This is a genomic window from Nocardia sp. NPDC058176, from assembly GCF_042883805.1.
Lineage (GTDB): Bacteria > Actinomycetota > Actinomycetes > Mycobacteriales > Mycobacteriaceae > Nocardia.
Genome location: NZ_JBHVVA010000006.1, coordinates 168,965 through 281,524 on the forward strand (window position 1 = coordinate 168,965; position 112,560 = coordinate 281,524).

Annotated in this window: 107 protein-coding genes and 1 riboswitch (2 of these 108 only partly in view); of the genes, 36 read left to right on the forward strand and 71 right to left on the reverse strand. The window is 70.2% G+C overall.

Annotated features, from left to right (window positions below):
- The 10 genes from ACFVVM_RS27325 to sucB form a co-directional block, all read right to left on the reverse strand.
- Positions 1–1,429 carry the 5' portion of an ABC transporter substrate-binding protein gene (locus ACFVVM_RS27325; protein WP_387623891.1) on the reverse strand. It extends 197 nt beyond the left edge of the window, so the window shows 1,429 of its 1,626 coding nt (coding positions 1–1,429); its start codon is at positions 1,427–1,429; its stop codon lies off the left edge, out of view.
- Between the two features lie 16 nt (positions 1,430–1,445).
- Positions 1,446–3,155, reverse strand: coding sequence for a dipeptide ABC transporter ATP-binding protein (locus ACFVVM_RS27330; protein ID WP_387623893.1), 1,710 nt, complete (start codon positions 3,153–3,155; stop codon positions 1,446–1,448).
- Entirely contained in the window at positions 3,152–3,994 is an 843-nt protein-coding gene (locus tag ACFVVM_RS27335) for an ABC transporter permease (protein WP_387623896.1), read from the reverse strand. The genes ACFVVM_RS27330 and ACFVVM_RS27335 overlap by 4 nt, the downstream gene beginning before the upstream one ends.
- A gap of 4 nt (positions 3,995–3,998) precedes the next feature.
- Complete coding sequence (locus tag ACFVVM_RS27340; RefSeq protein WP_387623899.1) at positions 3,999–4,913, reverse strand: ABC transporter permease; 915 nt, start codon at positions 4,911–4,913, stop codon at positions 3,999–4,001.
- A gap of 187 nt (positions 4,914–5,100) precedes the next feature.
- The gene (lipA, locus tag ACFVVM_RS27345; RefSeq protein ID WP_387623902.1) at positions 5,101–6,123 is read right to left on the reverse strand and encodes a lipoyl synthase; all 1,023 of its coding nucleotides are present in this window, start codon (positions 6,121–6,123) and stop codon (positions 5,101–5,103) included.
- On the reverse strand, positions 6,120–6,869 hold the full coding sequence (lipB, locus tag ACFVVM_RS27350; RefSeq protein ID WP_387623904.1) for a lipoyl(octanoyl) transferase LipB: 750 nt from the start codon (positions 6,867–6,869) through the stop codon (positions 6,120–6,122). Before lipB ends, lipA begins: the two co-directional genes overlap by 4 nt.
- 94 nt (positions 6,870–6,963) lie before the next feature.
- Positions 6,964–7,632, reverse strand: a complete 669-nt coding sequence (locus tag ACFVVM_RS27355) for a hypothetical protein (RefSeq protein ID WP_387623907.1) — start codon at positions 7,630–7,632, stop codon at positions 6,964–6,966.
- Between the two features lie 74 nt (positions 7,633–7,706).
- Entirely contained in the window at positions 7,707–8,213 is a 507-nt protein-coding gene (locus ACFVVM_RS27360) for a GNAT family N-acetyltransferase (protein ID WP_387623910.1), read from the reverse strand.
- Entirely contained in the window at positions 8,213–9,118 is a 906-nt protein-coding gene (locus ACFVVM_RS27365) for a TIGR01777 family oxidoreductase (RefSeq protein WP_387623913.1), read from the reverse strand. The genes ACFVVM_RS27360 and ACFVVM_RS27365 overlap by 1 nt, the downstream gene beginning before the upstream one ends.
- Before the next feature lie 18 nt (positions 9,119–9,136).
- Positions 9,137–10,891: a 2-oxoglutarate dehydrogenase, E2 component, dihydrolipoamide succinyltransferase gene (gene sucB, locus ACFVVM_RS27370; protein ID WP_387623915.1), complete on the reverse strand. Its 1,755-nt coding sequence runs from the start codon at positions 10,889–10,891 to the stop codon at positions 9,137–9,139.
- 256 nt (positions 10,892–11,147) lie between these two features.
- Between sucB and ACFVVM_RS27375 the strand changes: the two genes are divergently transcribed.
- Positions 11,148–11,498, forward strand: a complete 351-nt coding sequence (locus tag ACFVVM_RS27375; protein WP_387623917.1) for an oxidoreductase — start codon at positions 11,148–11,150, stop codon at positions 11,496–11,498.
- On the opposite strand, the gene ACFVVM_RS27380 is transcribed toward ACFVVM_RS27375, so the two are convergent.
- Positions 11,499–13,010, reverse strand: coding sequence for a leucyl aminopeptidase (locus ACFVVM_RS27380; protein ID WP_387623920.1), 1,512 nt, complete (start codon positions 13,008–13,010; stop codon positions 11,499–11,501).
- Between the two features lie 9 nt (positions 13,011–13,019).
- Positions 13,020–13,832, reverse strand: a complete 813-nt coding sequence (locus ACFVVM_RS27385; protein WP_387623922.1) for a TetR family transcriptional regulator — start codon at positions 13,830–13,832, stop codon at positions 13,020–13,022.
- 88 nt (positions 13,833–13,920) lie between these two features.
- Here ACFVVM_RS27385 and ACFVVM_RS27390 point away from each other — a divergent pair, with 88 nt between their 5' ends.
- The 7 genes from ACFVVM_RS27390 (at position 13,921) to ACFVVM_RS27420 (ending at position 21,887) form a co-directional block, all read left to right on the forward strand.
- Complete coding sequence (locus ACFVVM_RS27390; RefSeq protein WP_387623925.1) at positions 13,921–14,532, forward strand: GNAT family N-acetyltransferase; 612 nt, start codon at positions 13,921–13,923, stop codon at positions 14,530–14,532.
- 223 nt (positions 14,533–14,755) lie between these two features.
- Positions 14,756–15,556 carry a hypothetical protein gene (locus ACFVVM_RS27395; protein WP_387623928.1) on the forward strand — a complete coding sequence of 267 codons (801 nt, stop codon included), beginning with the start codon at positions 14,756–14,758 and terminating at the stop codon, positions 15,554–15,556.
- Positions 15,553–16,638 carry a hypothetical protein gene (locus ACFVVM_RS27400; RefSeq protein WP_387623931.1) on the forward strand — a complete coding sequence of 362 codons (1,086 nt, stop codon included), beginning with the start codon at positions 15,553–15,555 and terminating at the stop codon, positions 16,636–16,638. The genes ACFVVM_RS27395 and ACFVVM_RS27400 overlap by 4 nt, the downstream gene beginning before the upstream one ends.
- A complete protein-coding gene (locus tag ACFVVM_RS27405) occupies positions 16,635–18,119 on the forward strand; it encodes a hypothetical protein (RefSeq protein WP_387623933.1) in 1,485 nt (494 codons plus the stop codon). The genes ACFVVM_RS27400 and ACFVVM_RS27405 overlap by 4 nt, the downstream gene beginning before the upstream one ends.
- A complete protein-coding gene (locus ACFVVM_RS27410; protein WP_387623936.1) occupies positions 18,116–19,423 on the forward strand; it encodes an AAA domain-containing protein in 1,308 nt (435 codons plus the stop codon). Before ACFVVM_RS27405 ends, ACFVVM_RS27410 begins: the two co-directional genes overlap by 4 nt.
- A 110-nt stretch (positions 19,424–19,533) precedes the next feature.
- Positions 19,534–21,513, forward strand: coding sequence for a nitrate- and nitrite sensing domain-containing protein (locus tag ACFVVM_RS27415; protein ID WP_387623938.1), 1,980 nt, complete (start codon positions 19,534–19,536; stop codon positions 21,511–21,513).
- Positions 21,510–21,887 (forward strand): DUF742 domain-containing protein, encoded by a 378-nt coding sequence (locus ACFVVM_RS27420; RefSeq protein WP_387623941.1) that lies wholly within the window; start codon positions 21,510–21,512, stop codon positions 21,885–21,887. Before ACFVVM_RS27415 ends, ACFVVM_RS27420 begins: the two co-directional genes overlap by 4 nt.
- Here the strand turns inward: ACFVVM_RS27420 and ACFVVM_RS27425 are convergent.
- Positions 21,884–23,839: a GMC family oxidoreductase N-terminal domain-containing protein gene (locus tag ACFVVM_RS27425; protein WP_387623944.1), complete on the reverse strand. Its 1,956-nt coding sequence runs from the start codon at positions 23,837–23,839 to the stop codon at positions 21,884–21,886. The genes ACFVVM_RS27420 and ACFVVM_RS27425 overlap by 4 nt on opposite strands.
- Positions 23,840–23,917: 78 nt before the next feature.
- Entirely contained in the window at positions 23,918–24,346 is a 429-nt protein-coding gene (locus tag ACFVVM_RS27430; protein ID WP_387623947.1) for a carboxypeptidase-like regulatory domain-containing protein, read from the reverse strand.
- 192 nt (positions 24,347–24,538) lie between these two features.
- Here ACFVVM_RS27430 and msrA point away from each other — a divergent pair, with 192 nt between their 5' ends.
- Positions 24,539–25,054, forward strand: a complete 516-nt coding sequence (gene msrA, locus ACFVVM_RS27435; protein WP_387623949.1) for a peptide-methionine (S)-S-oxide reductase MsrA — start codon at positions 24,539–24,541, stop codon at positions 25,052–25,054.
- A gap of 21 nt (positions 25,055–25,075) precedes the next feature.
- Here the strand turns inward: msrA and ACFVVM_RS27440 are convergent, their stop codons facing one another.
- A complete protein-coding gene (locus ACFVVM_RS27440) occupies positions 25,076–25,180 on the reverse strand; it encodes a hypothetical protein (protein WP_387624337.1) in 105 nt (34 codons plus the stop codon).
- A 52-nt stretch (positions 25,181–25,232) separates the two neighbouring features.
- Here ACFVVM_RS27440 and ACFVVM_RS27445 point away from each other — a divergent pair, with 52 nt between their 5' ends.
- Entirely contained in the window at positions 25,233–26,342 is a 1,110-nt protein-coding gene (locus ACFVVM_RS27445) for a hypothetical protein (protein ID WP_387623951.1), read from the forward strand.
- A 53-nt stretch (positions 26,343–26,395) separates the two neighbouring features.
- On the opposite strand, the gene ACFVVM_RS27450 is transcribed toward ACFVVM_RS27445, so the two are convergent.
- Positions 26,396–26,644: a hypothetical protein gene (locus ACFVVM_RS27450; RefSeq protein WP_387623953.1), complete on the reverse strand. Its 249-nt coding sequence runs from the start codon at positions 26,642–26,644 to the stop codon at positions 26,396–26,398.
- A gap of 118 nt (positions 26,645–26,762) precedes the next feature.
- Here ACFVVM_RS27450 and ACFVVM_RS27455 point away from each other — a divergent pair, with 118 nt between their 5' ends.
- On the forward strand, positions 26,763–27,794 hold the full coding sequence (locus tag ACFVVM_RS27455) for a hypothetical protein (protein ID WP_387623956.1): 1,032 nt from the start codon (positions 26,763–26,765) through the stop codon (positions 27,792–27,794).
- 66 nt (positions 27,795–27,860) lie between these two features.
- Here the strand turns inward: ACFVVM_RS27455 and ACFVVM_RS27460 are convergent, their stop codons facing one another.
- Positions 27,861–28,490 carry a nucleotidyltransferase domain-containing protein gene (locus ACFVVM_RS27460; RefSeq protein ID WP_387623959.1) on the reverse strand — a complete coding sequence of 210 codons (630 nt, stop codon included), beginning with the start codon at positions 28,488–28,490 and terminating at the stop codon, positions 27,861–27,863.
- 111 nt (positions 28,491–28,601) lie between these two features.
- Positions 28,602–29,468 carry a pentapeptide repeat-containing protein gene (locus ACFVVM_RS27465; RefSeq protein ID WP_387623961.1) on the reverse strand — a complete coding sequence of 289 codons (867 nt, stop codon included), beginning with the start codon at positions 29,466–29,468 and terminating at the stop codon, positions 28,602–28,604.
- 78 nt (positions 29,469–29,546) lie between these two features.
- Between ACFVVM_RS27465 and ACFVVM_RS27470 the strand changes: the two genes are divergently transcribed.
- Positions 29,547–31,520, forward strand: a complete 1,974-nt coding sequence (locus ACFVVM_RS27470) for an NB-ARC domain-containing protein (protein ID WP_387623964.1) — start codon at positions 29,547–29,549, stop codon at positions 31,518–31,520.
- 796 nt (positions 31,521–32,316) lie between these two features.
- Here ACFVVM_RS27470 and ACFVVM_RS27475 read toward each other — a convergent pair.
- The 3 genes from ACFVVM_RS27475 to ACFVVM_RS27485 form a co-directional block, all read right to left on the reverse strand.
- Positions 32,317–34,059 (reverse strand): hypothetical protein, encoded by a 1,743-nt coding sequence (locus tag ACFVVM_RS27475; RefSeq protein ID WP_387623967.1) that lies wholly within the window; start codon positions 34,057–34,059, stop codon positions 32,317–32,319.
- 24 nt (positions 34,060–34,083) lie between these two features.
- Positions 34,084–35,634 carry a phosphatase PAP2 family protein gene (locus ACFVVM_RS27480; protein ID WP_387623969.1) on the reverse strand — a complete coding sequence of 517 codons (1,551 nt, stop codon included), beginning with the start codon at positions 35,632–35,634 and terminating at the stop codon, positions 34,084–34,086.
- A gap of 68 nt (positions 35,635–35,702) precedes the next feature.
- Entirely contained in the window at positions 35,703–35,888 is a 186-nt protein-coding gene (locus ACFVVM_RS27485) for a hypothetical protein (protein WP_387623972.1), read from the reverse strand.
- A gap of 159 nt (positions 35,889–36,047) precedes the next feature.
- On the opposite strand from ACFVVM_RS27485, the gene gcvT reads away from it, so the two are divergent.
- A complete protein-coding gene (gcvT, locus tag ACFVVM_RS27490) occupies positions 36,048–37,148 on the forward strand; it encodes a glycine cleavage system aminomethyltransferase GcvT (RefSeq protein WP_387623975.1) in 1,101 nt (366 codons plus the stop codon).
- Between the two features lie 54 nt (positions 37,149–37,202).
- Complete coding sequence (locus ACFVVM_RS27495) at positions 37,203–38,300, forward strand: branched-chain amino acid aminotransferase (RefSeq protein ID WP_387623977.1); 1,098 nt, start codon at positions 37,203–37,205, stop codon at positions 38,298–38,300.
- Between the two features lie 55 nt (positions 38,301–38,355).
- Here the strand turns inward: ACFVVM_RS27495 and ACFVVM_RS27500 are convergent, their stop codons facing one another.
- From ACFVVM_RS27500 to ACFVVM_RS27525, 6 genes are all read right to left on the reverse strand, one after another.
- Positions 38,356–39,069: an MBL fold metallo-hydrolase gene (locus ACFVVM_RS27500; protein ID WP_387623979.1), complete on the reverse strand. Its 714-nt coding sequence runs from the start codon at positions 39,067–39,069 to the stop codon at positions 38,356–38,358.
- A gap of 134 nt (positions 39,070–39,203) precedes the next feature.
- Positions 39,204–39,953: an adenosylcobinamide-GDP ribazoletransferase gene (locus ACFVVM_RS27505; RefSeq protein ID WP_387623982.1), complete on the reverse strand. Its 750-nt coding sequence runs from the start codon at positions 39,951–39,953 to the stop codon at positions 39,204–39,206.
- Between the two features lie 73 nt (positions 39,954–40,026).
- Complete coding sequence (gene cobT, locus ACFVVM_RS27510) at positions 40,027–41,139, reverse strand: nicotinate-nucleotide--dimethylbenzimidazole phosphoribosyltransferase (RefSeq protein WP_387623985.1); 1,113 nt, start codon at positions 41,137–41,139, stop codon at positions 40,027–40,029.
- A gap of 39 nt (positions 41,140–41,178) precedes the next feature.
- On the reverse strand, positions 41,179–41,700 hold the full coding sequence (locus tag ACFVVM_RS27515) for a bifunctional adenosylcobinamide kinase/adenosylcobinamide-phosphate guanylyltransferase (protein WP_387623988.1): 522 nt from the start codon (positions 41,698–41,700) through the stop codon (positions 41,179–41,181).
- 52 nt (positions 41,701–41,752) lie between these two features.
- Positions 41,753–42,670: an alpha/beta hydrolase gene (locus ACFVVM_RS27520; RefSeq protein ID WP_387623990.1), complete on the reverse strand. Its 918-nt coding sequence runs from the start codon at positions 42,668–42,670 to the stop codon at positions 41,753–41,755.
- Positions 42,671–42,847: 177 nt separating this feature from the next.
- Positions 42,848–43,819 (reverse strand): helix-turn-helix domain-containing protein, encoded by a 972-nt coding sequence (locus ACFVVM_RS27525; protein ID WP_387623992.1) that lies wholly within the window; start codon positions 43,817–43,819, stop codon positions 42,848–42,850.
- 86 nt (positions 43,820–43,905) lie between these two features.
- Here ACFVVM_RS27525 and ACFVVM_RS27530 point away from each other — a divergent pair, with 86 nt between their 5' ends.
- On the forward strand, positions 43,906–44,073 hold the full coding sequence (locus ACFVVM_RS27530) for a hypothetical protein (protein WP_387623995.1): 168 nt from the start codon (positions 43,906–43,908) through the stop codon (positions 44,071–44,073).
- Between the two features lie 53 nt (positions 44,074–44,126).
- Here the strand turns inward: ACFVVM_RS27530 and ACFVVM_RS27535 are convergent, their stop codons facing one another.
- Complete coding sequence (locus tag ACFVVM_RS27535) at positions 44,127–44,786, reverse strand: DUF3043 domain-containing protein (RefSeq protein ID WP_387623998.1); 660 nt, start codon at positions 44,784–44,786, stop codon at positions 44,127–44,129.
- Positions 44,787–45,043: 257 nt separating this feature from the next.
- Between ACFVVM_RS27535 and ACFVVM_RS27540 the strand changes: the two genes are divergently transcribed.
- Both ACFVVM_RS27540 and ACFVVM_RS27545 read left to right on the forward strand, forming a co-directional pair.
- Positions 45,044–45,400 carry an iron-sulfur cluster assembly accessory protein gene (locus tag ACFVVM_RS27540; RefSeq protein ID WP_071927238.1) on the forward strand — a complete coding sequence of 119 codons (357 nt, stop codon included), beginning with the start codon at positions 45,044–45,046 and terminating at the stop codon, positions 45,398–45,400.
- A 222-nt stretch (positions 45,401–45,622) separates the two neighbouring features.
- Positions 45,623–46,591 carry a carbohydrate kinase family protein gene (locus ACFVVM_RS27545; protein ID WP_387624001.1) on the forward strand — a complete coding sequence of 323 codons (969 nt, stop codon included), beginning with the start codon at positions 45,623–45,625 and terminating at the stop codon, positions 46,589–46,591.
- Between the two features lie 60 nt (positions 46,592–46,651).
- On the opposite strand, the gene asnB is transcribed toward ACFVVM_RS27545, so the two are convergent.
- Positions 46,652–48,595 carry an asparagine synthase (glutamine-hydrolyzing) gene (gene asnB / locus ACFVVM_RS27550; protein ID WP_387624003.1) on the reverse strand — a complete coding sequence of 648 codons (1,944 nt, stop codon included), beginning with the start codon at positions 48,593–48,595 and terminating at the stop codon, positions 46,652–46,654.
- A gap of 352 nt (positions 48,596–48,947) precedes the next feature.
- Between asnB and ACFVVM_RS27555 the strand changes: the two genes are divergently transcribed.
- Positions 48,948–50,069, forward strand: coding sequence for a cytochrome c oxidase subunit II (locus tag ACFVVM_RS27555; protein ID WP_387624005.1), 1,122 nt, complete (start codon positions 48,948–48,950; stop codon positions 50,067–50,069).
- Positions 50,070–50,079: 10 nt separating this feature from the next.
- The gene (locus ACFVVM_RS27560) at positions 50,080–50,496 is read left to right on the forward strand and encodes a cytochrome c oxidase subunit 4 (RefSeq protein WP_387624007.1); all 417 of its coding nucleotides are present in this window, start codon (positions 50,080–50,082) and stop codon (positions 50,494–50,496) included.
- 101 nt (positions 50,497–50,597) lie between these two features.
- Here the strand turns inward: ACFVVM_RS27560 and ACFVVM_RS27565 are convergent, their stop codons facing one another.
- The 13 genes from ACFVVM_RS27565 to ACFVVM_RS27625 all read right to left on the reverse strand — a co-directional run bounded on the left by ACFVVM_RS27565 (position 50,598) and on the right by ACFVVM_RS27625 (position 64,102).
- Positions 50,598–51,869, reverse strand: a complete 1,272-nt coding sequence (locus tag ACFVVM_RS27565) for an FAD-binding oxidoreductase (RefSeq protein WP_387624010.1) — start codon at positions 51,867–51,869, stop codon at positions 50,598–50,600.
- Between the two features lie 51 nt (positions 51,870–51,920).
- The gene (locus ACFVVM_RS27570; RefSeq protein ID WP_387624013.1) at positions 51,921–53,477 is read right to left on the reverse strand and encodes an alkaline phosphatase D family protein; all 1,557 of its coding nucleotides are present in this window, start codon (positions 53,475–53,477) and stop codon (positions 51,921–51,923) included.
- 108 nt (positions 53,478–53,585) lie between these two features.
- On the reverse strand, positions 53,586–54,974 hold the full coding sequence (locus ACFVVM_RS27575) for an ABC1 kinase family protein (RefSeq protein ID WP_387624016.1): 1,389 nt from the start codon (positions 54,972–54,974) through the stop codon (positions 53,586–53,588).
- A 185-nt stretch (positions 54,975–55,159) separates the two neighbouring features.
- Entirely contained in the window at positions 55,160–55,885 is a 726-nt protein-coding gene (locus tag ACFVVM_RS27580) for a lysophospholipid acyltransferase family protein (protein ID WP_387624019.1), read from the reverse strand.
- Positions 55,886–56,002: 117 nt separating this feature from the next.
- On the reverse strand, positions 56,003–56,998 hold the full coding sequence (locus ACFVVM_RS27585; protein WP_387624022.1) for an ROK family protein: 996 nt from the start codon (positions 56,996–56,998) through the stop codon (positions 56,003–56,005).
- A complete protein-coding gene (locus ACFVVM_RS27590; protein ID WP_387624024.1) occupies positions 56,995–57,909 on the reverse strand; it encodes a hypothetical protein in 915 nt (304 codons plus the stop codon). The genes ACFVVM_RS27585 and ACFVVM_RS27590 overlap by 4 nt, the downstream gene beginning before the upstream one ends.
- Complete coding sequence (locus tag ACFVVM_RS27595) at positions 57,899–59,179, reverse strand: ArsA family ATPase (RefSeq protein WP_387624340.1); 1,281 nt, start codon at positions 59,177–59,179, stop codon at positions 57,899–57,901. The genes ACFVVM_RS27590 and ACFVVM_RS27595 overlap by 11 nt, the downstream gene beginning before the upstream one ends.
- Positions 59,176–59,613, reverse strand: a complete 438-nt coding sequence (locus tag ACFVVM_RS27600) for an SRPBCC family protein (RefSeq protein WP_387624027.1) — start codon at positions 59,611–59,613, stop codon at positions 59,176–59,178. The genes ACFVVM_RS27595 and ACFVVM_RS27600 overlap by 4 nt, the downstream gene beginning before the upstream one ends.
- Before the next feature lie 44 nt (positions 59,614–59,657).
- Positions 59,658–60,050, reverse strand: a complete 393-nt coding sequence (locus tag ACFVVM_RS27605) for a polyketide cyclase / dehydrase and lipid transport (RefSeq protein WP_387624030.1) — start codon at positions 60,048–60,050, stop codon at positions 59,658–59,660.
- Between the two features lie 43 nt (positions 60,051–60,093).
- Positions 60,094–61,221, reverse strand: coding sequence for a glycosyltransferase family 4 protein (locus ACFVVM_RS27610; protein ID WP_387624032.1), 1,128 nt, complete (start codon positions 61,219–61,221; stop codon positions 60,094–60,096).
- Between the two features lie 45 nt (positions 61,222–61,266).
- On the reverse strand, positions 61,267–62,280 hold the full coding sequence (locus ACFVVM_RS27615; RefSeq protein WP_387624034.1) for a hypothetical protein: 1,014 nt from the start codon (positions 62,278–62,280) through the stop codon (positions 61,267–61,269).
- A gap of 9 nt (positions 62,281–62,289) precedes the next feature.
- Complete coding sequence (locus ACFVVM_RS27620) at positions 62,290–63,354, reverse strand: NlpC/P60 family protein (protein WP_387624037.1); 1,065 nt, start codon at positions 63,352–63,354, stop codon at positions 62,290–62,292.
- Positions 63,355–63,532: 178 nt separating this feature from the next.
- The gene (locus tag ACFVVM_RS27625; protein WP_387624040.1) at positions 63,533–64,102 is read right to left on the reverse strand and encodes a C40 family peptidase; all 570 of its coding nucleotides are present in this window, start codon (positions 64,100–64,102) and stop codon (positions 63,533–63,535) included.
- Positions 64,103–64,676: 574 nt separating this feature from the next.
- On the opposite strand from ACFVVM_RS27625, the gene ACFVVM_RS27630 reads away from it, so the two are divergent.
- The 3 genes from ACFVVM_RS27630 to ACFVVM_RS27640 all read left to right on the forward strand — a co-directional run bounded on the left by ACFVVM_RS27630 (position 64,677) and on the right by ACFVVM_RS27640 (position 67,467).
- The gene (locus tag ACFVVM_RS27630; RefSeq protein ID WP_387624042.1) at positions 64,677–66,482 is read left to right on the forward strand and encodes a DEDD exonuclease domain-containing protein; all 1,806 of its coding nucleotides are present in this window, start codon (positions 64,677–64,679) and stop codon (positions 66,480–66,482) included.
- Between the two features lie 157 nt (positions 66,483–66,639).
- Positions 66,640–67,182: a hypothetical protein gene (locus tag ACFVVM_RS27635; protein WP_387624045.1), complete on the forward strand. Its 543-nt coding sequence runs from the start codon at positions 66,640–66,642 to the stop codon at positions 67,180–67,182.
- Between the two features lie 9 nt (positions 67,183–67,191).
- Positions 67,192–67,467, forward strand: coding sequence for an Lrp/AsnC family transcriptional regulator (locus ACFVVM_RS27640; protein WP_387624047.1), 276 nt, complete (start codon positions 67,192–67,194; stop codon positions 67,465–67,467).
- A gap of 9 nt (positions 67,468–67,476) precedes the next feature.
- Here ACFVVM_RS27640 and trpD read toward each other — a convergent pair whose 3' ends face one another.
- Positions 67,477–68,538 carry an anthranilate phosphoribosyltransferase gene (gene trpD / locus ACFVVM_RS27645; protein ID WP_387624050.1) on the reverse strand — a complete coding sequence of 354 codons (1,062 nt, stop codon included), beginning with the start codon at positions 68,536–68,538 and terminating at the stop codon, positions 67,477–67,479.
- A gap of 91 nt (positions 68,539–68,629) precedes the next feature.
- Positions 68,630–69,070 (reverse strand): hypothetical protein, encoded by a 441-nt coding sequence (locus ACFVVM_RS27650; protein WP_387624053.1) that lies wholly within the window; start codon positions 69,068–69,070, stop codon positions 68,630–68,632.
- A 189-nt stretch (positions 69,071–69,259) separates the two neighbouring features.
- Between ACFVVM_RS27650 and ACFVVM_RS27655 the strand changes: the two genes are divergently transcribed.
- From ACFVVM_RS27655 to ACFVVM_RS27670, 4 genes are read left to right on the forward strand one after another with little or no spacing between them, the layout of a single operon-like run.
- Positions 69,260–69,871 carry a heme-copper oxidase subunit III gene (locus ACFVVM_RS27655; RefSeq protein WP_387624056.1) on the forward strand — a complete coding sequence of 204 codons (612 nt, stop codon included), beginning with the start codon at positions 69,260–69,262 and terminating at the stop codon, positions 69,869–69,871.
- Positions 69,872–69,929: 58 nt separating this feature from the next.
- The gene (locus ACFVVM_RS27660; RefSeq protein ID WP_387624059.1) at positions 69,930–70,793 is read left to right on the forward strand and encodes a c-type cytochrome; all 864 of its coding nucleotides are present in this window, start codon (positions 69,930–69,932) and stop codon (positions 70,791–70,793) included.
- The gene (locus tag ACFVVM_RS27665) at positions 70,790–71,929 is read left to right on the forward strand and encodes a ubiquinol-cytochrome c reductase iron-sulfur subunit (protein WP_387624062.1); all 1,140 of its coding nucleotides are present in this window, start codon (positions 70,790–70,792) and stop codon (positions 71,927–71,929) included. Before ACFVVM_RS27660 ends, ACFVVM_RS27665 begins: the two co-directional genes overlap by 4 nt.
- Entirely contained in the window at positions 71,926–73,548 is a 1,623-nt protein-coding gene (locus ACFVVM_RS27670) for a cytochrome bc complex cytochrome b subunit (RefSeq protein WP_387624065.1), read from the forward strand. The genes ACFVVM_RS27665 and ACFVVM_RS27670 overlap by 4 nt, the downstream gene beginning before the upstream one ends.
- A gap of 70 nt (positions 73,549–73,618) precedes the next feature.
- Here ACFVVM_RS27670 and ACFVVM_RS27675 read toward each other — a convergent pair whose 3' ends face one another.
- Positions 73,619–74,116: a polyadenylate-specific 3'-exoribonuclease AS gene (locus ACFVVM_RS27675; protein WP_387624342.1), complete on the reverse strand. Its 498-nt coding sequence runs from the start codon at positions 74,114–74,116 to the stop codon at positions 73,619–73,621.
- 193 nt (positions 74,117–74,309) lie between these two features.
- Between ACFVVM_RS27675 and ACFVVM_RS27680 the strand changes: the two genes are divergently transcribed.
- Entirely contained in the window at positions 74,310–75,695 is a 1,386-nt protein-coding gene (locus tag ACFVVM_RS27680; protein WP_387624067.1) for a class II 3-deoxy-7-phosphoheptulonate synthase, read from the forward strand.
- A 26-nt stretch (positions 75,696–75,721) separates the two neighbouring features.
- Here ACFVVM_RS27680 and ACFVVM_RS27685 read toward each other — a convergent pair whose 3' ends face one another.
- Genes ACFVVM_RS27685 through pknB form a run of 3 tightly spaced genes read right to left on the reverse strand, consistent with a single transcriptional unit; the run spans position 75,722 to position 78,538 of the window.
- The gene (locus ACFVVM_RS27685; protein WP_387624070.1) at positions 75,722–76,207 is read right to left on the reverse strand and encodes an SRPBCC domain-containing protein; all 486 of its coding nucleotides are present in this window, start codon (positions 76,205–76,207) and stop codon (positions 75,722–75,724) included.
- 3 nt (positions 76,208–76,210) lie between these two features.
- Entirely contained in the window at positions 76,211–76,552 is a 342-nt protein-coding gene (locus tag ACFVVM_RS27690) for an ArsR/SmtB family transcription factor (protein WP_387624073.1), read from the reverse strand.
- Between the two features lie 48 nt (positions 76,553–76,600).
- Positions 76,601–78,538: a Stk1 family PASTA domain-containing Ser/Thr kinase gene (gene pknB / locus ACFVVM_RS27695; protein ID WP_387624344.1), complete on the reverse strand. Its 1,938-nt coding sequence runs from the start codon at positions 78,536–78,538 to the stop codon at positions 76,601–76,603.
- A 128-nt stretch (positions 78,539–78,666) separates the two neighbouring features.
- On the opposite strand from pknB, the gene ACFVVM_RS27700 reads away from it, so the two are divergent.
- The gene (locus tag ACFVVM_RS27700; RefSeq protein WP_387624076.1) at positions 78,667–79,035 is read left to right on the forward strand and encodes an Rv2175c family DNA-binding protein; all 369 of its coding nucleotides are present in this window, start codon (positions 78,667–78,669) and stop codon (positions 79,033–79,035) included.
- A 162-nt stretch (positions 79,036–79,197) separates the two neighbouring features.
- Here ACFVVM_RS27700 and ACFVVM_RS27705 read toward each other — a convergent pair whose 3' ends face one another.
- The 4 genes from ACFVVM_RS27705 to ACFVVM_RS27720 form a co-directional block, all read right to left on the reverse strand.
- On the reverse strand, positions 79,198–80,469 hold the full coding sequence (locus ACFVVM_RS27705; protein ID WP_387624079.1) for a phytoene/squalene synthase family protein: 1,272 nt from the start codon (positions 80,467–80,469) through the stop codon (positions 79,198–79,200).
- Positions 80,466–82,124 carry an alpha-(1->6)-mannopyranosyltransferase A gene (locus tag ACFVVM_RS27710; protein ID WP_387624082.1) on the reverse strand — a complete coding sequence of 553 codons (1,659 nt, stop codon included), beginning with the start codon at positions 82,122–82,124 and terminating at the stop codon, positions 80,466–80,468. The genes ACFVVM_RS27705 and ACFVVM_RS27710 overlap by 4 nt, the downstream gene beginning before the upstream one ends.
- Before the next feature lie 101 nt (positions 82,125–82,225).
- On the reverse strand, positions 82,226–83,842 hold the full coding sequence (crtI, locus tag ACFVVM_RS27715; RefSeq protein WP_387624084.1) for a phytoene desaturase family protein: 1,617 nt from the start codon (positions 83,840–83,842) through the stop codon (positions 82,226–82,228).
- Positions 83,843–83,849: 7 nt separating this feature from the next.
- Positions 83,850–85,004, reverse strand: a complete 1,155-nt coding sequence (locus ACFVVM_RS27720) for a polyprenyl synthetase family protein (protein WP_387624347.1) — start codon at positions 85,002–85,004, stop codon at positions 83,850–83,852.
- A 296-nt stretch (positions 85,005–85,300) separates the two neighbouring features.
- On the opposite strand from ACFVVM_RS27720, the gene ACFVVM_RS27725 reads away from it, so the two are divergent.
- Positions 85,301–86,221: a methylenetetrahydrofolate reductase gene (locus ACFVVM_RS27725; protein WP_387624349.1), complete on the forward strand. Its 921-nt coding sequence runs from the start codon at positions 85,301–85,303 to the stop codon at positions 86,219–86,221.
- A gap of 5 nt (positions 86,222–86,226) precedes the next feature.
- Here ACFVVM_RS27725 and ACFVVM_RS27730 read toward each other — a convergent pair whose 3' ends face one another.
- Positions 86,227–87,600, reverse strand: coding sequence for an ATP-binding protein (locus ACFVVM_RS27730; RefSeq protein ID WP_387624086.1), 1,374 nt, complete (start codon positions 87,598–87,600; stop codon positions 86,227–86,229).
- 92 nt (positions 87,601–87,692) lie between these two features.
- Between ACFVVM_RS27730 and ACFVVM_RS27735 the strand changes: the two genes are divergently transcribed.
- Together ACFVVM_RS27735 and ACFVVM_RS27740 are read left to right on the forward strand one after the other, a co-directional pair.
- Entirely contained in the window at positions 87,693–87,965 is a 273-nt protein-coding gene (locus ACFVVM_RS27735; RefSeq protein ID WP_387624089.1) for a helix-turn-helix domain-containing protein, read from the forward strand.
- Between the two features lie 110 nt (positions 87,966–88,075).
- Positions 88,076–88,348, forward strand: coding sequence for a helix-turn-helix domain-containing protein (locus tag ACFVVM_RS27740; protein WP_387624092.1), 273 nt, complete (start codon positions 88,076–88,078; stop codon positions 88,346–88,348).
- Positions 88,349–88,356: 8 nt separating this feature from the next.
- Here ACFVVM_RS27740 and ACFVVM_RS27745 read toward each other — a convergent pair whose 3' ends face one another.
- The 13 genes from ACFVVM_RS27745 to ACFVVM_RS27805 all read right to left on the reverse strand — a co-directional run bounded on the left by ACFVVM_RS27745 (position 88,357) and on the right by ACFVVM_RS27805 (position 102,883).
- Positions 88,357–88,938, reverse strand: coding sequence for a DUF2867 domain-containing protein (locus ACFVVM_RS27745; RefSeq protein ID WP_387624095.1), 582 nt, complete (start codon positions 88,936–88,938; stop codon positions 88,357–88,359).
- Between the two features lie 128 nt (positions 88,939–89,066).
- Positions 89,067–90,218 carry an LLM class flavin-dependent oxidoreductase gene (locus tag ACFVVM_RS27750; RefSeq protein WP_387624097.1) on the reverse strand — a complete coding sequence of 384 codons (1,152 nt, stop codon included), beginning with the start codon at positions 90,216–90,218 and terminating at the stop codon, positions 89,067–89,069.
- Entirely contained in the window at positions 90,215–91,024 is an 810-nt protein-coding gene (locus ACFVVM_RS27755) for a DUF1684 domain-containing protein (RefSeq protein WP_387624100.1), read from the reverse strand. Before ACFVVM_RS27755 ends, ACFVVM_RS27750 begins: the two co-directional genes overlap by 4 nt.
- A complete protein-coding gene (locus ACFVVM_RS27760) occupies positions 91,021–92,388 on the reverse strand; it encodes an NtaA/DmoA family FMN-dependent monooxygenase (RefSeq protein WP_387624103.1) in 1,368 nt (455 codons plus the stop codon). Before ACFVVM_RS27760 ends, ACFVVM_RS27755 begins: the two co-directional genes overlap by 4 nt.
- On the reverse strand, positions 92,385–93,749 hold the full coding sequence (locus ACFVVM_RS27765) for an LLM class flavin-dependent oxidoreductase (RefSeq protein ID WP_387624106.1): 1,365 nt from the start codon (positions 93,747–93,749) through the stop codon (positions 92,385–92,387). The genes ACFVVM_RS27760 and ACFVVM_RS27765 overlap by 4 nt, the downstream gene beginning before the upstream one ends.
- Entirely contained in the window at positions 93,746–95,455 is a 1,710-nt protein-coding gene (locus tag ACFVVM_RS27770; protein WP_387624109.1) for a dipeptide ABC transporter ATP-binding protein, read from the reverse strand. The genes ACFVVM_RS27765 and ACFVVM_RS27770 overlap by 4 nt, the downstream gene beginning before the upstream one ends.
- Entirely contained in the window at positions 95,452–96,354 is a 903-nt protein-coding gene (locus tag ACFVVM_RS27775) for an ABC transporter permease (protein ID WP_387624112.1), read from the reverse strand. Before ACFVVM_RS27775 ends, ACFVVM_RS27770 begins: the two co-directional genes overlap by 4 nt.
- Before the next feature lie 35 nt (positions 96,355–96,389).
- The gene (locus tag ACFVVM_RS27780; protein ID WP_387624115.1) at positions 96,390–97,412 is read right to left on the reverse strand and encodes an ABC transporter permease; all 1,023 of its coding nucleotides are present in this window, start codon (positions 97,410–97,412) and stop codon (positions 96,390–96,392) included.
- A 2-nt stretch (positions 97,413–97,414) separates the two neighbouring features.
- Positions 97,415–99,034: an ABC transporter substrate-binding protein gene (locus ACFVVM_RS27785; protein ID WP_387624118.1), complete on the reverse strand. Its 1,620-nt coding sequence runs from the start codon at positions 99,032–99,034 to the stop codon at positions 97,415–97,417.
- Entirely contained in the window at positions 99,031–100,101 is a 1,071-nt protein-coding gene (locus ACFVVM_RS27790; RefSeq protein WP_387624120.1) for an LLM class flavin-dependent oxidoreductase, read from the reverse strand. Before ACFVVM_RS27790 ends, ACFVVM_RS27785 begins: the two co-directional genes overlap by 4 nt.
- A gap of 34 nt (positions 100,102–100,135) precedes the next feature.
- Positions 100,136–101,098, reverse strand: coding sequence for an ABC transporter substrate-binding protein (locus tag ACFVVM_RS27795; protein ID WP_387624123.1), 963 nt, complete (start codon positions 101,096–101,098; stop codon positions 100,136–100,138).
- Between the two features lie 31 nt (positions 101,099–101,129).
- Positions 101,130–101,891: an amino acid ABC transporter ATP-binding protein gene (locus ACFVVM_RS27800; RefSeq protein WP_387624126.1), complete on the reverse strand. Its 762-nt coding sequence runs from the start codon at positions 101,889–101,891 to the stop codon at positions 101,130–101,132.
- On the reverse strand, positions 101,888–102,883 hold the full coding sequence (locus ACFVVM_RS27805; protein WP_387624129.1) for an amino acid ABC transporter permease: 996 nt from the start codon (positions 102,881–102,883) through the stop codon (positions 101,888–101,890). Before ACFVVM_RS27805 ends, ACFVVM_RS27800 begins: the two co-directional genes overlap by 4 nt.
- Positions 102,884–102,893: 10 nt before the next feature.
- A riboswitch (SAM riboswitch) is annotated at positions 102,894–102,987 on the reverse strand.
- Positions 102,988–103,224: 237 nt separating this feature from the next.
- On the opposite strand from ACFVVM_RS27805, the gene ACFVVM_RS27810 reads away from it, so the two are divergent.
- Entirely contained in the window at positions 103,225–103,944 is a 720-nt protein-coding gene (locus ACFVVM_RS27810; RefSeq protein ID WP_387624131.1) for a hypothetical protein, read from the forward strand.
- 166 nt (positions 103,945–104,110) lie between these two features.
- On the opposite strand, the gene ACFVVM_RS27815 is transcribed toward ACFVVM_RS27810, so the two are convergent.
- From ACFVVM_RS27815 to ACFVVM_RS27835, 5 genes are all read right to left on the reverse strand, one after another.
- Entirely contained in the window at positions 104,111–105,283 is a 1,173-nt protein-coding gene (locus ACFVVM_RS27815) for a glycosyltransferase (protein WP_387624134.1), read from the reverse strand.
- A 1-nt stretch (position 105,284) separates the two neighbouring features.
- Positions 105,285–106,031 (reverse strand): LppM family (lipo)protein, encoded by a 747-nt coding sequence (locus ACFVVM_RS27820; RefSeq protein WP_387624352.1) that lies wholly within the window; start codon positions 106,029–106,031, stop codon positions 105,285–105,287.
- Between the two features lie 237 nt (positions 106,032–106,268).
- The gene (locus ACFVVM_RS27825; RefSeq protein WP_387624137.1) at positions 106,269–107,075 is read right to left on the reverse strand and encodes a carotenoid biosynthesis protein; all 807 of its coding nucleotides are present in this window, start codon (positions 107,073–107,075) and stop codon (positions 106,269–106,271) included.
- An 86-nt stretch (positions 107,076–107,161) separates the two neighbouring features.
- Positions 107,162–108,736 carry a phytoene desaturase family protein gene (locus ACFVVM_RS27830; RefSeq protein WP_387624140.1) on the reverse strand — a complete coding sequence of 525 codons (1,575 nt, stop codon included), beginning with the start codon at positions 108,734–108,736 and terminating at the stop codon, positions 107,162–107,164.
- A complete protein-coding gene (locus ACFVVM_RS27835) occupies positions 108,733–109,365 on the reverse strand; it encodes a GNAT family N-acetyltransferase (protein ID WP_387624143.1) in 633 nt (210 codons plus the stop codon). Before ACFVVM_RS27835 ends, ACFVVM_RS27830 begins: the two co-directional genes overlap by 4 nt.
- Before the next feature lie 116 nt (positions 109,366–109,481).
- On the opposite strand from ACFVVM_RS27835, the gene ACFVVM_RS27840 reads away from it, so the two are divergent.
- The 4 genes from ACFVVM_RS27840 to rsmH all read left to right on the forward strand — a co-directional run.
- Positions 109,482–109,931, forward strand: a complete 450-nt coding sequence (locus tag ACFVVM_RS27840) for an SAV_6107 family HEPN domain-containing protein (RefSeq protein ID WP_387624146.1) — start codon at positions 109,482–109,484, stop codon at positions 109,929–109,931.
- A gap of 125 nt (positions 109,932–110,056) precedes the next feature.
- Positions 110,057–110,491, forward strand: a complete 435-nt coding sequence (locus ACFVVM_RS27845) for a DUF3040 domain-containing protein (RefSeq protein WP_387624148.1) — start codon at positions 110,057–110,059, stop codon at positions 110,489–110,491.
- Positions 110,492–110,923: 432 nt separating this feature from the next.
- Positions 110,924–111,355, forward strand: a complete 432-nt coding sequence (gene mraZ / locus ACFVVM_RS27850; RefSeq protein ID WP_071931316.1) for a division/cell wall cluster transcriptional repressor MraZ — start codon at positions 110,924–110,926, stop codon at positions 111,353–111,355.
- Positions 111,356–111,574: 219 nt separating this feature from the next.
- Positions 111,575–112,560 carry the 5' portion of a 16S rRNA (cytosine(1402)-N(4))-methyltransferase RsmH gene (gene rsmH, locus ACFVVM_RS27855; RefSeq protein WP_387624152.1) on the forward strand. The gene runs 13 nt beyond the window's last position, so only the first 986 of its 999 coding nucleotides appear in the window; it begins with the start codon at positions 111,575–111,577; the stop codon falls past the right edge of the window.

Below are 112,560 nucleotides of genomic sequence, written 5' to 3' on the forward strand. Positions count from 1 at the left end.
GCAGCGCTTCGAGCTCGGGATCGTTCGGGCGGGCGAAGGTGTAGCCGTTGGGCGGCTCGAAGGCGGTGGAGTAGACCGTGCGGGCGATGTCGGGATCGGCGCGGAAGTAGCTGTGCACGTGCAGGTCGTACTGATTGGTGTTGATCTTGGTGTTCCAGGTGCTGCGGTCGAAGGTCTGGATGTCGAGGTCGATGCCGACCTTGCGCACCTCCTGCTGGATGGACTGCAGCAGCGAGAGCAGGTCCTGCGCCGGATCGGGGAAGGTGAACAGCACCGGGCGCAATGGTTTGCCGTCCTTGAGCCGGATGCCGTTGCCGTTCTTGGTGTTCCAGCCCGCCTGGTCCAGCAGGCGCTCGGCGCGGGCGGGGTCGAAGCCGTAGGTGGAGCTCACCGAGGAGTCGTAGTACTGGGTGGTGGTGGAGAACGGGCCGGTGGCCGGTTCGATCTGGTCGAAGAACGCGGCGGGGACGAGGGTGCCCACGTCGACGGCGCTCTGGAAGGCCTGGCGCACGGTCTGATCGGCGAAGACCGCGGACTTCTCGTTGATGGCCAGCGCGTTGACGATGCCCGGCGCGGTGTAGTCGATCACCTCGAGGCCGGGGTTGGCCTTGACGGCGGCCAGCTGCGGGGTGGCGATGTCGCGGACCAGGTCGAACTGCTTGGAACTCAGGCCGCCCACGCGCACGGTGCCCTCGGTGGCGACGGTGAACACGACGGTGTCGAGGTAGGCGTCGCCGGTGTGCTCGGCGCCCTGGAACGGCCAGTCGTAGCCCGCGCGGCGCGAGAGGGTGTAGCTCTGGCCCTTGACCGCCTGCTCCAGGACGAACGGGCCCGAGCCGACGATCGAGCCGCAGGTGTCCTTGCCCTTGGACTCCAGGTAGGTCGGCGACTGGATGCCGAGGTAGGCCAGCGACAGGCCCTGCAGCAGGGAGGTCACCGGCGTGCGCAGGGTGAGCTGGAAGGTGAGCGGGTCGACGACGGTGCCCGCGACGTACTCGCCGATCACCGAGGCGGCGTAGCTGGAGCCGGTCTCGGGGTTCTTGATGCGGTCGAAGTTGTACTTCACCGCGGCGGCGTCGAGCGGGGTGCCGTCGCTGAAGGTGACGCCGTCACGAAGCTTGAATGTGTACTTCGTGCCGTCGGGTGACACCGTCCACGACTCGGCCAGCCACGGTTGGATGACGCCCTCGGTGTCGTGATGGACGAGCGAGTCGACGATATTGGCGACGACCACCGAATTGCTCGGCGACTTGGCCGGATCCAAGCAGTCGATGTCGGTGCCGAGGGCGTATTCGAGCTTGCCGCCGTGCACCGGTTCGGTGGCGCCGGAGGAGTCGGAGGACGAGCCGCCGCATCCGGTGAGTGCCAGGGTGGCGGCGGTCGATAGCACGATCGCGCGCACGCCGGCGCGACGAATCGACGGTCTCATTGTTCTCCTTGGAAGCTCAGCGGTGTGCGGAGGCGAGGGTGGGCACGGCGTCGAGCAGTGCGCGGGTATAGGGGTGACGGGGTGCGCGGTAGACCTCGGTGACATCGCCGGATTCGACGACGGTGCCGCGGTCCAGGACCAGCACCCGGTCGCTGACGTGGTGGATGACGCCGAGGTCGTGGGAGACGAAGACCACCGAGGTGCCGAAGGTGTGCTGCACGTCGGCGATCAGGTCGAGGACCTGGGCCTGGACCGAGACGTCGAGGGCCGAGACCGGTTCGTCGCAGATCAGGATCTCCGGGTCGGCGGCCAGGGCGCGGGCGATGGCCACGCGCTGGCGTTGGCCGCCGGAGAGGTGGCGCGGGTAGCGCTGGGCGAAATCTGTTGGCAGGCCGACGGATTCGAGGAGTGAGTCGACCGTGTGGCGTGGTGTGCCGGTGCGGGCGGCGACCGCGATGCCGTCGGTGAGCAGGCGGCCCACCGGGTAGCGGGGGTCGAAGGAGCCGAGTGGGTCCTGGGAGATCAGTTGCAGGCGATGGCGGTTCGGGCGGCGTTGCCGTTCAGGACGCGGGTTCCAGAGTTCGCCGTCGAGATAGACGGTGCCGGTGTCGGGGGTGAGCAGGCCGAGCAGGATGCGTAGCAGGGTCGTCTTGCCGGAACCGGATTCGCCGACGATGCCGAGTGTTTCGCCCGCGCTGACCTCGAAGCCGACCTTGTCGAGGGCGCGGCGTTCGGACCTGTTGCGGCCGCGGAAGGTTTTGCCGACATCGGTGACGACGAGGATTCGGCGGTCGGGATCGACGCGGCGGGCGGGGAGGGGGATGCGGGCGTGGGACGGCTCGTCGGTGCGTGGTGGCGCGCTGTCCGTCGGTGTAGCGGGTGGCTCGGCCAGCCGGTAGCCACGCGCGGCAGCTGTGGGGACCGCGCGCAGGAGACGTCGGGTGTACGGGTGGGCCGGGGCGGCGAAAACCTGTGCGGGCGTGCCCTGTTCGACGACCACACCTTCGTGCAGGACCGAGACCTGGTCGGCGATCTCGGCGACCAGGGACAGGTCGTGGCTGATCAGCAGGAGTGCGGTGCCGCGGGCGGTGTGGGTGCGCAGCAGTTCGAGGATCTGGCGTTGGACGGTGGTGTCGAGGGCGGTGGTCGGTTCGTCGGCGATGATCACCGCCGGGTCGCGGGCGACGGCGGTGGCGATGAGGGCGCGCTGGCGCAGGCCGCCGGACAGTTCGTGGGGGTACTGGTCGAGGCGGGTGTGCGGGTCGGGGATGCCGACGTCGGCGAGGAGTTCGGTGACGCGGTCGCGGGAGCGGGTGGCGCGGCGCAGGCGGGTCCTCGGGTCGATGGCCTCGCCGACCTCCTGGTGGATGGTGCGCAGCGGGTCGAGGGAGACCAGCGCGTCCTGGAGGACGAGGCCGATGCTGTTGCCGCGCAAGGCCCGCCACTGGGTGCTGGTGAAGCCGAGCAGGTCCTGTCCGGCGAATTCGAGGGCGTCGGCGGTGACGGCGGCGTGCTCGCCGGTCAGGCCGACCAGGGTCCGGGCGGTGACGGACTTGCCCGAGCCCGATTCGCCGACCAGGGCATGGCAGCGACCGGGGAGCAGGTCGAAGTCGATGCCGTCGACGACGCGGGTCGAGCCGAAGTCGACGCGCAGGTCGCGCACCCGGACCAGCGGGGTGGCCGTGTCGGTGGCGCGCTGGTCGGTGGCGTGTTCGGTGACGGTCATCGGGTCCGCCCTTCGAAGCGGCGCTGCAGGCGTCGGCCGAGCACGGTGATGACCGCGACGGTGCCGACGATGGCCAGACCGGGGAAGACGCCGAGCCACCAGCCGAGGCTGATGTAGTCGCGGCTCTCCGAGAGCATCGCGCCCCACTCCGGGGTCGGTGGTTGTGGGCCGAGCTGGAGGAAACTCAGGCCCGCCGCCGCGATGAGTGCGGTGCCGGTGCCGACCGTGGCCAGTGCCACCACGGGACCGAGGACATTGGGCACGATGTGTTTGAGCACCCGCCGGTGATACGGAATACCCTGCGTGACAGCCGCTTCCACCCAGCCGGAATGGCGCAGCACGAACACCTGCGCGCGCACCACCCGGGCGAAGCGCGGGATGGCGGCCACGCCGATCGCGATCACCACATTGAGCGGGCCGGGACCGGCGATGGCGATCACCACCAGCGCCAGCAGGATCTCGGGGAAGGCGTTGACGACATCGAGCAGGCGGGTGAACGCCTCGTCGACGACCCGGGGCGCCAGACCCGACAGGGTCCCGATGACGAGCCCGGCCAGCACGGCGAGCACGATCGCGCCGACTCCGATCGACAGCGAGTACTGCGCGCCGTGCACCACCCTGGCCGCCACGTCCCGGCCGATCTGATCGGTGCCGAACGGGTGCTCGAGCGAGGGTGGACGTAGCACCTGGCGGGGATCGGAGGCCAGTGGCGAGCGCGAGACGAACAGGCCGGGGGCCAGGGCGAGGAGCGCGGCCAGACCGGCGAGCACCGCGGGGACGGTGAGTTCGGAGCGCCGAAGAGCACCGAGCGCGCGGCGCACGGGAGTTGTCACAGTCATGGGCCTAACCGATTCTCGGGTCGAGGAGCCGCTGCGCCACATCGAGCAGCGTGCTGATGACGACGTAGGCGAGCGCGGAGATCAGCACCACCGACATGACGATCGGCATGTCCCGGTTCACCACGCCCTGCAGGGCGATCTGGCCCAGTCCCGGTCTGCCGAACACCGTTTCGGTGAGCACCGCACCGCCGAGCAGCGCGCCGACGAACCAGCCCGCCACGTTCAGCGCCGGACCGGCCGCGTGCCGCAGCACGTGCACGAACTCGAGCCGCGGCTCGGACACGCCGCGGGCGCGCACCGAGGTGACGAAGGGCTGTTCGATGGCCCGCTCGACGCCCTCACGGATCACCTGCGACAGCACCGCGGCCAGCGGCAGCGCGAGGGCGATGGCGGGCAGCACCAGCGCCTGCGGACCCTCGGCGCCCGCGACCGGGAACCAGCCGAGGGTGAAGGAGAAGACGGTGAGTAGCACGATGCCGAGCCAGAACGTCGGCGTGGAGATCAGCAGGAGTTCCACCGACTGCACCACCGCGTTGGCGATCCGGCGGCGCGAGGTGATCAGTACGCCGGTCAGGGTGGCCACCACGATGGCCAGCAGCGCCGCGGTGAGCGCCAATTCGACGGTGGCGCCGATCTGGCCGGAGATCACCGCGGTCACCGGCCTGCGCAGTTGATAGGACTGGCCGAGATCACCGGTCAGCAGGCCGTGCAGGTAGTTCAGATAGCGGGTGCCGAAGGGCTGATCCAAGCCGAGATCGCGGCGGACCGCGTCACGGATCTCCTGCGTCGAGATGCCGACGCCGCCACCGAGCATGTTCTCCACCGGATCGCCACCGGCGAACTCGAGTACCAGGAACGTCGCGGTCGCCGAGGCCCACAGCACCGCCACGGCCCCGACCAGCCGTGTCACGATCGGCACGACCAGCCGAGGACCCCACCGGGACGCCCGGTGCGGTGACGGCGCGACAGCAGATGTCATGTGGCAGCTCGATTTTCGCTCGGCAACTGGACCGATGCTCATGTTCGACGGCCACAGCCGCTGCCACCATGCTCGAACTCAGAGTGATTTCCGCACTCACCGTGATTTCAAGACGTTGCCGAGAACCTCAGCTGCCGAAGCGGGCCAGGACGGAGCTGGCTTCCTGGGAGGCGGTGCCCTCCTGGGCCAGGTGGGTCATGGCCTCGGGGATCTCGCGGCCGTGGTGGGCCATGGCCTGGGCGTAGAGGCGGCCCGCGCGGTAGGAGGAGCGGACCAGGGGGCCTGCCATGACGCCGGCGAAGCCGAGGGACTCGGCGAACTTGGAGTGTTCGACGAACTCCTCGGGCTTGACCCAGCGGTCGACGGGGTGGTGCCGGGGGGACGGGCGCAGGTACTGGGTGATGGTGAGGATGTCGCAGCCCGCCTCGTGCAGGTCGCGCATGGCCGCGGTGACTTCTTCCGGGGTCTCGCCCATGCCGAGGATGAGGTTGGACTTGGTGACCAGGCCGACCTCGCGCGCGGCGGTGATGACGGCCAGGGAGCGCTCGTAGCGGAAGGCGGGGCGGATGCGCTTGAAGATGCGCGGGACCGTCTCCAGGTTGTGCGCGAGCACCTCGGGGCGCGAGGCGAAGACCTCGGCGAGCTGGTCGGGGTCGGCGTTGAAGTCGGGGATGAGCAGTTCGACGCCGGTGTTCGGGTTGAGCCGCTTGATGGCGTTGACGGTCTCGGCGTAGAGCCAGGCGCCGCCGTCGTCGAGGTCGTCGCGGGCCACGCCGGTGATGGTGGAGTAGCGCAGGCCCATGGCCTGGACGCTCTCGGCGACGCGGCGGGGCTCGTCGCGGTCGAGGGCGGCGGGCTTGCCGGTGTCGATCTGGCAGAAGTCGCAGCGCCGCGTGCACTGTTCACCACCGATGAGGAAGGTGGCCTCGCGGTCCTCCCAGCATTCGAAGATGTTGGGGCAGCCCGCTTCCTCGCACACGGTGTGCAGGCCTTCGCGCTTCACCAGGCCCTTGAGCTCGGTGTACTCCGGGCCCATGGTGGCGCGGGTGCGAATCCACTTGGGCTTGCGCTCGATCGGGGTCTCGGCATTGCGCGCCTCGATGCGCAGCAGCTTGCGTCCGGCGGGGGCAGAGGCGTCTACGGGGCTCACTGGACCGACTCTACGCTCGGGGCCTGCGCATTCGCCGGGCCGGTGGTGCGATCAATGTCATGGGGCCGAACGGGAATTTCGCCGTCGAGGGCGGCAACGATGGCGGCGGCGACGAGCGGCTCGAGCTCGGCGACGGTGACCTCGCGGCCCAGCTCACGGGTCAGCGTGGTGACGCCCGCGTCCTTGATGCCGCAGGGCACGATCGCCTGGAAACCGTCGAGGGCGGAATTGCAGTTCAGCGAGACGCCGTGCAGGGCGACCCCGCGCTGCACACGCACGCCGATCGCGGCGATCTTGCGTTCGGAGAACAACTCGGTGGCGGGCAGCCAGACGCCGGAGCGGCCCTCGACGCGACCGCACTCGACGCCGAGTCCGGTGACCACCTGGATCAGTGCCTCTTCCAGCCGCCGGACGTACTGCACGACGTCCACCGGCTCGGCCAGCCGGATGATCGGATAGCCGACCAGCTGACCTGGGCCGTGCCAGGTGATCTTGCCGCCGCGGTCGACCTGCACCACCGGACTGCCGTCGATCGGCAGATCATCGGCCTCGGTGCGGCGGCCCGCGGTGTAGACCGACGGGTGTTCGAGCAGGAACAGCCGGTCGGAGCCTTCGCCGGCGGCGCGCTGCTCGGCGGTCTGTCGTTGCAGTTCCCAGGCGGCGTGGTAATCGATGAGTCCGAGATTCTCGACCACGATCGGGGTCGAATCGAACCGTGCGGACGCGGTGGGGCGCGTGTTGTTCACGCCCTTGACGTTACGCCCACGGCCGGGATGTGGTGCAGGTCGGTCAGTGGGCGAATCAGGGTCGGGGACGATCTCCGCGCGCCCACCCGGTTCGTCAGCGCGGCCCGAGCCCGAACAGTCGCGCGAGCACCGGGACCCGCCCTGCGTAGTCGGTCGGGAGATAGCGTTCCCGGCTGGTGGTCCACGGCTGACCCGACTGCGGGTCGTATTCGCTCGGCATGGGCACCTCTCGGGGTGCGAAGGCCGTGAACCCCCGTGCGCGGCTGGTGTACACGGCCCGCCACAGGTGATCCTGGAAGGCGACCACGCCCGCGACGTCGCTGGCCGCGGCCGGACCACGGCGCGCGGCGACCTCGGCGGCGACGCCATCGGTGGACAGGTAGACCAGCGTTCCGTCGTCAGCGCGGGTCGGATCGATGGACACGACATCGCGCAGGCCGTACTCGGTCCGCAGCACCGAGGCGATCTCGGTCTGGGCGTACACCGGGATGTCGCGTCCGGCCCTGGCCGCGACGGTGGCCGCGGCGAGTGCCTCGTTCACCGGGCCGGGGTCGCCGACGGTCCGCTGCGGATCGACGCCCTCGGGGATCCGGTTACCGAAACTGAAGGCGATGAGCAGGGAGAAGTCCCGTGTCTCGGCGGTGGGCACGGTCCACAGGGCGGCCGGTTCCTCGATCGGCGGCGCCGCGGCGACCGGGCTCGCCGCGATGATCGGGAACGACAGTGCCGCCATCACGGCGACGAGTGCTCGACGCGTTCTCATCTGCTCGATGTTTCGGCAGCCGACCTGGGTCCGCAACCGGCGGCCGGGGATTTCATCCGCGGCCCCGCGCCTGTTCAGCGGTGGTTCATCGGCAGGGTCAGCTGCATGAGGGTCAAATCCATCCAGCGGCCGAATTTGTGGCCGACCTCGGGAAGCTCACCGACGGTACGGAAGCCGAAGCGTTCGTGCAGGGTGATGGACCCGGAGTTGCTCGACTCGATCGCGGCGACCATCACGTGCACGCGATGGGAATCGGTGGCGCGGGCGATCAGCGCGGTGAGCAGGGCGGTGGCGACGCCGCGGCGCTGGAAGCGGTCGTCGACGTAGACCGAGTTCTCCACGGTGAAGCGGTAACCGGTCTTGGGACGCCACTGACCGTAGGAGGCGTAACCGGCGACCTCGCCGTCGATCTCGGCGATCAGGATCGGCATGCCCGCGGCGGTGCGGTCGGCGAACCAGGTCTGGCGGTCGTCGAGGTCGACCTCGTCGGTGTCCCAGATCGCCGTCGACTCGGCGATATTGGTGTTGTGGATCGCCAGGACGGCGGGGAGGTCGGCCTTGTCGGCGTCGCGGATCAGCATCAGCGGTTCCCGGATCGACCGACGGCGGCGGCGAGCGCGGCGCCGATCGTCGGATGCTGGAAGGTGTATCCGGCCTGCTCCAGCGCGGCGGGGATGGCGCGGGGTCCGTGCAGGATGGCCTCGTCGGCGAACTCGCCGACCAGGGCACGCAGGGCGAAGCCGGGGACGATGAGTGGCGTCGGCCGGTGCAGGGCGCGGCCGAGCGCACGGTTGAACTCCGCGTTGGTCACCGGTGCGGGACCGGCGGCGTTGATCGGGCCCGACACCTCGGAATGGGTGAGGGCGAAGGCGATGGCGCCGACCTCGTCGGCGAGGGAGATCCACGGCGTGTATTGGCGGCCGCTGCCGAGCCGGCCGCCCAGTCCCAGCCAGTACAGCGGATGCAGCATGCTCAGCATCCCGCCGTTGGGGGCGAGGACCACCGCGCTGCGCACCAGCACGGTGCGCACGCCCGCGGCGGTGGCCGGTGCCGTCGCGGCTTCCCAGTCGCGACACAGCGTCGCCAGGAAACCCGTTCCGGCGGCGGCCGTCTCGTCGACGATCGCGTCACCGGTGTCGCCGCCGTAGTAGTGCGCGCCGCTGGCGTTGACCAGCGTCGGCACCCCCGCCGCGGCGACAGCGGTGGCCAGGACATCGGTGGGGGTTATGCGGCTGTCGCGCAATTCCTGCTTGTAGCCGCCGTTCCAGCGGCGACCGCCGATGCTCGCCCCGCACAGGTTCACCACCGCGTCGGCCCCGCGCAACGCCCGCTCGTCGAGCTGGGCGCGCGCGGGATCCCACGCGAATTCGTCCGGTGCGGCGGCCTCGCGCCGGACCAACCGGGACACCACGTGCCCGTCGCGGCGCAGGGCCGCGACGAGTGCTGTCCCGATCAGTCCGGACGAACCGGCGATCACCACCTGCATGGTCGGCGAATTCTCCGGCTACAGACCGAGATCGGCCTCGAACGCCGCCTCTTCCAGCCGGTTCTTGATGGTGGTGAGGAACCGGCCCGCGTCGGCGCCGTCGATGAGGCGATGATCGTAGGTCAGCGGCAGGTACACCATCGAGCGCACGCCGATGGACTCGTTACCGGTCTCGTCGGTCACCACCACCGGGCGCTTCTTGATCGCGCCGGTACCGAGCATGCCCGCCTGCGGCGGAACCAGGATCGGGGTGTCGAACAGCGCGCCCTCGGAGCCGATGTTGGTGATGGTGAAGGTGCCACCGGACAGCTCGTCGGGCTTGAGCCCACCGTTGCGGGCGCGGTTGGCGATGTCGGCGATCGCGCGGGCCAGCCCGGCCAGCGACAGGTCGCTGGCGTTGTGGATGACCGGCGAGAGCAGGCCCTGCTCGGTGTCGACCGCGATCCCCAGATGCACCGACGCGTGGTAGGTGATCTCCTTGGAATCCTCGTTGTAGGAGGCGTTCACGTTCGGGTGCACACCGAGCGCCTCGACCACGGCCTTGGCGAAGAACGGCAGGTACGTCAGGTTGACGCCCTCGCGCTCCTTGAACGAGACCTTGGCGAGCTGACGCAGATGCGCGATCTTGGTGACGTCGGCCTCGTGGACCTGGGTCAGCTGCGCGGTGGTCTGCAGCGATTCGCGCGTCTTGGTCGCGGTGATCTGGCGGATCCGGCTGGCCTTCTGCGTGGTGCCGGTGAGGGCGGCCAGCTTGGGCGCGGCGGTCGGCTTGGCGGGCGCCGACGCGGGTGCGGCGGCAGCGGCCGGAGCCGGGGCGGGTGCCTTCTTGGCCTCGGCGGCGGCGAGCACGTCCTGCTTGCGGATGCGGCCGCCGACACCGGAACCGGTGAGGGTCGACAGGTCGACGTTGTTCTCGTCGGCCAGCTTGCGCACCAGCGGGGTCACGTACGGGGTGCTGCTGCCGTTGGCGGAAGACGCCGGGGCAGGAGCGGACGCGGCCGGCGCCTTGGCCGGAGCGGGTGCCGGGGCCGGAGCGGGCGCAGGTGCGGGCGCCGGAGCAGGAGCTGCGGCGGCGGGAGCCGGAGCGGGCTCGGGTGCCTTGGCCGGAGCCGGCGCCGGAGCGGGCTCGGGAGCCGGAGCGGCGGCGGGCGAACCACTGCCGATCACACCCAGCTGACCACCCACGGCGACGATGTCGTCCTCCTGCGCGGAGATCTCGAGCAGCGTGCCCGCGACCGGCGAGGGGATCTCGGTGTCGACCTTGTCGGTGGACACCTCGAGCAGCGGCTCGTCGACGGCGACGCTGTCACCCACGGCCTTGAGCCAGCGGGTGACGGTGCCCTCGGTGACCGACTCGCCCAGTTCGGGCATGTTCACCGGGGTGCCATCGGCGGCGGACGCTGCGGCGGGTGCCGGTGCGGGTGCGGGTTCGGCGGGAGCCTGCGCGGCGGGCGCCGGTTCCGGCTCGGGGGCCGGTGCCGGTTCGGCGGCGGCGGGCTCGGCGGCGGGAGCGGGCGCGGCAGGGGCGGCTTCGCCCGCATCGCTGATCACGCCGAGCTCACCACCGACCTCGACGACGTCGTCTTCCTGCGCGACGATCTTCGACAGCACACCGGCGGTCGGCGACGGGATCTCGGTATCGACTTTGTCGGTGGAGACTTCGAGCAGCGGTTCGTCGACTTCGACCGTGTCTCCTTCCTGCTTCAGCCACCTGGTCACCGTTCCCTCGGTGACGCTCTCACCAAGAGCCGGCATCTGGACGGAGAAGGCCATAGTCCTCTGACTCCTCTGACTGTTCGACGGGTAATACAACAGTGCTTCGTCCCGGTGGACTCCCGTCGCGGGTCGCGGCGGACGTCCACCCCAACCTTCGCGGCGGGGCGCCCGGGATCGTTGGTTCTTGTTCCGGCAACCATCCTTGCACTCGCTCGCCGCGTGCGTAGCGCAGGGCGGCATTCCGGGCAGAGCTGGCACCATGGAATGTCCGGCGGTGAGCAGAATTCCGTCGGATGGCAGGAGGGCTGAGCCGATGGGTTTGCTGGATCGTTTCCGCGGTGGGCGCGGCAGGAGCAGGTCAGTCGCGCGCGACAGCGCATCGGAGGTGCGCGCGCTGGCCGACTGGGCGCGGTCCCGGCGCGGCGTCGAAGCGTTCATCGAACCGAAAACCACTGTGACCGATGTCACAGCCGTGTTGGTGGCCGTGGACGGCGAATGGACCCGCCGGATCGTCGGTGAGCGCGGCGCGCGCAAGCTGGCCGACGCGCTGAAGATCCCGGTCTACGACGTCAACAAGACCGGCTATCCCCAACGGATGCGCGACTTCGACGCCCGCCGCCGCATCGAGCAGCGGCGGGCCCGCGAAGCGGAGTTCGACGAGTGACTACTCCGCGCCGATCTCCTCGATCACCGTGATCAGCGTCCGCACCGGGACACCGGTACCGCCCTTGCCGATGTAGCCGAACGGCCCACCGGTGTTGTAGGCCGGACCCGCGACGTCCAGGTGCGCCCACTGCACGCCCTCGGGCACGAACTCCTTGAGGAACAGCGCCGCCGAGAGCATGCCGCCCCACCGGTGCGGGGCGACATTGGCCAGGTCGGCGACCTTGGAATTGAGGTCGGCGCGCAGTTCGGCGGGCAGCGGCATGGCCCAGCCGTTCTCGCCGACCGCGCGCGAGGTGGCGGCCACCCGATCGCGGAACTCCTCGGTGCCGAGCACGCCGGGGGTGCGGGTGCCCAGTGCCACCATCTGGGCGCCGGTGAGGGTGGCGACGTCGATCAGGTAGTCGGGCTCGTCCTCGCTCGCGCGCACGATGGCATCGGCCAGGATGAGCCTGCCCTCGGCATCGGTGTTGATGACCTCGACGGTGGTGCCGCCGTACTGGGTGAGCACGTCGCCGGGGCGCTGCGCGGTTGCCGACGGCATGTTCTCGGCCATCGGCACCGTCGCGGTGACGGTCACCGGCAGGCCGAGCCGGGCGGCCAGCAGGGTGGTCGCGATGACCGCCGCGGCGCCCGCCATGTCGGAGGTCATGTTCTCCATGTTGGCGGCGGGCTTGATCGAGATGCCGCCGGTGTCGAAGGTGATGCCCTTGCCGACCAGCGCGATCTTCTTCGGACCGCCCGCGTAGGTGATCCGCACCAGGCGCGGCGGGCGCGCGGAACCCTGACCGACGCCGACGATCCCGCCGTAACCGCCTGCGGCCAGCGCGGTCTCGTCGAGCACCTCGACCTCGAGCCCGGCGGCCTCGGCGAGCACGCGGGCCCGGTCGGCGAACTCGGCCGGGTAGAGCGCGCTCGGCGGGGTGTTCACGAAATCGCGGGCGGTGGCGACGGCTTCGGCGACGAGCTGGGCGCGCAGCAGCTCCAGCACGCCGAATTCCGGTTCGGGGACCAGCAGTTCGACGCGCACCACCGGCTGCTCGTCCGGCTTGGGGGCACTCTTGGTCGACTTGAAGGTGGTGAAGGTGTAGGCGCCGAGGTAGAAGCCCTCGGCCGCGGCGCCGAGGTCGATGCCGGACAGGGTGCTGGCGACGAGTTCGGTGCCGCTGAGCGCGCGCCCGGCCACGCCCGCGCTGCGCCGCACCTGCTCGGCGTCGAGTTTCTCGGCCGCGCCGAGCCCGACCGCGAGCACACTGGTGACGTTGTCCAGCCCGGCGGGGGCGGGCACCCTGGTCAGCTCCTCGGGCTTGCCCTTGGCGCCGACGGCGCCGAGGGCGTCGAGCAACTCCGCGCGGACCTCGGCGGTGAGGATGTCGCCGAACAGGTCGGCGGGCACGATGGCCGGGCCGTTCTCCGAGGAGGTCAACCCGATCACCAGGACGTCGGTATCCGGGGCGATGGTTTCGGTACGTGCCAGTTCCGGTCCGAGGGAACGATCTGCAACAGCGGTCATCGCCCCAGGTTATTCGGTGACCGGCCGGTGCCGCATCGCGACGCCGTCGAGCAGCAGTCCGATACCGGCGGTGAGCAGTTCGTCGAAGGACAGGTCGAGCTCGTCGAGTTCGCCGGTGAACACCCGGTGCAGGATGGGCCGGGTGCGCGGGTCGAGGAGTTCGGCGAGGTCGTCGGGCAGGTGGTCCGAGGCGGTGAGGGCGCGGGCGCCGATGTGGTCGCCGCGGTCGGTGCTCCACATCAGGGCAAGGCCCTGCACCATGCCCGAGTAGGCCAGGTAGATCGTGAGCGCCTGGGCGCTGGTCAGCTCGAGTTCGTCGAGGGCGGCGAAGGCGCGTTCGAGCGAGTCGAGCAGCGCCGGGCCCAGCGGTGGCCGGGTGCGGGCGAGCACGGTGAGCATCCAGGGGTGGCGGCGGTAGAGCTGCCATTCCGCTTCCGCTTCGACGGCCAGGCGCGCGTGCCAGTTCGGTGCCGGTGGGGGATCGGGGGTGTCGTCCATGGCCAGTTCGGCCATGGCGGCCAGGAGTGTCTCGCGGTCGGGGAAGTGCCGGTAGAGCGCGGCGGTGGCCACGCCGAGTTCGCTCGCCAGCCGGCGCATGGTGAGCCCGTCGAGGCCGTCCCGGTCGGCCAGGTCGACGGCGGTGCGGGTGATCAGGACGGCGGTGAGCCGGGCCGGCCGGGGGTGGCGCACGGGTGCGCGTCGATCGCGGCGGGCGCGATAGGCGCGACCCTGACACGAGCGCGAGCAGTAGCGGCGGGCACGCCCGCGTTCGGCCTGGACCACGTCACGTCCGCACTGCGCGCACCGGGTTGTTTTCCGCACACCAACCAGTGTGACGAAATAGTCGCTGTACCGCAGTACCGCTCCTAGATTGGCGATTGCACACACCGTTCACTCAGGAGGATTCATCATGCAGCCACAGGTGCGCAAAGCCGGGCCCGACGACCTCGCCGCGGTCACCGACGCCTTCGTCGCGGGCAGTCTCGACGAGGTGGTCAGCGCCTGGGTCCGGGGCGGCGACCCCGCGATGGACGAGGCGTACAAGACCACGATCGGCCCGCAGTTCGTGACGAAGGCGCTCGCCGAGGACGAGGTCTGGCTGGCCGGTACCGACGACGAGATCTGGGCGGTGTCGCTGTGGCAGGCGGTCACCTCCGCCGACCGTTTCCACGCCGAGGCCGCCGAGGCGCGCGCCTATCTCGACGCGGCGCCCGAGGTGGTGGCGCTGCAGCGGATGGTGGCGGTCTCGAGTCTGGTCGCCGAGGCGCATCCCCGCGAGTTCCCGCATCGCTATCTGCACGTCATCGTGACGGTGCCCGAACATCGCGGGAAGGGCGCGGGCGGCGCGATTCTGGCAGATCGGCTGAAGGCGTTCTCCGATGCCGGTGAGTCCGCGTTCCTCGAGGCCAGCACGGAGCGGTCCTCGCGGCTGTACGCCCGCAACGGTTTCGCGCTCGAGGGCGCGCCGATCGAACTGCCCGATGACGGCCCCACCCTGCTGCCCATGTGGTTCCGCGGCTGAGGCGCCCGACTCCGGCACGTCACGGCTGCGGGTGCACCGACTGCGCTGGCCGCGGCTGGCGCCCGCCGCAGCGGGTAGGCCCGGTTGTCGGAACCCGGCGGCGGGCAAACCTCGGTGACCGGGTTGCACCGGCGCCGATTCGGGATCGGCGTCCAGGGGCAATTGCGGAGCCAATACTGGCAATTACTGGACATTACTGGAACACCTGAATACGCTCGCGATCGTGACGGACTCGGCCGAGGAGCTGGAGGCGCGCATCGCGGGCCTGCGGGCCGAGGTGCGCCGGGCCGCCGCGACCGGCGATCGCGCCGGTGCGCGGCAGCTTCGCGCGGAGCTGCGCAAGGCCGAAACCGATTGGGACGCGGTCGTTCTCGGCTCCATCCCGGAGACACCCGAGTTCCCTGACCGGGCCGACGCCCCCGCGGTGCCGGTGCGCGAGCACGTGCACCGCGCGCTGACGCTGCTGTCGGTACCCTCCTCGCCGAAACTCGTGCTGGCCGTGCACGACGGCTTCTTCTCCGGCGAACTCGCCCCCGCCCGGCTCACCAGCCTGCGCCGCGACGAGGAGCGCTCCTTCCGGTCGGCGCCGTACGCCCGCCCCTATTACCTGTGCGCGGCGCTGACCACCGACCTGCTCGCCCCCGCGCGCGGGCTGATGGCGGTGAGTTCGTGGCCGCTCGAGCGGCGGATGATCGGTCCGCTGAGTCCCCGCGTCGACCTGTTGACCTCGGCAATCCGCCTGGCCGAACATCTTTCGGCGCAGCCTGCCACCGAACCGGCGGGGTTGCGCGTACTGTGGCGGCTCGCCGTGTCGATACCCGGGGTGAACAGCGCGCCGGATTCGCTGGACCCGGCGACGGTGCTCGCGGCCGCGCGGCGGGAGCTGGCGGTGCACGAGGACGACGACGCGCGAGCGCGGATCGCGGCCGCGCGCCGGGCGGCGGATCAGCTGGCCGATCCGGCCGCCCAACTATTCGGTGTTCGGCTCGGTGTAGCCGATCGGCGACGAATCGAGGTGGAATGAGCACTCTCGCAGCACAGTTGGACCAGTTGCGCGGCGATGCGCCCGCCACGCGGCACAATGCCCGCACCATCGCCGCGCTGACGGCCAATCCCGGCTGCGCCCGCCGCGCCCTGCTCGACGCGGCCGCCGTGGACAAGACCGTGATCGCCCAATCGCTCGGCTTCCCACCGCAGTTCGGTCAGTCCCAGTTCGCCATCACCCGCGGCAACGCCTTCGAGGCCATGGTGAAGGCGAACGGCTGCGCCGAGCTGCTGGCGCTGTTGCGCGACAAGCTCGGCCTCACGATTCCCGAAGTGGCCTACCACGATCTGAACTCGGTGGGCGAGAACACCGGCAACGCGGTGCGCTACCAGCGGACCAGGCAGTTGCTGAAGAGCACGATCGCCGCGGGCGACGGCACCCTGTTCGACCACCCGATGCTGCGCCTGGACATCGCGGGCGCCACCGCCTATCTCGAACCCGATGTCGTCGCCGTGCAGCTCGACGGCAAGTTCCATGTGGTCGAGATCAAGGCCTTCCCGGTGATCGACGGCCAGGCCGATCCGGCGCAGGTCGCGGCGGCGGCCCGCCAGTCCGCGGTGTACGTGATCGCGTTGCGCGAGTTGATGGCCGAGATCGGGGAATCACCGGAGCTGGTGTCGCACAATGTGATCCTGGTGTGCGCCAAGAACTTCACCAACCGCCCGACCGCCGAACTGGTCGACCTGCGCAAGCAGCTGGCCGTCGTCTCCCGCCAGCTCACCCGGCTCACCGCCATTCCCGAGCTGCTCGAGCTGCTGCCGCCTGCGGCGACCTTCGCGCCGGGGGAGGATCTGGAGAAGACCATCGCGGCCATCCCGGCGCGCTACGCCCCCGAGTGCATGTCGAGCTGCGAGCTGGCCTTCGCCTGCCGCGACGAGGCCCGCACCTGCGGTTCGGTGGACGCGCTCGGTCGCGGTGTGTGCGACGAGGTCGGCGGCATCGACAACATCCACACGGTCCTCGGCCTGGCCGACGGCACGCTGGAACCGGGTCCCGAGCACGCCGACATCACCGCCATGCTGCGCACCGCGCACCGCCTGCGGCTCGAGATCGCCGGATGAGCGTCCTGTCCGCGCTGGCCAAGGCCGAGGCAGTCCGCTCGGGTCGCGCGCAACCGACCGCGGCGCTGCGCCACCTGCACCTGGCCGAACGTCCGCTGGTCACCGTGCCGCTGCGGCTGGCCGGGGAGGCGGCGGCGCCCCTTGCCATCATGATCGGCACCGCGCGCGGTGATCAGAACGTGCTGATCGTGCCGCAGCCCCGCGACCGGGTGCTGCGGCTGCGGTTCATCGAAGAGCTGGCCGACGTGGTGCTGCCGTATCTCGCGTCGTTCCTGGCCGACACCGAGGAACTCACCAGCAAGGCGGGCGAGACCTACACCCGCTGCCTGGACGCACCCCAGCTGTGGACGCCCAACCCGGGCGGCGTGAGCTTCCTGAAACTGCTGGGCCGCTCGGTACGTTTCCACCGCACCGACGGCGACAACCCGGTACCGGCATCGATTCCGCTGCTCGGACGCTGGCTCACCTGGTTCGGTGACCGTGCCGAACATCCGGGCTCGGCGGTCCTGCCCGCGGTCACCGCGGTGCTCTCGGCGCACTGGGCCTCGGGCCAGTCCTCGCTCGAGGACGGCAATCTCGCCGCCCTGCTCGGGTGGATCGATCCGCCGCCCGGCCTCACCGGCGCCGAAGCCGCCGCCCTGGCCGAGGACCCGCTGCTGTCCCCGCCCGCGGGCCCGGCCACCGACCCGGGTTTCGACAACGAGGAACTGGCGCCGCTGATCGCCGCCTACAACGCCGCCGAGGACGAGAACGCCCGCGCGGTGGCGGCCGAACGGCTCGAACGCTCGCTGCGCGGACAGCTCGAACCCACCTGGCAGCTGATGTGGCGTGCCCTCGACCTGCTGCGCGCGCTCCCGCCGGGCGCCAGTGTCGAGAACCGCTGGACCGATGATCGCGGCGCGTTCTCCCGCTTCGCCGCCGAAGTGGCCGAAGGGATTCCGCAGGCCCGCCGCGATTCCGCGGTCCCGGCCGTGCGCAGGCTCCTGGCCCGCGAACGGGCGCTGGAGGCGCTGCAGGCCCAGTGCGCCTTCGACGATCCGCTGCGCATGCTCGAACACCGCGTCACCGGCGCGGCCTTCCGCGGCACCGTGGTGCACAGCGAACCGGATCGCGTCGACCGGTCGGGCTCGCGCCCCAAACTGCGTCCGCACATCCACCTGCGCACCACCGACCCGTTCGCCCCGGTTCCCGGCGAGGAACTGACCTGCGTGGAGCGTCCGAAGCAGACCGGTGTCGTCGTCGAGAGCGACGGTGACGCGATCGTGCTGGAACTGTCCGGCGGGATGGGCCGCAAACTCGTCCCCGATCCGGGCAGCGTTCCCGAACCCGGCGACGAACTCGGTTTCGCCCGCTTCAAACCCGCCGCCTTCAACGGCCAGCTGAATCTGCCCGCGCCCGAGGAGACCCCGTGGACGCACGGCGGTCCGCCGCCGGAGTGGACCCCGCCGCCCGCCGACGACGCGGGGGAGGACCTGCAATGACCACTCCGGACCAGGCCGTCGCCGGAATCCTCAGCGACCTGCGCGACGAGAGCCATCGCGCGATCGTCGTCGACTCACCGCCCGGCGCGGGCAAATCCACCCTCGTGGTCCGCGCGGCCCGGCAGCTCGCCGAGGACGACGAGCAGCGGATGATCGTCGCCCAGACCAACGAGCAGGTCGACGACCTCATCGACCGCCTCGCCACCGCCGACCCGGCCCTGCGCATCGGCCGCCTCTCCAGCGCCGCCTACGTCACCAGCGAGCGCGTCGACCAGCACGCCAACGTCCAGGTCGCCAAGCAGCCCGGCGACCTCGCCGAGCGCACCATCGTCATCGGCACGGCGGCCAAGTGGGCGACCATCACCGAGGGCAGCTGGTCGCACGCCATCATCGACGAGGCCTACCAGATGCGCTCGGACATGCTGCTGCGCATCGCGAACCGCTTCGACCGCGGCCTGTTCGTCGGCGACCCCGGCCAGCTCGACCCCTTCGCCACCGTCGAGACCGCGCGCTGGGCCGGACTCACCTGGGACCCGACCATGAGCGCGGTCAGCGTGATGCTCGCCAACAACGAGCACATCCCCACCCACCGGCTGCCGGTCTCCTGGCGCCTGCCCGCCACCGCCGCACCCGTGGTCTCGAAAGCCTTCTACCCCTTCACCACCTTCGAGTCCGGCACCGGATTCGGTGACCGCCGCATGGATTTCACCACCCGTGGGATGGGCGGCCCGGTCGACGCGGTGCTCGAGGAAGCCGCCGAATCCGGGTGGGGCTGGTACGAACTCCCGGCCCGGCACACCCTGCGCACCGACCGCGAAGCCGTGGCCGCGATCGCCGCGATCGCCGCGCGACTGATCGAACGCGGCGCGACAGCGCACTCCGAATCCGGCAGTCACCCGGTCACCACCGAACGGGTGGCCATCGGCACCGCCCACCGCGACCAGGCCGACGCCGTGCGCGCGGCCCTGCGCGGGACCGCGGCCGAACCCGTCACGGTCGACACCGCCAACCGCCTGCAAGGCCGCGAATACGACGTCACCCTGGTGCTGCATCCGCTCTCGGGCCGTCGCGACGCCAGCGCCTTCCACCTCGAGGCGGGCCGGCTGTGCGTGCTGGCCTCGCGGCACCGGCACGCCTGCATTCTCGTCGGCCGGGCCGGGATTCCGGAGCTGCTCGACGCGCATCCCTCGGCCGAACCGGTCCACCTCGGGGTCCCGGTGAAGTTCCCCGACGGCTGGGAAGCCAATCAGGCGGTGCTGACCCACCTGGCGGCGCATCGGGTCCGGGCGCGCGGGACGCTGTGAGTTTGCCCAGCGCACAGTAATTTTTGCGGGCGCGCGCGGGTACGAGTGGTCGGTTACTCTCTCGACCAATAAGCGTGCCCGCTGTGCTGCGGGAGCGGAAAGATTCCCCTGTGAAGATCTGGCGTACCGGCGTCCGCGGCCGCGTGAGCGTGCGGACCCGACTGCTGTCCATCGTGCTCATCTCCAGCGTCATGCTGCTGCTCACCGGCGGCGGCGCCGCGGTCTACCTGGTGAATTCGGCCAGGGAGTCGACCGAATGGGCGGAGCTGGCCAGCAGCACCACCGCGCCCGCCATTCTCATGGTGTCGGCCTTTCAGGAGGAGCGCAGGCTGTCGCTGCTGCGCCTGGCCGGTGACGCCTCGGCGGGACCGGCGCTGGGCACGGCCAGACAGCGCTCCGACGAGGCGCTGGCCGCGGTGATCGCCAAGGGCGACGCCGCGCGCGAACTCAACCCGGACGGTTCGGCCGAGGACATCGAGGGCTACAACCAGCTGTTCGCCATGGTGCCCACCGTCCGCGGTGGGGTCGACGCGCTCGGCATTCCGGCCGATCAGGTGTTCACCTTCTTCACCCAGGTGATCGGCACCATCATCGCCGCGTCCATGCTCGCCGCGCGGGTGGCGCCCACGGCCAAGATCGGCATCGAATTGGGTTATGCCGTCGAACAATTGCGGGCCGCCGAAGCGCTGTCGCAGGCCGACACCCTGGGGTCGGTGGCCCTGACGACCGGCGAATTCACCGGCGCCCAACTGGTCGATTTCGGTCGCCGGGTCGGTGAATTCCGCGGCGAGGCAGAGTATTCGGCCGCGGTGCTGAAGGGTGTGCGGCGCGCACAGCTCGACGAACTCGTCGCGAGCCCGCAGTGGCGGCAGGTGATCGCGATGCAGGACGCGCTGTTGTTGCGCGGCCCGGTCTCGCGCACCAGCGCGGACACCGACCTGCCGATGACCCTGGCGCAGTGGCAGGACGCCTCGCGTCAGGTCAACCTCGCGCTGCAGAAACTGTGGGAGGACCAGAGCGGTGACGCCCACGTCATCGCCCGGGAACAGGGCGAACGTGACACCGGTACCGCCCTGCTGGGCGGCGCGGTCGTCGCGCTGATCGCGGTGGTCGCCTTCCTGGTGGCGCTGGTCATGGCGAACCGGTTCATCGCCCGCATGCGCCGCCTGCGCCACGACACCCTGGAACTGGCCGACGAACGGCTACCGGAGCTGATGGGCCGGGTCGCCGCGGGCGAGAACGTCGACGCGAGTGCCGACGCGTCGCGGCTCGACTTCGGTTCCGACGAACTCGGGCAGGTGGCGGCGGCGTTCAACCGGGCCCATGTCGCCGCGGTGTCGGCCGCCGTCGCCGAGGCCCAGACCAGGGCGGGCATCAACACGGTGTTCCTCAACATCGCGCACCGCAGCCAGGTGGTGGTGCACCGGCAGCTGGCCCTGCTCGACCGCGCCGAACGCGACGAGGGCAACGCCGATCAGCTCGAATTGCTGTTCCAGCTCGACCATCTCGCGACCCGGACCCGGCGCAATGCCGAGAACCTCGTCATCCTCGGCGGGGAACAGCCGGGCAGGCGCTGGCGCAATCCGGTAGCGCTGCTGGAACTGGTGCGCGGCGCGATCGCGGAAAGCCTGGACTACACCAGGATCGAGGCCAAGCGGATGCCCGCGGTGCGCATCGCCAGCCACGCCGTCGCCGACGTGATCCACCTGCTCGCCGAGCTCATGGACAACGCGACCGCCTTCTCGCCCCCGGAATCCTATGTGGTCGTCTCGGGGGTGGTGGTCGGGCGCGGCGTGGCGGTCGAGATCATCGATCAGGGCCTCGGCATGCCGGAAGACGACCTGGCCGAGCGCAATGCGATGCTGGCCGATCCGCCCGCGTTCAGCGTGTCGACCCTGTCGGGCAGTTCCCGCCTCGGCCTGTTCGTGGTGGCCACGCTGGCGGGCCGGCACGGGATCTCGGTGCGGCTGGGGGAGTCGATCTACGGCGGCGTGCGGGCCGTGGTGCTGATCCCCTCGGCGCTGGCCAGGGCCGAGGATACGGAATCGGCGATCTCCGGTCAGTTCCCCGCCGTCGCGCCCCAGCCATGACCGACGAGCCCGAGCACTGGTACGAGGAGGACGCGGGCCCACTGGTGCGCCTCTACGCGGTGACCCGTGGTCGTGGCCGGGCACCACGGCGCGAGCTCGATCTCACGACCCTGCTGGTCGACGCCCGCACCGGCACGCGCCGCCCCGGACCTGAATACGACGCGATCGTCGACCTGTGCCGCGCCCCGCTGTCGGTGGCCGAGGTGTCGGCCCACCTGCACCTGCCGCTCACCCTGACCAAGGTGCTCATCGGCGACCTGCTCGACGACGGCCGGTTGACGGCCCGCGCACCCGAACCCACGGCGAGCGAACCGTCCACCGACCTGCACGTGTTGCGCGCGGTGCTGGCCGGTATCCGGCGCGTGCAGATCTAGCGCAGCTTCGCGGCCAGGCGCTTGGCGTTCATGTAGCCGATCGCCTCGATGGTGAGCATCGGATTGACCCCGGGCGCGGTCGGGAAGCTGGACCCGTCGGCCACCACGATGTTGGGCACCTCCCAGGTCGCGCCGTCGGGATCGGTCGCCGACAGTGCCGGAGTGCCGCCCATCCGCGCCGAACCCATGATGTGCAGCGCGCCGAGCGCACACTGACCGGGTCCGTATCCCGCCTTCTTCGTCGCGGCGTCGAACTCGGCGAGCGAGCCACGGGTCCCCGGCTCGAAGGAGATCCCGGCCTGGTGACCGGAGTAGATGCGTTGCGCGCCCGCCGCTTCCAGGATCGAGGCGGCGCCGACGATGCCGGTGTGCAGATGGGCGGCGTCGTAGTCGGAGAGCCGGTACTTCACCACCGGTTCGCCGCCGCGGTCGACCGAGACCGTGCCCGGATCGCGGTCGCGGGTGATGATGCCGATCGAGTTGGTGCGGGCGAAATCGAGCATGGTGGCGCGATGCTGGGCGGCACCGCGCCAGCTCATGAAGCCGGTGGCCAGACCGGGGTGCACCGGCCCGGTCTCGTAGATGACGCCGTAGCCGTTGCCGTCCAGATCGGCGTGGTGACGGCTGATCCGCGCCTGCAGCGCGCCCTCCCACGGCCGGATCTCCTCCTCGAAGACACCGAACACGGCCGCGGCCGGATGCAGCCGCAGGTGGCGGCCGATGTTCTTGTTGCGCAGTCCGGAGCGCTGCAACAGCGCGGGGGTCTGGATCGCGCCCGCGGCGACGACGACCGTCTTCGCGCGCACCGTGACCGGCACGCCCGCGCCGGTCACCGCCGAGACCGACTCGGCCCGGCCCGCCGTCACGACGATCTCGCGCACATCGGCGTCGACCACGAGCCGGGCACCGTGCCCGGCCGCGTCCGCGAGCCAGGTCTTGGTGACCGACTGCTTGGCGCCGACGCGACAGCCGTAACCGCAACGGCCGCATTCGATTCCGGCATCGCAGGAGTCGTCGACATTGCGGGGCAGGGTGTCGACGTCCCAGCCCAGGGCGCGGGCGCCGCGTTCGAGGATCCCGTCGCGGGCCGACAGCGGTGACTTGCGGTCGGTGACCCCGATGCGCTCGCTCACCGCGGTCAGGGCGTCACCGAACTCGTCGGTGGCGAACTGCGGCACGCCGGAATCGGCCCACTCGGCGCGCACCCGGTCCGGTGTCGGCAGGGAGGTACTCCAATTCACGACGGTGCCGCCGCCCAGACAGGTGCCCGCGACGAGGGTGATCTGGCCCTCCGCCGACGCGGCCGGTCCCGGCGCGTAGAGGCTGGTCAGCGCGTCGAGTTCGCCGTCGCCGAAGTCCCGGTCGTCGTAATAGCCGCCGCGTTCGAGCACCACCACGTCGAGACCGGCCTCGGCCAGCACCGCCGCCGCGGCGCCGCCACCGGCGCCCGAACCGACCACGACGACATCGCAGTCCAGCGTGGTCGGCTCGGTGAAACGCTGCGGTGACAGCGGCGGCTCGGGTGCCGACTCGAGCCGGCCCACCGGCCCCGGATAGCCGATCTCCTTCCACAGCGGATGCGTGCCGGTCGGGCCCGGGCTCACGTTGTAGGCCAGCAGCGAGGCCTGCTTGAGCGCCTGGAACACCGCCCTGACCGGCGCGAGACCGGAATCGGCGAGCCGCAGCAGCGCCGCCTCGCGCCGCTCCTGCGACAGCGTGGAGAACCGGCGGAAGCCGCGGCCGGTGGCCAGGCCGAAGCCGCGCGAATCCCACAGCCCGAGCAACATCGCCAGCTGCTTCTGCTCGGCTTCGCGGGGATTGCGGCCCAGGATCCGGAAGATCGTCTCGACCGTGCCCACCTCGGTCGCCGGTGGCAATCCGAGCCCGTCACCCGGCAGGAACGTGTCGCAGATCAAGCCCAGCGCAGCGCGCTGTTCTGCCGTTGGCTCCATGCGGAAACCACCCCTTCTAACTCTGGGTGATTTGTATCACGGGCCGCGCGACGGCGCTGGGCGTGAACAGCTTTCGGATCAGCCCATCGTGAACTGGACCGTTTTGCGGCTCGGCGTCGTCAGCTCGACATCGGTGGTGGCGGTGGCGCGCGGCATCGACCCGGTGGGCTGGGCGGTGAGCCGGTACCGGCCGGGCTGCAACCCGCGGAAGCTCACCTGGCCCTCGGTACCGGTGGACAGGTGCCGGTGGATGCTGTCACCGCACACATCCACACCGGTCAGCACGACCTTCCCACCCGCGATCGGCTTCCGTGTCCCCGCTTCGACGAGAACGGCGTCGATCTGGCCGACGGCCGCCGGGCTGTCGTCGCGTATCTGTAGCTCGTGTTGTCGCGTGTGGCCCGCTAGCTCGCAGCTCGAGGATTGCCTGACCGTGTCGCCGCTGCCCGGGTGCGCCGCCGCGGCGCCCACCCCCGCCCCGAGCAGAGCTGTTGCCGCCAATCCCATCGCCAAGCACTGTGAAACGACAAGCCGTGGCATCGCGCCGACTTCCTCCTGCTTCCTCGGTGACCGTGGATGTTGCTGAGGTATCGCTCGGGCGGCAACCTTACTGACGGGAATTCCGGCGCCGGATCGGGCGTTGTACAAACACGGTTGTGGCCGATCTGTGCGACCGCCGAGTCTCATGAAGGAGGACGCGTGACCGAAACCCGAAAGGCGATTCTGGCCGGTGGATGCTTCTGGGGAATGCAGGATCTGATCCGGCGTCAGCCCGGTGTGCTCTCGACCCGGGTGGGTTACACCGGGGGGAGCAACGATCACCCCACCTACCGCAATCACCCCGGGCATGCCGAGGCGGTCGAGATCGTCTACGACCCCGCGGCCACCGATTACCGGGCCCTGCTCGAGTTCCTGTTCCAGATCCACGATCCGACCACCAAGGATCGCCAGGGCAACGACATCGGGTCGAGCTATCGATCGGCGATCTTCTACCTCGACGAGGACCAGCGCCGCACCGCACTCGACACCATCGCCGATGTCGACGCCTCCGGCCTGTGGCCGGGCAAGGTCGTCACCGAGGTGACCCCGGCTGGCCCGTTCTGGGATGCCGAGCCCGAACACCAGGACTACCTGGTGCGCTACCCCGACGGCTACACCTGCCACTTCCCCCGCCCCGGCTGGAAGCTGCCGCGGCGGGAGAACGCGCAGGCGTAGGTCCGTAGGTCGTCCGGGCGGTCATCCCAGGTGGGGTGGCCGCCCGTCGCATGTGACGAGCCGCCACGAGCAGGGCGATGTGCCATGATCGGCAGTGTCGGCGTGACCGTGACGTCGGATCGGAATGACTCATATATCGGCGGCTCGGCCGTCGCGGACGATGAGGGGTGCGATTCGGATGACGTATGGACAGCAGCAACCCGGTTATCCCCCGGCGGGACCGAAACTCGGCGTCGGTGACGCTCTCGGTTACGCCTGGGACAAATTCAAGAACAACGCGGTGGTGTGGATCGCCATCGTTCTGATCGCGTTTCTGATCCAGCTGGCGCTCAATCTCATCTTCAGCGTCGGCAACAGCGGCGACACCGACTACAGCGACGGTGTCAGCTTCGGGTTCAGTGTCTGGGGATTCATCGGCACCATCGTGAGTACCGTCGTCGGCTATCTGATCTCGGCGGCGTTCGTGCGCGGCGCGTTGCACGAAATCGACGGGCACAAGCCGGGGTTCGGTTCGTTCTTCCAGTTCTCCCGGGTGGGCGCGGTGATCCTGGCCGGTCTGCTCGTCGGTGTGGCGACCGGCATCGGCCTGCTGCTGTGCATCCTGCCCGGTCTGGTCATCGCGTTCTTCACCTGGTGGACGATGCAGTTCGTGATCGACCGCGATCAGGACCCGGTCGCGGCGGTGAAATCCAGTTTCTCGGCGATCTCCAGCAACGCGGGTCCGCTGTTGCTGCTGGCGCTGGCCCTGTTCGGTATCAACGTCGTCGGCGCGCTGCTGTGCGGCCTCGGCCTGCTCGTGACGATCCCGCTGACGATCATCGCCTCGACCTACGCCTACCGGGTGGTCACCGGCGGACCGGTGGTCGGTGGGGCGGCTGTGCCGGAGCCGGGGTATCCGCAGTACGGCGGTCCGGCCGGTGGGTTCGGTGGACAGCCGGGTGGTCCGGGATACGGCGCACCCGGTTACGGCGGTCCCGCGGGGGATCCCGGCTACGGTGGGCCTGCCGGTGGTCCGGGTTATGGCGGCCCTGCCGGTGGTCCGGGTTATGGCGGGCCTGCGGGTGAGCCGGGCTATGGCGGCCCCGGTGGACCGGGCTACGGTGGTCCGCCCGCGAGCGGTCCGGGCGCCGGTGGACCCGGTTACGGCGGGACCCCAGGCGGTGGTCCCGGCTACGGCGACCAGGGGTACCCCGGCTACGGCGGTCCCGGTTCGAGCGAACCCGGCGAGCCCGATTCCGGTCCGGACCTGGGTAAGCCCAACGACCCGAGGCCCGACGACAACCGCTGAGCAACACCCGCGAGGGGCGTGCGATGACCACATCGCACGCCCCTCGCGTCTGTCTACTCGCAGCCGATACCGTCCCCGTCGCGGTCGAGACCGTAGTCGTCCGGTCCGATGACCTGCACGCGCCCGGTGTAGACCGGCCCGTTGCCACTGCCGCCTTCGCAGTCGACATCGCTGACGATGGGCAGGCAGGGGATGTAGGAGGAGTGGCACTTCGACGGCTGCGCGGTGGCGACGGCCGGGGTGGCGATCGCGAAGGCGAAGACGGCGACGGCGGCGGACCCGAGGGTCACGGCGTATTTCATGGAGCTCCGATCAGTTGTACAGCGGCGCACAGTGTTTCACGTCCGATCGGTTTGCTGGGAACCTACGTGTCGGTACCTGTCGGTAAGCTCGGGGCTTCATCGACAGGGGAGGGATTCGATGCGGGGGAAGTGGCGGTCGTGGTCGTGGTGGGTGCGCGGTGCGGTGGTCGTGCTGGTGCTGGTCGTCCTGGTGTCGCTGCCGGTGGTGGGCGTGGTGACGGCGTTGCTGGTGCACAACATCGGCACGCAGTCCGAGCAGGCGCGGACCAGGGGCAAGGACGCGATCTGGCTCGGGCACGCGTGGGTGGACGGGCGCCGGACCGACACCGACATCGACCGGCTGGCGGGGTTGCTGGCCGGTACCGGGATCCGGGATCTGTACGTGCACACCGGGCCGCTCGAACACGACGGGAGCCTGCGCGACGATCTGGCGCCACGCGCGCAATGGTTCGTCGACGCGGTGCACGCGAAGTTACCCGGCATCCGGGTGCAGTCGTGGCTCGGCGACATCGTGCAGCCCGAATTCGACGGCCTCGACGTGGAATCGGCGGCCTCGCGCGAGCGGGTGGTCGCCTCGGCGCGGCGGGTGCTGGCCTACGGGTTCGACGGGGTGCACTACGACCTCGAACCGATCCGCTCCGGGTCGCCCGGTTTCCTCGCGCTGCTGGATGCCACTCGGGCGGTGACCGCCGCGGCGGGGGTGCCGCTGTCGGTGTCGGCGCCGGTGATCGATCCGCTGCCGGGCCTGCACTCGGTGGGAATCGCGATCGCCGATCACGGAAAGTGGTGGAGCCAGGCATATTTCGCCGAGGTGGCGCGGCGGGCGGATCAGGTGGCGGTGATGTCCTATGACACGGCGATGCGGACGCAGGCACTGTACAGCGGGTATGTCGCGCAGCAGACCGAATTGGCGTTGGAGGTGACGCCGGCCGGGGTGGACCTGCTGATGGGGGCGCCCGCCTTCTGGGCCGATGATCCGGGACATCACGGGCCTTCCGAGACGGTGGCGGCTGCCGTGCGGGGGATCAGGTTGGGATTGACCCGGACGGATGTCGACAGGGCGAATTTCGGCGTCGCGCTGTACGTGGATTTCGCTGCTACGCCGCAGGATTGGGCCGACTACCGGGCGGGGTGGTGCCAGGTCGGATGAGCGGGGCACCTGCCCGCGTCGCCGTCGTGCGAGGCCGGGCGTGGCGTGGGTCGACCGCCTGGGTGCTCAGGCGGCGATGCGGGTGAGCCAGGGATGGTCGGGGTGGACCTTGGCCAGCCAGGTGTTCAGGCGGGTGAGTCTGATGGGTGGGAGCAGGGGGAGGATGCGGTGGAAGTCGGTGTCGTCCTTGGGGCGCTGCGCCTTCGCCTTGAACAGCAGGACCACCTCGGGGATCAGGTAGGGGATGCGCGAGGAACTGGTCAGGATGAGCTGGGAGTAGGGGAGGGTGATGGTGGGATCGCGGCGGCAGATCCAGGTGTCGCCGTCGTGGGGCTCACGGAAGACGTCGAGGTGGTAGGTGCCGGTGAACGGGTCACGCAGCCAGGTCTGGTGCAACTCGGGGTGGGTGGCGGCACGTTCGTAGGGCCACACGCGGCCGCCGCCGACCACATCCCACCGGTATTCCGGGAAGGCGGCCACGATCTGCGGGAAGTCCGTTCGGGGCACGGCGATCTCGATGTCCTCGTGCGCGCGCGAGATCGCCCCGGCGAACAGGTCGAGCGCCCATCCACCCGCGATCGCCCATGGCGCCGAACAGGAACCGAGACAGGCGGCCACCACACTGGGTGTCCAGGGATCCCAGCGGCGGGCACTGTCGGTTGCCGTGATCGGACGACCACCGTCCGGGAAGTTCATGACCCATCATGGACACACCCGGGGGTCCGGGCGCAAGGCTGTTGTGGGCGATGGTGATCGAGGTGATGCGGGTTCGTGAGCAAACCCGCGCCGCGGTGCCCGATCGATGATCTACGAGGTCGCCGGGGCAGCCGATTCCGCGGGTTCGTCGGCGGCCAGGCCGATCGCCAGGCTGCGGTCGAGACCGCGCAGCCGAGCGCCCGCCAGATCGGCGGCGGTGAACACCGCGCCCGCGATCTCGGCGCCGATCAGGTTCGCCCCGCCGAGGCGCGCGCCGTGAAATCTGGTGCCGCGCAAGACCGCGTCGCGCAGGTCGCTGTCGCGCAGGTCGGCGCCGCTGAGATTGGCATGGGACAGATCGGCGCCGCGCAGATTCACCCCGGTCAGATTCGCCCCGGTCAGCTCGGCGCGGTCGAGGTCGGCTTCGGGCAGCCCGGCCCCGCGCAGGTCGGCCTTCGGCAGCCGGACGCCGGCGAGATCGAGCCCGACGGCACGGTTCCGGCCGGTCACCTGACTACGCAGCACCGCCACCGCGTCGACCAGATCCCCCGGCGCCGTGGCGAATTCACCGTTCTTCGTGCGCTGCTGCAGATGCCGGGCCAGCAGCCGACGGCCACGATCACGTTCGCGGGGCGCGTCCTCCATCAGTCGCTGCAACGCGAACACCCCGCCGGAGCGGGTGACCGGATCGTCGGAGGCGAGATGGGTCACCACCGCGCTGAACCGGTCGACGTCCTGTTTCTCCTTGTCCAGCAGGAACCTCCGCACCGTGTAGACGAGCCCGGCGACGGCGATGGGCGTGCCGATCAGGGTTGCGAGCTGGGTGCGCGCCGCGGCGATCGCGTCGAGGCGCTCCTTGGGGCCGAGGCCGCCGAAGTCGTCGGCGGCGAGCAGGATCGGCACCCGGTAGATCAGATAGATCAGGATCGCGGCGGCCACGGTGAGGCCGAGGACGGTGAGGGTCGCGCGTATTCTCATCAGGGTCCAGACTGTCGACGCGGTGCCGGATCGCAGACCGCACTGTACTATCCGGAGTCATCGATCGGGGGCGTGGAGATGGTGTCGAATTCTGAACTGCCGGAACGCGTTCCCCTGTTCGTCAATCACACGCGACTCATGAAGAAGGTCACCGAACGAGTGCTCACGGGTGGCCCGGGGAACCGGACGGTGGTCCTGAGTGGGGAGCCCGGCATCGGCAAGACCGCGTTCGGTGTCGAGCTGGCGTACCGGATGCGCCCGTACTACGCCGACGGCGAGCTGTATGTGCCGTTCGGCGGGACCGAACAACCCGATCATCCCGATGACGTTCTCGGCTTCGCCCTGCGGGCGCTGGGCGAGCCGGTCGAGAACATCCCCGATCGGCGTGGTGCGCGCCGCGCCCGCTATCGCGCACTGACCAGAGACCGGTCGCTGATGGTCTTCCTCGATGGCGTGGTCACCGAGCAGCAGGTCAGGGCACTGCTGCCCGGCGAGGGATCCTCGCTGGTCGTGGTGACCGAGGCCCGACCGGCGGCGCCGGTGGACGCGACGGGAATGGAGCTGTTCGTGGTCGAATCACTCGATGACAACGCGGCCCGCCAACTACTGGAATCGCTGATCGGCCACGAACGCTGTGCCGCCGAACCCGAGGCCGCAGCCGCGCTGATCGCACTGTGCGGGCACCTGCCACAGGCACTGCGGATCGTCGCCTCGATGGCCTACCGTGCCGCCGCGCGGAGCACCTCCCCGCTGGCCGACACCGTCGAGCGCCTGCGCGACGACACCCGACGGCGCACCGCGCTACCGCTGGAACGCGTCTACGGCGCCGCCTACCGCTCGCTGCCGGAGCGGACTCGCCGGTGCTACCGCGCGCTCGGCCTGCCCGCGCACGGTGGCCGCGTGGGTGCGGACGCCCTGGCGGCGGCGCTGGAGTGGCCGGTGGGCGAGGTCGCCGAACTGTTGATCGACTTGGCCGACACGCACTTGCTCAAGCCCGTCGGCGCCGACCGCTACCAGGTGCGGGAATTGGTGCGCCGACACGCGGCCGAGGTGGACGATCGACCGGCGGCGGAGCGCGACGCCGAACAATGGCGGCTCGTCGCGTTCTACGACCGTCAGATCGCGGCCGCCGATGGGCTGATCGCGCCCGGTCGGCCGTGGCGGACGCTCCTGCTGTCCGAGAACGACACCACCAGTGCGCTTTTCGCGACTGCCGAGCAGGCCCGAGCATGGCTGCGGCAGGAGCGCAGCGCGATCCTGGCGGCCGCGGCCTTCGCCGATGCCGCGGGCGATGAGCACTATCCGCAGCGTTGGGCGGTCCTGCTGTGGGCGTTCCACGAGAAGGAGAAGATCCTCGACGATCTGCGCCTGTTGCACGGCTGGGGCCTGGTCGCGGCCGGGCGCGCGGGTCAGCCGGATGTGGTGAGCCTGCTGCACATTCAACGGGGATTCGCCCACCTGTGGGCAGGTGATCACGAGTTGGCGGCCGAGGACTTCGCCGCGGGCGCGGCCGCCGCGACACGCATGGATCTGGAAGCCAGCGCGCTCGAGGGTCTCGGCTTGACTCGCTTCGAACAGGGCCGAACCTACGAGGCGCTCGACCTGTTGCGCCGCAACGCCGAACTCGCCGACCAGATCGGGGACCAGCGCCGAATCCTGATCGCGGCGCTACACCTGGCGAAGGTGGAGTCACCCGAAACCGCACTCGCCCTCCTGGACACCGCGGCAACCGGATTCGCCGCCGCGCCGACCGCCGAAGCCGACAATCTCGCCAAGGCGAAATACTGGCGTGGACGCACCTTGGCCAGCATCGGCGACTACGACACCGCGGCCGACGAACTCGCCGCCGCCCACGCGGTGATGACGACCTTGCGCAGATATTTCGACCTCGCCGAGATCGAGGTCGCCTCGGCCCAGGTCGAGCAGGCCCGTGGCATGAACGCCGCCGCCCGCGAATTCCTCGCCCAGGCCATCACCCACTACGAGCGGGTCGGGCACCTGGCGGCAGCACAGCGAACGAGGGCCCAGCTCGCCGCGCTGCCGGGCCGCTGATCGAGGCGCTCGCCATCAACGTCCGATGCGGCGCTGCGGATTGTTCTGTGCTGAGCATGAGACTGCGCTGGGCATGAGACCGCGTCGGGCACGTGACTGCGCTGGGCATGAGACCGCGCCGGGCACGAGACTGCGCTGGGCATGAGACTGCGCCGGGCATGCGACTGCGCCGGGCATGCGACTGCGCTGGGCATGAGACTGCGCTGGGCATGAGACCGCGCCGGGCACGAGACTGCGCTGGGCATGAGACCGCGCCAGGCATGAGACCGCGCCAGGCATGAGACCGCGCTGGGCATGAGACCGCGCCGGGCATGAGACCGCGCTGGGCACGAGATCGCGCCTGGCACGCGACCGGGCTGGGCACGCGACCGCCTCGGGCACGCGACCGGGCCGGGCGCGCGACCGGGCTGGGCACGCGACCGGGCTGGGCACGAGACCGGGCTGGGCACGAGACCGGGCTGGGCACGAGACCGCGCTGGGCACGAGACCGCGCTGGGCACGAGACCGCGCTGGGCACGAGACCGCGCCGGGCGCGCGACCGGGCCGGGCGCGCGACCGGGCCGGGTACGTGATCGCGCCGGGCACGTGATCGCGCCGGGCGCGCGACCGGGCCGGGCGCGAGATCGCGTCGGGTACGTGATCGCGCCGGGGCGCGACCTGCACCACGGGCGCTCCCGCGACCCGGACCGCCCGCAGGACGACTCCGCTCCTGCTGGACAGTTGATCACCAGGCTCTCCTGCAAGTATCGGCCGAGAAGTGACCGCCACCAGAGCCTGATGATCTTGATATCGTGGGCTACTCGGTCGTCGATGTTGGATCAGCCGAGACCCGGTGGGACACACCGGCGCACTCGATGGTCCACGTGCCGGCGAGGGTGCTCGGGTCGGCGGTGCGGGCGAGGTGGTGGTGGGTGATCGAGGCGAACAGGCGGCAGGCGTCGTCGGAGCCGGTGACGGTGAGAAGGTCGGGTTCGGTGCTCGGTGTGGGTGTTTCGGTGTCCATGGGTGACGGGTCGATGCCGATCAGCCATTCACCGGGGCGGACGGGGGCTGCGGCGAGGCGGCAGCCGGGGAGGCCGTGCAGGGTGTCGGTGATCCAGCGGCGCGTGTCGGGGCCGGGGGCGCCGATCATGATGTCGGCGAGGCGGAGCCAGCGGTGTAGCGGTTCGTTGACCCCGACGGCGAGGTGGGCGCCGCGTGGTAGGTCGGTGCCGGAACTCAGGCGCTCGGCGGGGTAGCGCGTGACCTGCGCCGTGCCGTGTTCGGCGGAGCGGACCAGCACGAGGTGGGATTGGGCCCGGGGCAACGCGGCGCGTGGCAAGGGCGCGGCCGGAAGTTCCGCCGGCGCATCGGGTTCGGGCAGATCCATGGTCTCGTACATCGCGCGGCGCAGGATCGCGGCGCCGGCCAGCGGGTGGGAGGTCGTGAGTGCGGTGTGCGCGGTGTAGCGGCCGGGATCGTGGTCGGTGATCGCCGCCTCGATCTGTGCCGCCAGATCACCGTCGAGGTCCAGATGGGGTGCGGTGGCGAGGAATCCGGCGATCGGGGACGCCGGATCGAGTGCGTGCGCCGGTGCCGTCGCCAGCAGGGGCGCGACGCCGAGGGCGGTCGCGTAGAACGGAATCGAGCCGTGATCGCCGAGCACGAGGTCGGCGGCGACGACCGCGGCTTTCCAAGCGTCGACATCGTCGAGGAGGTGGACGCCTGCGCGGGTGGCCGCGGCGAGATATTCACCCAGCTGCCACGATGAATGTTCGGCGGCGATATTGGGATGCGCGGCGATGACGATCTGGAATTTGTCGGCGGGGAGGGATTCTGCCAAGCGCAGTGGCAATTTCGGATGGCGGGCGAGGAGTGCGTCGTTGCTGCCCCACGTGGAAGAGATGACGAGTAATTTCCGGTGGGCGGGCAAACCATAGGCGCGGCGGTAGCTCGCGCGCAGCGGCAGACTCGCGGACAATTGATCGAAGCAGATGTCACCGGCGACGAGAGCGCGGGGTGCGGCGGCGGGAACGGCCGAGATCAGGCGGTCACGTTGTTCGTTGTGCGAGAGCACGATCGCGGTCGGCACGAGGGCGCCCTCATGTAGGAGCCACTCCGCCGACAAACCGAAAACCGAATTGTTTCTTTGTTTCTTTGTTTCTTTGTTTCTTTGTTTCTTTGTTTCTTTGTTCAGATATTTATTGTATCCCATTCCGTGGGGAATAACAAATAGCGGTGCATCAATTCTATGGAGTTCTCCACCATAACTCGCGGAAAGTGCGAGATCGAAACTGTTTCGGCAAGCCTCGCCCCAACTGATTTCCGTCACCCCGCGCCGCGCGAGGAATTCGGTGGTCCCACGGTCGAAGGCGGAGGAGCCGGTGCGGGTGAAGACGATGCGGATGCGGGGGTCGGTGGCCAGGACCGGCAGGGTGTCGAACAGGCGGGTCGCCGCGGTGATGTTGTGGACCACCGCCAGGACCACGCGTTCGTGGCCGAAGGTGGACCAGCGGGCGGTGCGGTCCGCGGCGAAACGGGGTCTGGCGCTGGGTGACACCCGGTGATGCTACTGCCTGGCCGGTCAGCGGCGGCGGTCGGTGAGCCAGGCCAGGGGGCGGCGGTGGTGGGGGCGGGCGCGGTTCTCCCAGCGGGGGTTGTCCTCGTCGCGGCGGTAGGCGGGGACGCGGCCCGCGATGGCGAAGCGCAGGGTGCTCGAGGTGCCGACCACTTCGCCGTCGGCGGCGACCGGGGCGGGCGCGTCCAGGACGACGGTGAGTTCGCGCATCTGCCGCTCGCCGTAGACCCGGCTGTGCCCGATCGCGGCGAGCATCAGGGCGAGGACGGCACGCGTGCGGGAGAAACGGACGTCGGCGCGCAGCCACCGGACATCGAGCAGGCCTTCGTCCAGGCGGGAACGGAAGGCCGGGACCGCGCCGTGCGGGTGGTAGGGGCCGTTGCCGACGAACAGGAACCACAGGTCGTGCCAGCGGTCGTCGATCCGCGCGCGGATCGGTTCGGCGCGGCGCAGGGTGACCACGAGGGCGGCGGCGAAGGAGGGCCACTTGCCCCAGCGGTCCTCCCACTTCTCGCGCAGCCGGACCAGGTCGGGATAGGCGCCGATGCTGGCGGTATTGATCAGGTGGTGGGTGCGCGGACCGTCGGGGGTGTCGAATTCGACCGCGGCGATGTCGACCTCGACGGCCTCGCCCACGCCGGTCGCGTCCACGACCTCGCGCAGGTCGTAGACGCCGAGGTCGCGCGCGAAGTGGTTGAGGGTGCCTGTGGGGACGACGACGAGGGGCAGCTTGTTGCGGACCGCGACGGCGGCGGCCGCGGCGATGGTGCCGTCACCACCGGCCGCCCCGACCGCGACGATCGACGGGTCGATGGCTTCCTGGAGCTGGTCGATGGCGTCGCGGCCCGGTGCGGTCTGCAGCAGGGTCGCCGCGGGCATGGCCTCGGCGATGTCGGCGGTGGGGTCGTAGGCGGCATCGCCGGAGCGCGGATTGATCAGCAACAGCAGCCCCTTGCCCTCGGTCAGGACAGGGGCGTCGTGGACGGCGTGCGCGTCGGCCTCGTCGGACTCACGGATCGGCCACCAGCGACGGGTCGTCAGGGCGACCCCGGTGCCGACGGCGGCGCCGACCAGGACGTCGGAGGGCCAGTGCGCACCGGTGTGGATGCGCGAGTAGGCGACGGCCGCGGCCACCGGTGCCACCGCCAGGGCGGCGCGCGGGCTTTCCAGCGCGACCGCCGTGGCGAAGGCCGCCGCGTTGGCGCTGTGGCCGGAGGGGAACGACGAGGAGATGGGAGTGTCGACCAGGCGACGGCCCAGCGGCATCAGTTCCGCCGGTGGGCGACGCCGCGGGATCAGTGACTTGAGCACCAGGTTCACCACGAAACTGGTGCCGCCCAAGGCGATCACACCGCGCAGCGCGGCCCGGCGCGGCGGCCCGGGCCGGACCGCGAGCGCCGCCGCGACGGCCAGCCACAGGCGGCCGGTGTTCGCCGAACGGGTGAGCCGCAGGATCCCGGCATCGGCCGAGGACTCCGGAATCCGGGACACGGCCCGGCTCACGGATTCGTCCATCCGGGCGACATGGCGGAATCGGCGGCCGCGCAACTCACTCACCGCACCGACACTACCGCCGCGGGCGGTCGGTGGCTCCCGAGTCGGCAACCATCGCGTTCGCGGGCGAATTACGGTGTGGCAGCGGGTATCCCCGGGGGATCGCAGTCGGCGGTGGGCGACTCGCCGGACAGCGACTGGAGGATGCAGCCGAGGTTGATCTGCGACGATCCGGTATCGGCGTTGGCGGCCGGGGCGGCGATGAGCAGGGGAGCGGCGACGACGAGCGCGCCGAGACAGATCTTGCGAATGTTCATGATCGATACTCTCGCAGTGAAATTCGCTCGAATCGAGCTCGCGGCCGCCCCCAATTGTCGGGTCTGGGTCCGGGCCGGGCGGCTCGCATAGGTTGCCGGACCGGCGTGCGGTCGACACCTCGGACCCGCTGGTCACACTGTCGGCGATAAACTCGGCCGATGACCGACTCCAACCTGCTGCAGGGTCCGATCCATGACGTCCACGTCGAGCTCGGCGCCACCTTCGCGCCGTTCGGGGGGTGGGCGATGCCGGTCTCCTACGCGGGCACGGTGGGCGAGCACACCGCGACCAGGACCACGGTGGGCCTGTTCGACGTGAGCCACCTCGGCAAGGCGACCGTGCGCGGTACGGGCGCGGCGGCGTTCGTGAACTCGGCGCTGACCAACGACCTGGGGCGGATCCGGCCGGGCAAGGCGCAGTACACGCTGTGCTGTACCCCCGAGGGCGGGGTGATCGACGACCTGATCGCCTACTACGTCGGCGACGACGAGGTGTTCCTCGTCCCGAACGCGGCCAACACCGCGGCGGTGGTGGCCGAACTGCGCAAGGTGGCGCCGGAGTCGATCACGGTTACCGACGAGCACCGCGACTACGCGGTCTTCGCCGTGCAGGGCCCGAAGTCGACCGAGGTTCTGGCCGCGCTCGGCCTGCCCACCGAGATGGAGTACATGGCCTACGCCGACGCCGAGTGGCAGGGCCGCCCGGTGCGGGTGTGCCGGACCGGCTACACCGGCGAGCACGGCTACGAGCTGCTGCCGCGCTGGGACGATGCCGAAGCGGTGTTCCGCGCCCTGGTCGAGCAGGTGCGCTCCGCCGGGGGCGAGCCCGCCGGCCTCGGCGCGCGCGACACGCTGCGCACCGAGATGGGCTACCCGCTGCACGGCCACGAGCTCTCCGTCGACATCACCCCGAACCAGGCCCGCACCGGCTGGGCGGTCGGCTGGAAGAAGCCGGAGTTCTGGGGCAAGGCCGCGCTCGAGCAGGAGAAGGCCGACGGCCCGCGCCGCACCCTGCTCGGCCTGCGGGCCCTGGACCGCGGCGTGCTGCGGCAGGGCCAGACCGTGCTGCGCGACGGTGAGCCGGTCGGCGAGACCACCTCGGGGACGTTCTCGCCCTCGCTCAAGGTGGGCATCGCGCTGGCGCTGCTCGACACCGATGCCAAGCTGGCACCCGGCGACGAGGTGGAGGTCGACGTGCGCGGTCGAAAGCTGCGCTGCACGGTCGTCAAGCCGCCGTTCGTGGAGACCAACACCAAGTAATTCCCCAGTAGTGGGGGCGAGACAGTGAGAATTCGGCCCGGATAGGATCGCATCATGACAGTTGCTGCACAGTTCACTCGTATTCCGCATCCCGCGCCCATCTCGGCGCAGCAGCGGGAAGAGGTACTGGCGGCCCCCGGGTTCGGGCGGTTCTTCACCGATCACATGGTCTCGATCGACTACGCCGACGGCCAGTGGGGCAACGCGCGCGTCGAGCCGTACGGCCCGCTGTCGATGGACCCGGCGACCATGGTCTTCCACTACGGTCAGGCGATCTTCGAGGGGCTCAAGGCCTACCGCCAGTCCGACGGCAGCATCGCCACCTTCCGCATCGACGCCAATGCCGCGCGGTTCCGTCGCTCGGCGGCGCGGATGGCGATGGCGGAGCTGCCCGAGGAACTGTTCATCGAGTCCGTGCGTCAGCTGCTCGACGTGGACGCCGACTGGGTGCCCGCCGCCGGTGGCGAGGATTCGCTGTACCTGCGGCCGTTCATGTTCTCCACCGAGGCCGGTCTCGGCGTGAAGCCCGCGGCGGCCTACAAGTACCTGCTGCTGGCCTCGCCCGCGGGCGCGTACTTCCCGCGCGGCGTGAAGCCGGTGCGGGTGTGGCTGTCCACCGAGTACGTGCGGGCGGCGCCCGGCGGCACCGGTGAGGCGAAGGTGGCGGGCAACTACGCCGCGTCGCTGCTGGCGCAGGCGCAGGCCACCGAAAAGGGCTGTGATCAGGTCGTGTGGCTGGACGCCTGCGAGCGCCGCTATGTCGAGGAGATGGGCACCAACAACCTGTTCTTCGTCTACGGCACCGGTTCGGAGGCCCGGCTGGTGACGCCGGAGCTGTCCGGTTCGCTGCTGCCCGGCATCACCCGCGACTCGCTGCTCACCCTGGCCGCCGACTCCGGCTACCCGGTCGAGGAGCGCAAGATCTCGGTGGAGGAATGGCGCAAGGGCGCCGAATCCGGCGAGATCAGTGAGGTTTTCGCGTGCGGAACGGCGGCGGTGATCACGCCGGTGGGCTGGGTGCGTTCGACCGAGGGTGAATTCAGCATCGGTGGCGGCGAGCCGGGTGAGGTCACCATGGCCTTGCGCGACACGCTCACCGGCATCCAGCGCGGCACCTTCGCCGACACCCACGGCTGGATGAAGAATCTGTAAGCGCCCCAACAGCATTGACGGAGCGGGTCCCGGATCGGGGCCCGCTCCGTCGCTGTCAGCCCGGCATCAGGGCCTGCCACTGCTGTAAGGACTGCGGGCGCAGAACGTAGTTGTTGTCGCGGATGGCAGCCAGTGCGGCGCTGGGCTCTTCGGAGTACCAGTGGCCGGGGTAGACGACGGGGTTGCCGTCGAGGGCCGACAGGTAGCGGAGGCTGCGGAACATCTCCTCGGAGTCGCCGCCGGGGAAATCGGTGCGGCCGCAGCCGTCGACGAACAGGGTGTCGCCGGAGATGAGGCGGCCGTCGAACAGGAAGCACTGGCTGCCGGGGGTGTGACCGGGGGTGTGCAGGAGTTCGATGTCGAACGTGCCGACCTTCACCTTGTCGCCGTGGTCGTGGCCGGTCAGTTCGCTGGGGGCGATGCCGGTGGTCTGGGCGACCCAGTCCAGCTCCTGCTTGTTCACGTGGACGGGAACGCTGGTCTTCTCCAGCAGCTCGCGCACGCCGCCGAGGGTGAAACCGAGCATGGTGCCGCCGACGTGGTCGGGGTGGTGGTGGGTGGCGAGCACGCCGGTCACGCGCATCCCGTCGGCCTCGGCGACCTCGACCAGGTCCGCCGCCGCGTAGGCGGGGTCGACCAGGACGGTCTCGCCGGTCTCCCGATCGCCGATCAGATACGCGAAGTTGCGCATCTGCGTGGCGATCGGATCGCCGACGGCGTAATCCCGGCCGGACAGCAGCTGGCGGAAGTAGAGGCGCTCCGAAGACATGCCGTCCACTGTATTGCCACCGGTGTGCTGGGGACGCATCCGCATACCGCTGACCGGACGATCTGTGCGAGCACACAAGCGGCCATGTCTTGGACTTGTGACCAGTTGGAGTTTGCCGACACCGAGGTTCCGCGCTATCCGCGCAGGGTGAACCCCACCGCGGCCACCGCGACCGTGATCTCGACCAGCGCGCCGAGCACATCGCCCGAGAGACCTTCGAAGCGGCGCACACAATGGCGGGTGATCAGCAGACCCAGCGCGAGGGCGGCCACCATGACGATCGGGCCGAGCCAGAGCGCACTGGGCACGACCGCCACGGCGGCGGCGATGGCGATGACCGGCCAGATCGCGACCACGACGCGCGACTGAGTGCCCGCGACCAGCGCGCCGAAACCCGCGTCGGGGGCGGCTGTGACGCCGGGGCGGCACGCCAGCACCACGGCCACCCGGCCCGCGGCGACAGCGAGCACGATCGCGAACCAGCGCTGCTGGTCGGCCAGCGACGCGAACGCCACCGCCTGCACCGCGATCGCGAAGATGAGGGCGGCCACCCCGAAAGGCCCGGCCCCGCCGGACTTCATGATCTCCCGTGCGCGTGCGGGCGGGCCGTAGCTGCCGAGTCCGTCGACCGTGTCGGCCAGCCCGTCCAGATGCATGCCCCGGGTGAGCAGCGCGAGCAGCCCGACCGCGAGCAGGCCCGCGAGAATGCTGGTGACCCCCGCCTGGACGAACAACCACGTGGCCCCGGCCGCGATGCCACCGAGCCCGAGACCGATCACCGGGGCGAGCGTGATCGCCTGACCCGCGATGCGGCGGTCGACAGTGGCCGGTCCGGTGACCGGTGCGACGGTGAGCCACGAGATGGCCAGCCGGATGCCGCTCACGGCCGCGGTCCGTTGCCGCCGGTGCTCGACGTTGGGCGGCGAGCGCGGTGGGTGATCGGCGAGGGGGTTGGGGTCACTTGACCAGGTCGACGGTGGTCGTTTCCTCGGCGGTGCTCACGCCCGCGTCGGCGAAGGTCGACATCTCGGCGAGGGCGGCGACGGCGGCGCGCAGGATCGGGAGGGCGGTGAGGGCGCCGGAGCCTTCGCCGAGGCGCATGTCGAGGTCGATGAGGGGTTCCAGGCGCAGGTGTTTCAGGGCCAGGTCGTGGGCGGGTTCGGTGGAGCGGTGGGCGGGCAGCCACCAGGCCTTGGCGCCGGCGGCGAGGTCCTCGGCGACCAGGGCGGCGGCGGTGACGACGACACCGTCGAGCAGGACGGGGGTGCGGCGGGTCGCGGCCTGGGCCAGGAAGCCGGTCATGGCGGCGAAGTCGGCGCCCGCGGCGACGCGGAGCAGGTCGACGGGATCGGTGGCGACGGGACGGGCGCGGCGCATGCCGTCGCGGATGGCGGCGACCTTGCGGATCCAGCCCGCGTCGTCGACCCCGGTGCCCCGGCCGACGGCGGCGACCGGTTCGGTGCCGGTGAGGGTGGCGATCAGGACGGTGGCGGGGGTGGTGTTGCCGATGCCCATGTCACCGGCCACGAGCAGGTCGGCGCCCGCGTCGATCTCCTCGTCGGCGATCGCGCGGCCCGCCGCCAGCGCCGCGGCGACCTCGTCCTCGGTCAGCGCGTCCTCGCGGTCGATCGACCCGCTGCCCCGGCGCACCTTGTGCCCGGCGATCGAGGGTTCGGTGTCCCCGTCGACGGCGATGTCGACGACCCGCACGGTCGCACCCGCCACCGCGGCCAGCGCGTTCACCGCCGCGCCACCGGCCAGGAAGTTGGCCACCATCTGCGCGGTGACCTCGCTCGGATACGCCGAGACGCCGTGCTTGGCGACGCCGTGATCACCGGCGAAGACCACCACGCGGGCCCGCTCGAACTGCGCGGGCGGGCAGACGCCCTGGCAGGCGGCGATCCAGTTGCCCAGCTCTTCGAGCCGTCCCAGCGATCCGGCCGGTTTGGTCAGCTGTCGCTGGCGCTGTTCGGCCGCCGCGCGGACCTGCGCGTCGGGGGCCGAGACCGGGGCGAATCCGTGAGTCACTGGCGAGCCTTTCGGTGTGGTGCCGGGGTGTTCGACGCCCATCTTGCCCGGATCAGGACCCGCCGCGCCGACCGACCCGTCTCATTTCAACCGGACCGGCAACCCGGCCACGATGAGGAACGCCTCGTCGCACGCCCGCGCCAGACGCTGGTTGAGCGTGCCGATCTCGTCGCGGAACAACCGGCCCGAGCGCGTCGCGGGGATGACACCCATCCCGACCTCGGGCGAGACGATCACCAGCCGCTCCCGGTAGTCCTCGACCGCGGCGACGAGCCCGTCGCAATCGGGGGCGACGGTGCCACGTGGTGCCTCCCAGGCGGCGCGCGCATCGAGGCGGGCGGTGAGCCAGGTGCCGATGTCGTCGAGCAGGGTGGCGGGTGCCGGATCGGCGAGAACGGCTGCGGGCTCGGTGTTCTCGACGGTCGACCAGTGGGCGGGGCGCCGGTCGCGATGTCCGGCGATCCGGTCGGCGAAGTCGTGGTCGGTCGGGTCTAGAACGGCGGTCGCGAGGTAGCGGACCACGCCCGCGTCGGCCAGCAGGTTCTCCGCGAAGGCGGACTTACCGGAGCGCGCGCCGCCGAGGACGAGAGTGCGGGTGGCCATTCGAGCACGGTAGCAAGCGGCACCGTCGGGTTCTGCCGCGTGCGGTGCGGGATCAGCGCGCGTCGAGGGCGTCGAGGATCATCGGGCGCGCCGTGGTGAGCGCCTGCTGCCAGTACGGCCAGGTGTGCGTTCCGTTGAGGATGTCCACCCGCGCCGAGATGTCGAGCGCGGTAACCCGATCGCGGAAGATGCTCGCCGCGACCACGGTCATCGACTCCAGGGCCATCGCGTTGGCGGTGTTGGCCGCGCCATGCGGCAGGTCGAGCGGGCCCGGAACGCCATTGCCCGTCGTCACGTACATGGGCAAGCCGCGCAACCGCTCGGCCTGGACGGTGGCGTCGTTGCGGCTCCACGCGGGATCGCCTGCCGGGCCCCACATGTCGTCGACGTCGAACCCGCCCTCGTCGAGCATGGCGGCGCGCATCGCCTCGTTCCACAGCGGATACGTCGGGTTGACGAAGCCGGAGAACGATCCGGCGAAGCGGAACTGATCGCGATGGTGGGCGGCCAGGATCAGCGCCGCGTTGCCGCCCATCGACGCGCCCGCGATCGCGTTGTTCGTGCGGGAGACGCCGTAACCCGCGAGGAAATCGGGCAGCTCGCGGGTGAGGAAGGTTTCCCACTTGTAGGTCGTGGTCTGGTTGTTGGTGCTGCTCGGCCGGTACCAGTCGGTGTAGAAGCTGGAGTGGCCGCCGACCGGGAACACCAGTGTCACGTCGTCGCCGGCGAATTGGCGCAGGGCGTCGGTGTCGGTGGTCCACTGGCTGTGCCCGGCGGGCGCGCGCAGACCGTCGAGCAGATAGAGCGCCGAGCTGCCGCCACGCGCGGCCCACTGCACCTGCACCTTGATCGGGCCCATGCTCGACGGGACGAACAGCTCCTCGAAACCGCCTGCGGGCGTGCGGGCGACGGGCGCTGCCGTGGCGGCGGGCAGCCCGATCGAGGAGACGAACACCGCGGCGGTGACCACCGTCAGTACTTTTCTCAGCCGACGAAACCTACCCGACTCAGCGCGCAACACTCAGTCAGCTGACCAGCGGCGGGGGACCGCGTCAAGCCGATTCCGGCCGCCGACGACCGGCCGGGGTCGCCGATTGTGGCCGCTCACAGCGGTTTCGGTCACTTCTTTACAGGTTCATGACAGCCGTCAGCGTTCCTCCGCGGGAGCGCCGAAACGGCGGCGGTACTCGGTGGGGGCGATGCCGACCTGGCGCTGGAAATGGTGGCGCAGCAGCGCGCCGGAGCCGAAACCGGACTGATCGGCGATCCGTTCGAGCGGCAGGTCGGTGGCCTCGAGCAGGTGCTTGGCGAACAGCACCCGCTGGGTGGTGAGCCACTTGACCGGGGTGGTGCCGGTCTCGGCGGCGAACCGGCGCGCGAAGGTGCGGGTGGACATGCTCGCGCGGGCCGCCAGCTCGTCGACGGTGTGCGGGTGGGTGAGGTTCTCGGTGAGCCAGCTCAGAATGCTCGACAGGCTGTCGGTCCGGCATTCGGGCACGGGCTGCTCGATGAACTGGCGCTGGCCGCCGTCGCGCTGGGGCGGCACCACCATGCGGCGGGCGATGCCGTTGGCCGCGGCCGAACCGATCTCCCGGCGGACCAGATGCAGGCAGGCATCGATCCCGGCGGCGGTGCCCGCACTGGTGATCAGATTGCCCTCGTCGACGAACAGCACGTCGGGGTCCACGGTGGCGCCGGGAAAGCGCGCGGCGAGTTTGTCGACATAGCGCCAGTGGGTGGTGCACTTGCGGCCGTCGAGCAGGCCCGCGGCACCGGCCAGGAAGGCGCCGGAGCAGACGGTGAGCACGGTCGCGCCCGCCTCGGACGCCGCCCGCACGGCCTCGACGACACGCTGGTCGTATTCGTCGTCGACGACGATCGGGGAGGCCGGGATGGCGACCAGATCGGCGCGCACCAGCTCGTCGAGGCCGAATTCGGGCGTGACGGTGACGCCCGGGGTGGTCGAGCGCAGCGGTGTGCCCGGTTCGGCGCCGCAGACCCGGAAGTCGAAGCCGGGCAGGCCGTCGGCGGTCCGGTCGAGCCCGAAAACCTCGCAGACGACGCCGAATTCGAACATGGCGAGCTTCTCGTTGAGGACGACGGCAACCTTCGACAGCACCACCCCATGCTATCTGGCCGAATATTTACGCACAATGACAGAACAGCCACTTTCGGCCGAAATCAGACGAGCGCAAACTTTCTGCCATGCTTACTTTTCTGATCGCCTTCGCCATCATCGTCGGACTCGCCGTGCTCGTCGGCCGCGGCACCGCGGGCTCGAGCGGGGTCGTCGACCGCGACGCCCAGCGGGTCAGCGCCGAACTCGCCGCCATCGCCGGATACGCGAACAACATCCGCCCCGGCCACCACTGAACGCGCGAATGCCGCCCCCTCCGGCGGAGGGAACGGCATTCGGAGCGGAATTCTCAGACGGCGTCGCCGGGGCCGACGCGCGGCTTGGGAGCACGCATCTTGCGGATCTGCGAGGCGCGGACGAACGAGTACCAGCCGAGCTTGAAACCGGTGTCGGTGGTGTCGGGGAAGCGCTCGATCACCCGGTTGTTCACGATCTTGCCGAGCACGAAGCCCTCGATGATCATGAACATCATCATCACCAGCATCGCCAGGGTCACGATGGTCTGCAGACCCGGCGCCACGAACATCGACATGATCAGCACCAGCGCCATCGGCATGAACAGGCCGACCAGATTGCGGCGGGCGTCGACCAGATCACGCACGTAGGCGCGGACCGGACCCTGATCGCGCGGCAGCAGGTACTTGTCCTCGCCGGCCAGCATGCGGGCGCGGCGCTCCTGCACGGCGGCGCGGCGATCGGCGGCGGCGGCCTTGCGGTCGGCCTTGGTGCCCTTGACCGCCTTGCGGCGGGCGCGGGCCTCCTTGCGGGTCAGCGGAGCCGGGGCCATCGGGCCGCGCCGCTTTCCTTCTGCCTCACGCCTTTTCGGGGTGGGACGACCCTTGCCGGGGGTGGTCGAAGCGGGTGCGGGGGCGGTCTGTTCGACGTCCTGCACCGAGGGGTCGACGGACTCGTCGATGGTGCTGGACTCGTCGCGACGGAACAATTTCACGTTCACCAGGCTATTCGATGACGTCGACGAGGGGGAAACGCGGTCCGGTTCGCAGTGTGGCCGGTCTCGTCGCCGGGCCAGGTGGGAGCTGGATCACCCCGTGGTGGCGCGTAGTGTGGGGCGAAGCACCCAGGTCGTGTCCACGGGTTGCGGCCGGAGTGGCAGAATAGGAATAGCAGGTCGCGCGCTGGTGTTGAAATCAGGCGTGCGCTGTGCACCTGAGGTCCGTTGACGGGCTGACCGAACTAGGAGTGTCCATGACTGTGCAGAACGAGACCGCCACCGAGACCCACGGTGCGACGCTGACCGACGCTGCCGCCGCCAAGGCGAAGGCGCTGCTCGACCAGGAAGGTCGCGACGACCTCGCCCTGCGGATCGCCGTGCAGCCGGGTGGTTGTGCGGGTCTGCGCTACCAGCTCTTCTTCGACGATCGCGTCCTCGACGGTGACATCGTCGTCGACTTCTCCGGCGTGAAGCTGGCCGTCGACCGCATGAGCGCCCCCTACATCCAGGGCGCCTCGATCGACTTCGTCGACACCATCGAGAAGCAGGGCTTCACCATCGACAACCCCAACGCGACGGGTTCGTGCGCGTGTGGAGACAGCTTCAACTAGCGGCTGGCGCCGCGGGTTTTCGGCCTCGTAACCCCGCAACCGAGGGGCGATACTCCGGCTTCGCCGTGACGTCTCGCCCCTCGGTTGCGGGGCGGCCGAAAACGTTGTGGTTGCGTTGAGGTGAACCGCAGGTGGTGTGACGCTTGCTACCGTTGAAGTCCGGGATCGGTTGGTCCCGGGCTTTTTCTGTTTCCCCGCCTAGCGTCGAAGGGGCCCTGCCTCGTGTCTGTTGCTGTGTCCGCGTCCATCGCCACCGACCACCTCATGCGTTTTCCCGGCAAGTTCGCCGATGTGCTGCTCGCCGATCAGCTCGATCATGTGTCCCTGAGTTTCCTCGTCGACGATCTGCAGATCCGTCGCGGCGGCGTGGCGGGCAACATCGCCTACGCGATGGGTCTGTTGAAGCAGCGGCCGCTGCTCGTCGGTGCGGTGGGCGCCGATTTCGCCGAGTACCGGCAGTGGCTCGAGAACAGCGGGGTCGACTGTTCGGCCGTGCACGTCTCCGAGAAGGCGCACACCGCGCGGTTCGTCTGCACCACCGATGAGGCGATGGCGCAGATCGCGTCGTTCTACCCGGGCGCGATGAGCGAGGCGCGCGACATCGACATCGCCGCGATCGCCGCCGCGCACGAGGTCGACCTGGTGCTGGTCGGCGCCAACGATCCCGAGGCGATGGTCGCGCACACCCGCCAGGCCAAGGCGCAGGGCATCGCCTACGCCGCCGACCCGTCCCAGCAGCTGGCCCGCCTCGACGGTGAGCAGGCGACCGAACTCGTCGACGGCGCGGCCTACCTGTTCACCAACAAGTACGAGTGGGCCCTGCTGCTGCAGAAGACCGGCCTGACCGAAGCCGAGGTCGCCGCCAAGGTCGGTATCCGGGTGACCACACTGGGCTCCGAGGGTGTCCTCGTCGTCGACGCCGACGGCACCGAGGTCCGCGTCGGGGTCGTGCCCGAGACCGCCAAGGTCGACCCGACCGGCGTCGGCGACGGCTTCCGCGCCGGCTTCCTCACCGCCCACCGCGCGGGCCTGAGCCTCGAACGCGCCGCCCAGCTCGGCTCCCTCATCGCCGTCCTCGTCCTGGAGACCACCGGCACCCAGGAATGGACCCTCAACACCGAGGACGCCCTCGAACGCCTCACCAAGGCCTACGGCTCCGACGCCGCCGACGAACTGTCCGCGCTCCTGTAAGCCGCAAGGACGACGAACGCCCCTCGGATCCACGGATCCGAGGGGCGTTCGTCGTCGGTGCTACAGCGAGACCGGGTAGGTGGGTTCCTGGATCTCGGGCTTGATGCGGTCTTCGACGAAGATGCCGTGCCAGATCATGAAGACGAGCAGGGTCCAGAGGCGGCGGCTGTGATCGGAGGTGCCCGCGCGGTGGTCGCGGAGCATCTGGAGGATGGCGGGCTTGTTCAGCAGGTGGTCGGTCTGGGAATCCGCGATCTGGGCCTCGGCCCAGTCGTAGAGTTCGGTGCCACGCAGCCAGTGCCGCAGCGGGACCGGGAAGCCGAGCTTGGCGCGGTGCAGGACGTGATCGGGGACGATGCCGTCCAGCGCCCGGCGCAAGGCGTACTTCGAGGTGTCCTTGGAGATCTTCTGCTCGTAGGGCAGGCCCTGGGCGACGCGCATGACCTCGTTGTCGAGGAACGGCACGCGCAATTCGAGGGAGTTGGCCATGGTCATCTTGTCGGCCTTGACCAGGATGTCGCCGCGCAGCCAGGTGAACAGGTCCAGGTGCTGCATGCGGGTCACCGGGTCCCAGCCCGCGGACTGGGCGTAGATCGGGGCGGTGACGTCCTGGTGGGTCCACTCGGGACGGAACTCGCGCAGGACCGAGCGCAGCTGGGCGTCGTTGAAGCTGCGCGCGTTGCCGTAGTAGCGGTCCTCGAGCGACAGCGACCCGCGCTGCAGCAGGGACTTGCCGCGCCTGCCGTCGGGCATCTTGTCGCCGAGCTTGCCCGCGAGCCTGCGCAACCCGGCGGGCAGGTACTCGAAGGGCTTGAGCGACAACGGTTCCCGGTAGATGGTGTAGCCGCCGAACAGCTCGTCGGCGCCCTCACCGGAGAGCACCACCTTGACGTGCTTACGGGCCTCCTTGGCCACGAAGTACAGCGGAACCAGCGCCGGGTCGGCGACCGGGTCGTCGAGGTACCAGACGATCTCGGGGATCGCGGCGGCGAACTCGGCGGGGGAGACGACCTTGACGATGTGGCGCGCGCCGATCAGCTCGGCGCTCTCGGCGGCCACGTCGACCTCGGAGTAGCCCTCGCGCTCGAACCCGGTGGTGAAGGTGATCAGCTTCGGGTTGTGCCGCATGGCCAGCGCCGCGATGGCGGTGGAATCGATGCCGCCGGACAGGAACGAGCCGACGGTGACATCGGCGCGCATGTGCTTGGCGACGGAGTCCTCGAGTGCGGCGGCGATCTCGGCGTAGCGGGCCTGCGCCTCGCCCTCGGCGAACGGGCGCACCCGGAAATCGGGGCGGAAGTAGCGGGTGGTCTTCGGCTCCTGGCCGACCGCGACGGTGGCGTAGGTGCCGGATTCGAGGCGGCGGATGTTGCGGTGCAGCGACTCGGGCTCGGGCACGTACTGCAGCACCGTGTAGTGCTCGAGGGCGCGCGGGTCGAGCTCGTCGGACACCCCGAGCGGGCTCAGCAGTTCCAGCACGCTCTTCTTCTCGCTGGCGAAGGCGGTGCCGCCGGGGCCGGTCGCGATGAACAGCGGCTTGATGCCGAACGGATCGCGCGCGAGGAACAGCTCCTGCTTCTCGGTGTCCCAGATCGCGAAGGCGAACATGCCGCGCAGCTTGCGCACGGCCTCGGGACCCCAGAAGTGGAAGGCCGCCACGATGGACTCGCCGTCACCGTCGGTGGCGAAGATCTTGCCGTCGGGGAATTCCGCCGCGTGCTCGGCGGCGAGCTGCTCGCGCAGTTCGAGATAGTTGTAGATCTCGCCGTTGAACGTCATCGCGTAGCGCTGCGGGTTCTCGGCGGGGCCCCAGCGCAGCGGCTGGTGCGAGTGTTCGATGTCGATGATCGAGAGGCGGTTGAAGCCGAAGATCATGTGCTCGTCGTGCCAGGTGCCCTTCTCGTCCGGGCCACGATGCCGCTGGCAGTGCAGCGCGTCGTACACCTGGTCGACCACCTCGGTCGTCGCCGGATCAGCGGTCAGGAATCCGAGCAGTCCGCACACGGTGTCGGCAACCTTCTCTCGTTCGGTGATGGAGTGGCCACGGGCGGGCCGAAACGCTGTGTCCGAGTATGCCGCACGCCCGCGCGACGCGCCGCGCGCAACCCGGCGTAGCACCCCTTCCCCACCCGCGTGGGCGGCAAACCGCAGGTCGCCGGGTCCGCACCGGTTGTCGCGGAGTGTCGAATGCGACCCCGTGACAAGACAGCGCCCACTTTGGTCTACGCTGCGTAGTACTCAGGTCCTTCTCAGGTGTGCAGGCCTCACAGCGGCAATACTCGAGGGCGGCCTGAAACGTGCTTGAAAGACGTGTCGGAACGGGCGAATCGCGGCCCGGACGACGCGATGTGTCGGAATGTGTGGCGACCAGGAAGGCGTGAGCGTGGCGCACAAGGCGAGCGAAGAGATCGGGGCACGACCCGTTCGGGGTCGGCAGGGCCGTATCCTTCGGCGGGCCGGGCTGGCGGTGTCCTTGGGGATCACCGCGGTGCTCGTCTCGGGCTGCTCGATCGACAATGTCTGGCTGCGGTTCGGCTGGCCCTCGGGCATCACGCCGGAGGCCGCCCGGATGCGGGAACTGTGGACCTGGTCGGTGCTGGCCGCGCTCGCCATGGGCGTGCTGGTCTGGGGTCTGACCTTCTGGACGATCATCGTGCACCGCAAGCGCAAGGACTCCCCGGAGTTCCCGCGCCAGACCGGGTACAACGTGTCGCTGGAGCTGACCTACACCGCGATCCCGTTCGTGATCATCGCGGTGCTGTTCTACTTCACCGTGGTCGTGCAGAACTACGTGCACGAGAAGGTCGACAACCCGGATGTCACCGTCGACGTGACCGCCTTCCAGTGGAACTGGAAGTTCGGCTACCGCGGCGTGAACAACGTCGGCGGGCTCACCTGGGACGGCATCGACCACGAGCGCGAGGCCGCCAACGAGCAGCAGGTCCTCGAGTACGCCGAGCGCAAGGACGAAGACGGTCACCCGATGCCGGGCCCGGTGCACGGCAAGCCGGAGAACGACGTCATCTCCTACCTGCACTACGACAAGGTGGAGACCTACGGTTCCAGCACCGAGATCCCGGTCCTGGTGCTGCCGACCGGTAAGCGCATCGAGTTCCAGCTCGCCGCCGCCGACGTGATCCACGCCTTCTGGGTGCCGGAGTTCCTGTTCAAGCGCGACGTGATGCCGAACCCGAAGGAAAACCACTCCGACAACGTCTTCCAGATCACGGAGATCGAGAAGGAAGGTGCCTTCGTCGGCCGCTGCGCCGAGATGTGCGGTACCTACCACTCGATGATGAACTTCGAGGTCCGGGCGGTCTCGCCGGAGAAGTTCGCCCAGTACCTGCAGGCGCGCATCGACGGCAAGACCAACGGTGAGGCGCTCGAGTCGATCGGCGAGTCGCCGGTGGCCACCTCCACGTACCCCTTCAACACCAAGCGCGATATCAAGAGCGCTTCGGTGAACGAGAGCAAGTGAGGATTCTGATATGAGGATCGAAGCGCGGATCTTCGAACTGCTCACGGCGTTCTTCATCCTGGTGGGCATCGTCTACGGCTTCTTCACCGCGCAGTCGCGCACCGGTGTGGAGTGGGCGGGCACCACCGCGATCGTGCTGACCGCGGGTCTGTCGCTGATCATCGGTACCTACTTCCGCTTCGTCGCGCGTCGCATCGACCTGCGGCCCGAGGACTACGAGGACGCCGAGATCGTCGACGGCGCGGGCGACCTGGGCTTCTTCTCGCCCGGCAGCTTCTGGCCCATCCTGCTGGCCGCGGCCGGTTCGGTGACCGCCCTGGGCCTGGCGTTCTTCCAGTTCTGGCTGATCGCCCTCGGCGTCGCGCTGGTGCTCGCCGCCTCGGCCGGCCTGGTCTTCGAGTACTACCTCGGAGCCGAAAAGCACTGAGTCACAGACACAGAGGAAGGCCCCCACCACATCTGGTGGGGGCCTTCCTCGTATGTCACCGAATTCGTCCCAGGGCCCCGCGCCCGGGGCCCCAATGGCGCCTACACGCTGTAGCGCAGGGCCTGTTCCGAGCGGCAGATGTCGTCGATGCCGGAGACGATCTCGCGCAGCTGCTCCGAGGGCAGGGCCGAGGGGCGCAGGCGGCAGGTGAAGGTGATCAGGCCGTAGTCGGCGGGCGAGAGGCCGCGGGCGGCGGCTTCGGCGCGCAGGTATGGGGAGCGCACGCCGTAGGTCATCGCGGAGATGACGGTGAAGCAGCCGGTGCGCTCGCGGTGACCGGCGAACAGGTCGTGCAGGCCGTAGAACACCGAACCGTAGTTGGCCAGGGGGGCGAACACGCCGACGCGGTAGGCGGGGCCGCGCTCGGAGGAGTTGATCACCGTGTCGGCCAGGTATTCGGCGTCGCGGATGGTGAGCACCTTCGGCGCGAACATGAGCGCGCCTGCGGCGGCGTTGCGCACCGGCATGCCCGCGCGCCCGCCCGCCGCGGAGGCGATGGCGCCCAGCGACTTGCGGGTGCGGGTGCCGACCTCGCGCCGGGCCCGCAGGCCACGGGTGGGCGCGGTGGGGTAGAGGCTCGACCACTGGCCGAAGCGGACCGCGCCGAGGGTCACCTGGCCGGTGCCGACGGGGCGCGCCACCTTCAGCGGGGCGGTGTCGACCCAGCGGCCGACCTGCAGTGCCGCGCTGCCGGGGTTGGTGATCTCGGTGGTGGCGTGCTCGACGAAGGAGTCGAAGTCGAGGAACCGGTCGGCGTCGGTGGTGAGCCAGGTGTGGTCCTTGTCGACCTCCACCACGTCCAGGGTCAGCGCGGTGATGATGCCCGCGCGCCCGCCCGCGCCGAGGATGCGGTGGAAGCGCTCGGTGTGGTGGCCGCGCCCGCAGGTGCCGATCCGGCCGTCGGGGTCGACGTACTCGAGGTCGACGATCTGGTCGATGAACATGCCGTAGCGGTGCGAGGCGGTGCTCACGCCGCCGACGGAGGCGAATCCGCCCGCGGTGATGTCGCGGTGATCGCCCACCACCGGCAGGCCGAGTCCGTGCGCGCCGAGGCGCCGGTCGATCTCGGACAGCTTCGCCCCGGCCTGTACACGCACGGTGCGCCGGCCGAGGTTGATGTCGAGGACCGAGTTCATCTTGCGCAGCGAGAGCACGCCGCGCTGATCGGCCAGCCCATAGGACTCTTCGGTCTGCTCACCGCCGCGAACCGTCAACCGTTCCGAACGATCACGCGAATCACGCACAGTGCGAACGACATCCGCCGTGTCGGTGGGGAGATATTCTTCGGAGATGACGGAATGCGGCGTGCCCATGACCGCATAGCTAACCACAGCTGGGCGATTCTTGCGCAGGGTACTTCGCACCTAGTTCCGTCCGGGCGCGAGCTGCTGGGTGAACAGGACTTTTCCGGTCGCGTCGCACAAGTTGACGGTCAATTCCGCCGAGCGGCCGTCGATGCGGACCTCGCCGAAGTGCTGGTAGTCCGCGTCCAGCGGTGAGGTGTTGGGTTCCGGCGGCGCGTGCACGAACACCGCCTCCGGTCCGAAGGTCGGGTCGAGGTCGTTGGGACCGAAGGCGCCCGCGTTGAGCGGACCCGAGACGAACTCCCAGAACTCGTCGAAATCGGTGAAGGCGGCGCGGGCGGGCGAGTAGTGGTGCGCGGCGGTGTAGTGCACGTCGGCGGTGAGCCAGACGACGTCGCGCACCTTGTTCGCCTTGATCGCCGAGAGCACCTGGGCGATCTCGGTCTCGCGGCCCGAGGGCGCGCCGGGGTCGGCGTTGGCCGGGCCCTCGAAGGCGGTCTTGCCGTCGGGGACGATCACGCCCAGCGGCAGGTCGGCGGCGACGATCTTCCAGGTGGCCGTCGAATCGCGCAGACCGTCGATGAGCCAGCGGGTCTGGGCGGGGCCGAAGATGGCGCCGCTGGGCGCGGTGTTGGCGTCGTTGGCGTCCTTGTAGGCGCGCATGTCGAGGACGAACACGTCCAGCAGCGGGCCGTAGGAGATCTTGCGGTAGAGCCTGCCGTCGACCGCCTCTTTCGGCTCCAGCGGCATCCACTCGTGGAAGGCCTGCCAGGAGCGGGCCGCGAGGGTGTCCATGCTGCGCTCGGTGTAGCCCTTCTCGGCGGCGACGGTGCCGCCGGGGTACCAGTTGTTGGTGGTCTCGTGGTCGTCCCACTGGACCACCTGGGCGACGGCGGCATTGAAGGCGCGGTAGTTGTCGTCGGTGAGGTTGTAGGCGTAGTTGCCGCGGAACTGGTCGAGGGTCTCGGCGGGGGCGTTCTTGGCCTCGGCGGTGACATTGCGCCAGATCCGTCCGTCGGGCAGGGTCACCGATTCCTTCAGCGCGTTGTCGGCGTAGACGACATCGCCGGAGTGCAGGAACAGGTGCGGGTCGCGCGCGGCCATGGCGGCGAAGATCTTCATGCCGCCCAGATCGGGATTGATGCCGTAGCCCTGGCCCGCGACGTCACCCGACCACAGCAGGGAGATGTCGGCGGGTGCGGTGGGCGCGGTGCGGAAGACGCCGGTGACCGGCTCCGAGCTCGCGCCGTCCTCGCCGTCGAGACGCACGCGGTAGTGCACGAGCTCGCCGGCGGGCAGGCCGTTGACCCGGATCCGTCCGGTGCCGTCGGTGGCGGGCGTGAGCAGGGGACCGGTGAAACGCTTGACCTCGCCGAAGCTCTCGGTCGCCGAGGTCTCCACGACCAGCGTGGCCGGAACGTCCGAGCGTGCCCAGATCAGGGCGCCGTCGCTGCGCGGATCGCCGACGGCGACACCATGGGTGAGAGTGGGCCTGGCCCGTACCAGAGCTGGTCCGTCACCGGAACCGCACGCGGCGAGCGCGGGGGTGACGACCAGACCGAGGGCGGAGGCGCGCAACAGTGTGCGCCGGGACATCGCGAAATCCGAACCAGCCATGGGTGACACGGTGCATCGCCGGTCGGAACGCCGGGACGCGGGCGTGGCAACGCCACGTGAACGGTGTCGTACGGATGGCTAACGGTCGCCGAGCGGCGGCGCGCTACCTCACAGACCCACCGCGGCGGCGGTTTCCGGGTACCAGCGGGTGCATTCGGCGCGCAACGGCACCGCGGTCTGCAATTGGCAGAGCACGGCGACGCCGCCGAGGAACGAGCGCAGGATGGGGGTGTGGCCGGGCGGCATCGTCAGCTGGCGCAGCACGTTCGACAGGCGCAGGTCGGTGACCAGGCGGACCTGTTCGCGCAGCCAGTCGCCCGAGAGCGGATAGGTGGGGGCGAGCAGGGCCTCGCGCACCACCCGCAGCCGGGCGGCGACGGTGGCGATGTCGAGCTCGCGGCCGGGCGCGACGAAACCGTGCCTGCGGATGGCGGCCTCGAGATCGGCGGGGGAGTCCGCCATCACGGCGGCGCCGACATCACCGGCGACATCGAGGAAGGCGGCGGGCCACGGTGTGCACGCGCCGAAGTCGACGACGCCGAGGCGGCCGTCGGGCATCCGCAGGAAGTTGCCGGGATGCGGGTCGCCGTAGACGAGTTCGGCGCGGGCGGGCGCGGAGAACAGGAAGCGCAGGATCAGCACGCCGAGCCGGTCGAGTTCGGCGGCCTCGCCGCGCACGATCAACCGCGACAGCGGCACACCGTCGAGCCACTCGGTGACCAGCACGTCGCCGTGCTGGGCGATCACCCGGCTCAGCACCACATCCGGGTCGTCGGCGAAGGCGGCGGCGAAGGCGCGCTGGTTGGCCGCCTCGCGGGCGTAGTCGAGTTCGGCCTCGAGCTCGGCGCACAGTGCCTCGATCACCGGGCGGGTGTCGGCGCCGGGCAGCAGGGCGGTGAACAGGGGCGTCGCCCGGCGCAGGGCCTTCAGGTCGGCCAGCACGGCGCGGCGCGCGCCCGGGTACATGACCTTCACCGCGACCGGGGTGCCGTCGTGCCAGCGGGCGCGATGGACCTGCCCGACCGAGGCGGCCGCGGCGGCGCGATCGTCGAATTCCAGGAACAGCGAACGCCATTCGGGGCCGAGGTGGGTGGCCAGCTCGGCGTGCACGGCGGCGGGCAGCATGGCCGGCGCCGAATCGTGCAGACGCGCAAGGGCTTTGCGGTACGGCTCGGCCAGATCGGGCCCGAGGCCCAGTTCGAGCAGACCGAGCAGCTGGCCCAGTTTCGCCACACAGCCCTTGAGTTCGCCGAGGACCTGGAACAGATGCTCGGCGGTGCGGATCCGGATGTCGTGTTCGACCTCGGCCGAGGACCGGCCGACGGCACGCTTGCCGAGTCCGGCGATCCGCCGCCCCGCGTACGCCACCGGCACCGCCGCCAGGCGCGCGCCGCGGGCCACCCGGCCGGTGGGGGGATTGCCGATGTCGGCATCGGGTGTCGAGCGGGTCCTGCGGGCGAACGGCACCACCCGGCCTTCGAGATCGCGACCGACCATGTCCACCTCACTGCCCCGTCGACGCTGTCACCGGTGTGACCGCCCACCCGTCGGCGTCGTGCTCCGTGCAGGCTACCAATCCGGTGCGTGCGGCGTTGAGTGTCGGGCGGTGCCGACCGATTCGCCGCAGCCGACGAAGGCTGCCGAGGGATCACTCATCGGCCTGCGGGACAACGGATTCAGGGTCAGCTGGCGGCCGAGTCGGGGATGCGGGTGGCCTCGGGTGCCGCGCCGGCGGGCACACCCTTCTTGAGGCTGTGCGCGTAGACGTCGACGTATTCCTGCCCGGTGAGGCGCATCAGCTCGTACATCACCTCGTCGGTGACGGCACGCTCGACGAAGCGGTTGCCGCTCATGCCCTCGTAGCGCGAGAAGTCCAGCGGCGCACCGAACTTGAGGGTGACCTTGTGCCGACGCCACTTGAACGGTCCGGGCGGGCTCACCTTGTCGGTGCCGATCACCGCGACCGGGATCACCGGGACACCGGTCTCCAGGGCGAGCCGGGCCATGCCGGTCTTGCCCTTGTAGAGGCGGCCGTCGGGGGAGCGGGTGCCCTCGGGGTACAGGCCGACGAGACGGCCTTCGTCGAGCAGCTTGCGGGCCGCGTTGAGCGCGTCCTCGGCCGCCGTGGCGCCGCTGCGGTCGATCGGGTACTGGCCGGTGCCGCTGAAGAAGAACTTCTGCAGGCGGCCCTTGATGCCGGGGGTGGTGAAGTACTCGGCCTTGGCCAGATAGTTGATCCGGCGCGGGCTCAGCAGCGGTGCGAACAACCAGTCGGAGAACGACAGGTGGTTGCCCGCCATGATCGCCGGGCCGTCGGTCGGGATGTTCTCCACACCCTCGACCTCGGGCCGGTTGTACAGATGCATCCACGGTCCCACGAGTACGAACTTGAGCAGCCAGTAGAACATGGCGTCCTTTCCCCGGGACCGGGATGGTCGTGTGCAGCCTCGTCGGAAAACGACTTTACCGCTGGTCGCAGGTCACAACCAACCCAGGACGGTAGCGATCGGGCATGGGTGTGACCATCATCTCCCGGCTGTGCGGGCCACCGGCGCATCGGCCGCCGCCCTGGCCAATTCCGCGGCGCCGATCATGCCCGCGGCCTCGCCGAGCTGGGTCGTGCGCAGCCGGGCCAGCGGCCGATGCCCCGCGCCGGTGACCGCGCCCGCGTAGTGCTCGCGGGCCTCGTCGAGGAACAGCGGCGCCGAACTGCTCACCCCGCCGGCGATCACGATCAGATCGGGATCGAACAGATCGCTGACGAAGGCGAGGCCGAGGCCGAGCCAGCGCGCGAAATCGGCCATCACCCGCACCGCCAGCGCGTCGCCGTCGTGCGCGGCGCCCGCCACCCGTCGTCCGGTCAGCGAGCCGGGGTCGCGGAGCACGTCGCGGGCCAGGACCGAGCGCACCGGGTCGGTGGCCAGCATCTCGATCGCGGTCTCGGCCAGTGCCGTTCCGCTGCAGTAGCGCTCCCAGCAGCCGCGTTTTCCGCAGGGGCAGGCCCGCCCGCCCGGGACCACCTGCAGGTGACCGAGTTCGGGCGCGATGCCGTGGCTGCCGCGGTAGAGCCGACCGTCGATGAGCAGGGCGGCACCGATACCGGTACCGATCGCGACGAGCACCACGGTGTGCCCGCCCGCGGCCGCGCCGAAGCGGTACTCCGCCCAGCCCGCGGCGTTCGCGTCGTGCTCGAGGATGACCGGCAGCCCGAGGCGCGCGCCGAGCCGCTGCGCGACCGGGGCCTTCTGCCACGGCAGGTGCGGGGCGAACAGGACCGTCGAGCGATCCTCGGAGATGAACCCGGCGACGGCCAGCCCCACCGCGGCGATCGGATGCCTGCGCGCGAGCTCGCGCACCGAACGGTCGATCGCGTCCTCGAGCGCCCGCGCCGAATGCGGGGTCGGTGCCTGCACGGTGTCGAGCACCTCGCCCTCGGCGTCGACGACCGAGGCGCGGATGTTCGTGCCGCCCACGTCGATGCCGACGGTGAGCAGGTGGGAGGGGTCGATCCGCTGGGTCATCCCCGGATCGTCACCGGAATGTCGACATAACGCGAGCGTGGCGCGCTGGCGGCGCGCGATCGATCCGCATCGGCGCTGCGACGCCGGTGCGCGGTGTCGTCGGCCTTGTGCGGGGGAGCGGGGAACAGGCCGGTGGGCGCGGGATCCTCGGGGACCACCGGTTCGGTGGCACGGTGCTCGGTCGCGCGTGCCGGGGCGCCCTGCTGACGTGGGGCGGCGAACTCGTCGACCCGCCGCGGTCGCGGAGTGCCCGCCTGGTCACCGCGTGCGTTACCCCAGCGCGGGCGCGCGCGGCCCGCCGGATCGGCGAGCGGGGGCGATTCGGCGGTTGCGCCCGCGGGTGCCTGGCCGGGCACGGTGGCGCGGAAACCGGTTGTCGTCGGGCCGGATTCGCCGGTGACCGCCGCCGCGCCGGCCGGTGCGGTGCGGAGGCCGGTCCCGGGTGCGCCGCGACGACCGCGTGCCGATGCCGCCGATTCGGTGGCGTGGGGCGGCTGTTCCGGTGCGGTGACCCCGGGTTCGTCGGCGCCGTTCGGTCGGGCAGCGCCGTCCTGCGGGTGTGCGGGACGCGAATTCGGGTGGCCCGCGGCGTGATCGGCCCACTCCTCGGGGAGCAGGGGCTCGACGGGGACGCCTGCCAGCGCTTCACGCAGGACCGTCACCATGGAGGTGCCGTGCTCGGCGAGCGCGGCGACGACATCGTGGTGTTCGCCGCGGACCAGGGCCGCGGCCGCGCAGACCGGGCACCAGGCGCAGCCGCCGAGGTCGGCCTGGCCGTCGGCGGCGGTGCGGCGCAGCACCGGTTCGACGCGGGCCAGCAGCACCTCGGCGAGCAGGCGCAGCTCCTCGGTGAACTCGGCGAAGCCGTCGGGATGGTGGCCGTGGCGGTCGGATTGCCTGTCACTGCTCATCTGCGGTGGCCTTCGTGTAGTTCGGATCGGCGGGCCAGACGTGCGGATCGGGACGGAAGCGGACCACGAGCTGATCGTCGTCGAGTTCGGCGCCCGCCACGGTGCAGCGTTGCAGCACCGGTGCCAGGCGCACCCGCGTGCGCACCCCGTCGGCTCCCACGATCAGATCGTCCTCCACTCGGCCCAGCCGCAAGGTGCCGGGATCGACCACCGGCAACCGCATCCGCATCGCGTACACGGAGTCGACGCCGGAGCCGGACTCCCATCGAACCATCGGTTCGCCCGATTCCGCGCCCTGAGCGTGCGCGGCCGACGGCGTGTCGAGCGAATAGGAGAACGCGGACAGCGCGCTCAGCCCGACCGGTTCGGCCCCGGCGTGCTGGGCGATCAGGATCGGCACGTCGGTGAGCTGCTCGTGCAGCCGGGCCACCACTTCCAGCTGTTCGGCGCGCCGGTTCAGGTACCAGTGCACGGCCGGATGGGCGTCCTCGCCGGGCGGCGGCACCGGCGCGAGCACCTTGTTCACCACCACCGCGTCCAGCCGCAGCCCGATCAGCGCGGCCGCCGAGCGCACCCGCCTGGCTTCGGCGACGGCGACCTGTTCGGGGCCGGTGATCAACCGGGCGCTGGTGCGGGTGCGGTCGGCGAGTAGATCGCGGACCTGGGTCACCGCCTTGACGATGCGTTCGACCGTCGCCGCCAGCACCGCCTTGCGCAGGTCGGCGCCGATCGCGCTCATCGTGCGCTGGTGCCGCGGCCAGAGGCGTTCGAGATAGCTGAGCAGGGTGTCGGGTGCGGTGACGATGCGCAGCATGTCGGCCGAGGGCGGGCAGTCGATGACGATGACGTCCCAGTCCTGCTCCTCGGTGTACTGCGCGATCTCGACCAGCATCAGCAGTTCCTGCACCCCGGGCAGTCCGGTCAGCTCGGCGGGATCCAGTGCCGCCAGGTCGATCCCGTGATCGTGGCCGCCGCCCTTGTCCAGCATCCGCACGACATCGCGGAACCGGTCCTCGAGCAGGGCGAGGGAATCGATCTCGATCGCCTCCAGCCCCGGCGCCACCCTGGCGACCCCGGCCACGGTGCCCGGATCGTGCGGGAACCGGAAACCGAGCGCGTCACCGAGCGAATGCGCCTGGTCCAGCGAGGCGATCAGCACCCGCTGACCGGCGCGCGCGTGAGCCATGCCCGTCGCGCAGGCCAGCGTCGTCTTGCCGACGCCGCCCTTGCCGACGAACAGCTCGACGCGGGTACCGCCCGTGGCGCTCAGTCCTCGACCCGTTTCTTCAGTTCCTTCAACGCCGTATCGGTGATGACCTTCTCGGCCTTGCGCTTGAACATGCCGATCATCGGGATGTTCAGGTCGACGGTGAGCTCGTAGATCACCTCGGTGCCGCCCCCGGGCAGCGCGCGCAGCTCGTAGCTGCCGTCCTGGGCCTTCTGCAGGTCACCGCTGACCAGCTGCCAGCTCACCGCCATGCCGTCGGCGCGCCAGGTGTAGGCCAGCACGTAGGTGTCCTTGACGACACCGGCGTCGAGCACGAAACGCGCGGTCGCGGCCCGGCCCGCGGCGTCGGTGTCGAGTACCTCCACCGACTGGGCGGCGGAGACCCACTCCGGATAGGACTCCAGATCCGCGATGACGGCCATCACCTGTTTCGACGGCGCCTCGATGACGATCGATCTCTGGGTCCGGTCGGCCATGGCAGTAGGAGAGTTCCTTTCGTGCGGGACGAGCAGTCGGGCGCTCAGGATGCGGCGGCCGCGGGCGCGACGCCCGCGGGTCGACCGGCTTCGAGCCGAGCCTTCAGTTCGAACGACATGTCCTTGCCCGCGACCCGGCGGGCCCGGTTGGCCGCGGCCTGCGCGCGCGGGGACAGCGGCTTGGCCGCGGTCGACTCGGCGTGCAGGAAGTAGTGCAGGATCGCCCCGTCGGCCGCGGCTTCGAGCCAGACCTCCATGGTGCCGTTCAGCGGCCCGGCCACGGTCCAGCGGATGCCCTTGTCCCCGCGATCCTCGCGCACGTCGAGGCGTAGGTCGGGCCACCAGCGGCGCCAGTTGTTCGGCGCGCCGAGGATCTCGGCGATGGCGGCGGGCGGCGCGGCGACGAAGGTCTGATCTGCGACCTGGATACTGCTCACCTCGCTGAGCGTAGTGGACGCCACACCGGCACAGGCCAGGGTGTCACCGGAGAAGTTCCCGCAACCGGGCGCCCTGCCGGTCCCAGTGCCAGTTCTGCTCGACCCAGGCCCGGCCCGCGGCACCCATCGCGGCGGCCCGGTCCCGGTCGCCGAGCAGCTCGACGATCGCGTCGGTGATCTGCGCGGCGGAGCGGCCCTGCACGACCAGCCCGGTCTCGCCCTCGCGGACGGTCTCCGGTGCGCCGCCGGAATCACCGGCCACCACCGGAACCCCGCTGGCCGAGGCCTCGAGGAAGACGATGCCGAGGCCCTCCACGTCCAGCCCGGCGCCGCGGGTGCGGCACGGCATGGCGAACACGTCGGCGATGGTGTGGTGGGCGGCCAGTTCGCCCGAGGGCACCCGCCCGGTGAACACGACGCTGTCGGCGACGCCGAGGGTGTCGGCCAGTGCCCGCAACCGGGACTCGTACGGCCCGCCACCCGCGATCACCAGCACCGCGCCGTCGACGCGTTCGCGGATCTCGGTCATCGCCACGATCAGCATGTCCTGGCCCTTGCGCGCCACCAGGCGCGACAGGCAGAGCACGGTCGGCCGGTCGCCGAGGCCGTAGCGGGCGCGCAGCTCGGCGCGCGCGGCCGGGTCGGGCCGGAACTCGGCCGGATCGACCCCCGGCGGCAGGTACTCGAGCGCGGCGCGCGGACCGAAGGCGGAGGCGAACCGGCCGCGGGTGTACTTGCTGACGTAGGTGACCACGTCGGTGTTCTGGCCGATCGAGCGCAGCACCTGCCGCGAACCCGGCAGCATCGACCAGCCGACCTCGTGGCCGTGTGTGCTGGCCAGGATGCGTTCGGCGCCCGCGCGCCGCAGCATCGGCGCCATCGCGGCCAGCGGGGCGGCCGCGCCGAACCACACGGTGTCGCACTCGTGCTCGCGTAGCAGCGCCGAGGCGCGGGTGATGACCGCGGGGGTGGGCAGCATCAGCGTCGTCGGGTGGCGAACGACGCGGAACTTCTGGGCGGCGTCGAACTTGTCGTGGCTGTCGCCACGCCAGCGCGGCGCGTACACCACCAGGTCCTCGGGGGGCAGCTGATTCGACAGGGCCTGCAGATACGACTGGATTCCGCCCGGCCGAGGCGGGAAATCATTGGTAACCAGCAGAGTTCGGGCCATAACTGAACAACCTAATGGGTCGGCTGATACGGACGCGGACGGTGGTCAGGCAGCATGGCCGCGCAGCCAGGACCGCCAGCCGTCGAGCAGCTCGGCGCGCGAGGTACCGAGGACCTCGGCGAACGCGACATCCTGCGCGGCGGGTGAGTGCGGACCGGTCGCGAGCCGCTTGTACAGCGCGGTCAGGGTGGCCTCGCCGTACTGGTCGGCCACGAACGCGCAGGCGCTCCACGCGGTTTCGTAGGCGTAGGGCGCGTCGGTTCCGGTGAACGCGGCGTCGGCGACCAGGTCGGTGGGCAGCGTGCCCGCGCGCAACCGGGTGGTGAGCGTCGGCGCGATCTGGGAGAACGTGGTGCCCTGCGCGCGCTGGGCGACGTACTCGGCGAAGCCCTCGAGCATCCACAGCGGCGAACCGTCGGTGGTGTCGGCCCTGGTCGCGACGTGGGTGAGCTCGTGGCGCAGCAGCGTCGCCAGGCCCTCGTCGCCGACCCGGCGGCGCGCGTCGGGGTTGAACACGATGCGCTGGTCGGTGGGGGTGCTCCCGGGGACATAGGAGCCGGTGAGCGACACGGCGGCCACATCGGGGGTGGCCGTGGCGCCCGCGACCCTGGTGAGCGCGGTGAATTCGGCCGGGGACCCCGCCACGACCACCACGGGCGCGCGGTTCCATTCGGCGCCCCACACGGCGCTGACATCCGCGATCGCCGGTCCGAGTTCCTGCTCGAGGACATCGAGATCGGCGCGGTGGCCGGGATGGGCGACCAGCAGCGCGTCGGCCGTATCACCCCCGGCGACACCGCGCACCAGGATCGGGCCGAACGGCTGCAGCTCACGCCGCACGGGCGTCAGGCGCGGATCGTCGATGGCCTCGGTGGTGCCGAGCACCTCGGCCTCGTCGGTGGCCAGCTGCAGCCCGCCGACGTTGCGCGGCACCAGGATCAGCGCGGCGCACGCCCCGGTCAACAGGGTGACCGAGACGAGCGTGAGACAGAATTCCAGGCGGCCGTTGGCCGAGAGCCAGGAGCGGAAGCCGGACGTGCGGCGCGGCGGTTCGGTCACCGTCGCCCCTCAGTATCGCCGGGCCGAGTGCCACGGGGTGGTGTTGATCGGCGCGACAGCCACCGGCACACCGAAGGTGGAGGCGTGCACCATCATTCCGTTGCCCGCGTAGATCCCGACGTGGGAGATGTCGGAATAGAACAGCACCACGTCGCCGGGCTGCAGATCGTCCTTGGCCACCGGGGTGCCGTATCCGGCCTGCGCGGAACTGGTGCGCGGGACGTTCTTGCCGACCTGTTTGAAGGCCCACTGCACCAGACCGGAGCAGTCGAACTGGTCGGGGCCGGTGGCGCCCCAGACGTACGGATCGCCGACGCGGGTCAGGGCGGCGGCCAGCGCGCTGGTGCCGCTGCCGGGGACCAGGCCGGCCAGCAGGGAGTCGCGGTCGAAGCCGGGCGGGAAGGGCGAACCGGCCAGCGTCGACTTGTCGCGGGCCGAGAGCGCGCCCCACGCCTCGACGACCTGGGTGGTCGCGACGCCGAGATCCTGGAGCTTGCGGTCGACATCGGCGCGCACGGCGTCGGCGGCCGCGGTGGCGGCGTGCGCGGCGTCGGCGGCGGCCCGGGTGACCGATTCGGCGGCGGTGGCGGCGTCGGCGGCCTGCTTGAACTGGCGGACCGTGTCGGTGGTCTGCTGGGCCAGCACGTCGAGGGTCGACATCTTGTCCAGCAACTGCTGGGGCGATTCGCTCGACAGCACGGCGAACATGCTGTTGGTGCGCACGCCGGTATAGGCGGCCACGGCGGTGCGGTCGATCATCGGCTGGAACCTGCGCACCTCGGCGCGGGCCGCGTCGGCGACCGCGGTACTCGCGGCCAGCTTGTCGTCGGCCTCGCGCTGCAGCGCGAGTTTGGCGTCGAGATCGGCCTGGGCGGTGAGCGATTGCTGATTGAGCTGCTCGGACTGGCGGGACAGATCGACCATCCGGGCGATGGCGTCGGTCGCGGTGGTCGGCAGGGCGACCGGGTCGGCGGCGGCGGGGCCACCGGTGACGGCGGCGCACACCAGGAAAGCGGCGGACAGTGCTGCGACGAAGCCACGCGAAGCGTGCGGATTCCGGTGGTGTGCGGTCACAGTGCCCGGTACCTCGTTCTCTCGTTGTCCGCTGGTGCAGCGCCTTACCTGAGCCCGAGCTCCTCGTCCGCCACAAAGGTCTCGATCAGGTTACGGAACCGCGTGTGTCCGTGTCCAGTAGGGCACGAGAGGGTCACGGTGCGCCCTTCCCCGTGAACGACGCACCGTACCCGACCGGTCAGAAGCGGCGCGCGCCCGCGAACGGCATCGAGGACAGCGGCGCGAGCTGCACCGGGGTGCCCGAGGTCGAGGCGTGCACGACGTTGCCGTTGCCCGCGTACAGGCCGGAGTGGCCGCCGCCGTAGAACGAGATCATGTCGCCGGGCTGCAGGGCGTCGATCGAGACCGGGGCGCCCGCGCCGAGCTGGGCGCCGCTGGTGCGCGGCAGCTCCATGCCGGCCTGACGGTAGGCCCACTGGACCAGACCGGAGCAGTCGAAGGCATCCGGGCCCGCGGCACCGTAGACGTAGGGCGAGCCGATCTTGCTCAGCGCGGCGTCGAGGGCGATGTCGGCGGCGGTGGCGCGCGGCGCGGTGAAGGTCTGCGGCGCGGCCGGGATCTCGATGCCGGGGATGCCCTGCGGCAGCGGGATCTCGTTGGGCACCTCGAAGGTGCCGATCCCCGGGATCGTCACCGGCGTCGCCGACGCGGGAGCGGCCGGGAGGAGGAACGCGCCGATGGTGGCAGCGCCGACGGCTCCGGCGGCAACGGCACGCTGCGCCTGACGCTTGACGGTGTTGATCGCCATGATGCGGTACTTCCAATCTGCCCCACGACGCCCCGTCCGTATGACGGGGCGGACTCCTCGCACCGAGCCGTTTCCGGCCTGGCGGACTCCGTGAGGTCTCGAAAAGGTTACGAAGACATCACGGTGGTTTGTAAAGTCGGACATTGGTCCGGGAGGCGAATGCGCGGATGTGCGCGAACTTTGCGTGCGAGCTGCGTCACACTGATCACGAAACGATAACTCCAGGTCGTTTCCGGGACGTTTCGCGACCACCGCCGGGCGCGTCGTCCAGGGGTTCCCGAGGGCCTCCGGGCCTACCCCTAGGGGTGAATCCCCAGGTGGGTTCCGCGCGTCGCGTTCTGAACCGGTCGGTCGCCCAGTCGTCCGCGCGGGCGGCGCGCCGCCCGCCCCGGCGCCCGCCGATCGGTAATCCGTCTTATCCGATGAAACTCGCCCCGGTCATGTGATTATCGGCAAACTGTGAGCCCGCTCTCAATCGACGCTGACCAAGGTCATTTTGTTCGCATCGGAACGAAAGTCTCGCGCCGAATTGCCGTCGGCGAGTGTGTCGGACCCCCGTCCTACGCTGCTGGCCGTGTCCGAACCCGTTGCGCTCCCGGCCGCCCGTCAGCTGGCCTTCGACGAGCTCGATACTCCGCTCTACGACACCACTTTCGTCGTCGTCGACCTGGAAACGACCGGGACCAGCCCGGACGGTGACGCGATCACCGAGATCGGTGCGGTGAAGGTGCGCGGGGGAGAAGTGCTGGGGGAGTTCGCGACACTGGTGAATCCGGGGTTCGCGATTCCGCCCGCGATCGTGCAGATCACCGGGATCACCACGGCCATGGTCTACGAGGCGCCGCGGATCGAGGCGGTGCTGCCCGGCTTCCTCGAGTTCGCGGCGGGGGCGGTGCTGGTGGCGCACAATGCCCGCTTCGACACCGCCTTTCTGAAGGCCGCGGCCGCGCGCCAGGGCATCGACTGGCCGAATCCGCGGGTGCTGTGCACGGTGAAGCTGGCGCGGCGGGTGCTGACCCGCGACGAGGCGCCCTCGGCCCGGCTCGGGGTGCTCGCGGCGGTACTCGGCGCATCGACCACCCCGACCCATCGCGCGCTCGACGACGCCCGCGCCACCGTCGACGTGCTGCACGCGCTGATCGGGCGGGTCGGCAACCAGGGTGTGCACAGCCTGACCGAGCTGCTCGACTATCTGCCCGCCGTCACCGGAACCCAGCGCGCCAAGCGCACTTTCGCGACCGATCTGCCCGCCGCGCCCGGCGTCTATCTCTTCCGTGGACCGTCGGAGGAAGTCCTCTATATAGGGACGGCGGTGAATCTGCGTCGCCGCGTGCGCAATTACTTCACCGGTTCGGAGACCCGTGGGCGGATGAAAGAGATGGTGGCACTGGCGATTCGGGTCGACCACGTGGTGTGCGCCCACGGTCTCGAGGCCGGGGTGCGCGAGCTGCGGTTGCTCGCCGCGCACGCCCCGCCCTACAACCGCCGCTCGAAGTTCCCTCGCAAGGGATGGTGGCTCACGCTCAGCGACGAGGCCTTCCCCCGGCTCGTCGCGGTGCGCACCCCGACCCGAACGGCATTGGGGCCCTTCTCTTCTCGCACCGACGCCGTCGACGTGGCCGCCACCGTCGCCGAGTTCGCCGGACTGCGGACCTGCGCGACCCGGCTCACCCGCACGGCGAAACACACCTGCCCACCCGCGGTCGTCGGCGGCTGCCCCGCGGCGCGGGCGGCGGACGATCTCGACGCCTCGGCCTACGCTCCCGCCGTGCACGCGGTCCGCGACCTGTTCACCGGCCGCGCCGACACGCTCCTGCGCACCATGCTCGACCGCATCGAAATCCATTCGGCCGCCCAGCATTTCGAAGCGGCCGCGCGCCTGCGTGATCGCACCGCCGCCGTCGTCACCATGCTGCACCGCACCCAGCGCCTCGCCGCCGTGGCCCGGATCGCCGAACTGATCGTCGCTCTGCCCGACGGTGAAAAGGGCTGGGAATTCTCGGTGATCCGCTACGGCCGCCTCGCCGCCGCGGGCACCGCACCCCGCGGCACCCCGCCGATGGCTGTCGTCGACCAGATCGTCGCCGCCGCCGAAACGGTGGTGCCCGAGCTGGGCGACGCGGCTCCCGCCGCCGGCGATGCCTACGTCGATCACGGCGCGCTGTCCGAGGACGACATCCCGCCGCTGCGTGGCGCGTCACCGGAGGAGGTCGGGGTGGTCGCGCGCTGGCTGGCGACGCCCGGCGCCCGGATCGTGCGCACCAGCCAGGGATACCGCGAACCGCTGCACGGGGCCGCCCGCTGGGTGGGGTGGGCGAAGCTCGCGCGCACCGCGGCGACGGCGATCAGCGCGCAGGACGAGTACCTGGCGCAGCGGTGATCGCCGGATCCGCGATCATGGGCCCGCCGTGCCCATCGCGACGCCGACCAGTTCTGCGCAGCGGTACCTGGCCGAGCGGCGTCCGGTCCCGGTCCGGGATCATGGATCACCGGCTCCCGCGCGCGCGTGCGGGTAATAAGGAGAGGGGCGTCGACGGATGTTCGTGAAGGTGTGCGGTCTGACCACCGAGGAGCAGATCGACTGGGCCGTCGAACTCGGGTACTCCGCGATCGGCGTGATGGTGACGCGTAAGAGCAAGCGGTACCGCACCCCCTCGCAGGCCCGCGCCCTCGCCGACTACGCGCGCGGCCGCATCACCACCTTCGTCGTCGCGCTGGAAGCGTCCGAGGTCGCCGAGGTGGCCGACGCCTTCGACGTGGTGCAGCTCTATCAGTGGGCCGATCTGCCGAACCTGGCCTTCTGCTCGTCCACCCCGCCCGACCCGGCGCAGCACAGTCAGTACTTCTTCTATGACGCCAGCGCCGGGTCCGGGATCTTCGAGGAGTTCCCCGACTGGGTGCGCGCGCAGCCGGGGCGGGTCGTGCTGGCCGGTGGCCTCGACGCGGACAATGTCGCCGACGTCATCGCCCGGCACCAGCCCTTCGGCGTCGACGTGTCGAGTTCGGTCGAAGAGGCGCCGGGGATCAAGAGCCGTGCGGCGATGGCACGGTTCAAAGCGGCCACCGAGGCGAAGTTCTAGGCTGATCCCATGATTACCGCGATCGTGCTGATCCAGGCCGAGAACTCTCGTATCCCCGAGACCGCGCAGGCGCTCGCCGACACCGACGGAGTCGCCGAGGTGTACTCCTGCGCCGGTGATGTGGACCTGATCGCGATCGTGCGGGTCCGCGACCACGAGCGCATCGCCGAAGTGGTCACCGCGGGCATCGACAAGGTGGCGGGCGTCGTCCGCACCACCACCCACATCGCGTTCAAGTCCTATTCCAGCGCCGATGTGGAAGCCGGATTCTCGCTGGGGGAGTGACCCCCGCGCTCAGGACTCGTCGAGGACCTGGGTGAGTTCGGACCAGCTCTGCAGCAGTTTCGCCGCCGCCCCGCTGTCGACAGCGGCGGCGGCGCGCTCGAGCGCCGCGCTCAGCGCCGCGTCCAGATCCAGGTCGACGTCGCCGGACCCGCGCGACAGGTCGTAGGCCACGATCGCCGCGGCCGAGTTCAGCAGCACCGCGTCGCGCACCGGACCGGGTGTCCCCGCGAACACCTCGCGGGCGATCCTGGCATTGACCTCGGCGTCCCCGCCGCGTAGCTCGTCCAGGTCGACGCGCGGAATGCCGAGGCGGGTCGGATCGAGCACCGTCTGCCGAATCCGCCCACCGCTGACCACCCAGACATCGGTGAGGTCGGAGGTGGTGATCTCGTCGAGCCCGTCGCGCCCCCGCACCACCAGCGCACTGGCGCCCCGCTCGGCGAACACGCCCGCGATGACCGGCGCCAGATCGGCGAACGCGCACCCGATCAGCCCCGACCGCGGCTGCGCGGGGTTGGTCAGTGGACCGAGCACGTTGAACACGGTCGGGATGCCGATCTCCTTGCGCGCCGGACCGGCGAAGCGCAGCCCCGAATGGAACAGCGGCGCGAAACAGAAGCCGATCCCGGCCTCGCGCACCGAGCGCGCCACCGATTCGGGGCCAAGCGCCAGCTTCACGCCGAGCGCCTCGAGCACATCGGCGCCGCCGGACTTCGAGGACGCGGCCCGGTTGCCGTGCTTGACCACCGGGACTCCGGCCGAGGCCACGACCACCGAGGACATGGTGGAGATGTTCACCGAGCCCGAGCGGTCACCGCCGGTGCCGACGATGTCGACCGCGTCGCCGTCGATCCGGACCAGGCGCGCGTGCCCGAGCATGCCGGCCACCATGCCCGCCAGTTCCGCGGGCGTGGGGCCCTTGATCTTCATGGCGACGCCGAAGGCCGCGATCTGGGCGGCGGTGGCGTTGTCGGTGAAGATCTCGTCGACCACCCAGGTGGTGTCGTCCGCGGCCAGGTCGCCACCGTCGGCGAGGGTTCCCAGGACCTGGGGCCAGCTGCGCACGCTCATCTGCTCCGCATCTTTCGTTCGACGACTCCGCTGCGCCAACTCTGACCGGGCGCACCGCGATCGCGCAACCAGGTTGCGCTGTCGAGCAAGCTTAAAGGGCGGGCGGCGGGGGCTGCAGCGCGTCCCAGCCGTCGGCGATCCCGTCGTGGCGCTGGGCCAGTCCGGCCATCCGTGAGCGTTCCTGCGAACAACTGAGCGGATCGAGGCGCTGTACCCGCTGCAGGACGACCGGCACCAGCTCGCTCCCGGCGGCGTCGGGCCCGCCTTCGGCGGCGGGAACGGCCTCGGCACGCACGTATCCGTCGTATCCCGCGATCTCGCACGCCGCCTCGATCTGCCCGGCGGGCAGGCGCAGATGGTGACGCAGCACCGCGTCGGCGTCGCGATCGAGGTCGACGGCCCTGTTCAGCGCGGTCGAACCGGCCTCGGCGTCGTCGAAGCTCGACGCCACGACCACCAGATCGGTCCGCGCCGGGTCGAGGGCCTGCGCCTCGCCGCCGAACAACCGCCGCCACATCCGCACCACAACCATGGGGCCTCCTCGTCTCAGCTTATCCACATCCAACGCTGTCACAATGTTTCTGTACGGGGCCCTCGCCCGCTGGTCGCCAACACGCCGAGGGATGTCGCGGACCCCCTCTGTGCGTGGGTTTTCCGACTCGCGCGACAAACTTTCGTACCCGGGTACAGCTGTCGTACTACGAAGAGTCATACTTACCCCGTGACGACCGCAGTAGGCACCCCAGGATCGGCCATTACTCAGCGTGTGCATTCGCTGAACCGGCCCAACATGGTCAGCGTCGGAACCATCATCTGGCTGTCGAGCGAGCTGATGTTCTTCGCCGGACTCTTCGCCATGTACTTCGTTGCGCGCGCGCAGGCGCACGGGGCTTGGCCCCCGGAGCCGACCGAGCTGAATCTCGCTCTGGCGGTGCCGGTGACAACCGTGCTGATCCTGTCGTCGTTCACGTGCCAGATGGGCGTGTTCGCCGCCGAGCGTGGCGACGTGTTCGGCCTGCGGCGCTGGTACACGATCACCTTGATCATGGGCACCTTCTTCGTGCTCGGACAGGCGTACGAGTACTACCACCTCGCCAACCACGGGACCACGATCGCCGGCAGCTCCTACGGCTCGGTCTTCTACATCACCACCGGCTTCCACGGTCTGCACGTGATCGGCGGTCTGATCGCGTTCGTGTTCCTGCTCATCCGCACCAAGCTGAGCAAGTTCACCCCCGCGCAGGCCACCGCCGCGATCGTGGTGTCCTACTACTGGCACTTCGTCGACATCGTCTGGATCGGGCTGTTCGCCACGATCTACTTCGTCAGTTAGCCCGCTGGCGCACAAGCTTTCAGTACAAGTCGGTTCCGTCTACTCCAAAGGGACACAGATGAGTTCATCTCCCCCGTCGGCCCAAGAGCCCGCCGGCCCCGGCAACGGGCAGGCCGCCAAGACGCGTAAGCAGCGTCGTACCCGCCGTCGTATCGCGGGCGGTCTCGCGTTGCTGATGGGTCTGGTCGGAGCCGGTTTCCTGGCCGCGGCGCTCACGCCGACACCGCAGGTCGCCACCGCGAACCAGGACCAGTCCGCGCTGATCCGCGAGGGCAAGCAGCTCTACGACACCTCGTGCATCACCTGCCACGGCGCGAACCTGCAGGGTGTGCCGGACCGTGGTCCGAGCCTGATCGGCGTCGGCGAGGCCGCCGTCTACTTCCAGGTCTCCACCGGTCGCATGCCGATGGCTCGCAACGAGGCGCAGGCCTGGCGCAAGCCCGAGAAGTTCGACGCGCACCAGACCGACGCGCTCGGCGCGTACATCGGCGCCAACGGCGGTGGCCCCTCGGTGATCCGCGACGCCAACGGTGAGATCGCCCAGGAATCGCTGCGCGGCGACGACATCGCCCGCGGCTCGGAGCTGTTCCGCATGAACTGCGCCTCCTGCCACAACTTCACCGGTCGTGGTGGCGCGCTCTCCGGCGGCAAGTTCGCCCCGCCGCTCGAGCCCGCCAACGAGGCGCAGATCTACAACGCGATGGTCACCGGCCCGCAGAACATGCCCAAGTTCTCCGACCGGCAGCTCTCGCCGGAGGAGAAGCGCGACATCGTCGCCTACGTCAAGAACTCCGCCGAGGAGCGGTCACCCGGCGGCTGGGATCTGGGCGGCTTCGGTCCGGCGACCGAAATGGTGGCGATCTGGGTCATCGGCATCACCGCCGTCGTGGGTGCTGCGATGTGGATTGGATCTCGATCATGAGTGGACAGGAGCGAAGCGAGATGGGTCGCGAACCCACCGAAGACGAACTGGACGCGATGTCGCGTGACGAGCTGGTCGAGCTCGGCACCGCGCGCGACGACGTCGAGGTCGTGTACCGCGGTGAGCGGTGGCCGGTCGAAGGCACCCGCGCCGAGAAGCGCGCCGAACGTCAGGTGACGTTCTGGTTCGCCATCTCCGGACTCGCCGCCGCCGCACTGGTCGGGGTCTTCCTGTTCTGGCCGTGGGAGTGGAAGGGCAACGGCCAGGACGGCCACGGGGCCTACTCGCTGTTCACCCCGCTGATCGGCCTGACCTTCGGCATCTCGGTGCTGGTCATCGGTGTCGCGGTGGTGCTGATCCGCAAGAAGTTCATCCCCGCCGAGATCTCCATCCAGCAGCGCCACGACGGCCCGTCCGACGAGGTCGAGCGGCGCACCCTGGCCGCGGAGCTGCAGGACGCGCTCGACACCTCCACCCTCGGCCGTCGCAAGATGATGCTCGGTACCGCGGGCGCCGGTGTCGGTGTGCTCGGTGTGGGCGCGCTGCTGGTGTTCGTCGGCGGCATGATCAAGAACCCGTGGGCCAAGCGCGACAAGTCGCCGCTGTGGGTCTCGGGCTGGACCCCGGACTTCCCCGGTGAGACCATCTACATCCGCCGCGACACCGGTCGCCCCGAGGACATCGTGCTGGTGCGCCCCGAGGACCTGGACGCGGGCTCCATGGAGACGGTGTTCCCGTGGAAGGAGAAGTGGCGCGGTGACTCGCACGAGACGCTGCAGTCGCTGCGCGGCATCCGCAACTCCGTCATGCTGATCCGCCTGCGGACCGCCGACGCCGAAGCGGCGATCAAGCGCAAGGGCCAGGAGAGCTTCAACTACGGCGACTACTTCGCCTACTCGAAGATCTGCACCCACCTCGGCTGCCCCACCTCGCTGTTCGAGCAGCAGACCAACCGGATCCTGTGCCCCTGCCACCAGTCGCAGTTCTCGGCGACCGAGTGGGGTAAGCCGGTCTTCGGTCCCGCTGCCCGGGCGCTGCCGCAGCTGCCGATCACCGTCAACTCCGAGGGCTTCCTGGTCGCCAACGGCGACTTCATCGAGCCGCTCGGCCCGGCCTTCTGGGAGCGTCGTTCATGAGTGCTGTGGCAAGCCAGGCCAATGAGATGGACGAGCGGTATCGCGCCGCCGCGTTCATGAAGCGGTCGATCAACAAGGTCTTCCCGACCCACTGGTCGTTCCTGCTCGGTGAGATCGCGCTCTACGCGTTCATCATCCTGCTGCTGTCGGGTATCTACCTGACGCTGTTCTTCGACCCGTCGATGGCGCACGTGGTCTACGACGGCGCCTACCAGCCGCTGCGCGGTGTCGGCATGTCGCGGGCCTACGAGACCACGCTCAACATCTCCTTCGAGGTGCGCGGTGGTCTGTTCGTCCGCCAGATCCACCACTGGGCGGCGCTGCTGTTCGCGGCGTCGATCATCATCCACCTGTTCCGCATCTTCTTCACCGGCGCGTTCCGCAAGCCGCGTGAGGCGAACTGGGTGATCGGCTCGCTGCTGCTGATCCTGGCGATGTTCGAGGGTTTCTTCGGTTACTCGCTGCCCGACGACCTGCTCTCGGGCACCGGTCTTCGCGCCGCGTTCTCCGGTATCACCATCGGCGTGCCGGTGGTCGGTACCTGGATGCACTGGCTGATGTTCGGCGGCGACTTCCCCGGCGACATCATCATCCCGCGCCTCTACATCGCGCACGTGCTGCTGCTGCCCGGCATCATCCTGGCGCTGATCGGCGCGCACGTGGCGCTGGTCTGGTACCAGAAGCACACCCAGTTCCCCGGGCCCGCCCGCACCGAGACCAACGTCGTCGGCGCGCGCATCATCCCGGTGTTCGCCGCCGACCAGGGCGCGTTCTTCGCCTTCACCCTCGGCATCGTCGGCATCATGGGCGGTGTCCTGCAGATCAACCCGGTGTGGAACCTCGGTCCATACAACCCATCACAGGTGTCGGCGGGTTCACAGCCCGACTTCTACATGATGTGGACCGACGGTATGGCGCGTCTGATGCCGGCCTGGGAGCTCTACCTGGGTCGGTACACGATCCCGGCGGCGTTCTGGGTCGCGCTGGTGATGGGCCTGGTGTTCACGCTGCTGGTCGCCTACCCGTGGATCGAGAAGCGGCTCACCGGCGACACCACCGCGCATCACAACCTGCTGCAGCGTCCGCGCGACGTGCCGGTGCGTACCGCGATCGGCGCCATGGCCATCACGTTCTACGTGATCCTGACGCTGTCGTGCGTCAACGACATCATCGCGTTCAAGTTCGACATCTCGCTGAACGCGACCACCTGGATCGGTCGCATCGGCGTGCTGCTGCTGCCGCCGCTGGCGTACTTCATCGCCTACCGGTTCTGCATCGGTCTGCAGCGCAGTGACCGGGCGGTGCTCGAGCACGGCATCGAGACCGGTGTGATCAAGCGGCTGCCGCACGGTGAGTACATCGAGGTGCACCAGCCGCTGGGCCCGGTCGACTCGCACGGTCACCCGATCCCGCTGGAGTACCAGGGCGCCCCGGTGCCCAAGAAGATGAACAAGCTGGGTTCGGCGGGCAAGCCGGGTACCGGCAGCTTCCTGCGCCCCGATCCCAAGTCCGAGGCCGAGGCCTGGGCCGAGATCGAGGAGAACGAGGAGCACCGGATGCTCGGCGTTCTCGCCGAACAGCAGGCGATCGCCCACCGCGGCGAGTCGAACGGTCACTGACCGCGCGTCCCGACACAGCGAAGGCCCCGAGTCGAATTCGACTCGGGGCCTTCGCGTTCGCCGGTACCGCTCAGAGGCGGGGCGTGCGCCGGAAGGACTCGATGGCCTCGAACTTGGCCAGGTTGTGCCGGGCGTCGGCCAGCGCGTCGTGGGCGTCGCCGGGGATCGGCGGCAGCTCGGGGCTGCCGTGCGCGACCCAGTGCTGGCGCAGTTCGTTGGTGTAGCGCGGCATCCCCTTGGGCAGTGCGGTCATGTCACCCCACAGCTGGCACAGCGCGACGTGGTCGTAGGCCGAGACCCAGGCCCACAGCTCCGGCTGCACGCTGGGCCGCGGCAGGAAGAACTTGAACAGGTCGTCACGGATCTGCTCCCTGGTGCGATACAGCGACGATCCCGCGGGCGGCAACTTCGGCAGCACGTGCTTGCGGACCCAGGGACCGGCGCGCCCGGCATCGAATTCGGTGGACACCGCGTAGTACTCGCGCCCGTCCTCGCAGACGACACCGATCGAGATCAGATCGATGGTCACGCCGTCCTCGATGAATTCCGAGTCATAGAAATATCGCAGGGAGATCGCCTCTTCGTGCAGGTGGGCGGCCGTGCTCGCCAGGGAGACGGCACCGGCCGGCGGGCCCACAGTGTGTTGATGGAACCCTATGCGCGCATCGTGGGCCCGGTGCGCACAGGGTCGCCGGTACGCGGTCGGGGCCGGGCGGTACGCCGGATACCCCTCCGTTGCCTCGGGTCCGTATTCTTAGCTGGTGACCTGGACCGTCGACGTACCGATTGACCGCCTGCCGGAACTGCCGCCGCTGCCCACCGAGCTGCGTACCCGGCTCGACGCGGCCCTGGCCCGGCCCGCCCTGCAGCAGCCCTCCTGGGACACCGACGAGGCCGCGACCATGCGCACCGTGCTCGAGAGCGTGCCGCCGATCTGCCTGCCCGCCGAGGTCGAGGACCTCAAGACCCAGCTGGCGCAGGTGGCCCGCGGCGAGGCGTTCCTCATGCAGGGCGGTGACTGCGCGGAGACCTTCGCCGACAACACCGAACCGCACATCCGCGGCAACATCCGCACCCTGCTGCAGATGGCCGTCGTGCTCACCTACGGCGCGAGCATGCCGGTGGTGAAGGTGGCCAGGATCGCCGGCCAGTACGCCAAGCCGCGCTCCTCCGACATCGACGCACTCGGCCTGAAGTCCTACCGCGGCGACATGATCAACTCCCTGGTCGCCGAGGAGTCGGTGCGCCGCCACGATCCCTCGCGCCTGGTCCGCGCCTACGCCAACGCCAGCGCCGCGATGAACCTGGTCCGCGCGCTCACCAGCGCCGGCATGGCCGATCTGCACAAGGTGCACGACTGGAACCGCGATTTCGTCGCCCAGTCGCCCGCGGGCGCCCGCTACGAGGCCCTGGCCGAGGAGATCGACCGCGGCCTGCGGTTCATGACCGCCTGCCGGGTCAACGACCCGAGCCTGCAGTCGGCCCGCATCTACGCCTCGCACGAGGCGCTGGTGCTCGACTACGAGCGCGCCATGCTGCGCCTGAGCGAGTCCGAGACCGGCGAGCCGCTGCTCTACGACCTGTCCGCACACTTCCTGTGGATCGGTGAGCGCACACGCCAGCTCGACGGCGCCCACATCGCGCTGGCCGAACTGCTGGCCAACCCGATCGGCCTGAAGATCGGCCCGACCACCACGCCCGACCAGGCCGTGGAGTACGTCGAGCGCCTCGACCCGAACAACGAGCCGGGCCGGTTGACCCTGGTCGCCCGGATGGGCAACGGCAAGGTGCGCGACGTGCTGCCGCCGATCATCGAGAAGGTGCAGGCCACCGGCCACCAGGTGATCTGGCAGTGCGACCCCATGCACGGCAACACCCACGAGTCGTCCACCGGCTTCAAGACCCGCCACTTCGACCGCATCGTCGACGAGGTCCAGGGCTTCTTCGAGGTCCACCACGCCCTGGGCACCCACCCCGGCGGCATGCACATCGAGCTGACCGGCGAGAACGTCACCGAATGCCTCGGCGGCGCCCAGGACATCTCCGACCTGGACCTCGAGGACCGCTACGAAACCGCCTGCGACCCCCGCCTCAACACCCAGCAGTCGCTGGAACTGTCGTTCCTCGTCGCGGAGATGCTGCGGTGACAGGCAGGGGTCGGTAGCGGGACTCCCTAGTTCGCGACCAGGCCGTCGATCTGGTTGATCGACTCGGTCGCGCCTTCGACCACGCCCATGTCGAGTACCTTCTGCAGGCCCTCGGCGCTGGTGTAGACGCCCACGTAGGTGGCGAAGGTGCGGCCGTCGCGTTCTTCGAAGGTGTAGGTGTTGGTGGCGACGGGCATCGAGTCGACCGGGTTGTAGTCCGCGTCGGCGAAGCCGTCCCGGAACACGAAACCGTTCGGCTCGTCGACGGACTCGATCTCCCAGTACCCGGCGAACTTCTCGCCCTCGGGGCTGGTCATGTAGTAGGTGACCCGGCCGCCCGGTGCGAGGGAGTGCTCGACGACGGTGGCGGGGTAGGTGGGCGGGCCCCAGACCTTCTCCAGCTGGCGCGGGTCGGCGTAGACCTGCCAGATCCGTTCCCGCGGGGCCGCGAATTCCGCGGTGATGGTGAGCGTGCGGGCGTCGAGATCGTGGGTGACGTTGGTGACGGGCATGATTCACACCTCCGGTTGAGGGTCGATCGCGATGAGGTCGTCGATCCGGCCGATTCGGCCGCGCCAGATCTGCTCCAGTTCGACGAGCATGCCGGAGACCGCGCGGACCGCGGCGACGTCACCACTGGCCAGTTGTTCCCTGCCCTGGCGTCGCTTGGTCAGTAGCCCGGCCCGTTCCAGCACGGCCACGTGCTTCTGGACGGCGGCGAAGCTCATGTCGTAGTTCTCCGCCAGTGCCGACACCGAATGCTCCCCGGCCAGCACGCGGCGCACGATATCGCGCCGGGTGCGGTCGGCGAGGGCGTGGAACATGGCGTCTGCCGCGTCCTCGTCGGTGTCGTTCACCCCTCCGAATGTACAACCAATCGGTTGTATGTCAACCCTCGCGGTGGCTCAGGGCAGGGCGGTGAGGGTGACGGTGCTGCCCGCCTCCACATTGGAGCTGATCCCGGGCACCTGACCGATCACCAGCGAACTGTCGGAGTCGGTGATCGACTTGACCTCCACCTGCAGGCCCAGCTGCTGCAGCTTGGCCCGGGCGTTGCCGACGGTCTGGCCCATCACATTGGGCACCTTCACCGCGCTCGACACGATCAGGGTCACGCTGTCGCCGGACTGCAGGGTCGCACCGACCGCGGGGTCGGTGCCGATGGCCTTGTCGCCCTCGACGCTCTTGTCGAACTGCACCCTGGTGTCGCGCACCACGAGGCCGGCGCTGGTCAGCGCCGCCGCCGCGTCCTCGGTGCTCTTGCCGCGCACATCGGGCACGTTCACCGGCTGCGAGCCCTTGCTGCGATACACCTTCACCTGCGCGCCCATCGGCAGGACCGTGCCGGGCGCCGGTTCCACCTTGGCCAGCGAACCCTTCGGCGCGGTGCTCGGCGCCTCCCCGCTGTCGATCGGCTGCAGGCCCGCGTCGCGGATCGCCTGGTTGACCTCGCTGATCTGGTCGCCGGGATTGATGTCGGGCACCCGCGGCTTGCCGTTGGAGATCAGCACCGCGACGGTGGAGCTCTTGGTGACCCGCGATCCGGCCGAGGGATCGGTGCCGACCACACCGCCGACCGGGATCGTGTCGGAGGACTTCTGCCGCAGTTCGGTCTCGAAACCCGCCTCCTGCAGCACGGCGACCGCGCGTTCGGAATCCATCCCGGCGATCGCGGGTACCGCGGTGTAGCGGCCCACACCGAGCCACCAGCCGCCGATCCCGACCAGCAGCGTCAGCGCGGTGACGATGCCGACCCACATCAATCCGGTACGGCGGGAATGGTTCTCGCCCGCCACGAACGGATTCGACAGCGGGGCGGGGGCGTGCGAGGACGTGTACTCCTCGGCGCGTGGGCGCGGCGCGGTCACCACCCTGGTGTGCTGCGGCTGCCGGTCCGGTGCCGGAATCGGGTGCGCGAGCACCGGATTCGGGGTGTGGGGGCGCTCGCCGGGGTGGTGCGCGTCGCCGGTGCGGTAGCTCTCGCTGAGATGCTCGGCCGAATCCGTCGGCGCGGGAACCCGATACGGCGGTAGATTCAGCGCCATCGCGATCGACTGCAGTTCCGCGGCCATCTGATGGGCGTCGGCGAAGCGCTGCGCCGGGTCACGGGAGGTGGCCTTGGCGACGAGCTCGTCGAACTCCGGCGGTACGCCGCCGATGAACTGGCTCGGCGGGGGCACGTCGTTCTCGACCCGCTGATAGGCCACCGACAGCGAGTTGTCGCCGGTGAACGGCACCCGGCCGGTGAGCAGTTCGAAGATCAGCAGGCCGAAGGAGTAGACATCGCTGCGCGCGTCGGCGGTGCCGGTGGTGACCTGCTCGGGGGAGAGGTAGGCGGCGGTGCCGAGGATCACGCTCGCGGAGGTGGTGTTGGCGGCGGCGACGGCGCGCACCAGACCGAAGTCGGCGATCTTCACCTCGCCCGCGTCGGAGATCAGCACGTTCTCCGGCTTGACGTCGCGGTGTACCAGGCCCGCGTCGTGGGCGGTGCCGATCGCGCGCAGCACCGGTTCGGCTACCGCGCGCACGGCGTGCGGCGGCATCGGTCCGCGTTCGCGCAGCAGCTCGCGCAGGGTGCCGCCCTCGACCAGTTCCATGATCAGGAACGGGTACTCCCCGTCGACGCCCTGGTCGTACACCGCGACCAGCGAGGGGTGCTTGAGCTTGGCCACCGCGCGCGCCTCGAACTCGAAGCGGGTGAGGAACTGCGGGTCGCCGGCGAACTTCGGATCCATCACCTTGATCGCCACCGGGCGATCCAGCCGGGTGTCGGTTCCGCGGAAAACCATCGACATTCCGCCGCGGGCGATCGGCGCATCGATGCGATAGCGCCCTTCCAGCATCTGGCCGATCAAGTGACGTCCTCCGGGTACGACAAACAGGCCACGGTGTGCGGCCCCCACGATCGTAACCGGGCGACGCGCCCAGGCCAGCCACTGCTCGCCGGTACCCACGTACTACCGTTGTCCGGGTGAGTGCCTTCCCCTGCAGCGACGATGTGCTGCCCGACACCGAAACCATCGTCTCGCTCCCCGAGGCCGCCGACATCCTCGGCGTCCCGGTCACCGCGGTGCACCAACTGCTGCGTGATCACCAGCTCATCGCGATCCGCCGCAACGGCGTCGTCGGCATCCCGTCGCGCTTCTTCGACGACAACGACGAGATCGTCCGCCTGCTGCCCGGCCTGATCACGGTGATGCGCGACGGCAAGTACAGCAACGAGGAGATCCTGCGCTGGATCTACACCCCCGACGACTCCCTCCCCGGCCGCCCCGTCGACGCCCTGCACGGCGACCTGGCCCGCGAAGTCGTCCGCCGCGCCGCCGCGGAACCCTTCTGAGCACTTCATGGTTGGAAGTCCGGCGCGGCCTCCCACAACGCACTGACCGGTAGCGCGCGATCGTATTGCGAGACAGTTCGAGTTCTCGCTCCAGCTCGATGGCGAAACCGTGTGCCGTTGCGGAAGACTGTTCGCGCCCAGGTTCGTGCCTGGGGCGAAAAGTCAGCGGCGCCAGGTCGCGGTGACGAAGCCACTGGTGGCGACCAGGAGGCGGCGGTGGCGGGGGACTCGGGCTCGGGTGTCGAAGACCTGGTAGTCGGCGGCTTCGATGCGGTCGAGGATTTCGGCGTAGAGGATGCGGGCGGTGCCGATCGCGGGGCGGACCCTGGGGTCGAGCAGGTCGATGCCCGGGGTGGCTCGGCGGTAGATGTCACGGTTGATCGCGATCAGGTGGGCCAGGGCGCGGCGCAGGGGTGCGTCGGTGTGGCCGGTGTGGCGCGCGGCGCGCAGGTGCGCTTCGTCGACACCGAAGGCGGCGAGTTCCTCGGTGGGCAGGTAGATACGACCGCGGTCGAGGTCCTCGGCGACATCACGCAGGAAATTGGTGAGCTGAAAAGCCTCGCCGAGTGCCGCGGCGGCGGGTTCGGCCTCGGTGACCGGAACGACGGTGCCCAGCACCGGCAGCAGCTGCAGGCCGATGGCGGCGGCGGACCCGCGCATGTACTCGCGCAGCTCGGCCATCGTGGCGTAGCGGGTGCGATAGAGCCCGGTGCCGGGGACATCCATGCGCATGGCGTCGAGGAAGGTCCAGAAATGACGGTGGTCGATCTCGTAGCGGGTGATGGTGTCGGCGGCCGCGGCGATGATCTGCCGGGTGCGCGGGTCGCCGTACTCGAGCTCGACGGCATCCAGCTGCAGGGTCGCGTCGGAGCCGAGGCATGGCTGCGCGCCGCGGTGGTCGAGCGCTTCGCGTAACTGCTGCTCGACGGCATCCAGTCGCCGTGCCACGGCCGCACCGGTATCGGCGGCGACGGACTGTGTAGTACCGAGCGCTGCATCCAGCCGGCGCTCGACGACGTCCAGTCGCTGGGCTTCGACCGCACCGGGGCCGACGGCGTTCGGTTGCACGCCGGGCGAAGGGCTGACGAGGAGGGGCGAGACGCCGCCGTCGAGTGGTGTGCTCGCCTGGTTCGTACGACCGCCCTGGCGCGATGCCGGGGCCGTGTCCGCATGGTGTCTCGTACCGGAATCGCGCGGGTCGAGGACGTGGGTGGGGTCCTCGGCGTGGTCGACGATGTCGTCGACCATCCTGGCGAAGGCGTACAGCGCGTGTACGGCGCGTCGCCGGGGTGGGGACAGGAGGGTGGTCGCCAGGTAGTACGTGCGCCCGTGTTCGGCGGTGATGCGGCGGCACATCGCGTAGGCCGCGTCGAGGTCGATCTCGCCGGTCGGCGATCGGACCTGGGCACAGGTCGAGCGGGCAGGTTCGTTCATGCCCGAACAGGCGGTACCGGTTCGGTGATAGCGCGCTTCGAACTGGCCGAACGCAGTTGCAGCGGGTCGACGGTGCGCAGCGACAGTGCCGCGACCACGGCGGCGAAGGTCGCCAGCGCGACGTGCCAGAAGTTGTACAGCCCGATCGAGCCGTCGGGCTGGAACACCAGCATCAACCAGGTGCACAGTCCGACCAGCCACATCAGTGTCGTGGTCGAGAGCGCGAATCCGGCGGCCAGGGCCAGCGGCCACGAGTAGTACCAGGGCAGGGCGGCGGGGGAGAGCAGCACGATCGCGACGAAGGCGATGATGATGCCCATCACGGCCTCGCGTTCGCTGTGCCGGAACCGCCACCAGGTCGCGACCAGGAGCAGGACCAGGGCGACCTGGCACAGCTTGCGGGTCACCCAGAGCACCGAGTCCAGGTCGAGCGGGGTCACCCAGGTGACCATGTGCGCGAGGATCGTCGGCAGCGACAGCCAGTTGATGATCTTGTTCGAGCCCTGCAGGGCGGTGACCCAGCCGAACCCGACTCCCGCGATCACCGACGCGGCCCCGAACACCGCCACGAACACGCCGAAGCCGATACCGGCGATCTTGGCGAACACGAGGAGCGGATGGGGCATGTCGGCCGACGGCCGGGCGGCATCGGGATGCTTCTGGTCCTCGGGAAGTCCGTCGGCGCCCGCGGTGGCGCCGCGCTGGGCGGCTCGCCGTTCCTTCTCGTGCAGAATCCAGATCCACACCAGGAACGGCAGTGCGACCCCCGCGGTCGCCTTGATCGCGACACCGATGGCGACCACGACGATGCCCGCCACGTGATAGCGCTCGAGCACGAGCGCGACACCCGCGCACATCAGCCCGACCATCAGCAGCTCGTTGTGCACGCCGCCGATGAGATGGATCAGCACCAGCGGGTTGAGCACCGCGAGCCACAGCGCGACTGTCGGTTTACCGCCGAGGTGCTTGGTCAGATACGGCACCGCCCACATCATCAGCGCGAGGCCGGGCAGCATCACGAAGCGCAGGGCGATGGTGCCCGCGATGATGTTGTCGCCGGTGATCATGGTGATGGCGCGACCGATGAGCAGGAACATCGGACCGTAGGGCGCGGTGGTCGTGGTCCAGACCGAGCTCACGTTGTCCAGCAGGATCCCGGGATTGGCGACCGGACCCACCTGGTAAGGGTCGAAGCCGTCACGCAGCAGTGCACCCTGGGCGAGGTAGGAGTAGACGTCGCGGCTGAACATCGGCGCCGCGAACAGCAGCGGGGTGGTCCAGATGGCGACGATCGCGCGCAGTTCGTTGAGGGTGACGCGCGAGCCGTCCTTGCCGATGGTGGTGCGTCCGAGCCGGACCCACGCGGTGACCATCAGCAGCACGCCGATCCAGATGGTGATCGTCGAGAGCGCGTAACCGTGCCCGAAGCGCAGCCACGACAGATGCAGCGCCTCCAGCAGGGGATCGTGCTTACGGACCGCTCCGGCGCCGAACCCGCCGACGGTGATCATGACCGCACCGAAGAAACCCATCACGGCCGCGTGGCCTTCGGGGCTGCGGGCGAAATCGCTCGCGATCCGTAGCCGCGACCGGACGCCGGGATCGGTCCCGGAGGGCATGTGGCGCTGCGGCTCGAGGGTGCGCGTGGTCTCCATGGTGCCTACGGTCGTCTCGGGGGGCGGCATTGTCGGTCGGTCCCCCCGGATGGTCGGCGGTCGCAACCGCGAGCTGATGAGTCGGCCGTCAGTTTACGGCTTCAAGTTGGAACACTAACCCGGTGGTCGGTACCGCTGCGCGTCCGGCTGCCGGTGATTCGTGCCGCCGCCAGCTTGCCCGACAGCAGAGTGGTGGGCACACCCACCCCCGGAGTCGTGCCGCAACCTGCGAGAACGACGTTGTCCATGCCCCTTGGCAGATTGCGTGGCCGGAACGGGCCGGTCTGCCGGAACAGATGCGCCACCGAGAACGGTGTGCCCGCGATCATGCCCTGGGCGGCCCACGTGGCCGGTGTGTCGAGGTGATCGACGGCGAAGTGCTCGGTGATTCCGGTGTATCCGCGCTGCTCGAGCACGGTGAGCAGCTCGCGGAGATAGGACGGTCCGAGCCGGTCCCAGTCGAGCGGGGCGGCGGTCAGATTGGGGCAGGGTGCGAGCAGCGAGAGTGGTTCGCAGCGGCCCTGCGCCCGGTCGACGAACTGGCCGGGGTCGGTGAGTGCGGGGCGGGTCAGCAGCAGCGAAGGGTCGCTCATCAGTTGCCCGCGACCCGGCCGCGCGGCGATTTCGGCGAAGGTCTGCGCCCAGGCGGCCCCGAAATCGATGGTGTGATGCGCCTGCACGGGCCAGCCGGCGGCGATCTCGGCGGGGATGGTGCCGTGCGCCACGACGGCCGACGGGGACGCCCGCAGACCGCGCCGTACGCGCAGACCGAATCGGGGTAGCGAACCGAGGTCCGTGGTGAGGACGACCGCGTCGCACGGGAAGCTGCGCCCGTCGACGGTGCGGACCGCTTCCGCGCGGCGGCCGCTGACCGGGGCCTCGGGCCGGGCGTTGTCACCCAGGTCGTGTCCCGGGGGCACGCGCGCGTAGACGACCCGCTCGACCTCGGCGCCGAGCTCGAGCCGCCCGCCCGCGGCCGTGAACGCCTCGGCCAGCGCGGCCGTGATCGCCCGCATCCCACCCTCGGGGAAATAGACGCCCTGGCAGGTGTCCATGTTCGGGATCGCGCCGTAGAGCGCCAGCGCCCGGTCCGGTGCCATGCCCGCGTACAGCGCCTGGAAGGTGAACAGCCTGGTCAGCCGCTCGTCGCGCAGATAGGACCGCACGCGCGGCCCGAGCCTGCCGAAGCCGCCGAGCCGGGCCAGCGTGGTCAGCGCGGTGCGGGAGCGCCGGGTGCGCACCATGTCGAGCGGGGAATCGAAGTTGGCGTCCATGAAGTCGTCGAACTCGGCCGCGTAGATCCGGTCGAGCCAGTCGCGCAGCCGCCGGTAGTTGCGGGCCTCGGCCGGTCCGCAGGCACGGTCGACCTCGGCCGCCATGGTGTCGGCGTCGTCGAAGACGCGGATGTCGGAGCCGTCGGCGAAGCGCGCGTGATAGGCGGGCGCGAGCCGGTGGATGCGCAGCGAGACGCTCTCGCGGGTTTGCCCGACGGCCGCCAGCGCCTCGTCGATGAGTTCCGGCACCGTGAGCACGGTGGCGCCGCTGTCGATCTCGTAGTCGTCGAACCGGTAGCGCCCCACCCGGCCGCCGGGATGATCGGCCCGCTCGAGCACGGTCACCTCGCGACCGGCGCCGCGCAGGTGCAGCGCGGCCGCGAGCCCGGCCAGCCCGGCCCCGACCACGACGACATGATTCGCCTGTCCCGCAACACTTCTCATGACGTCCTCAGGCCGCGCGGCGAGTGGCGGCCAGGGCCATGGCCTGCAACAACCGCTTGGCGTCCGGTGTGGCGGTACTCGTGGCCACCGCGGCCAGGCCGGTGTCGGTGAGTTCGGTGATCCGCCGCTCCACCTCGTCGACCGCGCCGAGTTCGGTGAGCAGCGCGCGCAGCCGGTCGACGGCCGCGTCGTCGAGATCGGTGCCGAGTCCGGTGCGCAGCGCCTCGGCCGCGGCCGGGTCGGCGCGGCGCAGGGCCTCGGCGATCAGCACGGTGCGCTTGCCTTCGCGCAGGTCGTCGCCGGAGGGTTTGCCGGTGACGGCGGGGTCGCCGAACACGCCGAGCAGGTCGTCGCGCAGCTGGAAGGCGATGCCGACGTCGGTGCCGTAGGTCCGCAGGGCCGCCACCAGCGCGTCGTCGGCGTCGGCCAGTGCCGCGCCCAGGTGCAGCGGGCGTTCGATCGTGTAGGCGGCGGTCTTGTAGCGGTTGATCCGCAGCGCCGCCTCGACCGATTCGTCGCCTCCGGCCTCGCCGTTGATGTCGAGCAGCTGCCCGCCGAGCACCTCGGTGCGCATCCGCGCCCACACCCGCGCGAACCTGGCGTGCGCGGCGGGCGCGAGTCCGGCCTCGTTGACCAGGTCGTCGGCCCAGGCCAGGGCCAGATCGCCGATCAGGATGGCGACCGCCGACCCGTAGGCGGCGCCGTCACCGGGCCAGCCCGCCGTGCCGTGGCGATCCTCGAAGTCGACGTGCACCGTCGGGAACCCGCGTCGGGTCCGCGAGGAGTCGATGATGTCGTCGTGCACCAGCGCGCAGGCCTGCACCAGTTCGAGCGCCGAACAGGCGGTGAGCACGGCGGCCGCGTCGGGCCCCGCCGGATCGCCACCGGCGCCCACCCACCCGGTCCACGCGAAGCCCGGCCTGGTCCGCTTGCCCCCGCGCAGGACGAACTGCTCGAGCGCCTCGGCGGCATCGATGAACACCGGTCCGAGCGGGTCGACGATCTCGCGCCGGGTCGCGAAGAACCCGGCGAGCACGCCCTCCACGGCGGCGGCGAAGGCCGGGGTGCCGGGGGTGAGCGAGGCGAGGTCGACCGAGGCCGGTGGCCCGACGAGGGGCCGCGACAGTGGGGTACCGATTCCGGCGGACAGGGCGGCCTCCAGGGTGCGGAAGTGGGCGAACGGCGTGGTCCGCTCGCGCGTGGCGGTGTGGTCACCGGCCTTCCGTCGCAGGATACGCGGGCCGCACGGTGGTGCCGACGGCGCACACGGCCGGTGCGACCGACCCCACACCCCGCGTGTCCAGCCATCTTGACGTCCGATCCCGCCCCCGAGGCACGCATCGTCGTGGCCGGTGGGCCCACCACTACACTGGACCGGTGAGTTTCGACAACGGACGGGTCCGCTCGACCCCTGATCGCCCCGCTTCGGCCCGGCGGATCGTCTCGCGCACCCCGTCGGTGGTGCAGAGTCTGCGCACCCATTCCGGCAGTGGTGTGCCGTTCTCGGTCGAATTCAACCCGCCTCGCGACGCGGCCGGTGAGGCCAGGTTGTGGCGCGCGGTCCGCACGTTCGAGCGCATGCACCCCGCCTTCGTCTCCATGACCTACGGCGCGGGCGGCTCCACCAGCGACCGCACCGTCCGGATCACCGGCGAACTCGCCACCGAGACCACCCTGCTCCCGGTCGCCCACCTCACCGCCGTCGGTCACAGCATCGCCGAACTGCGCTCCCTGGTCGGCTCCTACGCCGACTCCGGTATCCGCAATCTCTTGGTCCTGCGCGGCGACCCGCCCGGTGATCCCCTGGGCGAATGGCACAAGCACCCCAACGGCGTCGAATACGCCGACGAGCTGGTCCGGATCGTGCGCGACCTCGGTGACTTCCACGTCGGCGTGGCCTCCTTCCCCCAGGGCCACCACCGCTCACCCGACCTCGACCACGACACCCGCCACCTCGCCGCGAAACTGCGTGCGGGCGCGGACTACTCGATCACCCAGATGTTCTTCGACGTCGAGCACTACCTGCGCCTACGCGACCGCGTCATCGCCATGGACCCCATCGAGGGCGCCAAGCCGATCATCCCCGAACTCATGCCCATCACCTCCCTGCGCACCGTCCAGCGCGCCGAGGAACTCTGCGGCCGCACCCTCCCGCCCGCCGTCATGGCCCGCCTCCAGCAGGCCGCCGGCACCGGCCCCGAAGAGGACCGCGCCGCCGTCCGCGCCGAAGGCATCCAGATCGCCACCGAAATGGCCCAGCGCCTCATCGACGAAGGCGCCCCCTGCCTCCACTTCATCACCCTCAACTTCGCGAAGGCCACCAGCGAAGTCCTCACCAACCTCGGCTACGGCGTCACCGCCGCCCCCATCAGCGCGTAACCGGATCACCGTGGCCGGCCATGCTGCCGGTACAGGTCACCGACCCCGATCAGCGCCACCGCTGGGTCGTGCTCGGCCGCGCGGCGTAGCGCGTCACTGAACCCGGCCCCGCTGAACAGGGCCAGCCTGCAGGACGAGGTGTCCCAGCCTCGTTCGGTCAGGACAGCGCGGGCCCTGGTGAGGCGCTCGAGGTGGTTCACGCCGACCGTGGTTCCCCACTTCGCCTCGCCGAGTAGGGAAATCGAGGGTGCCCGGCCGCCGTCGCCCGGCTCGGTGACGGCCGCGTCGATCTGGATCCGGGTTCGCCGGTGCGGGTCGGTGACCACGCCGCAGCCGACCGCGCCGAAATCGGTGTCCAACTCCAGCAGATCGATGCCGCCGGTGAGCAGGAAGGTCCGGCACATCTGCTCGAAGTGCGGGCCCGCGACCTGGGCGTCGAACCGCTCGGTCGATCTGCGCCACACCTGTTGTGCCTGGTCGGTTTCCAATCGGGCCCACGCGGGCCGCATCACGGCTTCGTAGAACGAGATCAGCGGTTCGGTGATGCGGTAGATCGACCGGCCCGATCGGAACACATCCTGTTCGCGGGTGACGAGATGGCAGTCATCGAGGACCGTCAGTGGGTGGGAGATGTCGACCGACTTGCGTCCGATGTATCCGGCGATACCGCCGCGGGTGTTGTGTCCCTGGGCAACCGCCGCCAGCACCGAATGATAGAGCGCGGTGTCACGGATCTCGGACTCCTCGGCGAGCAGATATCGGGCCTCCCGGAACAGTGGACTCAACGGCGACAACACTGTTCGGCACAGCCAGTCGTCGAGATCGGTGACCGAGGTCGGTACGTCGTCGGCGAGGAATTGCCTGCGATAGGCGGGTGTTCCCCCGACGATGGCGTGTAGCCGCGCCGCCAAGGCCGGATCGTGCCCGGCCTCCCAGAAGTCCGCGGCGGCGCGATAGCCGAAGGGCCGCACCAGAAGTTCGAGCTGGGCCCGGCCGCGCAAGGGCGCGTTCGCCGCCGGCAGGCCGCCCATCACCGACATCGCGGATCCGCACAGCAACAGCCGGACCCCACTCGATTCGGTTTGATACCGGTCGATCTCCCGCTGTACCAGCGACGGGAGTTCCGGCACCGCTTTGACGAGATAGGGGAACTCGTCGAGCACGATCAGCAGCGGTTCGGCAGCCCGTGCGCCGAGTGCGAACAGATGGGTGATCGCGTGATCCCAATGGTCGAACGCGATGGGGGCGCCCGCACCGGTGAACTCGCCCAGCGCGGCCCCGAACTGCCGCAGCGATTCGGTACCGGTAGCGGTGGTCGCCCCGAAGTAGAAACCGCTGCGCTGCTCGGCCAGTGTCCGCAACAGATACGTCTTGCCCATCCGTCGCCGCCCACTGACGATTCCGAGCTTTTCGGGACAATGCCATCTATAGATGGTCGACTGGGGTGCGTTGGCTCGGAAATCTCGTTGGGGTGTCCGAATCCGCCGTCGAGAAGCAGCTCGTGGCGATTTTGGGGGAGCATCTGGCGGCTCTGCGGGAGGCCAAGGGGCTGACGCAGGAGGAGGTCGCGCTCGCGGCGGGGATCAGTCGGCAGCACTATCAGTTGCTCGAAGTGGGGTTGCGGGCTCGTAAGCCGCGGACGCCGGCGAATCCGAGGTTGTCGACACTGGTTGCATTGAGTGAGGTGCTCGGGACGACGATGCCGGATCTCATCGATGAAGTGTTCGGTCGGAGCGCGAGCTGAGGTCTCGGGTCGTGCCTGGCTGACCGTGTCGGCGACTCCGTGAGCCGTGCGCGCATGATGCCATCTATAGATGGTCGACGCGAGTGGGGTGCCTGGGAAGCCTCGGTGAGGTGTCCGAATCCGCCGTCGAGAAGCAGCTCGTGGCGATTCTCGGCGAGCGGCTGGCCGCTTTGCGTGCGGTCAGGGGGCTCAGTCAGGAAGAGGTCGCGCACGCCGCCGGTATCAGTCGTCAGCATTACCAGCTGCTCGAGAACGGCTGGGGTGTCCGCAGCACGAAGGCGCCGGCGAATCCGAGGTTGTCGACGCTGATCGCGCTGAGCGAGGTGCTCGGCACCTCGGTGCCCGATCTGGTCGGTGAGATGTTCGGCCGCAGCGCGAGTTGACCCTACGCTCAGTGGGTGACGGCGAGGTCTTTCCAGGTGCGTTCCCAGGTGCGGGTCATGGCCGGGTAGACGATCAGGTACCGGAACGGCTTGATGAAGCCCATGTAGAGGCGTCCGAGGCGGCCGTTCGGCTTGACCAGGACGGCCATCTGCAGGTGGTAACCGGAATCGCCGCGGACCCAGCCCAGATGCATGACGCCGTGCACCGTGCCGTTGGCGATCTCGGCGGCGTATTCGTCGTCGAGCAGATAGACGTGGGTGAACGGTCCGTCGGTGGTGTCGGGGGCGGGCAGGTCGCGCAGGTCGGCGGGAAGGCGGTCGCGCAGGGATGTCACCCGCGCGCCGGTGCCCGCGGACTCGCGGTCCCAGCCGAGCAGCGCGCCCAGCTTCCAGCGGATCTTGAACAGCAGGCCGCTGATGCCGGTGCTCTTCGACGCCTGGCGCTCCTGCAGGGCGGCGAGGAGGACGGGGAAGTCGTCGGATCCGGCGCCGGGAGTGCGGAACTGCCAGACGTCCTCGAGGTCGAAATCGTCGGTGAGTTCGTGGATGCGCCACGGCTGTTCGATGTGCGCCGAGTCGGGAAGTCGCATGGGAAACCTCGTATCTATACGGAAGCGTATAGATACGAGGCTACCGCTGTTGTACGCCTACGTATAGGTGCTGGCCCGCGCCACCGAGTGGTCCGGCGGTGGGGACGTGGACCCCACCGCCGGACCGATCAGGCTGCGCGGGCGGCGCGCAACCCCCACGCCTCGGCCAGCAGGCGGTGGGATTCCAGCCGGTCGGCGTGGTCGTGGGTGATGGTGGTGATCAGCAGTTCGGCCGCCCCGGTGAGCTTCTGCAGTGCCTCGAGCCGTTCGGTGGCCGTGTCGGGGGAGCCGACGATCTGGGAGGCGAGACGGTCCTCGACGAGCCGGGTCTGCTCGGCGGTGATCGGGGAAGCCGTTGCCGGATCGAGGTATTCGGCGGCGCCGGTCCCGCTGCGGATGCTGTGCACCCAGTGGCCGTAGGTGCTGGCGAGGTGGCGGGCGGTGTCGTCGTCGGCCGCCACCACCACATCCGCCGAGACGATGACATGCGGTTCGGCGAGCTGCTCGGACGGCTGGAACGCGGCCCGATACGCCTCGACCGCGGCCAGTGCCGTCCCCGGAGCCACGTGATAGGCGGCCGCGAACGGCAGCCCGAGCCGACCGGCCAGCGCCGCGCTCTCCCCGGCACTGCTGCCGAACAGCCACAGCTCCACCTCGGCACCCTCACCCGGAACGGCGTGCAGGGCGACACCATTGGCGGCGGTGTAGGTGCCGTCGAGCAGCGCGCGCACCTCGGCGAGCTGATCGGCGAAATCCGGTGCCTCGGCCTGCGGCTGCTGCAGTGCCTCGATCGAGGCCAGGAACTTCGACCGATCGGTGATCCGGCGCGGGTCGAACGGCGGCGGCACCACGACCCCGTCACGGATCTCGGTGCGCCCGGTCACCCCGTCGACCACCGGATGCCCGCCCTTGGCGGTCGAGGCCTCGGCCCCGAACTGACTGCGCCGATGCCCGGACCGGCCGAGCCCCAGATCCAGCCGTCCCGGATACAGCGCGTCGACGGTGCCGAACGCCTCCACGATCGAGGCCGAGGTGTGATGACCCACCTGCACCGCACCGGTGCCGACCCGGATCCGCGAGGTGGCGGCCGCGACGAGGCCGAGCAGCGTCAGCGACGACGAACTGGCGACCGACACGAAATGGTGCTCGGCGAGCCAGTAGCGGGAGTACCCCCACCGCTCGGCGTGCTGGGCCAGGTCGACGGTGTTGCGCACGGCGTGCGCGGCGGTCGAGCCCGCGCTGATCGGCGAGAGATCGAGAATGGACAGGGGCACGCTCATAGCTTCGGATCCTGTTCTCCCGCTTCGATGGCCACCCGCAGCCGGTTCTCCTGGGGCGCGACCGGGCAGGTCGCGAAATCGGTGAACGCGCACGGCAGATTCACCGCCCGGTTGAAGTCGAGGGTGACGGTCCCGTCGGCCTCGACCGCCCCGATCGCGAGCGAGCGCGCGGCCGGGTAGGTGGTGACGCCGCTGGTGGCGTCGGTGAACAGCACTTTCAGATCGGCGGGGGTGCCGAAGGCGATCAGTGTCTCGGTGGTGTCGCCGATCCGGAACTCGACGGTGCCCGCCGCGCGGTGGTGGTGCTCGAGCCCGTCGACGACGGCACCGGTGGTGATCACGCGCGCCTCGTCGAAGGCGGTGAACCGCCCGGTCACGACCCAGCGCGGATCGGCCGGATAGGCGGGCACGCCGGTGAAGGCTGCCAGGGTGGGCGCGGCCGGGTCGTGCACGCGCACCGCGTACTGCCCGGAGCGCTTGATCACCTCGAAGACCCGCTCCTCGTTGAGCACGCTCAGGCCAGGCGCGCCCTCGACGGGGGTGAGGATCCGCACCCCGGCGATGCGCTCACCGTCGACGTCGAGCCGGTCGGCGGGCTGGGCGGTGATGAACACCTTCCCGTCGGTGACCCACCAGGTGCCGGGGATCCCGTCGATCCGCTCGGGGCTGTCGGTGAGCCAGTGCAGCCCGGCCAGGCTGAGCCAGCCCAGCGGGTCGCGCAGGCCGTCCTCGCGGGCGTCGTGCCAGCGGCTCCAGTCGTCGGTGAACGGGGATGCGGTGGCGGTGTTCTCGATGGCGATCGTCATGACGCGCGTGCTCCTTCGGCGACGGTGGGGTGGTGGGGATGACGCAGACCGAGGTGGTCGCGCAGGGTGGTTCCGGTGTAGGCGGTGCGGAAACTGCCGCGTTCCTGCAGTTCCGGCACCACCGTGTCGACGAACTCGTCGAGTCCGGCCGGGGTCAGATGCGGGACGAGGATGAACCCGTCGGCGGCGTCGGACTGCACGTAGTCATCGATCTGCTCGGCGACCTGGGCCGCCGTGCCGATGAACTGCTGGCGCGAGGTGACCTCGATGATGAGTTCGCGGATGCTGAGCTTCTCCGCCTCCGCGCGCTCGCGCCACGCCTTCGCCACGGCCAGTGGGTCTTTCGCGTGCCGGACCCGGCCCCGGGTGATCTCGGCGGTGGTGTCGGGGTCGATGTCGGGCAGCGGGCCGTCGGGGTCGTAGCCGGAAAGGTCACGGCCCCAGACCTGTTCGAGGAAGGCGATGGCGGTCTGCGGGCTCACCTGCTGGAGCCGGATGTGGGCGGCCCGCTCGTGCGCCTCGGCCTCGGTGGCGCCGAGGACGAAGGTGGCAGCCGGGAAGACCAGCAGTTCCTCGTGCGCGCGACCGTATTTCGCGAGCCTGCCCTTGATGTCGGCGTAGAACTTCTGGCCCGCCTCGAGGCTGCCGTGCACGGTGAAGATCGCGTCGGCGGTCCTGGCGCCGAACTCGCGGCCCTCGTCGGAATCGCCCGCCTGCAACAACACCGGGTGCCCCTGCGGGCTCGGTGGCACGACGAACGGCGCGGCGATGTCGAACTGCGAACTGTGGAAGGCGGTGTCGGGGATCTCGCGCGCGAACACCCCGCGCTCGCGGTCGACGACCAGCGAGTCGGCGGGCCAGCTGTCCCACAGCGCCCGGCTCGCGTCGATCACCTCGCTGGCGCGCCGGTACCGCTCGCTGTGCTCGAGATAGCCGCCGCGCCGGAAGTTCTCGCCGGTGAACGCGTCGGAGGAGGTGACCACATTCCAGGCCGCGCGCCCGCCGGAGAGATGATCGAGCGAGGCGAACTGCTTGGCCAGCTCGAACGGCTCGTTGTAGGTGCTGTTGATCGTGCCCGCCAGGCCGAGCCGCTCGGTGACCGCGGCGACGGCATTGAGCACGGTGAACGTATCGGGTCTGCCCACCACGTCCAGGTCGTGGACGCGCCCACGATGCTCCCGCAGCCGCAACCCCTCGGCGAGGAAGAAGAAGTCGAACAGTCCGCGCTCGGCCGTGCGCGCCAGATGCTCGAACGAGGCGAACTCGACCTGCGACTTCGACGCCGGATCGGCCCAGACAGTGGTGTTGTTGACGCCGGGGAAATGCGCGGCGAGGTGAACTTGCTTGCGAGGCTTGGCGGTCACAGCGCGGCTCCTGTCGCGGTGGCGTATCGGCTTGCCGGGCGGGCAAGACCGAGGCGGTCACGGAGGGTTACGGGGGCGCCCGCACGCGCCGCCGAGTCGGCACCGGTGACCGAATCACGCTGCGGGGCCGGAGGGTTGGTGCTGTTCGCGGCGCCCGACGTGACCACTTCGGCGGTTCCGGTCGCCGTGGCTTGGTCGCCGGTGGCGAGGTCAGAGGAACCCGCTGCCCCAGGCAAGGCAGCCGATGCCGGTGCGGTGCGGTGATGGGCGGTGAGGATGGTCAGCGTGGCACGCAACGCCAGCGGCTGCAGGACTACACCGTCGACGATCCCGGCGGCGGCGATCTCGGCGAGCAGCACGTCGAGATCGGCGGCGGTGCCCGCGTGCAGCAGTGTGGCCGCGGCATCGCCTGCGTGAGGAGCGGAGTCGTCGTCGGCTCGGGTGGCGGTGTGGTCGGCGCCGGTGACGACTGCGGCGGACCGCGCGGCCCAGCCATCGAGTTCACGCACATCGGCCCGCGCCTGTTCGGCCGAATCGGCCAGGTGCACCGGCAGATCGAGCAGCACCCGCACCGAGTCCGGGTCGCGGCCCGCGGTGGCGAGCGCGGCGCGCAGGGCGATGCGGCGTTGCGCGGCGGTGGCCAGGTCGGGGGCACTGATCCGGATGAGGTCGGCGCGGTGGACGGCGACCTCGGTCGACTCGGGATCGTCGGCGCGCACCGTCACGATCGGCTGACCCTGCGGTGAGCGCGGGGTGATGGACGGCCCCTTCACCGCGAAGTTGTCGCCGGTGAAGTCGATGTAGTGCAGGCGGTCGCGGTCGATGAAGCGCCCGGTGGCGACATCGCGGATCTCGGCGTCGTCCTCCCAGCTGTCCCACAGCCGGGTGACCACCTCGATCGCTTCGCCGGCCTCGTGCCACAGCGCGGGACCGTCCTGAACATCCTTGCGGCCGAACGCCTTCGCCTCGGTGGCTGTGCTCGACACGGTCACCTCCCAGCCCGCGCGGCCAAGGCTCGCGAAATCGAGGGCCGCGATCGCCTTGGACACGTGGAACGGTTCGGTGTGGGTCACCGGTGCCTGCGGGATCAGCGCGATCCGGCGGGTCAGCGGCGCGGTGCGGGCGGCGATCGCGACGGCGTCGAGCCTGCCGCGGGTCACCCCGGCACCGCCCTCCTGCACGCGGAACGAATCGGGCAGCAGCACCGCGTCGAAGCCGAATCGTTCGGCCAGGGTCACCACGGCGGTCCAGTAGTGCGCGGTGAACAGGTCCTCGGCCCCGGAGTCGGCGCGCCGCCAGGACGCGGGATGCGTTCCGGTACCGGCTGCTTCGATGCCGAGGAACAGGTCGGCCTTGCTCATCGGGTGAGGTCCTTTCCGTCGAGCGGATCGATCCGGATGCCCGGCGCCGGGATGGCCGCGAGCAGTTCCTTGGTGTACTGGTGCTGCGGATCGGTGAACAGCGTCGCGGTGGGCCCGGTCTCGACGATCCGGCCGTGCCGCATCACCGCCACCCGGTCGCTGATCCGGCGCACCACGGCCAGATCGTGGGAGATGAACAGGTAGCCGAGCGCGAGTTCGGACTGCAGGCCGTCGAGCAGGTCGAGGATCTGTGCCTGCACCGAGGCGTCCAGCGCGGAGACCGGCTCGTCGAGCACGAGCAGATCGGGGCGAAGGGCCAGCGCGCGGGCGATCGCCACGCGCTGACGCTGCCCGCCGGACAGCTCCGCGGGCCTGCGCTTGGTGAAATCGGCGGGCAGCGCGACCTGGTCGAGCAACTCCGCCACCCTGGCGGTGCGCCCGGCCCGGTCGCCGACACCGTAGGCGCGCAGCGGCTCGGCGATGATGTCGCTCACCTCCCAGCGCGGGTCCAGCGAGGAGTACGGGTTCTGGTACACCACCTGGAATTGCTTGCGCAGCAGTCGCAGTCGATTGCGGCGGGCGCTGGTGAGGTCGTGCCCGTCGAAGGTCACGGTGCCGCTGTCGGCGTCGGTGAGCCGCAGCGCGATCCGCGCGGTCGTCGACTTGCCCGACCCGGATTCGCCGACCAGGGCGAGGGTTTCGCCGCGGTCGAGGGTGAACTCCACATCGTCGACCGCGGTGATGTCACCGGCGCTCGCGTGGAAGCGTTTGTGCAGGGCATGGACCGACAGCAACGGCACCTCCGCTCGGGGACGTATCGGCCGGAACTCGGTGGGCGCCAGCGCGGGGGAGGCGGCCAGCAGCCGCCGGGTGTAGGGGGCGGCAGGCCGGGTCAGGACCTGGGCGGCCGGACCGGCTTCGACGACCTCGCCCTGCTCGAGCACCACGAGACGATCGGCGCGCTCGGCGGCCACGGCCAGGTCGTGGGTGATCAGCAGGACCGCCGTGCCGCGCGCGGCGATCCGCTCGGCCAGCCGGTCGAGCACCTGCCGGGCGACGGTCGCGTCCAGTGCGCTGGTCGGCTCGTCGGCGATGATCAGCTCCGGCCCGCAGGCCAGCGCGATCGCGATCAGCACCCGCTGGCGCTGTCCGCCGGAGAGCTCGTGCGGGTACTGCCTGGCCCGCATCTCGGGGTTGTCCAGACCGACTTCCTCGAGCAGGTCGAGCGCCTGCAGCTTGGCTCCGCGCCGCTCGGCGAGCTTGTGCACGAGCAGCGCCTCGGCGACCTGATCACCCACCCGCAGCACGGGATTGAGCGACAGACCGGGATCCTGTGGCACGAACCCGATCCGCGCGCCGCGCAGCCGCCGCAGTGACTTCTCGTCGGTGGGGTCGACCTTCTCGCCGTCGAACTCGATCGTGCCCGAGACGACCTCGGCCGTGTCACCGAGCAGCCCGATCACCGAGTGCGCCAAAGTGGACTTGCCCGAACCGGATTCACCGACCAGCGCGACCACCTCACCGCGTGCCACCTCGATCGAAGCGCTACGCAGCGCCGTCACCGGACCGCCCCCGGACCGGTAGGTGATGCGCAGGTCGGTCACCCGCAACAGCGGGCCCGCCGTCCGCTCGTTCTCGGCCTGCGCCGATTCGGTCCGGTCAGATCCGTTCACCGAGGGCCCGGCGCCGTTCGACTGCTCGCTCATCGCGTTCCCGTCCTTCCGACATGACGGCCCAGCCGCTGCGCCGCGAGCACGACGGCGATGATGACCAGGCCGGGCAGAGTGGTCAGCCACCAGGCGGTGGCGAGGAAATTGCGGCCCTCCGAGATCAGCGAACCCCATTCGGGCGTGGGCGGTTTGGTGCCGTAGCCGAGGAAGCTGAGCGAGGAGACCGCCAGTACCGCCATGCCGAATTCCACGGCGGCCAGGGCCAGGACGGGCTGGAACGAGTTGGGCAGCACGTGCCGGGCGAGCACCGTGTACCAGCGCACTCCCGAGGCGTGCGCGGCCTCGACGTACGGCGCGTGGCGCACCCGCAGCACCTCCGAGCGCATCACGCGCGCGAAGTTGGCGATCAGTGAGATGCCCACGGCGATGGCCACATTGCGCGTGCCGAAGCCGAGCGCGGTCACCAGCGCGAGCGCGAGCAGCAGCGACGGGATCGACAGCAGCACGTCGACCACCCGCATGATCGCGGAGTCGACGATCCCGCCCGCCGCGCCGGACAGCAGCCCGAGCAGCGAGCCGACCACCAGGGCGATGGCGACCGCGCTGAGGGTGGCGGTGAGCGAGAGGCCCGCGCCGTGCACCATCCGCGTGTAGAGGTCGCGACCGAGATTGTCGGTGCCGAACCAGTGCGCCGCGCTCGGCGCCTGGAACTTCTCGGCGGGCACGCCGACCAGCGGATCGCCCGGGGCGAACAGCGTGGGCGCCACCGCCCACCCGACCGCGACCGCGAGCACCAGGCCCGAGAGCACCAGGCCGAGGTGTCCGCGCACCCAGCGGAGGGTCGCGGCGACGCGGTGCGTCCGTGCGCCGTCGTCGCCCGCGGTGGCTTCGGGGCGGTCGACCACCGAGCCACGGCGTACGAGGATGTCAACCATGTTCGGTCCCTTCGGTTTCGGAGTGGACAGCGAGGTCAGCCACCGCGCACCGCCTTCGTGAGGTCGGCGGGCTCGCCGGTCGGCTCCACGGCGGCGGCCTCGGTCGTGACCGGACGCGCCCGCCGGGCACCGGTGATCCGCGGATCGATGAGCGGATACAGCAGGTCGACCACCAGATTCACGGTCACGAAGATCAGCGCCGAGAGCAGCACCACCCCCTGCACCACCGGAATGTCCTGGTTCAGCACCGCGGTCTGGGTGAGCCTGCCGACCCCGGCCCTGGCGAACACCGACTCCACCACCACCGAACCGGCCAGCATGGTGCCGGCCAGCACACCGGCGATGGTGAACGCGGGCACGCTGGCCAGCCGGGCGACATGCTTGCGCTGCACCCACCAGCGCGAGCCGCCCTTGGCCACCGCCACCTCGGTGAACGGCTGCCGCCAGGTCTGTTCCAGCCCGGCCGCGAGCACCTGCGCGAGCACCGCGCCGATGGGCAGGGCCAGGGTCAGCGCGGGCAACAGCGTGCCCTGCAGCCCGGTGCCGCCGAACGCGGGGAACCAGTGCAGCCGGAACGAGAACAGCTGCAACAGGATCAGGCCGGTCCAGAAGGTCGGCACCGCGACACCCAGCGGCGGCAGCGCGCTGAGGGTGTTGCGCAGCCACGGCCGCCGGGTGTAGGTGGCGGCGAAGGCCAGTGCCGTGCCGCCGAGGACGGCGAACAGCAGGGCGAGCGCGGCCAGTCCGAGGGACGAGGGCAAGGCGTCGAGGAGGGCCTCGGTGACCGGCTGTCCGGTCGTGATGGAACTGCCGAGATCACCGGTGACGACATTGCCCAGCGCGGTCGTGTACTGCTCCCACAGCGGCTTGTCCAGCCCGTAGCGGGCCTGGAGTTCCGCGATGGCTACCTTGTCGACCGGCATGCCGAGGCCGCCGCCGTCGGCGGCCATCGAAACCGGGTCGGCGGGCAGCAGGTACAGCACGACGAACGAGATCGTGAACGCCGCCCACAACACCCAGATCGCCTGCAGTACCCGCGAACCCACATACCGGCCCATGATCAGCGCCCGCTCAACCAGGTGTCGAAGAACTGCAGCCGGGCCGAGGCTTCGAACTTCAGATCCTGGGTGTTGGCGGTGACACCGATCGCCTGGGACAGCTCGATGGTGGGCAGGTAGAGGCCGTTGTCGAGCACCTGCTTCTGCGCGGTCTCGATCAGTTCCGCACGCGCGGCCGGGTCATTGGCGGCCAGCTGCTCCGTGAGCGTGGCGTCGAGCTCCGGGATCGGGCCGCGGTTGCTGAGATTGCGGCCGGTCAGCGAGAACGAGGTGCGCAGGATGTCACCGTCGGCGCGGGTGGAGTTGCCGTAGAAGGAGTCGTAGTCCTTGCTGTTCATCTTCGCGGTGCTCTCCGGGCCCGAGACCAGGTCCAGCTGCAGGTCGACACCCACTTGGCGCAGCTGCTGCTGCACCAGCTCCAGAATCGCCTGGTTACCGGCGAAGACCTGGCTGAAGGTCACCGAGAAGCTCAGGCGCTCACCGTTCTTGGCACGGATGCCGTCGGGGCCGGGCACCCAGCCCGCCTGATCGAGGGCGGCCTTGGTCTTGTCCGGGTCGTAGGCCAGGCGCGCCGACTGATCCAGGTAGCCGGGGGTGGCCACGGCCAGGCTCGAGGTCGCGGGCCGGAACTTCGGGCCGAGCACCGTGTCGACGAGTTCCTGGCGGTTGAGCGCGGGCAGCAGCGCCTCGCGCACCGCCTGGTCGCGCAGCGGTCCACGGGTCACGTTGAGCTGCAGGCCGAACGGTGTGCCGGGGTTGGAGGTGGACAGCACCTGTCCGCCGACCGCCTCGATCTGCGGCTCGTCCTGGGGCAGCGCGTCGCTGATCGCGTCGAGCTGACCGGAGGTCAGGCTGCCGGTCCGCACACCCGATTCCGGGACGACCGTGAACTCGATCCGGTCGAGGTAGGCCTCGCCCTCGTGGCCGAACACGGCCGAGCCCCAGTTGTAGCCGGTGCGCTTGGCCAGCGTCACCGAGGCGTCCTGCTTGTAGTCGGCGTAGGTGAAGGGGCCGCTGCCGATGTTGTCACCGGCGCAGCGCTCCTCGGCGGCCTTGGCATTGGTGGACTCGGCCAGGATGCCGAGCTGCGGGGTCGAGGAGGCCTGCAGGAACTGGGCGTTGGGCTCGCTGAATTCGACGCGCGCGGTGAGCTTGTCGACCGCGGTGGTCCCGACATAGTTGGTCAGATAGCTCGATCCCAGCGGCGCCTTGGCCCCACCGAGCTTGACGATCGCGTCGAGAGTGTCGCGCACCGAGTCCGCAGTGAGCGCGGTGCCGTCGCTGAAGGTGACGCCGTCGGCGAGGGTGAAGGTGAACACCTTGGCGTCGGAGCTGACCTCCCAGCTCTTGGCCAGCCACGGCGTGATCTCGCCGGTCTTCGGGTCCTGATCGGTGAGCGAGTCGACGATCTGGCGGGTCACGTAGATGGTCTGGTTCGAGCCGGCCTGGGCCGGATCCGAGCAGCTCGGCGCCTGGGACAGGCCGTAGCGCAGGGTGCCGCCGGGCTGTGGCGGTCCGGCGTCACCACCACCTCCTCCCGTGTCACTGCCGCAGGCGGCCACGGTGGTGGCGGCGGCCAGCACGCCCGCGAGGACGGCGATGCGATGACGAGGACGGATCACGGGGTAACTCCAGAGAATTCGAGGCGCGAGGCCAGGGGTCGGCTCGGGATACGGCGGCGCAGTTCGGGCGCCACCTCGGCCTGGAACAGCGCGAGGCTGTCCAGGTGGTCGGAAACGGATCGGCCGTCACGTTCGGCGGACAGGTGGATCACCTCGTGGCCGAGTTGTTCGTGATAGCGGCCGACCTTGTCGAGCACCTGCTCCGGGCTGCCGATCAGGGCCGAGGAGCGGGCGACGAAGTCGTCGAGGGTCTCGAACACGATCGGGATGCCGAGCCTGCGCTGCAGGGCCAGCCGGGCGTCGTAGATCGGGCGGAAGGTGTCCAGTGCGGCCTGCGAGGTGCGGGCCACGTGGAAGCCCGCGGTGCCCGCGCCGACCAGGGCGTCGGCCGGGTCGTGACCGTGCTCCACCCACTGTTCGCGGTAGTGCCGGATCAGTTCGGCATACGGCTCGATCGGGTTGGTGACATTGGCCGAGAACACCGGATCACCGTGGCGCGCGGCCAGTTCCACCGATTCCCTGCTCGTCGCGCTGCCGTGCCAGATGCGCAGATCCGGCCGCAAAGGACGCGGCAGGGCCTTGGCGGCGGTGAGCGAGGGCCGGAACCGGCCCGACCAGGTCACCTCCTCGCCGGCCCACAGCGCCCGGAACAGTTCGTAGCCTTCGCGATTGCGGTCCCACTGATCGTCGGTGGTGACGTGGTAGAGCTGGGCCTGCGCGGCGCCGTTGCCCTTGCCGATGATCAGTTCCAGGCGCCCGTCGGCGAGGTTGTCCAGCGTGGAGTAGTCCTCGAAGGCACGCACCGGGTCGAGCAGGCTCAGGGTGGTGACGGCGGTGAACAGGCTGATCCGGGAAGTGACCGCGGCGATGTGGCTCAGGATCACCGGCGGTGCCGCCGAGAGGAACGGATCCTCGTGGCGCTCACCGACCGCGAAACCGTCGTAGCCGAGTTCCTCGGCGCGGCGGGCCTGGTCGATCACCTCGTGCAACCGGTCGCGGGTGCTCGGCACCACGCCGGTGACCGGATCGGGCACGCGGGTGATCAACGTCATCAGCAGGAACTTCATGCGTGGCCACCTCCCGCCACGAGCCGGTCGACACTCATGCGGCGGGCTTCTTCGGCAGACCGGGCGGGTTGATCCGCGACTCGGTGACCTTCTCCGAATCCAGGCCCCAGCGGTCGAGCACCTTCTGGTAGCTGCCGTCGGCGATGGCGTGCTGCAGCGCCTGGTGGATCGGGCCGATCAGGCCGTTGTCCTTCTTGGTGAGCGCCGCGATCTCACCCTGCAGCTGCTCGCCCGCGCCGGAGAAGGTGGCGATGATCTTGCTGTCGCCGGTGGTGGTCGAGTGGTAGACGGCCGCGGGGTTCGGGCCGATGTAGCCGTCGATGCGCCTGGAGGCCAGCGCCAGGTAGTAGTCGGTGGACTGCTGGTAGTAGGCGATGTCGATCGGGGCCAGGCCCTCGGCGACGTTCTGCTCGTTCCAGCTCACCAGCAGCTGCTCCTGGTTGGTGCCCGCGCCGATGCCGATGCGCTGACCCGCCAGGGATTTGCGGTCGGTGTAGGTCAGGTCGCTGTCCTTGTGCACCTCGAGCGCGACGGTGTCGGTGCGGTAGGTGGCGAAGTCGTACTTCTCCTTGCGCTCCTCGGTGACGGTCACGTTGGAGATGAACGCGTCCACCTCACCGGAATCCACCCGCACGAAGTTCTGCGACCAGTCGGCCACCTGGATGTCGAGCTTCAGGCCGAGGATGTCGGCCACCAGGGTGGCGAAGTCGACCTCGGAGCCGACGACGGTGCGGTCGTCGGTGGCGTAGAACCGCAGCGGCGGCACGGAACCGGCGGGACCGGTCACGACGAGGGTGCCGCGGTCGCGGATGGCCTGCGGCACCTGGGCGGCGATGGCGTCGACCTTGTCCACCCGCAGCCTGGCCTCCTGGGCGGGGGAGAGGTCGTAGGTGGTCTCGCCGGCCTGCACGGTGGTGGCCGATTCGGGCTCGGCGGTGCAGCCTGCCGTCAACAGCGTGGCCGCCGCGACGATGCCGATCAGGGTGGAGAGCTTCATCAGTGTCGAAACCTGTTCGTGGAAGGGATGTTCAGCGGACGCGGGACAGGAACGCCTGCGTGCGCGGGTGTTCGGGGTGGTCGAGGACGGTGGCGGCGTCGCCGCGTTCGACGATCACGCCCTCGTCGAGGAACACGACCGTGTCGGCGACCTCGCGGGCGAAACCGATCTCGTGGGTGACGATCACCAGCGCGGTGCCGCCGTGCGCGAGATCGCGGATGACGGCGAGGACCTCGCCGACCAGTTCCGGATCCAGCGCCGAGGTCGGCTCGTCGAACAGGATCAGTCGCGGTTTCAGCGCCAGCGCCCGCGCGATGGCCACGCGCTGCTGCTGACCGCCCGACAGCCTGCGCGGATAGGCGTCGGCGTAATCGGCCAGGCCGACCCGGGCCAGCAGCTTCTCGGCCTCGGCGACCACCTCGGCGCGCTTGCGCCGCTGGGCCGAGACGGGCGCGAGCACGATGTTGTCGAGCACGGTCAGATTCGGGAACAGGTTGAACTGCTGGAACACGAACCCGATGTGGCTGCGCTGGGCGCGCACGGCGTGGTCGGGCAGCGGGCGCAGGACGTTGCCGCGCTGCCGGTAACCGATCAGCTCGCCGTCGATGTGCACGGTGCCCGCGTCCTGGGCCTCCAGATGGTTGAGCACCCGCAGCAGCGTGGACTTGCCCGAGCCGGACGGCCCGATCAGCGCCACCACCTCACCGGCGCGCACCGCGAGGTCGACCCCGCGCAGCACCTCGGTGCCGTTGTAGGACTTGCGAATGCCCCTGGCCTGCACCGCGGCGGTCATCGGGTGGCTCCTCGGGGAGGCGCGGTGTGCGCGGCGATCTCGGTGACCTTGGCGCGGACCCGCTGCCACGGTGTCGGCGGCAGCTGACGCTGCGCGCCCTTGGCGTAGTGCCGTTCGATGTAGTACTGGACGATCGACAGGATCGTGGTGAGCACGATGTACCAGACGGTGGCCACCATCAGCAGCGGCACCACCCGGCCGTTGCGGCCGAAGACCACCTGCACCTGGTAGAACAGCTCCGCGATCGCCATCACCGACACGATCGAGGTGCCCTTGAACAGCCCGATCACCTCGTTGGCCGCGTTCGGCAGGATCGAGCGCATCGCCTGCGGCAACACCACCGTGCGGAACTGGCGCCACTTCGGGATGCCGAGCGCGGCGGCCGCGTCGAGCTGACCCTGGTCGACAGCGAGCAGTCCGGCCCGGATCAGCTCGGCCGAATAGGCCGCCTGGTGCAGCGCCAGCCCGATCACCGCGGCGGTGAACCCGCTGATCACGCCGTTGACCTCGAAGTCGAAGAAGGCCGGGCCGAACGGGATGCCCACCGACAGCCGCTGATACAGGTAGGCGATGTTGAACCAGAACAGCAGCTGCACGATCAGCGGGATCGAGCGGAACGCCCAGATGTAGGTCCAGGCGATCACCCGCAGCACCGGATTGTTCGACACCCGGCCGATCGCCAGGAGTGTGCCGAGCGCGAAGCCGAGCACCGTGCCCCACAGGGTCAGTTCGAGTGTCACCTGCAGGGCGGCCAGCACCGAGGGTGCCGTGAAGTACTGCGCGAACGTGCCCCAGTCCCAGCCGGGATTGGTGATCAGTCCGTGGGCGAACTGCGCCACCAGGATCAGCGCGATCGCGCCGACCACCCAGCGCCACGGATGCCAGGCTCCGGCGATGCGGGGCAGCCCGGATTCGTCGGGTCCTTCGGGCGAAACACTCGCCTGCTCGGGGCGCGCGGGGTTCGCGGCGCCGGAAACGGCAGACGCGGTCATGGGTAGATCTCCTCCATCGAACCCGGCAGAAGCACCCACACCCGGAAACGGGCGGGTTGCTGCGACGTCGTCGAGCCAGGTCTCTCGGTCGCTCTGGATGGTTGTGCTCGGGCTGCTGACCCGAGCTGAACCAGCATGTGGCACAGGCGGGATCGTTCACAACGGTAAAAGTCAGCGTGAGCGCAGAGCTTGGGCGCGCGGTTCGCACGGTGCATACTTCGCGGCGACAGGGTGGGGACCGGGCCGAACACGTGTGCCCGCCACGCCGTGTTCATCGGCTGGATCTGCGCTTTTCCGGAGTACCGTCGGCCTTCTGAGTGTCGACGATGAGGAGTTGCGCCGTGATCGTGTCGCGTCGTTCCACCGCACTGACCTCGCTGACGGCCTGCGCCGCCGCGCTGTTGCTGGCCGTGCCGCCCGCGGCCGCCGAGCCCGCCGCCACGGTCACGACGCCCGCGGTCACCAGGGACGCGCCGACGACACCCGCCGCCGGTCCCGGTGACCTGCTCGCCGCCTACCAGACTGTGGTCGACACGCTGAAAGCGTTGGGTGTCGAGCCGTTCCTGTACCCCACGGCGGCCCTGAACTGCTCCGGTGACGGCCTCGGCATCGTCCCCGCCGTCGCGGGCGCGGTACCCGGCCCCTGGCCTGCCAACACCCTGCCGATCCCCGGCCTCGACCTCACCGCCGTGAAATCAGGGCAGACCCTGTTCACCTTCCTGCCCTACGGCATGGCCGCCGACACCCCCGCCACCGAGACCGCGGGCATGCAGGTGGCCTGGCTCAACCTCAGCAGCGGCCGCGGCGGCATGGCCTCGATGGGCCCGATCGCCGACATCGTCGGCGCCATGGTCCCGCCCGAGGTGCCCGTCGAACTGCGCCCGCTCGCCGAGGCCGCCATCCGCGACTTCCTCTTCGCCGCCATCCCGGTCGGCGGCGTCCGCGCGGTCCCCGTCGACACCGGCCGCGGCACCGTCCTGGCCGCCGTCTTCGGCACCGCCGACAACGCGGGCCGCTCCTGCTTCTTCTTCCCGACCATCGGCATCACCGAAGTCCCCTGACCGCGAGTCGACGCACCCACCGTGCAGCCTCGATCGCCCTGACGGCGTTGGACCGTTGATCACCAGGCGTCCAGGTGGGCATCGGCCGAGAAGAAGCCGCCACCAGTGCCTGGCGATCAACGGTCCAGGCCGCAGCGTCAGCGCGGGGCGGCTTCGGTGGGGCAGCTCAGGCGTGTTTGGCCGTGCGGCGGTCGGGGGTGACCAAGGGGCGTTGCTTCCAGCGGAGGCGGCCGGTGCGGTGGCGGTGGTGGGAGCGCACCCACAAGGTGAGGTAGTGGCCGACGCCGATCGGGTGGGCCAGGGCCGAAGTGAGGTCGGCGCGGGTGGGGGAGCTGCGGGTCTCGGTGCTGCGGGCGAGGATTCGGCCGGTGACGGCGGCGAGGTAGCCGAGCAGGCCGGCGCGGCGGGTGCGGCCGCGGCCGAGGATCGCGGCCAGCGGGGGAATCCAGTAGGCGAGGGCGACGAACAGGCCGACGGCCGCGCCCGCGTCGAGTCGACCGCCGTAGGCCGACCACAGCCAGCGCGTGTAGCCGTCGGTGAGTTCGGTGGCGCCGGTGTACATCCGGGTGCGGGCCGAGGGGCCCGCGGTCACCAGTGCCGTGCGATGTCCCGCCCGGCGGACGGCCCTGGCCAGATCGAGGTCCTCGGTGGCGCTGGCCGCGACCGCGCCGTGCCCACCGGCGGCCCGGTAGGCCTCGGCGTCGACGGCGAGGAACTGTCCGCACGCCACCGCGGTGGACGGGCGCAGGCTGTGATTGGCGGGACCCAGCGGCAGGGTCGAGGCCCACGACCAGGCCAGCAGTGGCTGGACCAGGGCTTCGGTGACCGAGCCCGCCTCCTGCACGGGCCACGCCGACACCACCCCGGCCTCGCGTTTGCGCAGCTCGGTGACGGCCGCGGCGATCGCTTGCGGGGTCAGTCGTACATCGGCGTCGACGAAAACCAGTGCCGCGTCATCGGTTCGGGCGGCCAGACGCGCACACGCGGCGGCCTTGCCGGTCCAGCCCGGGGCCGGGTGGGCGGCCGAGCGCAGCACGGTGAAGCGGTCGTCGCCGCCGATCGCGGCCAGTGCGGCTTCGTAGGTGCCGTCGGTGGAGGCGTCGTCGAGGATCAGCACCCGCAGGCGCGGCACCCCGGTCTGGGCGCGCAGGTCGGCGATGAGGTCGGGCAGTCGCTCGGCTTCGTCGCGGGCGGGTACACATACGGTGACCGGCTCGATCACGCCGGACACCTGGCGCGGCAGGGTGCGCAGGGTGACCAGGTTGTAGGCGGCGGTGGTCGCGCCGAGCGCGGCCAGACCGGTGCCGGCCCAGGTCAGGTAGCGCCCGGCCGCGCCCATGTCAACGGCCCAGCCTGCGACTGGTGATCTCGCGCCACATCTCCGAGGGGGAGAATCCGCCGCGCGGCGCGTTCGGCGGGCCGGGATTGCGGTCGCGGAAGGCCAGCCCGGCGACCAACGCGGCCACCGCCAGAGTGATACCGCCGACGATGCCCGCCCAGCCCGCGAACGAGCGGGTGTTCGGGTCCGCGTACTTGACCTCGGCGCGCAGGGTCGAGCTCTCCCCGGCCGGCAGCTTCCACAGCACGGTGTTGTCGCCCTCACGGGTGCCGTTGGTGGTGGCGACGCGGGCCGGGAACGCGATGGAGAACTGCACATCGGACCCGTTCGGCGGCACCGACTCCAGGTCGACGCGCCCGGTCAGGCTCACCAGATCGCCGGAGCGCTGGAACTCGAGGGTGAACATGCCCTGCGTCTGATCCGACAGGCTGCCGAGCTGGCCGACCTCGCCGAAGGACAGATCATCGAAGAACACCTGGGTGCCGAGGTACCCGTCCTGGTTGTACGTCTCGACCCGGACCTTGGCCGCCAGCTGATCGGGCGCCTTCAGCTGCGGGCCCTTGTCCTCGGGCCCGGTCGGCACCACCGCGGCCACGATCCGCCCCGACACCCGGTCGTTGGACGACACGCCCATCGACACCTGGACGCGCAGGCACCCGGTCAGCGCGGGCACCAGCAGTGCCAGCAGCACGGCGACGGCCGCGAGTCGCCGCCCGGGCGCACGGCGACGCGAGGAGGGAGTGGGCATGTCGGCGACGGGACTCGGCTGCACGGTTGACATCGTGCCAGGCCCCGGCCCGAGAACCCACCCGACGGGCCCACCTACCCGTCCCGACCCACCTCGAACAGGCCATTCGCCCCCGATCCGGCGACCGATCGGCGCGTCACCACCGATCTCCCCGGTTGTCACACCGACCTGGACGGTTGCTCACCAGGCCCTGGTGGCGGGCACTTCTCGGCCGATACCCACCTGAGTGCCTGGTGATCAAAGGTCCAACTCGCACGCGCGCGATCTGGGGTCACCAGCCGGTGTCGCGAGGGGACGTGCGCGCAGGAGTAGTGGGATGCCGAGGAGGGCGAGGCCGACGAAACCCCAGGCAGCGGAGGCGGGGAGGTCGAGGAAGACGGCGTGGGCGAGGGTGGAGCCGAGCCAGGTCCACAGGAAGACGGCGACCGGAACGGCCACCGAGGGATCGTGTGCCGGGGGGAGCGCTCTGTCCAGCACGGTGAGCAGCAGCGCCATGAGCGCCGAGACCAGGGCCCAGCCGAGGTAGTTCGTGTACGGGATCTGTGGCAGGCCGGGCAGTCCGGCGCCGGTGACCGCCCAGCTCCACTGCCCGTCGGCCACCATCTGCGGATCGAGGAACAGATCCCAGCCCACGGCACCGACGACCAGCAATCCCGCCCGCCGCACCGCCGAACCCGTCAGCAGTCCCGCGACGACCCAGATCGGATACAGCCCACCCGTCCAGGCCAGCGGGATCACCAGCGGAACCTCCGCGAACGCGGGCCCGAGCCGATCCACCGCGTACGTATAGGCCCCGAACGGAAATCCCGTGGCCGTCCCCACCATCTCGGCACCCAGCCCGACCCCGGACACCACCGCGAAGAACCCGCCCGCCCACACCCAGCCCCGAGTCGTCACCGCATGCAGCAGTGCCGTCGCCGCCGACAGCACCACCACCGCGACACTGATCCGATCGCGACCCACCCCCGCGCTCAGCGGGTACGTGATCTGCACCAGCACCAGCAGAATCGCCGCACCCGCGGGCACAACCCGCCACGGCTCCACTCGCCGCCACGCCCGAATCGCCTCTGCGAGGTCAGGCAGCCGTGGCGGCTGCGATGAGCCGCCGGGGTGGGGGTTCGGGTCGGTCGTCATCGTCTGCGCGGCAGGGGGAATCGACGTTTCCGCTGGTCGGTGAGGACCAGGCGGGCCGCGCTGCGGCCGCTGGCGCCGGAGACGCCGCCACCGGGGTGGGTGGAGGCGCCGGTGAGGTAGAGGCCGGGGGCGCCGGGGACGCGCTGGCCGGACAGTTCGGGCAGGGGGCGCCACAGCATCATCTGGTCGAGGGACATCTCGACGTGCATCACATTGCCGCCGCGCAGGCCCATCTCGCGTTCGAGGTCGACCGGGGTCTGGACGAAACGCTGCCGGACCGAGGCGGTGAATCCCGGTGCGTATCGCTCGACCTCGGCGATGATCCGGTCCGCTTCGGATTCGGCGTGGTCGGCCCAGTCGCCGTCGGCCATTTCATAGGGGTGCCACTGCGCCCACAGCGAGAGCTGGTGCTCGCCAGGTGGGGCGATGCTCGGGTCGAGGGCGCTGAAACTCATCGCCAGCACCACCGGTCGGGGCGGCAGCGCACCGGCCAGCGCCGCACCATGTGCCAGGCGCAGCTGGGCGCGGTCCTGCACGAGGAACTGCAGACCGCGGGCGGATTCGGCGGGGGAGGCGCCGGGGTATTCCGGTAGCCGGTCGGTCGCCAGGCGCACCACCATGCCGATGCCGGGGCCCACCCGGACGCGGCGCTGCCAGTCGTCGAGCACGTTTTCGTCGAAGCCGCCCGCGCGCAGCAGGTCGAACGTGGCCAGGATGTGGGCGCCCGCGATCACGGTGTCGGCGTGCAGATTCCGCCCCGAGGCCGTGCGCACCTGCCAGCCGTCACCGGAGCGCCGCAACTCCGTGACGGCGTCGCCGGTGTGCAGCTCACCGCCGTCGGCACGCAACCGGGCGATCAGCGCCGCGCTGAGCGCCCCACTTCCCCCCACGGCCCGGCCGGGCGGCAGCGTGTGCATGAGCGCGGCGAAACCGGCCATCGGCGCGGTCCCCGGCTCCGACATCGGCGGACCCGACTGCGCGCCGAACCAGGCGAGCGAGGCCTTGAGGCGTTCGTCGTCGAACCACGTGTCGAGCAGGGCGTCACCGGACTGCAGGAACTCCCGCGACAGCGCGCTGCCGCCGTCGCGCGCGTCCAGCCCCCAGAACGAGCGCAGCAGCCGACCCGGCGTGGGCGGACCGCCGAACGCGCGCATCACCCGCGCGCTGCGCGCACCCCACTCCGCGACGAATCGCCGGTACGCCTCGGCATCACGGTCACCGCAGGCGGCCGCGATGGAGGCACAGGTCAGGTCGAGATCACGACGGAACACGATCGGCGGGCGCGCACCGTCCGACGGCGTGAATCCCCACGGATCGCAGTCCAGATAGCGCAACCCGAACCGCTCGAGCTCGAGCTCCTCGATGATCCCGGTGTGCCGGACCATGATGTGCGCCGAGGAACCGCGATCGACCAGATGACCAGGGAACCGCGCCACCGTCGACACCGCGCCGCCGGGCACCTCATCACGTTCGAGCACCTGCACCCGCCGACCCGCGCGCGCCAGATAACAGGCCGCGACCAGCGCGTTGTGCCCCGAACCGACGATGACCGTCGTGCCCGGTGCCCTCACGCGCGGCCGCCGGGCGATGGCATCGGCAGCCGCCGCCCCAGGATGGCGAACGGCCGGGTGTCGCCCGCGAAGACGAAATTGCGGATCACATCGGTGAATCCGGCCCGCCGGTACAGCCGCCAGGCCCGGTTCGCCTCCTCGGGCACCTCGGGGGTGGACAGCAGCACGGCCGCCTCCGGACGGTCGGCCAGCAACCGCTCCAGCAGCGTCGCGCCGATCCCGCGGCCCTGCGCCGCCGGGTGCACGTGCAGCTCGGTGAGCTCGAAATAGTCGGCGAGCAGGTCGCGCGCGGCGGCATCGGGCCAGCCGCACCGGCGCATCCCGGTGTGCACCTGCTGATGCCACCACTGGCGGGGCGTGCCGTGATAGCCGTAGGCGATCGCCACGATCGGGGCGGTGCGCAGGTCGACCGCGCCGGAGTCGTCGGGCAGCACGGCCGCCACCGCGCGCCACCCGGCCCGGGTGGTGTGCTCGGTCCACATCGGGGCGCGGTGGTGCTCGGTGCCGCGCGGATAGTCCATCGCGGCGACATAGACCGACAGCGCGTCGTGCAGACGCGCGCGCAGGTCGGCGACGCTGAGGTCGACGACGGCGGGGGCGGGAGTGTGATTGGGCTTGACGGCTGTCATGGCTCTCGTCGGTGGCGCGCTGGCGCGGAAGTTGTCGGTGGGTGTCCCTATATTCAATCTCAATTCAAACGTTCGAATGCTTGTTCGATCTGTGCGAGGGGCGAAAGGGGCAGCAGATGGCTGGTCGCAACGATGGTCGGGAGCACGCGGCACACGACGGTCGCGCGGGTGGTCTGCTACGCCAGGCCGACGCCCTGCTCACCGACTCGGCCTGGGAACACGAACCCGGTGAGCGGTTCCGCACCGCCTACCTCGCCGCCCTGCGCGGCGCGGGCGCGATGATCGCGCTCACCGGCGCCGATCGGGCCCCGCGGGCCCGCTCGCGCAGCGCGTGGGTGCTGCTGCGGCGCGCCTCGCCGGAGTTCGCGATGTGGGCGGACTACTTCGAGGCGCACTCGCAATTGCGGGCCGCGCTGGAGGCCGGATTGGACCGGGAGATCACCGACACACACGCCGACGAGTTCTGCTCACGGGTGGGCGCATTCCTCTACGACGTCGACGATGCGCTGGTCGCCGCGGTCAAGACACGCCCGCAGCCGAGTCGCGACCGGGACATGACTGCTTAGTTATCACCGAGTGGGTGGTACGGCTTCGATCGAACTCGTATCATGGGGAGCAGATAGCCGCCAAGGTCGGCTACCCGTCGCCTACCCGGAGGCGACCAGCCACGCCTAGTGCCGGGGGAGGTACCGTGCCACTCTCCGAGCACGAGCAGCGCATGCTCGAACAGATCGAGAGCGCTCTCTATGCTGAGGATCCGAAGTTCGCCTCGTCCGTCCGTGGCGGACGTCTTCGCTCCACGTCGAGTCGACGGAGATTTCAGGCCGCGGCATTGTTCGCCATCGGCCTGTGTCTTCTCGTCGCAGGCATCGCCGCCCCGTTCAAGCCGGGCGGTTTCCCCATCATCAGCCTCGTCGGATTCATCGCCATGTTCGGTGCGGGTGTCCTGCTGATGGTCGGTAACTCGCGCCGAGCCGCGCCAGCGGACTCGGACGAGACCCCGGCGACAGGTCAAGGTCCGTCGCCATCGGGAGGTTCGACCGAACGAGGTGGTCGCCAGCGCAAGTCCGGCGGCTTCTCCGAGCGGATGGAGGACCGGTTCCGCCGACGGTTCGAGCAGGAGTAGCTCGCCCGTAGCCGGAACATCACGGCAGTGAAGGCGGCGTCGCACCCCCGCGGGTGCGGCGCCGCCTTCGTCGTGTTCGGGTAGCTGGGACCGGTCCGGCCCGGTGATCAGGGCGGTTCCCCCACCTTCCCCACCATTCCCCACGTCGCCCCCGCGCGGCGCCCGCATCCCCGCTCGGTCCGTGCCGGCATCGGCCGCACCTGGGATGTTTGCTGAACGTTGTCGGAACCCGGGGTTGCCGACCCGCGCGGGTTCTCCGAACACGCGATAACCCCGAATCTCGGTGATAGCTGGGGTGACCTGCGGAATTGTGTTGGCGGGGAGCAGGATCACCCAGGGTTTCGATTGAAAGTGGGGGAAAGTGGGGTAATGTGGGTCGCGCACTACAGGAGAGGCCGTACGGCGAGGTGATCCAGTAGGGAGGTGGCCGGGATGTTTCTCGGTACCTACACCCCCCGCCTGGACGACAAAGGGCGATTGACGTTGCCTGCGAAGTTTCGAGACGATCTGGCGGGAGGGTTGATGGTCACGAAGGGCCAAGACCACAGCCTGGCCGTGTATCCGAAAGACGAGTTCACCGCGCTCGCGCGGCGAGCGGCGGCGGCGTCTCGAAGCAACCCGCAGGCAAGGGCTTTCGTCCGAGCGCTGGCGGCGGGCACCGACGAACAACGTCCGGACGCACAGGGCCGGATCACGCTGTCGCCGGACCATCGGCGGTATGCCGATCTCACGCGGGACTGCGTGGTGATCGGGTCGGTCGACTTCCTCGAGATATGGGACAAGCAGGCGTGGGAGTCCTACCTCGCCGAGCACGAGGAGGACTACGCGCAAGCCAGAGACGAGTCGCTGGGCGGGATCTTCTAGCCCGGAGCACGCGAGTGCTGCGAGGCCTCTGCCCGGGCGCGGACCCTGACGTACTTCCCCGACGCCAGGTGCCGCGCCTCGGTCAGAGACCTCGACGCATTCGCCGGTTCCACCGCAAGGGCGGTGGGACAGCTTCTTTCGGACCGCAATCTCATTCCAAAAGCACTGTGTGGCACGGCGATCCGTCTGCGACGCGAGGCAGTATCCCGGGAGGTCCAGGTGAACCATGACACCGAGAACCCCCGTCATGTGCCGGTCCTGCTCGAGCGCGCCGACGAACTTCTCGGCCCCGCGCTGAGCGAGCCGGGCGCGGTCTATCTCGACGCGACCCTCGGCCTGGGCGGGCACGCCGAACATTTCCTGCGCACCTATCCGCAGGCACACCTGGTGGGTCTCGATCGCGACACCACCGCGCTGAAACTGGCCGGCGAGCGCCTGGCGCCCTACGCCGACCGGATCACCCTGGTGCACACCCGCTACGACGGGATCGCGGACGCGCTCGCCGAGGCAGGCCTGCCCGAAATCGGTTCCGTCTCGGCGATTCTCATGGACCTCGGGGTGTCGTCGATGCAGCTCGACGAGGCCGAGCGCGGCTTCGCCTACTCCGTCGACGCACCGCTGGACATGCGGATGGACCCCACCACCGGCCCCACCGCCGCCGATGTGCTCAACACCTACAGCCACGGCGACCTGGCGAGGGTCCTGAAAACCTATGGCGACGAGCGGTTCGCGGGCAAGATCGCCTCGGAGGTGTTGCGCAGGCGCGCGGTCAAGCCGTTCAGCACCAGCGCCGAGCTGGTCGAGGTGCTCTACGCGAGCATCCCGGCCGCGGCGCGGCGCACCGGCGGACACCCGGCCAAGCGCACCTTCCAGGCGCTGCGGGTGGAGGTCAACGGCGAGCTCGACTCGCTGCGCGCCGCCCTGCCCGCCGCGCTGGACGCGGTGCGCGTCGGGGGGCGGATCTGTGTGATGTCGTACCAGTCGCTGGAGGACAGGCTGGTCAAGCAGGAGTTCGCGCCACGGATCGTGTCCCGCTCGCCGATGGAACTGCCGGTCGAATTGCCCGGCATGGGACCGGAATTCCGGATGCTGACCCGTGGCGCGGAGAAGGCGACCGAGTCCGAGATCGAGGCCAACCCGCGCTCGGCGCCGGTGCGTATGCGCGCGGCCGAGCGGATCGCGGAGAGGTCAGGGAGGACACAGGA

Excerpts from the sequence above, each read along its gene's own strand:
- ACFVVM_RS27330 (WP_387623893.1), bottom strand. The coding sequence starts at position 3,155 with ATGACCGTCACCGAACACGCCACCGACCAGCGCGCCACCGACACGGCC.
- ACFVVM_RS27335 (WP_387623896.1), bottom strand. The coding sequence starts at position 3,994 with ATGACTGTGACAACTCCCGTGCGCCGCGCGCTCGGTGCTCTTCGGCGC.
- ACFVVM_RS27355 (WP_387623907.1), bottom strand. The coding sequence starts at position 7,632 with ATGAGAACGCGTCGAGCACTCGTCGCCGTGATGGCGGCACTGTCGTTC.
- ACFVVM_RS27360 (WP_387623910.1), bottom strand. The coding sequence starts at position 8,213 with ATGCTGATCCGCGACGCCGACAAGGCCGACCTCCCCGCCGTCCTGGCG.
- ACFVVM_RS27365 (WP_387623913.1), bottom strand. The coding sequence starts at position 9,118 with ATGCAGGTGGTGATCGCCGGTTCGTCCGGACTGATCGGGACAGCACTC.
- sucB (WP_387623915.1), bottom strand. The coding sequence starts at position 10,891 with ATGGCCTTCTCCGTCCAGATGCCGGCTCTTGGTGAGAGCGTCACCGAG.
- ACFVVM_RS27375 (WP_387623917.1), top strand. The coding sequence starts at position 11,148 with ATGGGTTTGCTGGATCGTTTCCGCGGTGGGCGCGGCAGGAGCAGGTCA.
- ACFVVM_RS27380 (WP_387623920.1), bottom strand. The coding sequence starts at position 13,010 with ATGACCGCTGTTGCAGATCGTTCCCTCGGACCGGAACTGGCACGTACC.
- ACFVVM_RS27390 (WP_387623925.1), top strand. The coding sequence starts at position 13,921 with ATGCAGCCACAGGTGCGCAAAGCCGGGCCCGACGACCTCGCCGCGGTC.
- ACFVVM_RS27400 (WP_387623931.1), top strand. The coding sequence starts at position 15,553 with ATGAGCACTCTCGCAGCACAGTTGGACCAGTTGCGCGGCGATGCGCCC.
- ACFVVM_RS27405 (WP_387623933.1), top strand. The coding sequence starts at position 16,635 with ATGAGCGTCCTGTCCGCGCTGGCCAAGGCCGAGGCAGTCCGCTCGGGT.
- ACFVVM_RS27410 (WP_387623936.1), top strand. The coding sequence starts at position 18,116 with ATGACCACTCCGGACCAGGCCGTCGCCGGAATCCTCAGCGACCTGCGC.
- ACFVVM_RS27420 (WP_387623941.1), top strand. The coding sequence starts at position 21,510 with ATGACCGACGAGCCCGAGCACTGGTACGAGGAGGACGCGGGCCCACTG.
- ACFVVM_RS27425 (WP_387623944.1), bottom strand. The coding sequence starts at position 23,839 with ATGGAGCCAACGGCAGAACAGCGCGCTGCGCTGGGCTTGATCTGCGAC.
- ACFVVM_RS27430 (WP_387623947.1), bottom strand. The coding sequence starts at position 24,346 with ATGGGATTGGCGGCAACAGCTCTGCTCGGGGCGGGGGTGGGCGCCGCG.
- ACFVVM_RS27445 (WP_387623951.1), top strand. The coding sequence starts at position 25,233 with ATGACGTATGGACAGCAGCAACCCGGTTATCCCCCGGCGGGACCGAAA.
- ACFVVM_RS27450 (WP_387623953.1), bottom strand. The coding sequence starts at position 26,644 with ATGAAATACGCCGTGACCCTCGGGTCCGCCGCCGTCGCCGTCTTCGCC.
- ACFVVM_RS27455 (WP_387623956.1), top strand. The coding sequence starts at position 26,763 with ATGCGGGGGAAGTGGCGGTCGTGGTCGTGGTGGGTGCGCGGTGCGGTG.
- ACFVVM_RS27460 (WP_387623959.1), bottom strand. The coding sequence starts at position 28,490 with ATGAACTTCCCGGACGGTGGTCGTCCGATCACGGCAACCGACAGTGCC.
- ACFVVM_RS27465 (WP_387623961.1), bottom strand. The coding sequence starts at position 29,468 with ATGAGAATACGCGCGACCCTCACCGTCCTCGGCCTCACCGTGGCCGCC.
- ACFVVM_RS27470 (WP_387623964.1), top strand. The coding sequence starts at position 29,547 with ATGGTGTCGAATTCTGAACTGCCGGAACGCGTTCCCCTGTTCGTCAAT.
- ACFVVM_RS27485 (WP_387623972.1), bottom strand. The coding sequence starts at position 35,888 with ATGAACATTCGCAAGATCTGTCTCGGCGCGCTCGTCGTCGCCGCTCCC.
- gcvT (WP_387623975.1), top strand. The coding sequence starts at position 36,048 with ATGACCGACTCCAACCTGCTGCAGGGTCCGATCCATGACGTCCACGTC.
- ACFVVM_RS27495 (WP_387623977.1), top strand. The coding sequence starts at position 37,203 with ATGACAGTTGCTGCACAGTTCACTCGTATTCCGCATCCCGCGCCCATC.
- ACFVVM_RS27500 (WP_387623979.1), bottom strand. The coding sequence starts at position 39,069 with ATGTCTTCGGAGCGCCTCTACTTCCGCCAGCTGCTGTCCGGCCGGGAT.
- cobT (WP_387623985.1), bottom strand. The coding sequence starts at position 41,139 with ATGGGCGTCGAACACCCCGGCACCACACCGAAAGGCTCGCCAGTGACT.
- ACFVVM_RS27515 (WP_387623988.1), bottom strand. The coding sequence starts at position 41,700 with ATGGCCACCCGCACTCTCGTCCTCGGCGGCGCGCGCTCCGGTAAGTCC.
- ACFVVM_RS27530 (WP_387623995.1), top strand. The coding sequence starts at position 43,906 with ATGCTTACTTTTCTGATCGCCTTCGCCATCATCGTCGGACTCGCCGTG.
- ACFVVM_RS27540 (WP_071927238.1), top strand. The coding sequence starts at position 45,044 with ATGACTGTGCAGAACGAGACCGCCACCGAGACCCACGGTGCGACGCTG.
- ACFVVM_RS27555 (WP_387624005.1), top strand. The coding sequence starts at position 48,948 with ATGTGTGGCGACCAGGAAGGCGTGAGCGTGGCGCACAAGGCGAGCGAA.
- ACFVVM_RS27560 (WP_387624007.1), top strand. The coding sequence starts at position 50,080 with ATGAGGATCGAAGCGCGGATCTTCGAACTGCTCACGGCGTTCTTCATC.
- ACFVVM_RS27565 (WP_387624010.1), bottom strand. The coding sequence starts at position 51,869 with ATGGGCACGCCGCATTCCGTCATCTCCGAAGAATATCTCCCCACCGAC.
- ACFVVM_RS27570 (WP_387624013.1), bottom strand. The coding sequence starts at position 53,477 with ATGGCTGGTTCGGATTTCGCGATGTCCCGGCGCACACTGTTGCGCGCC.
- ACFVVM_RS27575 (WP_387624016.1), bottom strand. The coding sequence starts at position 54,974 with ATGGTCGGTCGCGATCTCGAAGGCCGGGTGGTGCCGTTCGCCCGCAGG.
- ACFVVM_RS27580 (WP_387624019.1), bottom strand. The coding sequence starts at position 55,885 with ATGTTCTACTGGCTGCTCAAGTTCGTACTCGTGGGACCGTGGATGCAT.
- ACFVVM_RS27585 (WP_387624022.1), bottom strand. The coding sequence starts at position 56,998 with ATGACCCAGCGGATCGACCCCTCCCACCTGCTCACCGTCGGCATCGAC.
- ACFVVM_RS27590 (WP_387624024.1), bottom strand. The coding sequence starts at position 57,909 with ATGAGCAGTGACAGGCAATCCGACCGCCACGGCCACCATCCCGACGGC.
- ACFVVM_RS27600 (WP_387624027.1), bottom strand. The coding sequence starts at position 59,613 with ATGGCCGACCGGACCCAGAGATCGATCGTCATCGAGGCGCCGTCGAAA.
- ACFVVM_RS27610 (WP_387624032.1), bottom strand. The coding sequence starts at position 61,221 with ATGGCCCGAACTCTGCTGGTTACCAATGATTTCCCGCCTCGGCCGGGC.
- ACFVVM_RS27625 (WP_387624040.1), bottom strand. The coding sequence starts at position 64,102 with ATGGCGATCAACACCGTCAAGCGTCAGGCGCAGCGTGCCGTTGCCGCC.
- ACFVVM_RS27635 (WP_387624045.1), top strand. The coding sequence starts at position 66,640 with ATGTTCGTGAAGGTGTGCGGTCTGACCACCGAGGAGCAGATCGACTGG.
- ACFVVM_RS27640 (WP_387624047.1), top strand. The coding sequence starts at position 67,192 with ATGATTACCGCGATCGTGCTGATCCAGGCCGAGAACTCTCGTATCCCC.
- trpD (WP_387624050.1), bottom strand. The coding sequence starts at position 68,538 with ATGAGCGTGCGCAGCTGGCCCCAGGTCCTGGGAACCCTCGCCGACGGT.
- ACFVVM_RS27650 (WP_387624053.1), bottom strand. The coding sequence starts at position 69,070 with ATGGTTGTGGTGCGGATGTGGCGGCGGTTGTTCGGCGGCGAGGCGCAG.
- ACFVVM_RS27660 (WP_387624059.1), top strand. The coding sequence starts at position 69,930 with ATGAGTTCATCTCCCCCGTCGGCCCAAGAGCCCGCCGGCCCCGGCAAC.
- ACFVVM_RS27665 (WP_387624062.1), top strand. The coding sequence starts at position 70,790 with ATGAGTGGACAGGAGCGAAGCGAGATGGGTCGCGAACCCACCGAAGAC.
- ACFVVM_RS27670 (WP_387624065.1), top strand. The coding sequence starts at position 71,926 with ATGAGTGCTGTGGCAAGCCAGGCCAATGAGATGGACGAGCGGTATCGC.
- ACFVVM_RS27685 (WP_387624070.1), bottom strand. The coding sequence starts at position 76,207 with ATGCCCGTCACCAACGTCACCCACGATCTCGACGCCCGCACGCTCACC.
- pknB (WP_387624344.1), bottom strand. The coding sequence starts at position 78,538 with ATGCTGGAAGGGCGCTATCGCATCGATGCGCCGATCGCCCGCGGCGGA.
- ACFVVM_RS27705 (WP_387624079.1), bottom strand. The coding sequence starts at position 80,469 with ATGAACGAACCTGCCCGCTCGACCTGTGCCCAGGTCCGATCGCCGACC.
- ACFVVM_RS27710 (WP_387624082.1), bottom strand. The coding sequence starts at position 82,124 with ATGGAGACCACGCGCACCCTCGAGCCGCAGCGCCACATGCCCTCCGGG.
- crtI (WP_387624084.1), bottom strand. The coding sequence starts at position 83,842 with ATGAGAAGTGTTGCGGGACAGGCGAATCATGTCGTCGTGGTCGGGGCC.
- ACFVVM_RS27730 (WP_387624086.1), bottom strand. The coding sequence starts at position 87,600 with ATGGGCAAGACGTATCTGTTGCGGACACTGGCCGAGCAGCGCAGCGGT.
- ACFVVM_RS27745 (WP_387624095.1), bottom strand. The coding sequence starts at position 88,938 with ATGCGACTTCCCGACTCGGCGCACATCGAACAGCCGTGGCGCATCCAC.
- ACFVVM_RS27750 (WP_387624097.1), bottom strand. The coding sequence starts at position 90,218 with ATGAGCGTGCCCCTGTCCATTCTCGATCTCTCGCCGATCAGCGCGGGC.
- ACFVVM_RS27755 (WP_387624100.1), bottom strand. The coding sequence starts at position 91,024 with ATGACGATCGCCATCGAGAACACCGCCACCGCATCCCCGTTCACCGAC.
- ACFVVM_RS27765 (WP_387624106.1), bottom strand. The coding sequence starts at position 93,749 with ATGAGCAAGGCCGACCTGTTCCTCGGCATCGAAGCAGCCGGTACCGGA.
- ACFVVM_RS27770 (WP_387624109.1), bottom strand. The coding sequence starts at position 95,455 with ATGAGCGAGCAGTCGAACGGCGCCGGGCCCTCGGTGAACGGATCTGAC.
- ACFVVM_RS27775 (WP_387624112.1), bottom strand. The coding sequence starts at position 96,354 with ATGGTTGACATCCTCGTACGCCGTGGCTCGGTGGTCGACCGCCCCGAA.
- ACFVVM_RS27780 (WP_387624115.1), bottom strand. The coding sequence starts at position 97,412 with ATGGGCCGGTATGTGGGTTCGCGGGTACTGCAGGCGATCTGGGTGTTG.
- ACFVVM_RS27790 (WP_387624120.1), bottom strand. The coding sequence starts at position 100,101 with ATGAAGTTCCTGCTGATGACGTTGATCACCCGCGTGCCCGATCCGGTC.
- ACFVVM_RS27795 (WP_387624123.1), bottom strand. The coding sequence starts at position 101,098 with ATGAAGCTCTCCACCCTGATCGGCATCGTCGCGGCGGCCACGCTGTTG.
- ACFVVM_RS27800 (WP_387624126.1), bottom strand. The coding sequence starts at position 101,891 with ATGACCGCCGCGGTGCAGGCCAGGGGCATTCGCAAGTCCTACAACGGC.
- ACFVVM_RS27805 (WP_387624129.1), bottom strand. The coding sequence starts at position 102,883 with ATGACCGCGTCTGCCGTTTCCGGCGCCGCGAACCCCGCGCGCCCCGAG.
- ACFVVM_RS27815 (WP_387624134.1), bottom strand. The coding sequence starts at position 105,283 with ATGGGCGCGGCCGGGCGCTACCTGACCTGGGCCGGCACCGGTCTGGCC.
- ACFVVM_RS27820 (WP_387624352.1), bottom strand. The coding sequence starts at position 106,031 with ATGCCCACTCCCTCCTCGCGTCGCCGTGCGCCCGGGCGGCGACTCGCG.
- ACFVVM_RS27835 (WP_387624143.1), bottom strand. The coding sequence starts at position 109,365 with ATGACAGCCGTCAAGCCCAATCACACTCCCGCCCCCGCCGTCGTCGAC.
- ACFVVM_RS27840 (WP_387624146.1), top strand. The coding sequence starts at position 109,482 with ATGGCTGGTCGCAACGATGGTCGGGAGCACGCGGCACACGACGGTCGC.
- mraZ (WP_071931316.1), top strand. The coding sequence starts at position 110,924 with ATGTTTCTCGGTACCTACACCCCCCGCCTGGACGACAAAGGGCGATTG.